Origin of the sequence: Isoptericola sp. NPDC057653 (genome assembly GCF_042799955.1) — a bacterium.
Lineage (GTDB): Bacteria > Actinomycetota > Actinomycetes > Actinomycetales > Cellulomonadaceae > Isoptericola.
This window is the reverse complement of record NZ_JBHVHP010000002.1, coordinates 727,336-840,053: the sequence shown is the minus strand read 5'-3', so window position 1 is coordinate 840,053 and position 112,718 is coordinate 727,336. Positions and strand designations below refer to the sequence as shown.

Annotated in this window: 99 protein-coding genes, 2 tRNA genes and 1 other RNA gene (2 of these 102 only partly in view); 54 read left to right on the top strand and 48 right to left on the bottom strand. The window is 75.4% G+C overall.

Annotated features, from left to right (window positions below; genetic code table 11):
* Positions 1-254, top strand: the 3' portion of a protein-coding gene (locus tag ACFU9A_RS15050; protein WP_430576086.1) for a hypothetical protein. The gene continues 223 nt to the left of window position 1, outside the view; the window shows 254 of its 477 coding nt (coding positions 224-477); its start codon lies beyond the left edge, outside the window; it ends in the stop codon at positions 252-254.
* 31 nt (positions 255-285) lie between these two features.
* Here ACFU9A_RS15050 and ACFU9A_RS15045 read toward each other — a convergent pair whose 3' ends face one another.
* Together ACFU9A_RS15045 and ACFU9A_RS15040 are read right to left on the bottom strand one after the other, a co-directional pair.
* On the bottom strand, positions 286-699 hold the full coding sequence (locus ACFU9A_RS15045) for a PLD nuclease N-terminal domain-containing protein (RefSeq protein ID WP_430576085.1): 414 nt from the start codon (positions 697-699) through the stop codon (positions 286-288).
* A gap of 64 nt (positions 700-763) precedes the next feature.
* A tRNA-Ile gene (locus ACFU9A_RS15040) sits at positions 764-837 on the bottom strand.
* Positions 838-902: 65 nt separating this feature from the next.
* Here ACFU9A_RS15040 and ACFU9A_RS15035 point away from each other — a divergent pair.
* Positions 903-1,280, top strand: coding sequence for a DUF488 domain-containing protein (locus tag ACFU9A_RS15035; protein WP_430576084.1), 378 nt, complete (start codon positions 903-905; stop codon positions 1,278-1,280).
* Here the strand turns inward: ACFU9A_RS15035 and ACFU9A_RS15030 are convergent.
* Entirely contained in the window at positions 1,244-2,425 is a 1,182-nt protein-coding gene (locus ACFU9A_RS15030) for an acyltransferase family protein (RefSeq protein WP_430576083.1), read from the bottom strand. The two genes, ACFU9A_RS15035 and ACFU9A_RS15030, sit on opposite strands and share 37 nt — an antisense overlap.
* A gap of 81 nt (positions 2,426-2,506) precedes the next feature.
* Here ACFU9A_RS15030 and def point away from each other — a divergent pair, with 81 nt between their 5' ends.
* Entirely contained in the window at positions 2,507-2,992 is a 486-nt protein-coding gene (gene def, locus ACFU9A_RS15025; RefSeq protein ID WP_430576082.1) for a peptide deformylase, read from the top strand.
* A gap of 158 nt (positions 2,993-3,150) precedes the next feature.
* Positions 3,151-3,651, top strand: a complete 501-nt coding sequence (locus ACFU9A_RS15020; RefSeq protein ID WP_430576081.1) for a DUF3145 domain-containing protein — start codon at positions 3,151-3,153, stop codon at positions 3,649-3,651.
* A 72-nt stretch (positions 3,652-3,723) separates the two neighbouring features.
* Here the strand turns inward: ACFU9A_RS15020 and ACFU9A_RS15015 are convergent, their stop codons facing one another.
* The 6 genes from ACFU9A_RS15015 to ACFU9A_RS14990 form a co-directional block, all read right to left on the bottom strand.
* Entirely contained in the window at positions 3,724-10,371 is a 6,648-nt protein-coding gene (locus ACFU9A_RS15015) for a choice-of-anchor G family protein (RefSeq protein WP_430576080.1), read from the bottom strand.
* A 287-nt stretch (positions 10,372-10,658) separates the two neighbouring features.
* Complete coding sequence (locus tag ACFU9A_RS15010) at positions 10,659-11,912, bottom strand: beta-ketoacyl-[acyl-carrier-protein] synthase family protein (RefSeq protein ID WP_430576079.1); 1,254 nt, start codon at positions 11,910-11,912, stop codon at positions 10,659-10,661.
* Between the two features lie 116 nt (positions 11,913-12,028).
* A complete protein-coding gene (locus ACFU9A_RS15005) occupies positions 12,029-12,280 on the bottom strand; it encodes an acyl carrier protein (protein ID WP_079574895.1) in 252 nt (83 codons plus the stop codon).
* Positions 12,281-12,418: 138 nt separating this feature from the next.
* Complete coding sequence (locus tag ACFU9A_RS15000; RefSeq protein WP_430576078.1) at positions 12,419-13,444, bottom strand: beta-ketoacyl-ACP synthase III; 1,026 nt, start codon at positions 13,442-13,444, stop codon at positions 12,419-12,421.
* Positions 13,441-14,421 carry an ACP S-malonyltransferase gene (locus ACFU9A_RS14995; RefSeq protein ID WP_430576077.1) on the bottom strand — a complete coding sequence of 327 codons (981 nt, stop codon included), beginning with the start codon at positions 14,419-14,421 and terminating at the stop codon, positions 13,441-13,443. Before ACFU9A_RS14995 ends, ACFU9A_RS15000 begins: the two co-directional genes overlap by 4 nt.
* Before the next feature lie 90 nt (positions 14,422-14,511).
* Positions 14,512-15,756 (bottom strand): PucR family transcriptional regulator, encoded by a 1,245-nt coding sequence (locus ACFU9A_RS14990; protein ID WP_430576076.1) that lies wholly within the window; start codon positions 15,754-15,756, stop codon positions 14,512-14,514.
* A gap of 96 nt (positions 15,757-15,852) precedes the next feature.
* On the opposite strand from ACFU9A_RS14990, the gene ACFU9A_RS14985 reads away from it, so the two are divergent.
* Positions 15,853-16,524, top strand: a complete 672-nt coding sequence (locus ACFU9A_RS14985; RefSeq protein WP_430576075.1) for a hypothetical protein — start codon at positions 15,853-15,855, stop codon at positions 16,522-16,524.
* An 84-nt stretch (positions 16,525-16,608) separates the two neighbouring features.
* Here the strand turns inward: ACFU9A_RS14985 and aceE are convergent, their stop codons facing one another.
* Positions 16,609-19,356 carry a pyruvate dehydrogenase (acetyl-transferring), homodimeric type gene (aceE, locus tag ACFU9A_RS14980; RefSeq protein WP_430576074.1) on the bottom strand — a complete coding sequence of 916 codons (2,748 nt, stop codon included), beginning with the start codon at positions 19,354-19,356 and terminating at the stop codon, positions 16,609-16,611.
* 374 nt (positions 19,357-19,730) lie between these two features.
* Between aceE and ACFU9A_RS14975 the strand changes: the two genes are divergently transcribed.
* From ACFU9A_RS14975 to ACFU9A_RS14960, 4 genes are all read left to right on the top strand, one after another.
* The gene (locus tag ACFU9A_RS14975; protein WP_430576073.1) at positions 19,731-20,141 is read left to right on the top strand and encodes a DUF3052 domain-containing protein; all 411 of its coding nucleotides are present in this window, start codon (positions 19,731-19,733) and stop codon (positions 20,139-20,141) included.
* A gap of 4 nt (positions 20,142-20,145) precedes the next feature.
* The gene (locus tag ACFU9A_RS14970) at positions 20,146-20,622 is read left to right on the top strand and encodes a peroxiredoxin (RefSeq protein WP_430576072.1); all 477 of its coding nucleotides are present in this window, start codon (positions 20,146-20,148) and stop codon (positions 20,620-20,622) included.
* Positions 20,623-20,699: 77 nt separating this feature from the next.
* Positions 20,700-20,773, top strand: a tRNA-Val gene (locus tag ACFU9A_RS14965).
* Positions 20,774-20,866: 93 nt separating this feature from the next.
* On the top strand, positions 20,867-21,523 hold the full coding sequence (locus ACFU9A_RS14960; protein WP_430576071.1) for a response regulator: 657 nt from the start codon (positions 20,867-20,869) through the stop codon (positions 21,521-21,523).
* A 10-nt stretch (positions 21,524-21,533) separates the two neighbouring features.
* On the opposite strand, the gene ACFU9A_RS14955 is transcribed toward ACFU9A_RS14960, so the two are convergent.
* The 3 genes from ACFU9A_RS14955 to ACFU9A_RS14945 form a co-directional block, all read right to left on the bottom strand.
* A complete protein-coding gene (locus ACFU9A_RS14955; protein WP_430576070.1) occupies positions 21,534-23,144 on the bottom strand; it encodes a GAF domain-containing sensor histidine kinase in 1,611 nt (536 codons plus the stop codon).
* 80 nt (positions 23,145-23,224) lie between these two features.
* Complete coding sequence (locus ACFU9A_RS14950; protein WP_430576069.1) at positions 23,225-23,812, bottom strand: DoxX family membrane protein; 588 nt, start codon at positions 23,810-23,812, stop codon at positions 23,225-23,227.
* Positions 23,809-24,849, bottom strand: a complete 1,041-nt coding sequence (locus ACFU9A_RS14945; RefSeq protein WP_430576068.1) for a universal stress protein — start codon at positions 24,847-24,849, stop codon at positions 23,809-23,811. Before ACFU9A_RS14945 ends, ACFU9A_RS14950 begins: the two co-directional genes overlap by 4 nt.
* Before the next feature lie 204 nt (positions 24,850-25,053).
* Here ACFU9A_RS14945 and ACFU9A_RS14940 point away from each other — a divergent pair, with 204 nt between their 5' ends.
* Both ACFU9A_RS14940 and ACFU9A_RS14935 read left to right on the top strand, forming a co-directional pair.
* The gene (locus tag ACFU9A_RS14940; protein ID WP_430576067.1) at positions 25,054-26,049 is read left to right on the top strand and encodes an Acg family FMN-binding oxidoreductase; all 996 of its coding nucleotides are present in this window, start codon (positions 25,054-25,056) and stop codon (positions 26,047-26,049) included.
* Positions 26,050-26,100: 51 nt separating this feature from the next.
* Entirely contained in the window at positions 26,101-26,706 is a 606-nt protein-coding gene (locus ACFU9A_RS14935) for an HPP family protein (protein WP_430576066.1), read from the top strand.
* A gap of 9 nt (positions 26,707-26,715) precedes the next feature.
* Here the strand turns inward: ACFU9A_RS14935 and ACFU9A_RS14930 are convergent, their stop codons facing one another.
* Together ACFU9A_RS14930 and ACFU9A_RS14925 are read right to left on the bottom strand one after the other, a co-directional pair.
* On the bottom strand, positions 26,716-27,645 hold the full coding sequence (locus ACFU9A_RS14930; protein WP_430576065.1) for a universal stress protein: 930 nt from the start codon (positions 27,643-27,645) through the stop codon (positions 26,716-26,718).
* A 189-nt stretch (positions 27,646-27,834) separates the two neighbouring features.
* The gene (locus ACFU9A_RS14925; protein ID WP_430576064.1) at positions 27,835-29,628 is read right to left on the bottom strand and encodes a protein kinase; all 1,794 of its coding nucleotides are present in this window, start codon (positions 29,626-29,628) and stop codon (positions 27,835-27,837) included.
* A 214-nt stretch (positions 29,629-29,842) separates the two neighbouring features.
* On the opposite strand from ACFU9A_RS14925, the gene ACFU9A_RS14920 reads away from it, so the two are divergent.
* From ACFU9A_RS14920 to ACFU9A_RS14890, 7 genes are all read left to right on the top strand, one after another.
* A complete protein-coding gene (locus ACFU9A_RS14920; RefSeq protein WP_430576063.1) occupies positions 29,843-31,009 on the top strand; it encodes an ROK family protein in 1,167 nt (388 codons plus the stop codon).
* 131 nt (positions 31,010-31,140) lie between these two features.
* The gene (locus ACFU9A_RS14915) at positions 31,141-32,538 is read left to right on the top strand and encodes an extracellular solute-binding protein (protein ID WP_430576062.1); all 1,398 of its coding nucleotides are present in this window, start codon (positions 31,141-31,143) and stop codon (positions 32,536-32,538) included.
* A 2-nt stretch (positions 32,539-32,540) separates the two neighbouring features.
* A complete protein-coding gene (locus ACFU9A_RS14910) occupies positions 32,541-33,527 on the top strand; it encodes a carbohydrate ABC transporter permease (RefSeq protein ID WP_430576061.1) in 987 nt (328 codons plus the stop codon).
* The gene (locus ACFU9A_RS14905) at positions 33,524-34,447 is read left to right on the top strand and encodes a carbohydrate ABC transporter permease (protein WP_430576060.1); all 924 of its coding nucleotides are present in this window, start codon (positions 33,524-33,526) and stop codon (positions 34,445-34,447) included. Before ACFU9A_RS14910 ends, ACFU9A_RS14905 begins: the two co-directional genes overlap by 4 nt.
* Positions 34,444-35,721: an alpha-L-fucosidase gene (locus tag ACFU9A_RS14900; protein WP_430576059.1), complete on the top strand. Its 1,278-nt coding sequence runs from the start codon at positions 34,444-34,446 to the stop codon at positions 35,719-35,721. Before ACFU9A_RS14905 ends, ACFU9A_RS14900 begins: the two co-directional genes overlap by 4 nt.
* A 2-nt stretch (positions 35,722-35,723) precedes the next feature.
* A complete protein-coding gene (locus ACFU9A_RS14895) occupies positions 35,724-38,243 on the top strand; it encodes a glycoside hydrolase family 2 protein (protein WP_430576058.1) in 2,520 nt (839 codons plus the stop codon).
* Positions 38,236-40,539: a glycoside hydrolase family 3 N-terminal domain-containing protein gene (locus tag ACFU9A_RS14890; protein WP_430576057.1), complete on the top strand. Its 2,304-nt coding sequence runs from the start codon at positions 38,236-38,238 to the stop codon at positions 40,537-40,539. Before ACFU9A_RS14895 ends, ACFU9A_RS14890 begins: the two co-directional genes overlap by 8 nt.
* Before the next feature lie 13 nt (positions 40,540-40,552).
* On the opposite strand, the gene ACFU9A_RS14885 is transcribed toward ACFU9A_RS14890, so the two are convergent.
* Both ACFU9A_RS14885 and ACFU9A_RS14880 read right to left on the bottom strand, forming a co-directional pair.
* A complete protein-coding gene (locus ACFU9A_RS14885; RefSeq protein ID WP_430576056.1) occupies positions 40,553-41,134 on the bottom strand; it encodes a GNAT family N-acetyltransferase in 582 nt (193 codons plus the stop codon).
* Positions 41,135-41,168: 34 nt separating this feature from the next.
* Positions 41,169-42,605, bottom strand: a complete 1,437-nt coding sequence (locus tag ACFU9A_RS14880) for a dihydrolipoyl dehydrogenase family protein (protein ID WP_430576055.1) — start codon at positions 42,603-42,605, stop codon at positions 41,169-41,171.
* Positions 42,606-42,723: 118 nt separating this feature from the next.
* Between ACFU9A_RS14880 and ACFU9A_RS14875 the strand changes: the two genes are divergently transcribed.
* The 4 genes from ACFU9A_RS14875 to ACFU9A_RS14860 are packed head-to-tail and all read left to right on the top strand — an operon-like array spanning position 42,724 to position 46,874.
* On the top strand, positions 42,724-44,466 hold the full coding sequence (locus ACFU9A_RS14875) for a bifunctional 3'-5' exonuclease/DNA polymerase (protein WP_430576054.1): 1,743 nt from the start codon (positions 42,724-42,726) through the stop codon (positions 44,464-44,466).
* A gap of 25 nt (positions 44,467-44,491) precedes the next feature.
* The gene (locus ACFU9A_RS14870; protein ID WP_430576053.1) at positions 44,492-45,379 is read left to right on the top strand and encodes a Nif3-like dinuclear metal center hexameric protein; all 888 of its coding nucleotides are present in this window, start codon (positions 44,492-44,494) and stop codon (positions 45,377-45,379) included.
* Between the two features lie 47 nt (positions 45,380-45,426).
* On the top strand, positions 45,427-46,176 hold the full coding sequence (locus ACFU9A_RS14865) for a zinc ribbon domain-containing protein (RefSeq protein WP_430576052.1): 750 nt from the start codon (positions 45,427-45,429) through the stop codon (positions 46,174-46,176).
* Positions 46,176-46,874 carry a histidine phosphatase family protein gene (locus tag ACFU9A_RS14860; protein WP_430576051.1) on the top strand — a complete coding sequence of 233 codons (699 nt, stop codon included), beginning with the start codon at positions 46,176-46,178 and terminating at the stop codon, positions 46,872-46,874. The genes ACFU9A_RS14865 and ACFU9A_RS14860 overlap by 1 nt, the downstream gene beginning before the upstream one ends.
* Before the next feature lie 22 nt (positions 46,875-46,896).
* Here the strand turns inward: ACFU9A_RS14860 and ACFU9A_RS14855 are convergent, their stop codons facing one another.
* From ACFU9A_RS14855 to ACFU9A_RS14845, 3 genes are read right to left on the bottom strand one after another with little or no spacing between them, the layout of a single operon-like run.
* Positions 46,897-47,235: a TfoX/Sxy family protein gene (locus tag ACFU9A_RS14855; RefSeq protein WP_430576050.1), complete on the bottom strand. Its 339-nt coding sequence runs from the start codon at positions 47,233-47,235 to the stop codon at positions 46,897-46,899.
* Positions 47,236-47,284: 49 nt separating this feature from the next.
* Complete coding sequence (locus ACFU9A_RS14850; protein WP_430576049.1) at positions 47,285-48,121, bottom strand: YaaA family protein; 837 nt, start codon at positions 48,119-48,121, stop codon at positions 47,285-47,287.
* Between the two features lie 45 nt (positions 48,122-48,166).
* Complete coding sequence (locus ACFU9A_RS14845; RefSeq protein WP_430576048.1) at positions 48,167-49,360, bottom strand: FAD-dependent monooxygenase; 1,194 nt, start codon at positions 49,358-49,360, stop codon at positions 48,167-48,169.
* A gap of 65 nt (positions 49,361-49,425) precedes the next feature.
* Between ACFU9A_RS14845 and ACFU9A_RS14840 the strand changes: the two genes are divergently transcribed.
* The 3 genes from ACFU9A_RS14840 (at position 49,426) to rnpB (ending at position 50,915) form a co-directional block, all read left to right on the top strand.
* Positions 49,426-50,034, top strand: a complete 609-nt coding sequence (locus ACFU9A_RS14840; RefSeq protein WP_430576047.1) for a PadR family transcriptional regulator — start codon at positions 49,426-49,428, stop codon at positions 50,032-50,034.
* 70 nt (positions 50,035-50,104) lie between these two features.
* The gene (locus tag ACFU9A_RS14835; protein ID WP_430576046.1) at positions 50,105-50,488 is read left to right on the top strand and encodes a tautomerase family protein; all 384 of its coding nucleotides are present in this window, start codon (positions 50,105-50,107) and stop codon (positions 50,486-50,488) included.
* Between the two features lie 37 nt (positions 50,489-50,525).
* An RNA gene (rnpB, locus tag ACFU9A_RS14830) (RNase P RNA component class A) lies at positions 50,526-50,915 on the top strand.
* A 3-nt stretch (positions 50,916-50,918) separates the two neighbouring features.
* Here rnpB and ACFU9A_RS14825 read toward each other — a convergent pair.
* The 7 genes from ACFU9A_RS14825 to ACFU9A_RS14795 form a co-directional block, all read right to left on the bottom strand.
* Positions 50,919-52,094 carry an epoxide hydrolase family protein gene (locus tag ACFU9A_RS14825; protein WP_430576045.1) on the bottom strand — a complete coding sequence of 392 codons (1,176 nt, stop codon included), beginning with the start codon at positions 52,092-52,094 and terminating at the stop codon, positions 50,919-50,921.
* Positions 52,095-52,238: 144 nt separating this feature from the next.
* Positions 52,239-53,081: an alpha/beta hydrolase gene (locus tag ACFU9A_RS14820; RefSeq protein ID WP_430576044.1), complete on the bottom strand. Its 843-nt coding sequence runs from the start codon at positions 53,079-53,081 to the stop codon at positions 52,239-52,241.
* A 16-nt stretch (positions 53,082-53,097) separates the two neighbouring features.
* Positions 53,098-53,922, bottom strand: coding sequence for an alpha/beta fold hydrolase (locus tag ACFU9A_RS14815; protein ID WP_430576043.1), 825 nt, complete (start codon positions 53,920-53,922; stop codon positions 53,098-53,100).
* Positions 53,923-54,021: 99 nt separating this feature from the next.
* Positions 54,022-56,751 (bottom strand): LuxR C-terminal-related transcriptional regulator, encoded by a 2,730-nt coding sequence (locus ACFU9A_RS14810; RefSeq protein WP_430576042.1) that lies wholly within the window; start codon positions 56,749-56,751, stop codon positions 54,022-54,024.
* A gap of 128 nt (positions 56,752-56,879) precedes the next feature.
* Complete coding sequence (locus ACFU9A_RS14805; RefSeq protein ID WP_430576041.1) at positions 56,880-57,734, bottom strand: alpha/beta fold hydrolase; 855 nt, start codon at positions 57,732-57,734, stop codon at positions 56,880-56,882.
* An 86-nt stretch (positions 57,735-57,820) separates the two neighbouring features.
* Complete coding sequence (locus tag ACFU9A_RS14800; RefSeq protein WP_430576040.1) at positions 57,821-58,795, bottom strand: DUF1990 family protein; 975 nt, start codon at positions 58,793-58,795, stop codon at positions 57,821-57,823.
* A 40-nt stretch (positions 58,796-58,835) separates the two neighbouring features.
* Positions 58,836-59,303, bottom strand: coding sequence for a hypothetical protein (locus ACFU9A_RS14795; protein WP_430576039.1), 468 nt, complete (start codon positions 59,301-59,303; stop codon positions 58,836-58,838).
* A 220-nt stretch (positions 59,304-59,523) separates the two neighbouring features.
* Here ACFU9A_RS14795 and ACFU9A_RS14790 point away from each other — a divergent pair, with 220 nt between their 5' ends.
* The 4 genes from ACFU9A_RS14790 (at position 59,524) to ACFU9A_RS14775 (ending at position 62,884) form a co-directional block, all read left to right on the top strand.
* Positions 59,524-59,943 (top strand): STAS domain-containing protein, encoded by a 420-nt coding sequence (locus tag ACFU9A_RS14790; protein WP_430576038.1) that lies wholly within the window; start codon positions 59,524-59,526, stop codon positions 59,941-59,943.
* A gap of 89 nt (positions 59,944-60,032) precedes the next feature.
* Complete coding sequence (locus tag ACFU9A_RS14785; RefSeq protein WP_430576037.1) at positions 60,033-60,974, top strand: universal stress protein; 942 nt, start codon at positions 60,033-60,035, stop codon at positions 60,972-60,974.
* A gap of 39 nt (positions 60,975-61,013) precedes the next feature.
* Positions 61,014-61,679, top strand: coding sequence for a response regulator (locus ACFU9A_RS14780; RefSeq protein ID WP_430576036.1), 666 nt, complete (start codon positions 61,014-61,016; stop codon positions 61,677-61,679).
* On the top strand, positions 61,667-62,884 hold the full coding sequence (locus tag ACFU9A_RS14775) for a hypothetical protein (protein WP_430576035.1): 1,218 nt from the start codon (positions 61,667-61,669) through the stop codon (positions 62,882-62,884). Before ACFU9A_RS14780 ends, ACFU9A_RS14775 begins: the two co-directional genes overlap by 13 nt.
* A 24-nt stretch (positions 62,885-62,908) precedes the next feature.
* Here the strand turns inward: ACFU9A_RS14775 and ACFU9A_RS14770 are convergent, their stop codons facing one another.
* On the bottom strand, positions 62,909-63,292 hold the full coding sequence (locus ACFU9A_RS14770) for an SHOCT domain-containing protein (protein ID WP_430576034.1): 384 nt from the start codon (positions 63,290-63,292) through the stop codon (positions 62,909-62,911).
* A gap of 203 nt (positions 63,293-63,495) precedes the next feature.
* Here ACFU9A_RS14770 and ACFU9A_RS14765 point away from each other — a divergent pair, with 203 nt between their 5' ends.
* A complete protein-coding gene (locus ACFU9A_RS14765) occupies positions 63,496-66,201 on the top strand; it encodes a cation-translocating P-type ATPase (protein ID WP_430576033.1) in 2,706 nt (901 codons plus the stop codon).
* A 40-nt stretch (positions 66,202-66,241) separates the two neighbouring features.
* On the opposite strand, the gene ACFU9A_RS14760 is transcribed toward ACFU9A_RS14765, so the two are convergent.
* On the bottom strand, positions 66,242-68,905 hold the full coding sequence (locus ACFU9A_RS14760) for a LuxR C-terminal-related transcriptional regulator (protein WP_430576032.1): 2,664 nt from the start codon (positions 68,903-68,905) through the stop codon (positions 66,242-66,244).
* 366 nt (positions 68,906-69,271) lie between these two features.
* On the opposite strand from ACFU9A_RS14760, the gene ACFU9A_RS14755 reads away from it, so the two are divergent.
* The 3 genes from ACFU9A_RS14755 to ACFU9A_RS14745 all read left to right on the top strand — a co-directional run bounded on the left by ACFU9A_RS14755 (position 69,272) and on the right by ACFU9A_RS14745 (position 71,191).
* Positions 69,272-70,183, top strand: a complete 912-nt coding sequence (locus ACFU9A_RS14755; protein WP_430576031.1) for a DUF6325 family protein — start codon at positions 69,272-69,274, stop codon at positions 70,181-70,183.
* Positions 70,184-70,283: 100 nt separating this feature from the next.
* Positions 70,284-70,610 (top strand): SHOCT domain-containing protein, encoded by a 327-nt coding sequence (locus ACFU9A_RS14750; RefSeq protein WP_430576030.1) that lies wholly within the window; start codon positions 70,284-70,286, stop codon positions 70,608-70,610.
* A 194-nt stretch (positions 70,611-70,804) separates the two neighbouring features.
* Positions 70,805-71,191, top strand: coding sequence for an STAS domain-containing protein (locus tag ACFU9A_RS14745; RefSeq protein ID WP_430576029.1), 387 nt, complete (start codon positions 70,805-70,807; stop codon positions 71,189-71,191).
* A gap of 32 nt (positions 71,192-71,223) precedes the next feature.
* Here ACFU9A_RS14745 and ppgK read toward each other — a convergent pair whose 3' ends face one another.
* Positions 71,224-71,991, bottom strand: a complete 768-nt coding sequence (ppgK, locus tag ACFU9A_RS14740) for a polyphosphate--glucose phosphotransferase (RefSeq protein WP_430576028.1) — start codon at positions 71,989-71,991, stop codon at positions 71,224-71,226.
* Between the two features lie 27 nt (positions 71,992-72,018).
* On the opposite strand from ppgK, the gene ACFU9A_RS14735 reads away from it, so the two are divergent.
* Together ACFU9A_RS14735 and ACFU9A_RS14730 are read left to right on the top strand one after the other, a co-directional pair.
* Positions 72,019-72,216, top strand: a complete 198-nt coding sequence (locus tag ACFU9A_RS14735; RefSeq protein WP_430576027.1) for an SPOR domain-containing protein — start codon at positions 72,019-72,021, stop codon at positions 72,214-72,216.
* Positions 72,217-72,292: 76 nt separating this feature from the next.
* The gene (locus ACFU9A_RS14730) at positions 72,293-73,165 is read left to right on the top strand and encodes an alpha/beta fold hydrolase (protein ID WP_430576026.1); all 873 of its coding nucleotides are present in this window, start codon (positions 72,293-72,295) and stop codon (positions 73,163-73,165) included.
* Here ACFU9A_RS14730 and panB read toward each other — a convergent pair.
* Positions 73,162-74,031, bottom strand: coding sequence for a 3-methyl-2-oxobutanoate hydroxymethyltransferase (panB, locus tag ACFU9A_RS14725; protein WP_430576025.1), 870 nt, complete (start codon positions 74,029-74,031; stop codon positions 73,162-73,164). The two genes, ACFU9A_RS14730 and panB, sit on opposite strands and share 4 nt — an antisense overlap.
* A gap of 118 nt (positions 74,032-74,149) precedes the next feature.
* Here panB and glnA (ACFU9A_RS14720) point away from each other — a divergent pair, with 118 nt between their 5' ends.
* From glnA (ACFU9A_RS14720) to ACFU9A_RS14705, 4 genes are all read left to right on the top strand, one after another.
* Positions 74,150-75,487: a type I glutamate--ammonia ligase gene (gene glnA / locus ACFU9A_RS14720; protein WP_430576024.1), complete on the top strand. Its 1,338-nt coding sequence runs from the start codon at positions 74,150-74,152 to the stop codon at positions 75,485-75,487.
* Complete coding sequence (locus tag ACFU9A_RS14715; RefSeq protein WP_430576023.1) at positions 75,484-78,696, top strand: bifunctional [glutamine synthetase] adenylyltransferase/[glutamine synthetase]-adenylyl-L-tyrosine phosphorylase; 3,213 nt, start codon at positions 75,484-75,486, stop codon at positions 78,694-78,696. The genes glnA (ACFU9A_RS14720) and ACFU9A_RS14715 overlap by 4 nt, the downstream gene beginning before the upstream one ends.
* Positions 78,697-78,959: 263 nt before the next feature.
* Positions 78,960-79,568: a chitinase gene (locus tag ACFU9A_RS14710; RefSeq protein ID WP_430576022.1), complete on the top strand. Its 609-nt coding sequence runs from the start codon at positions 78,960-78,962 to the stop codon at positions 79,566-79,568.
* Between the two features lie 111 nt (positions 79,569-79,679).
* Positions 79,680-80,729 (top strand): DUF808 domain-containing protein, encoded by a 1,050-nt coding sequence (locus ACFU9A_RS14705; RefSeq protein ID WP_430576021.1) that lies wholly within the window; start codon positions 79,680-79,682, stop codon positions 80,727-80,729.
* A gap of 3 nt (positions 80,730-80,732) precedes the next feature.
* Here the strand turns inward: ACFU9A_RS14705 and ACFU9A_RS14700 are convergent, their stop codons facing one another.
* The 4 genes from ACFU9A_RS14700 to ACFU9A_RS14685 are packed head-to-tail and all read right to left on the bottom strand — an operon-like array spanning position 80,733 to position 84,193.
* Entirely contained in the window at positions 80,733-81,446 is a 714-nt protein-coding gene (locus ACFU9A_RS14700) for an ABC transporter permease subunit (RefSeq protein ID WP_430576020.1), read from the bottom strand.
* Entirely contained in the window at positions 81,443-82,393 is a 951-nt protein-coding gene (locus tag ACFU9A_RS14695) for an ABC transporter ATP-binding protein (RefSeq protein ID WP_430576019.1), read from the bottom strand. Before ACFU9A_RS14695 ends, ACFU9A_RS14700 begins: the two co-directional genes overlap by 4 nt.
* Positions 82,393-83,292, bottom strand: coding sequence for an ABC transporter permease (locus ACFU9A_RS14690; protein WP_430576018.1), 900 nt, complete (start codon positions 83,290-83,292; stop codon positions 82,393-82,395). Before ACFU9A_RS14690 ends, ACFU9A_RS14695 begins: the two co-directional genes overlap by 1 nt.
* Positions 83,282-84,193 (bottom strand): ABC transporter ATP-binding protein, encoded by a 912-nt coding sequence (locus ACFU9A_RS14685; RefSeq protein WP_430576017.1) that lies wholly within the window; start codon positions 84,191-84,193, stop codon positions 83,282-83,284. Before ACFU9A_RS14685 ends, ACFU9A_RS14690 begins: the two co-directional genes overlap by 11 nt.
* Positions 84,194-84,346: 153 nt before the next feature.
* On the opposite strand from ACFU9A_RS14685, the gene ACFU9A_RS14680 reads away from it, so the two are divergent.
* Complete coding sequence (locus ACFU9A_RS14680; protein WP_430576016.1) at positions 84,347-84,640, top strand: hypothetical protein; 294 nt, start codon at positions 84,347-84,349, stop codon at positions 84,638-84,640.
* 374 nt (positions 84,641-85,014) lie between these two features.
* On the opposite strand, the gene glnA (ACFU9A_RS14675) is transcribed toward ACFU9A_RS14680, so the two are convergent.
* Complete coding sequence (gene glnA / locus ACFU9A_RS14675) at positions 85,015-86,439, bottom strand: type I glutamate--ammonia ligase (RefSeq protein WP_430576015.1); 1,425 nt, start codon at positions 86,437-86,439, stop codon at positions 85,015-85,017.
* A 190-nt stretch (positions 86,440-86,629) separates the two neighbouring features.
* Here glnA (ACFU9A_RS14675) and ACFU9A_RS14670 point away from each other — a divergent pair, with 190 nt between their 5' ends.
* Positions 86,630-87,106: an RDD family protein gene (locus ACFU9A_RS14670; RefSeq protein ID WP_430576014.1), complete on the top strand. Its 477-nt coding sequence runs from the start codon at positions 86,630-86,632 to the stop codon at positions 87,104-87,106.
* A gap of 121 nt (positions 87,107-87,227) precedes the next feature.
* On the opposite strand, the gene ACFU9A_RS14665 is transcribed toward ACFU9A_RS14670, so the two are convergent.
* The 4 genes from ACFU9A_RS14665 to ACFU9A_RS14650 all read right to left on the bottom strand — a co-directional run bounded on the left by ACFU9A_RS14665 (position 87,228) and on the right by ACFU9A_RS14650 (position 90,310).
* Entirely contained in the window at positions 87,228-87,977 is a 750-nt protein-coding gene (locus tag ACFU9A_RS14665; RefSeq protein WP_430576013.1) for a DUF4191 domain-containing protein, read from the bottom strand.
* 11 nt (positions 87,978-87,988) lie between these two features.
* Positions 87,989-88,999 (bottom strand): lipoyl synthase, encoded by a 1,011-nt coding sequence (gene lipA / locus ACFU9A_RS14660; protein ID WP_430576012.1) that lies wholly within the window; start codon positions 88,997-88,999, stop codon positions 87,989-87,991.
* A gap of 119 nt (positions 89,000-89,118) precedes the next feature.
* Positions 89,119-89,784, bottom strand: coding sequence for a lipoyl(octanoyl) transferase LipB (gene lipB / locus ACFU9A_RS14655; protein ID WP_430576475.1), 666 nt, complete (start codon positions 89,782-89,784; stop codon positions 89,119-89,121).
* Positions 89,785-89,803: 19 nt separating this feature from the next.
* On the bottom strand, positions 89,804-90,310 hold the full coding sequence (locus ACFU9A_RS14650; protein WP_430576011.1) for a MarR family winged helix-turn-helix transcriptional regulator: 507 nt from the start codon (positions 90,308-90,310) through the stop codon (positions 89,804-89,806).
* A 36-nt stretch (positions 90,311-90,346) separates the two neighbouring features.
* On the opposite strand from ACFU9A_RS14650, the gene ACFU9A_RS14645 reads away from it, so the two are divergent.
* The 3 genes from ACFU9A_RS14645 to ACFU9A_RS14635 all read left to right on the top strand — a co-directional run bounded on the left by ACFU9A_RS14645 (position 90,347) and on the right by ACFU9A_RS14635 (position 95,189).
* Entirely contained in the window at positions 90,347-92,632 is a 2,286-nt protein-coding gene (locus ACFU9A_RS14645) for an MMPL family transporter (protein ID WP_430576010.1), read from the top strand.
* A gap of 25 nt (positions 92,633-92,657) precedes the next feature.
* Entirely contained in the window at positions 92,658-93,743 is a 1,086-nt protein-coding gene (locus tag ACFU9A_RS14640) for a Gfo/Idh/MocA family oxidoreductase (protein WP_430576009.1), read from the top strand.
* Positions 93,744-93,839: 96 nt separating this feature from the next.
* Positions 93,840-95,189 carry a hypothetical protein gene (locus ACFU9A_RS14635; RefSeq protein ID WP_430576008.1) on the top strand — a complete coding sequence of 450 codons (1,350 nt, stop codon included), beginning with the start codon at positions 93,840-93,842 and terminating at the stop codon, positions 95,187-95,189.
* Positions 95,190-95,279: 90 nt separating this feature from the next.
* Here the strand turns inward: ACFU9A_RS14635 and sucB are convergent, their stop codons facing one another.
* Positions 95,280-97,064 carry a 2-oxoglutarate dehydrogenase, E2 component, dihydrolipoamide succinyltransferase gene (sucB, locus tag ACFU9A_RS14630; protein WP_430576007.1) on the bottom strand — a complete coding sequence of 595 codons (1,785 nt, stop codon included), beginning with the start codon at positions 97,062-97,064 and terminating at the stop codon, positions 95,280-95,282.
* A 252-nt stretch (positions 97,065-97,316) separates the two neighbouring features.
* On the opposite strand from sucB, the gene ACFU9A_RS14625 reads away from it, so the two are divergent.
* The gene (locus ACFU9A_RS14625; protein ID WP_430576006.1) at positions 97,317-97,661 is read left to right on the top strand and encodes an oxidoreductase; all 345 of its coding nucleotides are present in this window, start codon (positions 97,317-97,319) and stop codon (positions 97,659-97,661) included.
* 7 nt (positions 97,662-97,668) lie between these two features.
* The gene (locus ACFU9A_RS14620; protein ID WP_430576005.1) at positions 97,669-98,418 is read left to right on the top strand and encodes a class I SAM-dependent methyltransferase; all 750 of its coding nucleotides are present in this window, start codon (positions 97,669-97,671) and stop codon (positions 98,416-98,418) included.
* An 89-nt stretch (positions 98,419-98,507) separates the two neighbouring features.
* Here ACFU9A_RS14620 and ACFU9A_RS14615 read toward each other — a convergent pair whose 3' ends face one another.
* Entirely contained in the window at positions 98,508-99,998 is a 1,491-nt protein-coding gene (locus tag ACFU9A_RS14615; RefSeq protein ID WP_430576004.1) for a leucyl aminopeptidase, read from the bottom strand.
* Between the two features lie 74 nt (positions 99,999-100,072).
* Between ACFU9A_RS14615 and ACFU9A_RS14610 the strand changes: the two genes are divergently transcribed.
* From ACFU9A_RS14610 to ACFU9A_RS14595, 4 genes are read left to right on the top strand one after another with little or no spacing between them, the layout of a single operon-like run.
* A complete protein-coding gene (locus tag ACFU9A_RS14610) occupies positions 100,073-100,432 on the top strand; it encodes a hypothetical protein (RefSeq protein ID WP_430576003.1) in 360 nt (119 codons plus the stop codon).
* Positions 100,429-100,950 carry a hypothetical protein gene (locus tag ACFU9A_RS14605; protein WP_430576002.1) on the top strand — a complete coding sequence of 174 codons (522 nt, stop codon included), beginning with the start codon at positions 100,429-100,431 and terminating at the stop codon, positions 100,948-100,950. The genes ACFU9A_RS14610 and ACFU9A_RS14605 overlap by 4 nt, the downstream gene beginning before the upstream one ends.
* Positions 100,947-102,050: a quinone-dependent dihydroorotate dehydrogenase gene (locus tag ACFU9A_RS14600; protein WP_430576001.1), complete on the top strand. Its 1,104-nt coding sequence runs from the start codon at positions 100,947-100,949 to the stop codon at positions 102,048-102,050. Before ACFU9A_RS14605 ends, ACFU9A_RS14600 begins: the two co-directional genes overlap by 4 nt.
* Positions 102,047-102,253: a hypothetical protein gene (locus ACFU9A_RS14595; protein ID WP_430576000.1), complete on the top strand. Its 207-nt coding sequence runs from the start codon at positions 102,047-102,049 to the stop codon at positions 102,251-102,253. Before ACFU9A_RS14600 ends, ACFU9A_RS14595 begins: the two co-directional genes overlap by 4 nt.
* Positions 102,254-102,278: 25 nt before the next feature.
* Here the strand turns inward: ACFU9A_RS14595 and ACFU9A_RS14590 are convergent, their stop codons facing one another.
* Entirely contained in the window at positions 102,279-103,748 is a 1,470-nt protein-coding gene (locus ACFU9A_RS14590; protein ID WP_430575999.1) for a PLP-dependent aminotransferase family protein, read from the bottom strand.
* Positions 103,749-103,808: 60 nt separating this feature from the next.
* On the opposite strand from ACFU9A_RS14590, the gene ACFU9A_RS14585 reads away from it, so the two are divergent.
* A complete protein-coding gene (locus ACFU9A_RS14585; RefSeq protein WP_430575998.1) occupies positions 103,809-104,795 on the top strand; it encodes a YitT family protein in 987 nt (328 codons plus the stop codon).
* A gap of 11 nt (positions 104,796-104,806) precedes the next feature.
* Here ACFU9A_RS14585 and ACFU9A_RS14580 read toward each other — a convergent pair whose 3' ends face one another.
* From ACFU9A_RS14580 to ACFU9A_RS14570, 3 genes are all read right to left on the bottom strand, one after another.
* On the bottom strand, positions 104,807-105,253 hold the full coding sequence (locus ACFU9A_RS14580) for a GNAT family N-acetyltransferase (protein WP_430575997.1): 447 nt from the start codon (positions 105,251-105,253) through the stop codon (positions 104,807-104,809).
* 83 nt (positions 105,254-105,336) lie between these two features.
* On the bottom strand, positions 105,337-106,350 hold the full coding sequence (locus ACFU9A_RS14575) for an aldo/keto reductase family protein (RefSeq protein WP_430575996.1): 1,014 nt from the start codon (positions 106,348-106,350) through the stop codon (positions 105,337-105,339).
* 34 nt (positions 106,351-106,384) lie between these two features.
* A complete protein-coding gene (locus ACFU9A_RS14570) occupies positions 106,385-106,999 on the bottom strand; it encodes a DUF3043 domain-containing protein (RefSeq protein ID WP_430575995.1) in 615 nt (204 codons plus the stop codon).
* Between the two features lie 39 nt (positions 107,000-107,038).
* Between ACFU9A_RS14570 and ACFU9A_RS14565 the strand changes: the two genes are divergently transcribed.
* Complete coding sequence (locus tag ACFU9A_RS14565) at positions 107,039-108,463, top strand: dipeptidase (protein ID WP_430575994.1); 1,425 nt, start codon at positions 107,039-107,041, stop codon at positions 108,461-108,463.
* A 4-nt stretch (positions 108,464-108,467) separates the two neighbouring features.
* Positions 108,468-109,289: a hypothetical protein gene (locus tag ACFU9A_RS14560; protein WP_430575993.1), complete on the top strand. Its 822-nt coding sequence runs from the start codon at positions 108,468-108,470 to the stop codon at positions 109,287-109,289.
* 4 nt (positions 109,290-109,293) lie between these two features.
* Here ACFU9A_RS14560 and ACFU9A_RS14555 read toward each other — a convergent pair whose 3' ends face one another.
* Together ACFU9A_RS14555 and ACFU9A_RS14550 are read right to left on the bottom strand one after the other, a co-directional pair.
* The gene (locus ACFU9A_RS14555; RefSeq protein ID WP_430575992.1) at positions 109,294-109,641 is read right to left on the bottom strand and encodes an Hpt domain-containing protein; all 348 of its coding nucleotides are present in this window, start codon (positions 109,639-109,641) and stop codon (positions 109,294-109,296) included.
* Positions 109,638-110,024 carry a response regulator gene (locus ACFU9A_RS14550; RefSeq protein ID WP_430575991.1) on the bottom strand — a complete coding sequence of 129 codons (387 nt, stop codon included), beginning with the start codon at positions 110,022-110,024 and terminating at the stop codon, positions 109,638-109,640. The genes ACFU9A_RS14555 and ACFU9A_RS14550 overlap by 4 nt, the downstream gene beginning before the upstream one ends.
* 134 nt (positions 110,025-110,158) lie before the next feature.
* On the opposite strand from ACFU9A_RS14550, the gene ACFU9A_RS14545 reads away from it, so the two are divergent.
* Positions 110,159-112,718, top strand: partial view of a response regulator gene (locus ACFU9A_RS14545; RefSeq protein WP_430575990.1) — the 5' portion only. It continues 344 nt past the right edge of the window; 2,560 of the gene's 2,904 nt are visible here — the first part of the coding sequence; its start codon is at positions 110,159-110,161; its stop codon lies off the right edge, out of view.

Sequence of the window (112,718 nt, the reverse complement as noted above, 5' to 3'; positions counted from 1 at the left end):
TGTGGCGCCGCGGCGCCGGCGGGCGGGTGCTGGGTGCCGCCGGGCCCGTCGGGGCGCTCCTCGCCTGCTGCGTCTACTTCTCCACGAACATCGACGGACCGGCGCTGGAGCTGCCGGCGCTCGCGGTGGCGACGGGTCTGCTCGCGGCCGGGATCGCCGCGTTCGCGCTCCCCGGTCGAGCGGCGAGGAGCGGTGTCGCGCTCCTCGTCCTCACGGTCGTCGTGGTGGCGGTGGGCCTCCTGACGGCCTCGTGACGGCCCGAGCGGCGAGGTCGCCCGGCTCGGCCTAGCCGGCCACGCCGCCCGGCACCTCGTCGTCGGGGCGAGGGGTCGCCTCCCGCGCGCCCTGCTCGCGCTCGTGCTTGAGCCGCGCCTGCTCCAGCAGCCACCGCATCTCGGGGTCGTCGTCGGGATCGGCCTCCGACTCGGCGGTCTCCCAGGTGCGGCGGCGGCCCGGGTACTGCGCGGGCGGCACGGGACCGGCCGGGTAGCCGGTGCGCGGCGCCGGTCGCCGGTTCGCCCGGGCGCGCCGGCTCACCAGGAGCCAGGCGATCGACCCGGCGAACGGCAGCAGCAGGATGATGATGATCCAGAAGCCCTTCTGGATGCCGCCGCCGTCCTCCTCGTCCGACTGGACGACGTCCACCAACGTGTAGACGACGAGCGCGAGGAAGGCCAGCATCAGCAGCACGCGGGGCATGGCCCCGCAGCGTAGCGGTCGGCGGCCGGTGCGTGGCGGACCCAACCGGGTGAGAACCGTCCGGTGCCCCGTGCAGGACTTGAACCCGCGACCGAGAGATTATGAGTCTCCTGCTCTGACCAGCTGAGCTAACGGGGCGCGCCGCGAGCATACCGGCCGGCGCTGCGGGTGCGCTCGGCCGGGGGGCGCGGTGTCATGGGGGCGTGACCATCGCCGTCAAGCGCGTGTACGAGCCGCCGGAGCCTGACGACGGGACCCGCGTGCTCGTGGACCGGCTGTGGCCGCGCGGGGTGTCGAAGGGGCGCGCGCACCTGGACCGGTGGTGCAAGGAGGTGGCGCCGTCCACGGAGCTGCGGCACTGGTTCCACCACGAGCCGGACCGGTTCGCGGAGTTCGAGCGCCGATATCGGGCGGAGCTCGCCGGCAACCCGGAGGTCGCAGAGCTCGCGGCGCTCGGCGCCGGCGACGCCCGGCTGACGCTGCTCTACTCGGCCCGCGACACCGAGCACAACCAGGCGCTGGTGCTGCGCGACGTCCTGCGGGGCTACCTGGACGACACGGCCTCCGGCTCGGACGCCTGAGCGGGACGCGCCTCGCGTGGCGCACGGCCGAACGCGCGGCTCGTGCGCTCGAGGTCCCGCGCCACGGCGTGGCGCAGCCGCGGGCCGAACGGTCGCTCCACGAACCGGTGCACCAGGTACGCCGCGAGGAGCATCGTGCCGGTGACGAGGACGAACGTGGCGCCCGCCGGGAGGTGCGGGCTCGTCTCGCCGATGAGCCACTGCCCCCACGAGGAGTGCAGCAGGTACAGGGGGTAGGTCATCGCGCCCACGACCGTGAGCCACCGCCACGAGAGCCGGTCGATGCGCGTCAGCGCCACGACGGCGACGAGGGCGAAGCAGGCCACGATCGCCACCCAGTACGTCTCCGGTCCGATGGTGACGCCCGTGCTGTTCGCGATGCGGAGGGACTGGCTGCGGCCCGACACGACGCCCGCGAGGGCCACGTTGAGCCCCAGCACGAGCCAGAGCACGAGGGAGCGGCGTTCCTTGGTGAGCAGGTAGAGGACCATCCCGCCGGCGAACAGCGGCGCGTCGCTGCCGACGAGCAGCGTGGACCACAGCTCGTTGCCCGACCGGACGGCGACGGCCGCGAGGACGGGCCACACGGCGGCGAACGCGATGAGGCGACGGTGGGTCATGCCGACGGCCAGCAGGATCCCGATGAGCACGTAGAACCGCAGCTCGGTCCAGAGGGTCCAGTACACCGGCTCGATGTCCTGCACCCCGAACGCCCGTTGCACCATCGTGAGGTTGGCCGCCGCCTCCGGGATGCCGACCGCCTTGCGGCCGGGCGCCACGAGCACGAGCAGCGCGACGACGGCGGCGACCGAGAACCAGTAGGCGGGGAAGAGCCGGCCCACGCGGGAGGCGGTGAAGGACCGCACGTCGCGGCCCCAGGCCGACATGAGGATGACGAAGCCGCTGATCACGAAGAAGAGCTGCACGCCGAAGGAGCCGAACACGGCGATCGGCTGGAGGTGGGGGAACGAGTCCTCGGTACGGGCGCCCCACGCGGAGTGGTTCACCGCCACGTAGTGGTAGGCGACCACCGCCATCGCGGCCAGGAAGCGTAGGCCGTCCAGCGCGGCGAGCCGGGGGCGGCCCGACACGGGCGGGGCGACCCTCCTGGTGCTCGGCGCGGGCGGCGTGGTTGACTCAGTCATCCGTCGTAGCATCGCTGAGCACGTTATCAAACCGTGATAATCGGCGCTGCCACCCGCTCGCGACGTGGGAGAATGCCGCCCATGGCGATGCGAGAGATCCGGGTGCTGCCCGACCCCGTGCTGCGCACACCCTGCGACGAGATCACGACCGTCGACGACCGGGTCCGGTCGCTCGTCGAGGACCTCGTCGAGACCGTCGACGCCGACGGGCGGGCCGGCCTGGCGGCCAACCAGATCGGCGTGAACCTGCGGGCGTTCTCCTGGAACGTCGACGACGAGATCGGCTACGTCCTCAACCCGCGGATCGTCGAGCTGTCCGAGGAGACGCAGGACGGCGACGAGGGCTGCCTGTCGGTGCCGGGTCTCTGGTACCCGACGACGCGTGCCTGGTACGCCCGGGTGGTCGGCACGGACCTGGACGGGAACGAGGTCGAGGTCGAGGGCACCGGGCTGATGGCCCGCTGCCTCCAGCACGAGACCGACCATCTCGACGGCATGCTCTACCTGGACCGCCTCGAGCGCGGCGCGCGCAAGAAGGCCATGCGGGAGCTGCGCGAACGGCTCTGAGTTCCTCAAGGACTGCTCAAGTCTGCGTTTCCTCTCGCACGGCCGCCCGCCATCGGGCAGGATGTGTCAAGACGACACACCGTCGGAGCTCGCCGACCAGCAGGCCGACCGGTTCGAGGACGTAGGGGAAGACGGACCTCGGAACCAGGGAGGACAACATGGCTGGTGCGATTACCCGTGGTGTGCTGTTCGTGCACTCGGCACCCCGTGCGCTCTGCCCTCACCTCGAGTGGGCGGCAGCAAACGTGCTCGGGGGACGTGTCTCGCTGGACTGGACAGCCCAGCCGGCGGGGCGCGGACTGTTCCGTGCCGAGTATTCGTGGCAGGGCGCCCAGGGAACGGGTGCCCGGTTGGCCTCTGCCCTGCGGGGCTGGGACCACCTGCGCTACGAGGTGACGGAGGAGGCGAGCCACGGCGCCGACGGCGCCCGCTGGTCGCACACCCCTGACCTCGGCATCTTCCACGCCATGACGGACGTGCACGGCAACGTCGTCGTCCCCGAGGACCGGGTGCGCGCGGCGCTGGACTCGGCGCACGACGGCCGCGGCGTGCGCGAGGCGCTCGACCTGGCGCTGGGCCGGGCCTGGGACGACGAGCTCGAGCCGTTCCGCTACGCCGGCGCCGGGGCCCCCGTGCGCTGGCTGCACCGGGTGGGCTGAGCCCGGACGCACGCACGACGACGCCCCGCCACCTCTCGCGAGGTGGCGGGGCGTCGTCGTGAGCCCGGCCGGTCAGGCCCCCGGCGTGGTCCGGCGCCGGCGGGCGAGCAGCGTCCCCGCACCGGCCGCGAGGAACGTGAGGGCCAGGACGAGCATCGGGACGAGCCCGTCGCCGGCCCCGGTGCGGGGCAGGGTGCCCGTGCCCGGCGTGCCCGCGCCGGGCGTGCTGCCGGCCCCGGGATCGAGGGTCCCGTCGTCCCCGCCGCCGATGTCGGAGCCGACGAGCACCACCTGGAAGGTCGCGGAGGCACTGTCCTCCTCGGAGACGCGGGTCGCCGTCCCGGTGTGTGTGCCGAGCTCGAAGTCCGCCGGGACGACGAACGTCCAGGTGGCGACGCCCCGGGCGTCGGCGACGGTGACCGGCAGCTGCACGGGCTCGGAGCGGATCACGGCCCGCACCTTCTCGCCGGGCTCGAAGCCGGAGGCGTGGAAGGTCTGGAGCTCGCCCTGCGCGACCTGGTCCGTCGAGAACCAGGCGCGCAGCGTGCGCGTCCCCGGGCCGGTCGTGGGCTCGGTGACGGTGAGCGACCCCTCCGCGGTGGTGCCGTCGGGACCGGTGCCGACCACCGTGTGGTCGCCCGGTTCGGCGTCGTCGGGGACGGGGAGCGTGACCGTCCCGGATCCGTCGTCGCCCGGGACGCACTCGACCGGGTCGCCGACCGGCTCGCCGTCCGGGCCCACGAGCTGGACCTGGACGGGGCCGTCGCCGAAGCCGTCGCAGGTGACGGTCACCGTGTCGCCGGGGGCGGCGGTGCCGGGGTCGACGCCGATCGACGGCTCGCCCGGGGAGGTCAGCGAGGTGACCTCCAGCGGCGCCTGCACGGTGCCGCCCGAGGAGTCCGTCGCCACGACCGTGTGGTCGCCGGGGGTGGCGTCGGCCGGGACCGGCAGCACCACGCTGAAGGTGCCGTCCGGGTTCACGGTGACGTCGACCGGGTCGCCCACGGGGTCGCCCGCGGCGTCCTCGAGCTGGAGTGTCACCTGGTCGCCCGGGACGAAGCCGCCGCCCGCGACGGTCGTGCTGCCGCCCACCGGGACGACGCCCGGGCTGGCGGTGATCGCGGGCTCCGCCGGCGCGGTGACCTCGAGCGGCGCCTCGGCCTGCGCGCCGGACGGGTCGGTCGCCACGACGGTGTGGTCGCCGGGCTCCGCGTCGGCGGGAACGGGGATCTCGGCGGTGATGGTGCCGTCCTCGCCCGCGGTGACCGTGACGGGTTCGCCGACGGGGTTGCCGTCGTGGTCGGTGAGCTGGACGGTGACGTCCTCGCCCGGGGTGAAGCCGTCGCCCGTGACCGTGGTGCTGCCGCCCGCGGTCACGGTGCCCGGGTCCACGGCGACGGTCGGGGCCGCCGTGACGGCCAGCGGGCCCTCGGCGGTGGCGCCCGAGGAGTCCGTGGCGACGACGGTGTGGTCGCCGGGCTCCGCGTCCGCGGGGACGGGGACCTCGGCGGTGATCGTGCCGTCGTCGCCCGCGGTCACGGTCACCGGGTCTCCGACGGGGTTGCCGTCGGGGTCGGTGAGCTGGACGGTGACGTCCTCGCCGGGGGTGAAGCCGTCGCCGGTGACGGTCGTGGTGCCGCCGGCCGGGACGGTGCCCGGGTCGACGCCGATCGTCGGCGCCGCGGTGACGGTCAGCGGGCCCTCGGCGGTGGCGCCGGACGGGTCCGTGGCGACGACGGTGTGGTCGCCCGGCGTCGCGTCGGCCGGTACCGGGACGTCGACGGTGAATCCGCCGTCGTCGCCCGCGGTGACGGTGACGGGTTCGCCGACGGGGTTGCCGTCGGGGTCGGTGAGCTGGACGGAGACGTCGCCACCGGGCGTGAACCCGGTGCCGGTGACGGCGGTGGTGCCGCCGGCCGGGACGGTGCCCGGGTCGGCGGTGACCGTCGGGGCCGCGGTCACCTCGAGCGGCGCGGTGGCCGTGGCGCCGCTGACGTCCTGCGCCGTGACCGTGTGGTCGCCGGCGGGGGCGTCGGAGGGGACGGGGACGTCGACGACGAAGCCGCCGTCGTCGCCCGCCGTGGCCGTGACCGGGGCGCCGACGGGGTTGCCGTCCGGACCGGTGAGCTGCACCGCGACCTCGGAACCCGGTGTGAAGCCGGAGCCCGTGACGGCGGTGGTGCCGCCGGCCGGGAGCGACCCCGGGTCGGGGACGAGGGCCGGCGCGGCGGTGACCACGAGCCCGGCCTCCGCGGTCGCGCCGGAGGAGTCCGTGGCGACGACGGTGTGGTCGCCGGGCTCCGCGTCCGCGGGGACGGGGATCTCGGCGGTGATGGTGCCGTCGTCGCCCGCGGTGACGGTGACGGGGTTTCCGACGGGGTTGCCGTCGGGGTCGGTGAGCTGGACGGTGACGTCCTCGCCGGGGGTGAAGCCGTCGCCGGTGACGGTGGTGGTGCCGCCGGCCGGGACGGTGCCCGGGTCGACGCCGATCGTCGGCGCGGCGGTGACCACGAGCCCGGCCTCCGCGGTCGCGCCGGAGGAGTCCTCCGCCACGACGGTGTAGTCGCCGGGCTCCGCGTCCGCGGGGACGGGGATCTCGGCCGTGATGGTGCCGTCGTCGCCCGCGGTGACGGTGACGGGGTCTCCGACGGGGTTGCCGTCGGGGTCGGTGAGCTGGACGGTGACGTCCTCGCCCGGGGTGAAGCCGTCGCCGGTGACGGTGGTGGTGCCGCCGGCCGGGACGGTGCCCGGGTCGACGCCGACCGTCGGGGCGACGGTCACCCGGAGCGGGGCGGTGGCCTCGGCGCCGGTGACGTCGGTCGCGACGACCGCGAGGTCGCCCGGGGTCGCGTCCGCCGGGACGGGGACGTCGACGGTGATGGTGCCGTCGTCGCCCGCGGTGGTCGTGACGGGGTCGCCGACCGGGTCGCCGCTCCCGTCGGTCAGCTGCACCGTGACGTCGGAGCCCGGCGTGAACCCGGAGCCCGTGGCGGTGGTGGTGCCGCCGGCCGGCACGGTGCCCGGGTCGACGGCGACGGTCGGGGCCGCCGTGACGGCCAGCGGTGCCTCGGCGGTGGCGCCCGTGACGTCCGTGGCGACGACGGTGTGGTCGCCCGGGGTGGCGTCGGCGGGGACGGGCAGGTCGACGGCGATGGCACCGTCGTCGCCCGCGGTGGTCGTGACGGGGTCGCCGACCGGGTCGCCGTCGCCGTCCGTGAGCTGGACCGTGACGTCGGAGCCCGGGGTGAACCCGTCGCCCGTGACCGCGGTGGTGCCGCCCGCCGGGACGGTGCCCGGGTCGGCGACCAGCGTCGGCGCCGCGGTGACCGTCAGGGGAGCGTCGGCGGTGGCGCCGGTGGAGTCCGTGGCGACGACGGTGTGGTCGCCCGGGGTGGCGTCGGCGGGGACGGTGAGGTCGGCGGTGATGGTGCCGTCCTCACCCGCGGTGGTCGTGACCGGGTCGCCCACGGGGGCACCCGCGTCGTCGGTGAGCTGGACGGTGACGTCCTCGCCGGGGGTGAAGCCCCCGCCCGTGACAGCGGTGGTGCCGCCGGCCGGGACGGTGCCCGGGTCGACGGCGACCGACGGCGGACCGGTCACGGCGAGGTCCGCCTGCGCGGTGGCGCCGCTGACGTCGGTCGCCGCGACCGTGTACGGGCCGCTGGGCGTGTCGCCCGCGACGGTCAGGGGCGTGGTGATCGCTCCGCCCGGCCCGGCGGTGACGGTGACCGGGTCGCCGACCGCGCCGCCGCCGGCGTCGGTGAGCTGCACGGTGACGTCGGAGCCCGGCGTGAATCCCTCGCCGGTGACGGTGGTGGTGCCGCCGGCCGGGACGGTGCCCGGGTCGGCGGAGAGCGTCGGGGCGGCGGCGATGGCCAGGGCCGCGGAGGCGGTCGCCCCGGTGACGTCCGTCGCCACGACCGAGTGCGGGCCCGGGTCGGTCCCCGTGCCCGTGGGCAGGGACACCTCGATCGCGCCCGCGTCGTCGGCGGTCGTGGTGACCGGGCCGCCGACGGGCACGCCGTCGGAATCGGTGAGCTGCACGGAGACCTCGGAACCCGGGGTGAACCCCGTGCCCGTCACGGTCGTCGTGCCGCCGGCCGGGACGGTGCCCGGGTCGACGGCGACCGTCGGGGCGTCGGTGACGGCCAGAGGCGTCTCGGCGGTGAGGCCCGAGACGTCGGTCGCGACCACGGTGTACGCGCCGGGCGTCGTGCCCGCGCCGGTGGGCAGGTCGACCTCGATCGCGCCCGCGTCGTCGGCGGTCGTGGTGACGGGGTCGCCGACGGCGGCGCCGGTCCCGTCCGTGAGCTGCACGGTGACGTCCCCGCCGGGCGTGAACCCGGTCCCGGTGACGGTGGTGGTGCCGCCGGCCGGGACGGTGCCCGGGTCGGCGGCGACGGCCGGGTCGATGACGGAGAGGTCGGCCTGCGCGCCGGCGCCGGTGACGTCGGTCGCGACGACGGTGTACGCACCCGGGTCCGCGACGTCCGGCACGGTCAGCGGCGTCGTGACCGCGCCGTCGCCGGTCGCGGGGACGGTGACGGGGTCGCCGACGGGGGCACCCGCGTCGTCGGTGAGCTGGACGGTGACGTCGGAGCCCGGGGTGAAGCCCGCCCCGGTGACGGTCGTCGTGCTGCCCGGGACCACCGTCGCCGGGTCGAGCGCGACCGAGGGCGCGTCGGTCACCGTGAGGGTCGTGTCGGCCGTGGCGCCCGTCGAGGCGTCCGTGGCCACGACGGTGTACCCGCCGGCGGCGGTCCCCGCCGCGGTGGGCAGGTCGACGGAGAGGGTGCCGTCGTCGCCGGCCGTGCCGGTCACGGGGTCGCCGACGGGGGCGCCGGAGCCGTCGGTCAGCTGGACCGAGACGTCGCCGCCGGGGGTGAAGTTCTCGCCCGTGACCGTGGTGGTGCCGCCGGCCGGGACGCTGGCCGGGTCCGCCGCGATGGCGGGGGCGGCCGTGACGGCCAGCGGCGTGGTCGGCGTGACGCCGGACGGGTCGCCGGAGGCGGTCACCGTGTAGTCGCCCGCCGCGGTGGCCGCGGCCACGGGCAGCGGGACCGTGAAGGTGCCGGACCCGTCCGTGGTGACGGGGACCGGGTCGCCGACGGGAGCGCCGTCGGAGTCCGTGAGCTGCACGGTCAGGTCGGTGTCGGGGGAGAAGCCCGTGCCCGAGATCGCGGTCTGGGCGCCCGCCTGGACCGTCGTGGGGTCGGCGGCGATCGTCGGGGCCTCCACCGCGCGCACGCTCGCCGAGGCGAGGTTCACGGTGGCGAGGTCGTCACCCGTGCCCAGCGAGAGCAGGCGCAGCGACAGGGCGCGCTCGGTGAACGACTCCGTGCCCGTCGGGTCCTGGTCGGGCAGGTCGCCCGGCTGCTCCTGCACGTTGCCGGTGAGGGAGACGACGCCGGTGAGCACGTCCAGCACGGGGCCGACCACGTCCGCCGCGAGCGATCCCGTGATGCCGTCGAGCGTCGTCTCCAGCGTGTCGACCAGGGTGAACACCGCCCCGACCGGGGCGAGGAGGGCGTTCACGACGGCGGACGCGAGCGCCTGGGTGGAGCCGAGCCCGAGGGCCCCGAGCAGGGTGTTGACGAGCGCCGTGCTGCCGAGGACCTCGATGTCCGCGGTCGCCTGGCCGGCGTCGATCTCGCCGAGGCTGGCGTCCAGGTCGATGTTCAGGACGTCCTGCCACGTCAGGGCGAACGCCTGGAAGGCGATGTGCACGTCGACCGCGGTGGCTTCGACGGCGCCCCGGACGCCGTCGGCGACGTCCTGCACGACGGAGGTGATGGTGCTGGTCACCGCGTCGGAGATCGCGGCGACGACGTCGCCGTCGAGGATCTCGTAGTTCGCGGGCAGCGCGTTGAGGTCGGGCAGGTCGGGGTCGTCGTTGAGCAGCTGCTCGAGGTCGACCCTGACCTCGCCGGTCTGGAGGTTGACCTGGACCGCCCCGTCGCCCACGAAGCCCGTGGGCAGGGCCTGCGTGAGGTCGGGGACGGTCACGTCCACGGTGCCGGTGGAGCGCGCGACACCGAGGTTGACGTTGATCAGCCCGTTGAGGGCCGTGGTGAGCGTCGTCTCGAGCCCGTTCAGGGACGTCTGCACGGGGGTGATGGCGTCCTGCAGCTGCGTGTAGACGTCGCCGACCAGCGGGCTGGTCAGGTCCACGGTGGCGCCGGCGACCTGGTAGGCCCCGGTCGCGGCGGCGCCGGGCTCGGCCTGCGCGGTCGCGGACAGCGCGCCGAGCGACAGGTCGAGCTGCGAGACGGTGGAGTCGCGGAGGGCCTCGGGCACCAGGGGCGTCAGGGTCACGGTGGCGTCGGCCGGGAACTGCTCCGACCCGCCGACCGAGATCGCGCCCTGGTCGGTCACGGCCCCCGAGGCGGAGGTCGACCCGTCGGCGTCGGCACCCGCGTACTGGTTCACGGCCCCGAGCTCGATGATGCCGCCCGGGCCGAACAGCTGGAGCGTGTCGGTGAGGTCGACGTCGAGCGTGTTGAGCACGTCGGCGGCGAGCGGGTTCGTCTCGGGCGAGGCGCCCGACGGGTAGGCGGCGTCGGCGCCCTCGACCGTGGCGATCGAGTCGAGGTCCATGTTCCCGAGGACGACGTCGCCGCCGAGGAACTTGCCCAGCGACTCCGACACGTCGGTGGGCGCCGCGGACGCGCTCGGGGCGCCCGCGAAGGCGAGCGCCCCGAGCACGGCGGCGGAGGTCACGCCGGCGGTGAGGTTCCGCAGGGCGCCCCCGCGCCGTCGGGAGCGTGGCGGGGGAGCCGCACCGTTCCCGTGAGCTGTCGAACGACCCTGCTTCGCATGACGGCGCGCACGTGCCATCGGTCTCCCCCTTGGACCTTGACTGCGGCACACCGTCGTTGGTGGCCTCGGGCGCCAACATAGGTTGCTCGGGTCATGCAGGCATCGCGAAGGACAAATGCACCCGGGTGCAACATTCGGGCATCGGGGGCAGGTGTCGCGGAGGGGGCGACGGGGGCGGAACGGACCTCTCAGGCGTTGGTGACGGTGAGTGCCACGTTGTGCCCGCCGAACCCGAACGAGTTGTTGATCGCGACGATGTCGCCGTCGGGGAGCCGCTCGGGGGTGTCGCGCACGAGGGGCACCTGGAGCTCGGGATCCGGGTTCTCCACGTTGATCGTGGGCGGCGCGAGGCGCTCCGACACGGCCTTGACGGTGAAGAGGGTCTCGAGCGCGCCGGCGCCGCCCAGCAGGTGGCCGGTCATCGACTTGGTGGCCGAGAGGCGCACGTGGTCGGCCTCCCCGCCCATGAGGGTGCGGATCGACGCGGTCTCGGTGAGGTCGCCGACCTTGGTGGACGTGGCGTGCGCGTTCACGTGGACGACGTCGAGCGAGGTGGCACCGGCATCCTCGAGCGCGCGGCGCATCGCGGAGACCTGCCCGGTGCCCTCGGGGTCCGGGGAGGTGATGTGGTAGGCGTCGGCGGACAGGCCCAGGCCGGCGATCTTCGCGTAGACGCGCGCCCCGCGAGCCGCGGCGTGTTCGGCGCTCTCGAGCACCAGCACGGCGGCGCCCTCGCCGATGACGAAGCCGTCGCGGTCGATGTCGTAGGGGCGCGACGCGTGCTGCGGGTCGTCGTTGCGCAGCGAGAGGGTGCGCGAGGCCGCGAAGGCGGCGATCGGCATCGGGTGGATCGTGGCCTCGGTGCCGCCGCACACGACGACGTCGGCGCGGCCGTTGCGGATCATGTCCACGCCGTACCCGATGGCCTCGGCGCCCGAGGCGCAGGCGGAGACGAGGGCGTGCGCCCCGGCCTTGGCGCCGAACTCGAGCGAGACGTACGCGGCGGGGGAGTTGGGCATGAGCATCGGGACCGTCATGGGGAGCATGCGGCGGGCGCCGCGCTCCTTGAGGGTGTCCCAGCCGTCCAGCGTGGTCCAGATGCCGCCGATGCCGGACGACACGACCGCGCCGAGACGCTCGCCGTCGACCTCGGGGGCGCCGGCGTCCTGCCAGGCCTCGCGGGCCGCGACCATCGCGTACTGCGTGGACGGGTCCATGCGCTTGGTCTCGGGGCGGGAGAGCACCTGGTCGGGGGTGACCTTGATGGTGGCGGCGAAGGTGACCGGGAGCCCGTACTTCTCCGCCCAGTCGTTGTCGAGGGGGCGCGCACCCGACTCTCCCGCGAGGGCCGCGGCCCAGGTGCTGGGGGCGTCGCCACCGAGCGGGGTGGTGGCGCCGAGGCCGGTGACGACGACGTCGCGCGAGGCGGGGGCGGCAGTCATGGGTGGGTCACTCCTGAGGTGAGAGCGGGTGTGGGGTGAGGGCTGCTCGATCAGGTTGCCGGGCGGGCCGGGTGCTCCCGGCCCGCCCGCGCGGCGGGGCGTGCGCCCCGCGGGCGTCACGCGGCCTGCGCACCCTCGATGTACGAGACGGCGTCGCCGACGGTGGTGAGGTTCTTGACCTCGTCGTCCGGGATGCGGACGCCGAACTTGTCCTCGGCGTGGGTCACGATCGTCATCATCGACAGCGAGTCGATGTCGAGGTCGTCCGTGAACGACTTCTCCGACACGACCGCGTCCGTGGGCAGACCGGTCTCCTCGGCGACGATCTCGGCAAGACCCTCGAGGATCTCCTGGGAGGTGTAAGCCATGGGGTGCGTCTCTCCTTGAACGGGGTACCGGCCGTCCGGCACCGTGGGGTGTTGCGGTGCGATTGTCCCGCACCACGGGGGTCGGTCACGACCTCGGGCGCAGATCCGGGCGGATCCTGGCCGGGGCGGGACCGGAGGCTAGGGCAGCACCACGACCTGTGCCGCGTAGACGAGGCCCGCGCCGAAGCCGATCTGCAGGGCCAGGTCGCCGGAGCGGGCCTGCCCCTCGGCCAGCAGCCGCTCGGTGGCGAGCGGGATCGACGCGGCCGACGTGTTGCCGGTGTCGGCGATGTCACGCGCCACGACGACGCTCTCGGGCAGCCGCAGCTGCTTCACGAGCTGGTCGATGATGCGCATGTTCGCCTGGTGCGGCACGAAGACCTGGACGTCCTCGGGCTCGACGCCCGCCTCCGCCATCGCCTTGGCCGCGATCGGGGCCATCTGGAAGCTGGCCCACTTGAACACGGTCGGGCCGTCCTGGCGGAGCGTCGGCCAGCCGGCCGTGGGCTCCGCACGCAGGTCGGACCAGCCGCGGGTCTGCGAGATGGCCTGCGACTTGGCGCCGTCGGAGCCCCACACGGTCGGGCCGATGCCCGGGGTGTCCGACGGGCCCACGACGGCGGCGCCCGCGCCGTCGCCGAGCAGGAACGAGATCGACCGGTCGGTGGGGTCGACGAAGTCCGACATCTTCTCGGCGCCGATGACGAGCACGTTCCGCGCGGCGCCGGAACGCACGAGGGCGTCGGCCTGGCCGATCCCGTACGCGTAGCCGGCGCAGGCGGCGGACACGTCGTAGGCCGCGGCGGGCGTCGCGCCCAGGCGCTCGGCGAGGACGGCGGCCCCCGCGGGCGTCTGGTGGAAGTACGTCACCGTGGACAGGATCACGACGTCGACGTCCGCGCCGGTGAGCCCGGCGGCGTCGAGCGCCCTGCGGGCCGCGGCCTCCGCCAGGTCGAGCACGTCGACGTCCGCGGCGGCGTACCGACGCGTGACGATCCCGGTGCGCTGGCGGATCCACTCGTCGGACGAGTCGATCGGGCCGGCCACGTCGTCGTTGGTCACGACGCGCTCGCCGCGCTCGCCGGCCACGGCCAGGATCCGCGAGAAGCGGACGGGCTCGGCCTGGCGGAGCGTCGGGCGGGCCCCGGTGCGGGGGTGGGTCACGCGGAGGTCTCCGCGCCACCCGCGACGGAGTGGCGGGCGATGAGGTCGCGGGCCGCCTCGATGTCCTCGGGGGACTTCACCGCGACCGACTCGACGCCCTTGAGCGCGCGCTTGGCCAGGCCGGTGAGGACGCCGCCGGGGGCGAGCTCGAGGATGCCGGTGACGCCGCGCTCGGCGAGCGTCGCCTGGCAGAGGTCCCAGCGCACCGGCGCGGTGACCTGGGCCGCGAGGCGGGCCAGGACGTCCGTGGCGGTGCCGTGGCCGTGCGAGCCCGGCGCGAGCGCGTCGTAGGAGGCGCCGTCCGCGTCGGACAGCAGCGGCAGGCGCGGGTCGGTGGCGAGCCAGCCGGTCGCGACCTGCTCGAACGCCACGCGGGCCGTCTCCATGAAGGGCGTGTGGAACGCGCCGGCGACCTGCAGGGGGATGACGCGGGCGCGCGTCGGCGGGTCGGCGGCCAGCGCGGCGAGGCGCTCCAGGTCGCCGGCGGCCACGACCTGGCCGCCGCCGTTGACGTTGGCCGGGAACAGCCCGGCCGCCTCGATGGAGGCGAGCACCTCGTCGGGGTCGCCGCCCACGACGGCGCTCATGCCCGACGGCGCGGCCGCGGCGGCCTCCGCCATCGCCCGGGCGCGGTGGGAGACCAGGCCCACGGCCCCGGCGTCGTCGAGCGCGCCCGACACGGCGGCCGCGCTGAGCTCGCCGACGGAGTGCCCGGCGGTGACGTCCACGACCTCGGTCGTCGGGCGCCCGTCGAGGATCGCGCGGAGCGCGAGCAGCGAGGTCGACACGATGAGCGGCTGGGCCACGGCGGTGTCACGGATCGTGTCGGCGTCCGACGTCGTCCCGTGCTGGGCGAGGTCGGTCCCGGCCGCGGCCGAGAAGGAGTCGAGCAGGTCGGCGGTGCCGGGCAGCTCCAGCCAGGGGCTGAGCATCCCGGGGGTCTGAGAGCCCTGTCCAGGGCAGACAACGGCGAGCACGGACCCACGGTGCCACTCCGCGCCCCTGACGGGTCGTCGCGACCCGCACGAACCTCGCGGAAGGCGATTGTGGGAATCCTCCAACGGGCCTCAGCCCGCGGTGGCGCCGCCCTCGAGCTGGCCGAGGGCCAGCGCGATCTGCAGGACGAACGACTCGCGCGCGTCGAGCGGGTCCCAGCCGGTGATCTCCGAGACCTTGCGCAGCCGGTACCGCACCGTGTTGGGGTGCACGTAGAGGCGGCGGGCCGCGGCCTCGAGCGAGCGGCCGGTGCCCAGGTAGGCGGACAGCGTCTCCAGCACGGAGCCGGACGCCTCCTGCAGGGGGCGGAACGCCTGCGCCACCAGGGTGCGCCGCGCCGTGACGTCGCCGGTCAGGACGCGCTCGGGCAGGATCTCGTCGGCCAGCACGGGGCGCGGGGCCTGCGGCCAGGCGGGCGCGGCGGCGAGGCCGGCCAGGGCGGCGGCGGCGGACGCCGGCGCGTCGGAGACGTCGGGCACCACGCCGCCGATCACCACGGGGCCGGGGCCGAACCGGTCCAGCAGCGACGTGGCCGCCGCGACCAGGTCGCCCTCGCCGCCCAGCACCAGCACCAGCCGGTCGCCGTGGATCCCGACGAGGGCGTCGCCCGCGGCGCGGCGGGCCAGCCGGCGCAGCTCGGCCGTGCGGACGTCGTCGAGCCGCGTCGTCGCCTCGCCCACGACGACGAGCGCCTGGCCACGACCGCTCCAGCCGAGCGCCGAGACGCGCGAGCGCAGCGAGTCGTCGCCGTCGCCCCGCACGAGGGCGTCCACGACCAGGGCCTCGAGGCGTGCGTCCCAGGCGCCGCGGACCTCGGCCGCCCGGGCGTACACCTCGGCGGCGGAGAACGCGATCTCGCGGGAGTAGCGCAGCACCGCCTCGCGCAGCTCGCGCTCGTACCCGGGGGCGGCGATCTCGTCGGAGTGCTGCTCCACGACGTCGACCATGAGGCGGACGAGCTGCAGGGTGTGCTGCAGGGAGATCGAGCGCGTGAGCTCGGGCGGCGCCGCCGCGAACATCTCGCCCACGCCGTGGGGAGTGGGCGTGGGCTCGGCGAACCAGCTCACGAAGGCGTTGATGCCGGACTGCGCCACGAGGGCCACGTAGGAGCGGTCCTCGGCCGGGAGCTGCCGGTACCAGTGGACCTCCTCGTCGAGGCGGCGCATCGCCGCCGAGGTGAGCACCCCCAGGTGCTCGCGCACCCGCGCGACGTTCTCGCCGCGGCTGACGGGCGTCGGCCCCCCACCCGTCGAGGTGCTGCCGTCGCCGGCGTCCGTCCCGCTGACCGTGGACGTCGGTGTGCCGCTGCTCGTCATGGGTCGAGGATACGGGCGAGGTTGTGGGGAGTGCACAAACGGACGCGGTCGGCGCGGGCCCCGGCCGGTGCGGGGGACATTGGATAGTGTCGGTCCATGGCCCTCTTGCCCCGGCTCCGGCAGCTGCTGCGTCGGCCCTTCTCCGCGTCCACGGTCGCGGCACGCCGTCCGACGCCCTCGCAGCCGCACGGCGAGCACCTGCACGAGGACGCCCTGCGCACCATCCTCACCGACGACCCGAACGACGCCCGCGCGTTCCGGGCGCTCGCCGAGATCGTGCGCCGGCGGGCGGCGCAGACCCCGAACCCCGAGGACCCGCTCACCGCGCCGCCGGAGGAGGCCCGGCAGCGGGCCGCCGACCTCGCCGTCTGGTCGCTGGCGGAGGAGCTCGCCGGCCACCCGCGCGCCTGGCGCCCGCTGCTCGAGCTGGGGCGGCTGTCCGTGGCCGACGACCCGGAGGGTGCCTCCCGCCGGCTGGCCACGGCCGCCTCGCGGGAGCCGAGCGGCGAGGCGCTCGCCGAGGGGCTGGCGATCCTGCGCGAGGCGGGCATGCCGACCGAGGCGCTCGGGCTGGGCATCGGTCACTGGCGGGCGCGCGAGCACACGCCGGAGGTGGGCCGCCACCTCGTGCTGGCCGCCCTCGAGGCCGACCGCGTCGCCGAGGCCCGCCAGCACCTCGCGTCGCTCGAGCTGCATCCCGGCACGAAGGAGCTGCGCGCCGAGCTCGGCCGCGCCGTCGCCGCGCGCGAGCAGACCTCGCCGCGGTAGCCCTGGCGGGGCCGGCGGGTCCCCGGACGCGAGGAGGCCCCGAGCCGTACGGCTCGGGGCCTCCTCGCTACCTCGGCGGGCGGGTCAGCTGTCGCCGCCCGCGACGCCGGAGGTGCCGGCGTTCACGTCGAGCAGGCGGTACTTCTCGACCGCCTTGGCGACGACATCGGCCGGGACCTCGCCACGGCGGGCGAGCTGCTGCAGCGTCTTCACGACCATCGACGGACCGTCGATGAGGAAGAAGCGGCGCGCGGCGGCACGCGTGTCGGAGAAGCCGAAGCCGTCCGCCCCGAGCACCGCGTAGTCGCCGGGCACCCAGGCGCGGATCTGGTCGGGCACCAGGTGGTCGTAGTCGCTCGTCGCGACGAACGGGCCCTGGGCGCCCGACAGCTTCTGCGTCACGTACGGGGTACGCGGCTCGGCGGCCGGGTCGACGAGGGCGTCCTTCTCCGCGGCGAGCGCGTCACGACGCAGCTCGTTCCAGGAGGTCACCGACCACACGTCGGCCGACACGCCCCAGTCCTCGGCGAGGAGCTGCTGCGCCTCGAGCGCCCACGGCACGCCCACGCCGGAGGCGAGGAGCTGCGCCTTGGGGCCCTCGGCGCCGGACGTCGAGATCCGGTGGATGCCGCGGAGGATGCCGTCGACGTCCACGTCCTCCGGCTCGGCCGGCTGGATCATCGGCTCGTTGTACACCGTGAGGTAGTACATGACGTTCTGGTCGCGGCCGTCGGACCCGTCGCCGTACATGCGCTCGATGCCGTCGCGCACGATGTGGCGGATCTCGTAGCCGAACGCCGGGTCGTACTGGACCATCGCCGTGTTGGTGCCGGCGATGAGCGGCGAGTGGCCGTCGGCGTGCTGCAGGCCCTCACCCGTGAGGGTGGTGCGGCCGGCCGTGGCGCCGATGATGAAGCCGCGGGCGAGCTGGTCGCCGGCCGCCCAGAACTGGTCGCCGGTCCGCTGGAAGCCGAACATCGAGTAGAAGATGTAGACCGGCACCATGGCCTCGCCGTGCGTCGCGTACGACGTGCCCACGGACTGGAACGCGGCGGCCGAACCCGCCTCGTTGATGCCGGTGTGCATGATCTGCCCGGCCTCGGACTCCTTGTAGCTCAGCATGAGCTCACGGTCCACGGCGAGGTAGTTCTGCCCCTGCGTGTTGAAGATCTTGGCGCTCGGGAAGATCGCGTCCAGACCGAAGGTGCGGGCCTCGTCGGGGATGATCGGCACGATGCGCTTGCCGAACTCCTTGTCCTTGATGAGGTCCTTGAGCAGGCGCACGAAGGCCATGGTGCTGGCGACGTGCTGCGTGCCCGAGCCCTTCTTGAGGATCTCGTAGGCCTTCGGCTCCGGGAGCGTGAGCGGCTTCGGCGTCGCGCGACGCTCGGGCAGGAACCCGCCCAGGTGCCGGCGGCGCTCCAGCATGTACTGGATCGCCTCGTCGTCCATCCCCGGGTGGTAGTACGGGGGCAGGTACGGGTCGGCGTCGATCTGCTCGTCCGTCAGCGGGATGCGCAGGTTGTCGCGCAGCGCCTTGAGGTCCTCGTTCTTGACCTTCTTCATCTGGTGCGTGGCGTTGCGGCCCGCGAAGCTCGAGCCGAGGGCGTAGCCCTTGACCGTCTGCGCCAGGATGACCGTCGGCTGGCCCGTGTGGGCGCGCGCGGCCGAGTACGCCGCGTAGATCTTGCGGTAGTCGTGGCCGCCGCGCTTCATGTTCCAGATGTCGTCGTCGGTCATGTTCTCGACGAGCGCCTTGGTCCGCGGGTCGCGGCCGAAGAAGTGCTCGCGGATGAACGCGCCGGACTCCGCACGGTAGGTCTGGTAGTCGCCGTCGGGCGTGGCGTTCATGAGGTTGACCAGCGCGCGGTCCTTGTCCGCGTTGAGCAGGGCGTCCCACTCGCGGCCCCAGATCACCTTGATGACGTTCCAGCCGGCGCCCTTGAACTGGGCCTCCAGCTCCTGGATGATCTTGCCGTTTCCACGGACCGGGCCGTCGAGGCGCTGCAGGTTGCAGTTCACGACGAAGGTCAGGTTGTCCAGCGACTGGTGCGCCGCGAGCTGCAGCATGCCGCGCGACTCCGGCTCGTCCATCTCGCCGTCGCCGAGGAACGCCCAGACGTCCTGCTGGCTCGTGTCCTTGATCCCGCGGTTGTGCAGGTACCGGTTGGTCCACGCCTGGTAGATCGCGGAGGCCGGGCCGAGGCCCATGGAGACCGTCGGGAACTCCCAGAAGTCCGGCAGCATCCGCGGGTGCGGGTAGGAGGGCAGGCCGCCGCCGGCGTGCGACTTCTCCTGGCGGAAGCCGTCCAGCGTCTCGGCGGACATGCGGCCCTCAAGGAAGCTGCGGGCGTACTGGCCGGGCGAGGAGTGGCCCTGGAAGTACACCTGGTCGCCGCCGCCGGGGTGGTCCTTGCCGCGGAAGAAGTGGTTGAGGCCCACCTCGTACAGCGTCGCCACCGACGCGTACGACGAGATGTGGCCGCCCACCGCGACCTCCGGGCGCTGCGCGCGCGTCACCATGACGGCGGCGTTCCAGCGGATCCACGAGCGGTAGCGCCGCTCCATGGCCTCGTCGCCCGGGAAGTACGGCTCGTCGTGCACGGCGATCGAGTTGACGTACGGCGTCGCCACCGACGCGGGGATGTGCACGTTGCGCTCCCGCGCGCGGCGCAGCAGGTTCAGCATGACGTAGCGCGCCCGCGGGCCGCCCTTGTCGTCGATCAGGCCGTCGAACGACTCGACCCACTCGCCGGTCTCGGCGGGGTCGATGTCCGGGACGGCGCTGAGCAGGCCGTTGATCAACGGTCCGGTCTCGTCGTACGAAGCCACCAGCAACCTCTCTCATCTGCGGACGGTGTGCGGCACATGGTCGCCGCCCCGGTCCGTGTCAGGCATCCCGTCGTGAGGGCACCGCGACGCGTGGTCGCGACGGTGCGGCCCCCGAACGGGTGGTCATCACTCATTGTGTCCCCAGACGGCCCGGGGGAACACCATCAGGCGGTCAAGGATCCGTGATCTACGTCATGCCGGGCCTACCGGTTGTTGCGGAGGTCACTGTCCCGTCCCGGCATCCGGCAAACCTGGAGGCCACCCGGGGGTTGCCGGGCGGCGCCGCTTCCGGTGGACTACGTTGGCGCACACGACCGAAGAGCGCTTCGCGCGCGCGTCGGTATTCGTCAGACGGAGAGGAACGAAGGTCCAACGTGGGTAAGCAGGCGGAATCCCCGGTAGCTCGATTCGGGTTCGCCCCCGGCCAGGTGGTGCAGGAGTTCGGATGGGGCGACGACGTCGACGACGCGCTCCGTGCGGCGGTCGAGGAGGTCGTCGGCGGTGAGCTCGTCGACGAGGACTACGACGACGTCACCGACGGCGTCATCGTGTGGTGGCGTGACGACGACGGCGACCTCACGGACATGCTGGTCGACGTGCTGACCGTGCTGGACGACGGCGGGCTGGTCTGGCTGCTCACGCCGAAGCCCGGACGCGACGGCCACGTGGGGCACGACGAGATCCAGGAGGCCGCGACCACGGCCGGCCTGCACGCCACCAGCACCTTCGCCGTCGCGCCGGACTGGTCGGCCACGAAGCTCGCCAACCGCGGTCGCGGGCGCTGAGCCGGTGAGCGGTACCGCCCCCGAGGTGCGGTGGCGGCCCGGCGACCCCGCCCCCGACTTCACGCTGCCGGACACGCACGGGACCCCCGTGCACCTGGCCGACCTCCGGGGCGAGAACGTGCTGGTCGTGTTCTACCCGTTCGCCTTCTCGGGCATCTGTACGGGCGAGCTGTGCGAGCTGCGCGACAACATCGAGGACTTCGAGGCCGCGGGCGTGCGCCTGCTGGCCGTCTCGACCGACCCCGTCTTCGCGCTCAAGGCGTGGCAGGAGCAGGAGGGGTTCGGCTTCGACCTGCTCAGCGACTTCTGGCCGCACGGGGCCGTCGCGGAGTCCTACGGCGTCCTCGACGCCGGCAGCGGGCACGCCCTGCGCGGGTCGTTCCTCGTCGACGTCGACGGGATCGTGCGCTGGTCGGTCGTCAACCCGCGCGGGCAGCGTCGTGACCTGGAGTCCTACCGGGGGGCGCTCGCCGAGCTCTGACGCGGCCGGCGCCGGCGGCGGCGCGGCGCTGGTACCGGCGGGACCCCGGCGCCCGGTATTCTTTCCTGCGCTGCCCAGGGCCTGTAGCTCAGCTGGTCAGAGCGCCACGCTTACACCGTGGATGTCGGGGGTTCGAGTCCCTCCGGGCCCACCCTCGGCGCCGCCGCGCCGCTGACCTGCCGCTTCACCCGCCTGCGCCGCCTGAGCGATGGTGACCCGCCCGGCGCGGGGGTAGAACGAAGCCATGGAGCGGGTGCGGGTCTACCTCCTCGACGACCACGAGCTGGTGCGGCGCGGTCTGGAGAGCCTGTTCGAGACCGAGGACGGCCTCGAGGTCGTGGGCAGCTCCGGGACGGCGGCCGAGGCGATGCGGGAGATCCCGCGCGCCCGGCCCGACGTCGCGCTGCTCGACGTGCGGCTGCAGGACGGCTCCGGGATCGAGGTCTGCCGCGAGCTGCACTCGTCGGTGCCGGGGCTCCGGGCGCTGATGCTCACGTCGTACGACGACGACGAGGCGCTGTTCTCGGCGATCATGGCGGGCGCGGCCGGCTACCTGCTGAAGGTGATCAGCGGGTCCGACGTCGTCGACGCGGTGCGCCGGGTGGCCGCCGGTCAGTCCTTGATCGACCCGGCCCTGACGGCGCGCGTGCTGGAGCGGCTGCGCGCCGGGCCCGCGCAGGCTCCCGCGCTGGCGGTGCTGAGCGCGCAGGAGCACAAGGTGCTGACCCTGATCGCGGAGGGCCTGACGAACCGGCAGATCGGGGCGCAGATGTTCCTCTCCGAGAAGACGGTGAAGAACTACGTGTCGAACATCCTCACGAAGCTCGACCTGGAGTCGAGGACGCAGGCTGCCGTCCTGGCGACCCGGCTGCTGGGAGCGCCCGAGCACGGCCCTGCCTGACGGGCGCCCCTCAGGCGGGGGCGGCGGGGCCGCCGGCACCGCGCACCGGCACGCGCCAGGTGAGCACGCTGCCGCGCGGCGCGCGGGGCGCGAGCTCGAGGGTCCCGCCGAGCTCGCGGGCACGGTCGGCGAGGTTGAGCAGCCCGCCGCGCGCCGCCGCGGGGTCGAAGCCGCGGCCGTCGTCGCCGACCGTGCAGGTCAGCTCGCCGGTGGTCGCGACGACGTCGACCCAGACGGTGCCGGCGGCCGCGTGCCGCGCGCTGTTGGACAGCCCCTCGCGCAGGACCGCGACCACGTGGTGGTGCAGCGCGCCGTCGACGACCGTGTCGACGGGCCCCTCGATCCGCAGCACCGGGGGGCGGTCCAGCACCCGGGCGTACTCCGCCACGAGCGTCTGGACCTTGGAACGCAGGGAGTCCTGCCGGCCGTGGGCCGGCCGCAGCTCGGCGATCGAGTGCCGCACCTCGCGGATGGTGGCGTCGAGGTCGTCGGTCACGGTGCGCAGGCGCTCGCGCACGTCCGGCGGGGAGCGCCGCTCGATGGCCGTGATCTGCAGCCCGAGCGCGAACAGCCGCTGGGTGACGACGTCGTGCAGGTCGCGCGCGATGCGGTTGCGCTCCGCGAGGACGGCGATCTCCTGCTGCATGGCCCGGGTGTGCCGCCGCTCCAGGACGAGGGACGCCTGGCCCGCGAAGGCGGTGACGAAGTCGGACTCCTCGGTGAGGTTCTCCGCGTAGCCGCGGCCGGGCAGCACGACGACGAGCGCGCCCCGGGTGAGCGTGTCGATGGAGAGCCGGGTCATGACGGCCTCGCCGTCGTCCGGCACCTCGGCCCAGCGGGTCTCGCTGCTCGCCATCGCGAGCATGAGGGCGGGGTGCAGGTCGGCCAGCGTGCGCGCGGGGTCGCGGGACAGGTCGCCGACGGCGGCGCGGACCGTGAACGTCCGCAGCGCGTCGGCCGGGTCGGGGGCGATCGCCAGCGCGGTCCGGCCGCCCGACGCCCGCAGGGCCGCGCGCAGCACGGCGTCGACGGCCTCGTCCGTCCCCGCGGCGCGCAGGACCGCCGCGGGCACGGCGGCGGTCGCCTCCAGCCAGCGCGCGCGCCGCTCGGCCGTGAGGAGGAGGTGGGCGTGGTCGACGGCGAGGCCGGCCAGGCTCGCGAGCGCGGCGACCGCGCGCTCGTCGTCGGCCGTGAAGGTCGGGCCGGTGGTCTTGTCCGTGAGGTACAGGTTGCCGAAGACGTGGCCCCGCACCTTCACGGGCAGCCCGAGGAAGGTGGTCATCGGGGGGTGCCCCGGCGGGAAGCCCGAGGACGACGGGTGCCGGGACAGGTCGTCGAGGCGCAGGGCCTCCTGGTGGACGATGAGGTGGCCGAGGAGCCCGCGCCCCGTCGGCAGGGGCCCGATCCGCGCGCGCTCCTCGTCGGTGACACCCTCGGCGACGAACTCGACGAGGTGCCGCCGGGAGCGGCCGATCACGCCGAGCGCCCCGTAGCGCGCGCCGGACAGCGCGCACGCGGCCCGCACCACGCCGACCAGCAGGTCGCGCAGGTCGAAGTCGGCCGCGGGGCCGCTGACCGCCTGCAGGACGGCGTCCTGCACCTCTTCCGAGGTCCTGTCCACGTGTGGAGCGTATTCCGGCCGTTCCCGCCGGGCACGGCCGACCCCCGGGGAGCGCCCGGGGGCGGTCGGGTGCGGCCCCGTCACACCAGGACGGGCCATCGACGGACCAGCGACGTGCGCTGCCACCAGCCGCCGAGCCCGAGGGTGCGTCCGGCGTCACCGAGCGCGAGGGCGACCAGGACCAGCGCGTAGACCAGGTGGTCGTCCATGAACGGGTTGTTCGCGGGCGGCAGGACCGCGGACCACATGAGCACCAGCAGGAGGGCGCCGGTCACGGCCGCGACACGCATGCCGATGCCGAGGATCAGCGCCAGACCGAGGCCCAGCAGCCCGACCATGAACAGCCAGTCCACCCACGCCTGACCGGCGAGGCCCTGGTAGAAGTCGGCGAACGGGCCGGCCGTGGCGTTCCCGAGGAACCCGGCGGTGGGCTGGCCGCCCTGGAGCCAGGCGCCGTCGGCCGGGGTCTCGTGGCCGAGGCCGAAGAGCTTGTCGAGGAAGGCCCACAGGAAGATCCAGCCGAGGCAGATCCTGATGACGCCGCCGACGTACCGCAGGGCCCGCCGCGCCCCCGGCGAGATCCCGGTCGACGCCTCGTCGGGGCCGCCCGGTCGCGCGACGACCGGAGGAGCCGCGTCGTGACGACTCTCGTGCGTGCTGCTGCTCATGATGGCGATCCTCCTGAGGACGGGCCGCCGACCGACGCGGCGGCGGGGGCTCCGGCGACCGGGGCGGTGGCCGGGACGAGGAGCTGTCCGTCGTCGGCGGGCTCTGTCGCCCGCCCTTCCTCGGCGTGCGCGCGGGACGCCTCCATCGGCGGCCGCGGCGGGACGACCTCGACCGGGCACCGGGCGTGCTGGAGCACGGCCCGGGTCACGCTGCCGAGGACGGCGGCCATCATCCGCGCGCCGAGGGCGCCGTGCCCGTGGCGGCCCATGACCAGGAGGTCGGCGTCCGCGGAGCGGCGCACCAGGGTGTCGGCCACGCCCGCGTACTCGAGGTGGTTCTCGAACGGCACGTCGGGGTGCGCGCGGGCGGCGTCCGCCACGAGGGCGTCGACGATGCCGTGCGCCTGCGCGCCCCACTCCTCCTGGACCGCCCACTCGTCGACCAGGTAGCTGTAGAACGGGTCCAGGCGCCAGCAGTGCAGGACCTCCACGCGGGCGGAGCGCTGCGCGGCCACCGCGAAGGCGTGCGCGAGGACCTCCGGCGAGCACCGCGACCCGTCGACGGCGGCGACGACCCGGCCGCGGTCGTCGTCCTGCGCCCAGCCCTCGGGCACGCTCACGACGGGGCAGACGGCCCTCGCCACGACGCCGAACGTCGTGCTGCCCGTGAACATCCGCTCGACGAAGGGTGCGGAGCGGTGGCCGAGGACGACGAGGCGCGCCTGACCGCCCGCCGCGGCGAGGAGCTCGACCGCGGGCCCGAGGGCCACCTGGAGCCGCGTCGCGACCCTCCCGTCCGACAGGTCCTCCACGAGGTCGCGCGCCTCGGCGAGCAGCTGGTGCCCGACGTCGACCAGCGGGTCGCCGCGGAGCACGGGCAGCATGGGGCCGACCGGCACGACCTCGTGGATCGCGTTGATCAGCCACAGCGAGCACCCGTCCCGCTCGGCCTGGCGGACGGCGAACGCCAGGGCCCGCGCGGACTCCGGCGACCCGTCGACGCCGACGACGATCGGGCGGTCCTCCCTGGTGTCCATCGGAAGCTCCGGTCCCTCGTGGGTCGTGGACGTCTCGCTGACCCCACTCTTCGCCGGGGCGGGCCCGCTGGGCAGGGCCGTCGGCCGGGTCCCCGCCAGGGCCGTTGGTCACGGCGCGGACCCTGCCCGCGCTCCGTGGCGGCCCGGCCGGCCGGGACCTTCGCCTCTGGCAGCCCGCCGGTCGCGCGTCGCACCGTGGGACCCATGGCGGGCGACGACGGGCGCATCGGACAGATCATCGACGCGGGGACGCGGGCGCCGAGCGTGCACAACACCCAGCCCTGGGCCGTGCGGGTGCACGACGAGCGGCACCTGAGCCTGCGGGCCGACCCGGCGCGCCGGCTGCCGCGCACGGACCCGCAGGGCCGGGAGATGTTCGTCAGCTGCGGGGCGTTCCTCCTGAACCTGCGCGTGGCCGCCGCGCACGAGGGCCTGGACGCGCACGCCCGGCTCGTGCCGGACCCCGACGACCCGATGCTCGTCGCCCGCGTCGCGCTGGGCCCGCTCACCGCTCCGGGCTTCTTCGACCCGCACCTGTACGCCGCGATCGGCGCGCGCCGTACGGCGCGCGGGTCGAGGGTCTCGACGCCGCTCGACCCGGCCACGGTCGCGCTGCTGCGGCGCGCCGTGGCGCTCGAGCAGGCCGGCCTCGTCCTGGTCGGCCCGCGTGCCCCCGCCCACGGGGCGCTGGTGACCGCGATGCGCCGGGCCGAGGCCTTCGTCGTGCTGGACCGGGAGCGGCAGGAGGAGGACCGGGACTGGCTCGGCGTCCCCCGCGGCGCGCCGGACGGGGTGCCGGCCGACGCCATGGGGACGTGGTTCCGCGAGCCGGTGCGCGACGTGCCCCCGGCGGGTCGCGACGAGGCCTCCGGGGCGCGGACCTTCGAGAGCGGCGCCACGGCCGTCATCGTCACGACCCGTGCGGACGGCCCGCGCGACTGGGTCGTCGCCGGCCAGGCCCTGGAGCGGATGCTCCTGGTCGCCACCACCCGGGGCGTCCAGGCGTCGTTCGCCACCCGGGTGCTGGAGGACCCCGCCACGCGCGCCGAGCTGGAGCGCGCGTGCTGCCCGGAGTCCCGGGCGCAGATGCTCCTGCGCCTCGGGTACGGCACGGGCGCGCCCGCGACGCCGCGCCGCGACCTGGACGACGTCGTCCTCGGCCCCGCGCCAGGCCCCGCGCTCGAACGTGACCGACACTGAGGTGGACCGACCACCGACCCGACCACCGACCCGACCGCCGGGAGGACCGCCGTGCTCGCCGCCGACATCATGACCACCGCCGTGGCCACCGTCGGGCCGGACGCCCGGGTGGAGGACGCGCTGCGGCAGCTGGGCGACCGCGCGGTGACCGCGCTCCCGGTCGTCGACGGCGACCGGCGCCTCGTGGGCATCGTGAGCGAGGCCGACCTCCTGGCGAGCGGGGTCGCGCGGGACCCCCGGGCGACCCTGCGGCGGGACGACGCGCCCGGCGCCGACCCCGCCCTGGTCGAGACGCGGGTGGGCGACGTCATGACGCGCGCCGTGATCACCGCCGCGCCGAACCAGGACGTCGCGGCCCTGGTCGGGACGATGCTCGCCCACGGCATCCGCTCCGTCCCCGTCGTCCTGGGGTCGCGCGTGGTCGGGATGCTCAGCCGCAGCGACGTGGTCCGCGCGCTGGCGCGCCGGGACGAGCAGGTGCGCCGGGACGTCGTGGCGCAGCTGCGGGGCGCCGGGCTCGACGACGGCGGCTGCGTGGTGGAGGACGGCGTCGTGCGGCTCAGCGGCGGGACGCCCGCCGACCTCCGCCTGGCGTCGTCGCTCGCGCGCACGGTGGCCGGCGTGCGCGCGGTCGTCGTGGACCCGCCGCTGAGCTGACCCGCCCCGTCAGCTCTTGAGGATCTCGCCGAACCGCTCGAGCACCAGCGGCGCATGCCTCGGCACGCCCGTCATGGGCACGACCTCGACCGGGACGCCGGGTCGCCCCAGCACCGCCCGGGTGGTGGGGCCGAGCCGGCCCGGGTGCTCGAGGTCCCGTCTCCGGCGGGCCAGGAGCAGGACGTCGGCGGAGGCCGCGGCGTCGACCAGCTGCGCCGCCGGCCGGCCGGGCACGACCGTGACCTCGACCTCGACGTCCGGGAAGCTCGCCCGCCAGTCGGCGACCGTCGACTCCAGCAGCCGGGTGGCCGCCACCACCCACTCGCCGGTGACGGCCCGGTGGTGGTCGAGGGCCGCGTAGGCGTCGGGCACGTGCCAGACGTGCACGACCTGCAGCAGCGCGCCCCGCGAGGAGGCCAGCGGGAAGGCGTACGACAGGAGCTCGGCCCCGGCCGGCTCGATGCCCGCGACCACCCGGCCGTGCTCGGTCGGCCGCCAGTCCCCGTCCACCACCGCCACGGGCACCGTGGCGCGTGCCGCGACGCCGGCCGTCGTGGTGCCGGTGTAGACCCGGTCGGGTCCCTGCCGCGTCTCGCGGCCGAGCACGACGAGGCTGCCGGAGGCCCCGGCGACGGCGATCTCGACCACCCGCCGCCCCTGGCGCAGCACGCCCTCGACGTCGAGCTCCGGGGCCGCGGCGCGCGCCTCGGCGACCGCGCGGCCGAGGATCTCGCGCGCAGTGCCCAGCAGGTCCTCGCGGGGGTAGTTCATGTAGGGCATCGACCCGCCGACGGGCAGCGTCGCGGGGGCGACGTGGACGACGCGCACGCCGGCCCGCCGTCGCCGTGCCTCGTGGAGCGCGTACCGGACGGCTCCGGCGCTGCGGTCGGTGCCGTCGACGGCGACGACGACGGGCGACGGGCGTTCGCGGGTGTTCATGGTGGCGTCCTTCCGGGTCGGGCCGGAGGGCGTGCCGGGGCGGACCCGTCGCACCTCGGCGGGACCCGCGGCGCGTCCCTCGGTGCCCAGCCTGGCAGGGGCTCGGGCGGCGGGACAGGGCCGTTGGTCACCGGTCGTCGGGACGCGGCCCCAGGGGGAGTCCGGGCCGATCGACCTGGGACGGTGCGGTCAGGAGGTGGTGCCGGCGTCGCCGCCCGTGCCGCCCGTGCCGCCGGCGTCGCCGGTGGGCGTGGGGTCGGGCTCCGCGGGGGCGGTGGTGGTCGGGTCGGGGTCCGGCTCGACGTCGGTGGGCGTGGGGTCCGGCTCGGTCGGCTCGTCGGTGGGCGTCGGCTTCGACGTCGGCGTCGGCGTGCTCGTCGGCGTGGGCTTGGCGGTGGGCGTGGGGGTCGCGGTGGGCGTCGGCGTGTCGGTGGGTGTCGGCGTGGGGGTCGGCGTGCTGGTCGCCGTCGGCCGCGGCCGTGACGTCTGACCCGTCTCCGGCTGCGTGGGCGGCGCGGTGGTGGGCTCGGTCGCCGTCGTGCTGGGCGACGGCGACGGGCTGTGGGTCGCGGGGACGACCGGGCGGCCGTCGTCCGGGTCGCGGAGCGACCAGAACGCGAACGCGCCCGCGGACGCCAGGAGGAGCGCGAGCACGACGACGATCGCGATGCGGCGGCCCCGACGCGCGGGCTCCTCGGCAGCGTCCTCGCCGGCGCCCGGGGCGGGGGGTCCGCCGGCGGGCGTCTCCTCGCCGGGAGCGTCGGGCGGGAGCTCCGACGGCGGCACGGCGCCGAGCTGGCGCGTGCGCTGGACCTCGGCGTCCGCGGCCGCCGCCGCGCCCGCGGCGGCCGCCATCCCGATCACCGCCGTGCGGTGCGGGTCGTCCTCGGCGATCTGGCCGAGCGTCTGGGTCTGGTCGCCGTCGGGTGTTCCGGGTGCCGCGGGCGCCGCCGGTGCGGTGGGTGCCACCGCGGCGGCCCCCAGGACGGCGGTGCCGCCCGTGCCGAGGAGCGTCGCGACGGCGCCCTCCATCGCGGCGGTCGACGCGTACCTGCGGGCCGGGTTCTTGGCCATCGCCCGGGCCACGAACCGGTCCACGGCGGCGGGGACGGCGGGGCGTCGGGCGGACGGAGCGGGAACGGGCGCCTCGACGTGGGCGCGCAGGACGTCGGCGGGCCGCGCCCGCTCGTACGGCGGGTGCCCGGTGAGGGCGAAGTACGCCAGCGCGCCGGCCGAGTACAGGTCGCTGCGGGCGTCGAGCGGCTTGCCCCGCGCCTGCTCGGGCGACATGTAGGCCGCGGAGCCGGTGACGAGGTCGCCGTCGCCGTCGCCGCCCCCGGGACCCGCGAGGCCCAGGTCGAGCAGCCCGACGGACATCGTGCCGTCCTCGTGCCGGTCGACCACGACGTTGCGCGGCCCGACGTCGCGGTGCACCAGCCCCGCGGCGTGCACGGCGCCGAGCCCGTCGAGCAGCCCGGACACCACGGCGAGCGCCTCCTGCCAGGGCAGGCCCGTGCCGGCCGCCAGCTCCGAGAGGGGGACGCCGGGGAGGTGGCGCATCAGGAGCCAGGGGACGTTCGCGCCCGCGACCTCGTCCTCGCCGGTGTCGAGGACCTTCGCGACACCCGGATGGTCCACCTCGGCGGACGCCGCGATCTCGCTGGCGAGCGCCGTGCGGGCCACCTCGTCGTCGACCAGATGGGGGTGGAGGACCTTGACGAGCAGCTCCGGCTCGTCGGCCTCGTCGGCCTCGTCGGCCTCGTCGGCCTCGTCGGCCTCGTCGGCCTCGTCGGCCTCGTCGGCCTCGGCCGGCTCGTCGCCGTCGGCGGGGGCGTCGCTCTCGCCGGGCGCCTCGCGCGGCAGGCGCGAGGCCTCGTAGACGGTGTAGGTGCCGCCCGTGCCGAGGATGTCGCCGAGCACGTACTTCCCGCCGAGCACCACGTGCCCGCCTGCCGACTCCTCGGTCGGTTCCTCCGGTGTCATGCGGTCACCGCTGCCGGGGCTGGACGTCGTGGTGGGCGGCCGCGCGCGGGGGAGCCGGGGGCGCGGCGAACTCGGTCATTTCAGTCATGGGCCTTCACAGGATAGGTGGTGGAGGCACGAGGTGCACGACCGGGTCTTCCGGTGGACTCAACTATCAGGTAACCTGCCTGCTAGTTATCCGACGATGGTTGACGAGTTCGAGGAGGAACGCGGTATGGGCGCTGGACCGGACCGAGGCCTGTCGGTCAACGAGCGCCTGGTGGTGGACCTGCTCCTCGACCACGGACCTCTCGCCCGGCCGGCGATCGCCCGCGCGGCGGCCCTCTCGCGCCCCGCCACCGGCGACCTCGTGCAGCGGCTCCTCGACCGCGGGTTCCTCGTGACCGCCGGCGAGGCCGAGACCGTCCAGCGCGGGCCCAACGCCATGACCTACGAGGTGCGGCGGGACCTCGCGCACGTCGCCGGCGTGGAGATGCAGCCGACCCGCGTGCAGGTGGCCGTCGCCGACGTGACGGGCGCCGTGGTCGCCGAGGTCGAGGCGGAGCACGGCTCCGGGGACCGCGCGGAGGACCTGGTGGCGCGCGTCCTGGGGGAGGCCTCGGCCCAGGTCGGGATCTCCACGACGGCGCTGCGGAGCGTCGTCGTCGGGACGCCCGGCGTGGTCACCCCGGCCGGAGACATCGACTTCGTCTCCGGCCACGCGGACTGGGGCGCGGGCCAGCTGGCCCGCCTGGAGAGCGCGGTCGGCGCGCCCGTGCGCCTCGAGAACGACGTGAACCTCGCCGCCCTGGCCGAGCAGCGCCTCGGCGCGGGCCGGGAGTCCCGGAGCTTCGCGCTGATGCGGTGTGACGAAGGCCTCGGCGTGGGCATCGTCCTGGACGGCGAGCTGCTGCGCGGCGCCCACGGGTACGCGGGCGAGGTCGGCTACGTCCCGTGGGGCCGGCCCTACGGCCGGCCCGAGGCCGGCTTCCAGTCGCTGGTCGCCCGGGCCCGCCTCGCCGACCTGCTCGCGACGCACGACGTCCTGGACGCGACGCCCGAGGAGATGCTGGCCGACCCGTCGCGCCACCCCGACGTGAACGCCACCTACCTCGCCGAGGTCGCGGAGCGCTTCGCGCTCCTGTGCCTCACGGTCTGCGCGGTGCTGGACCCCGAGCGGCTGGTCCTGTCCGGCACCGTCGCCGCCGCCGGCGGGGAACGGCTCACGGACGCGATCGCCGGCAACCTCCACGACATGTCCCCGATGCGGCCGGCGGTGAGCGTCACGGCGCTCGGCGCCGGTGCGGTCGTCGCGGGCGCGGTCACCACCGCGCTCGCCCTCGCGCGGGAGGAGCTCTTCGGAGTCCCGGACCGTGTGCCCGTGCTCGGCGTCGTGCCCTGACGACGCCGAGCCGGCAGGTGCCGCGCGTCGGGACATGACCCGACGCGGACAACCGACGTCGCGAGTTGCCGCTCGCGACTGCCGGTCGGGCCGAGGCCCGGACCGGCGCGAACCCCGAAGAGAGGATCGACATGGAACTTAACACCCGTGCCCGGGGAGGGGCCCGACGCAGCGCGGCGTTGCGTGCCACGGCACTCGTCGCCCCGGCGCTGCTGCTGGCGGCCTGCGGTATCGGCGGTGGGTCGGGCGGCGGCGACGCCGCCACCATGGCCGGACCCTGCGAGCTGTCCGACGAGGTGACGAGCGGCGAGCCCGTCACCGGCGAGCCGCAGGGCGAGATCGTGCTCCAGACGACGGCCTTGAAGTCGTCGTTCAGCGAGTACTTCGACGGGGTCATCGACGCCTTCGAGACGAAGTACCCGGGGGTGACGGTGACCTGGCAGGACGACCCCGGTGACGCGACGTTCACCCAGCGCCTCGTCACCGACGCGCAGTCGTGCGCGCTGCCCGACGTCCTGAACCTCAACCAGACGACGGCCTACGCCCTGTACAAGGAGAACTTCCTCCTCGACCTGTCCACGGCCGCGCCCGACGCGGGCGCCGACTTCATCCCGTCCCTGTGGGACTCGATGACGTTCCCCGGCTCGGACCACCACTACGTCATGCCCTGGTACTGGGGCCTGCTCGGCATCCAGACCTTCAACACCGACCTCATGACGAAGGTGGGGCTCGACCCGTCGACGCCGCCGACGACGATCATGGAGCAGTTCGACCAGTCGGCGGCGGTCGCCGAGGGCTCCGACGGCCAGGCCTACGCCTTCGCCGCCAACCCGTTCACCCGCGTGCCGTCCGACTGGCAGTTCATGGACGCGGCGATCACCACCGAGGACGAGTCGGAGTTCACCTTCGCCGACGACCCGAAGGTGCTCGCGTGGGTGCAGAAGTACGCGGAGCTGTACCGGGACGGCGCGCTGCCCAAGGACACGCTGTCCAGCGACGTCGACGTCACGCAGCTCTACTCCGCCGGCGACGTCGTGTGGGGCTCGAGCATCCCCTCCTACCTGCGGTACGTGCAGGAGACCAACGAGACGACCTACGGCAAGACGGGCGTCGCCCCGCTGCTGGACGCCCGCGGCGCCGCCATCGCCGAGAGCCAGCTCGTCGCCGTGCCCTCCACGAGCAAGAACCCCGCCACCGCGCTGGCGTTCGCGCGGTTCCTGCTCGACCCGGAGAACCAGAAGGCGTTCGTCTCCGACGAGCGGGTCTCGAACTTCCCGTCCACGACCGACTCGATGGACATCCCGAAGTTCACCGACATCTCCGGCGACACGCCGCTCGACCAGGCCAACCGCCTCTCGGTGGAGCTCTCGCAGGAGGCGACCAACGCCTTCATCTACAACTGGTCCGACGCGGTGCAGTCGGCCGTCGTGTCCGAGCTGCAGCTCGCCATCTCCGGGAAGAAGGGCGCCCAGGAGGCCCTGGACGCCGCCCAGGAGAAGGCGAACCGGATCCTGGCCGACCAGGACTGACGGTGGCGACGACGAGCCCGGCGGAGGCCGGGACCCTGGCGGCCGACCGGCCGCGGACCGAGGAGCGGGGGCGCGCCCGGCGCTCCCGCCCGACCTCGGGGGCTGCGCTCTACCGTGCGTGGTGGGTGCCCCTGCTCTGGATCCTGCCCACGGTCGTCGTGATCGGGGTGTTCGGGATCTTCCCGTTCGTCAACACCGTGCTGCTGTCGTTCACGGACGCGCGCCCGCTGGGCGGCGGCGGCGACTTCGTCGGGTGGGAGAACTACGCCCGGCTGCTGGGGGACCCCGACTTCTGGCTGGCCACCCGCAACAGCGTGGTCTACGCGGTGATCGCCGTCCCCCTGCTCGTGGTGCTGCCGCTGGTCGCGGCCCAGCTCGTCTACCGGAAGCTGCCCGGCATCGGGTTCTTCCGCGCGGCCTACTACACGCCCGTCGTCGCCTCGATGGTGGCCGTCGCGCTCGTGTGGCAGAACCTCCTGAACGAGCGCGGCCCGATCAACACGGCGCTCGAGAAGTTCGGCCTGATCCACTCGCCGATCCCGTTCCTGTCGGACACCACGCTCCTGCTGCTGTCCGCCATCGCGCTCACCGTCTGGAAGGGGATCGGCTGGTACATGATCTTCTACCTCGCGGCGCTCGCGAACGTGCCCGGCGCCCTGTACGAGGCCGCCGAGCTGGACGGCGCGGGACCGGTGCGGCGCTTCGTGCACATCACCGTGCCCGGGGTGCGGCTGACGATGCTGCTGGTCGGGATCATGTCCGGCATCGGGTCGCTGCGGGTGTTCACCGAGATCTACGTGCTCGGCGGGGCCACGGGCGGGCCCGGCGGCGCGGACCGCACGCTGCCCTTCTACATCCGCGACACGGCGCTCGACCCGGTCTCCGGCAACGCGGGCTACGGCGCGGCCGTCTCCGTGGCGCTCTTCGTCCTGACGATCGGGCTCGCGATCGCCTCCCACAAGCTCGGCGGATCGGAGGACGACCAGTGACCGCCACCACCACACCCCCCGGCGTCGCGCCGGCCGCCGCGACCCGCCCCGACGGGCCGACCCGACGGCGCTCGCCGGTGCAGACCTGGCGGGACAAGGGCCGGCAGCGCGCGGTGCTCGTGCGCTACCTGGTGCTGCTGCTCGTCCTCGGGATCAGCGTGGGCCCGATCGTGTGGCAGCTCGCGTCGTCCCTCAAGGGACCGGCCGACGCCATCTTCGGCGCGTCCGCCACGTTCCTGCCGCGGGACCCCAGCCTGGACGCGTACCGCACGGTGTTCGACCAGGTGCCGATGCTGCAGTACATGCGCAACAGCCTGATCATGTGCGTGCTGACGGTGACGTCCCAGGTCGTCTTCCCGACGCTCGCCGGCTACATGCTGTCGCGGGTCGCCTGGGCAGGCCGCCGGGTCTTCTACTGGCTGCTCATCCTGTCGATGATGTTCCCGTTCGAGTCGATCATGGTGTCGCTCTACATGATGGTCCGGGACATGGGGCTCAGCGACAGCTTCGTCGGCGTCTGGCTCCCCGGGGCCATCGCCGCGGTCAACGTCCTCATCATGCGGGCCACGTTCGCCGCCGTGCCGAACGAGGTCGAGGAGGCCGCGCTGCTCGACGGCGCGAACGAGTGGACCAGGTTCCGCCGCATCTTCCTGCCCGCGGCCAAGGGGTCGATGGTCGTGGTGGTCATCAACTCGTTCATCTCGGCCTGGGACGACTTCCTGTGGCCGTTCATCGTGCTGCGCAGCGAGGAGCACTTCACCCTCGCGCTCGGCCTGGCGCGGCTCTCCGCGTCCGCCCTCTCGTTCGACCCCCGCGTCATCATGGCGGGGTCGATCATCGCCATCGCGCCCATCATGGTGCTCTTCGTCGTGCTCCAGCGGTACTTCTTCCGCGGAGTGGAATCAGGTGCAATCAAGTGATCTCTCCCTCACCGCAGCAGCTCGCCTGGCAGGACCTGGGCGTGGGCGTCTTCTTCCACGTGGGGGTCAACACCTTCCACGGCAAGGAGTGGAGCGACGGCACGCTCGACGCCGCCTCCTTCGACCCGACCGAGCTGGACGCCGCGCAGTGGGTCGAGGTGGCCCGGTCCGCGGGCGCCCGCTACGTCGTCGTGACCGCCAAGCACCACGACGGGTTCTGCCTCTGGCCGACCCGCACGACCGACTACTCGGTGGCCTCGTCCCCGTGGAGGGGCGGCCGGGGCGACGTCGTCGGCGAGCTGGCCGAGGCGTGCCGCGCGGCGGGCCTGGGCCTCGGGGTGTACCTGTCGCCCTGGGACCGGCACGCGCCGGAGTACGCCGACCCGGAGGTCTACACCCGCCTCTACGCCGAGCAGCTCCGCGAGCTGTGCACCTGGTACGGGCCGCTCGTCGAGCTCTGGTTCGACGGCGCGGGGTCCGAGGGCTACGCCTACGACTGGCCGGCCATCATGGCCGTGGCCCGGGAGCACCAGCCGGACGCCATGGTGTTCAACATGGGCGACCCGACGATCCGGTGGGTGGGCAACGAGGACGGTCTCGCGTCCGACCCGGTCGAGTACGTCGTCGACCACACGCAGATGAGCAACTACACCGTGGTGACCTCCGAGTTCACCGAGGCCCTCTACCTGCCGCCGGAGTGCGACGTCTCGATCCGGCGCGGCTGGTTCTGGGCCCCGGACGACGAGCCGAAGTCGCTCGAGCACCTGCTCGCCATCTACTACCGGTCGGTGGGGCTCGGCGCGAACCTGCTGCTGAACCTGCCGCCGGACGTCCGGGGCCTGATCCCCGACGAGGACGCCGCGCGGGTCCGAGAGCTCGGCGCCGAGGTGGAGCGCCGGTTCGGCACGCCGGTGGCGGCCGGGACGCCGTCGGACCCGGCGCCTGCGGGCCACGACGGCGACGTCGTGGCCTGGACCGTGCGCTTCGACGGGCCCGTCGAGCTGGACCACCTGCGGCTGCGGGAGGACCTGCGCGAGGGCCAGCGAGCGACGGTGCACACGGTGCGGGCCGGGGGCCGGGTGCTGGCCTCCGGCGGGACGGTCGGAGCGGGCCGGATCCACCTCGTCGAGCCGGTGACGGTCGACGGGCTCACGGTGGAGCTCGCCGGGGACGGCGCCCGCCTGACGGGCGTCGAGGCGTTCCGCACCGGCGTCACGTCGGTGCCGGAGGTCCCCGCGGGGTACCTCGCCCCGACCGACTACCCGGAGGTGTGAGCGTGCTGCGCACCGTGGACCTCGGCGGTCCCGCATGGGTGGTGCGCCCGGTGGGCGCGCCCGCGGAGGGAGCGCCCGACCGGACCGCCGCCGGGTGGGAGGTACCCGCCGTCGTGCCCGGGTGCGTGCACACCGACCTGCTGCGGGCGGGCGTGATCCCCGACCCGCTGCAGGGCGGCAACGAGGCGGCGGTCCAGTGGGTCGGGCTCACCGACTGGGAGTACACGACCCGCGTCGAGCTGGACGAGGCGCCGGCCCAGGGCGAGCGCCGGCACCTCGTGCTCGACGGGCTGCAGACCGTCGCGACCGTGACCGTCAACGGCGCGGAGGTCGCCGCCACGCGGAACATGCACCGCCGGTACCGGGTGGACGTCACGGACGTCGTCGCGCCGGGGGACAACGAGCTGCGCGTGCGGTTCGCGTCGTCCGCGCGCGCGATGCTCGACGCGGCCGGCGACGACCCGCTGCCCTACGACTGGGCCTACCCGTACAACGAGCTGCGGACGATGGCCTGCGAGGTCGGGTGGGACTGGGGCCCGACCCTGGTGTCGGCGGGGATCTGGCGCCCCGTCCGGCTCGAGCGGTGGCACACCGCCCGCGCGGAGGTCGACGTGACCACGACGACGTCGGCCGACCTCGCCCGGGGTGTCCTCGTCGTCGGGCTCGACGTCGAGACCGCCCCGCGGGGCGCGCACGCCGGCGGCCTGGAGGTGGAGGTCGTGCTCGCCCGGCCCGGCGACGCGGCGCCCGCGACGACGTGGCGCCGCCCGGTCGGGCCCGGGCGGAACCGCCTCGAGCTCGACGTGGAGCGCCCCGAGCCGTGGTGGCCCCGCGGGTACGGCGAGGCGGCGCTGCACGACGTCGCGGTGCGCCTCGTGGACGCCGCCGGTCGCGTGCTGCAGCAGGACCACCGCCGCGTCGGCTTCCGGCACGTCGCCGTCGACACGACGCCGGACGAGCACGGGCGGGCGTTCACGGTGCGGGTCAACGACCGGCCCGTGTTCTGCAAGGGCGCGAACTGGATCCCGGACGACGTCCTCGTCTCCCGGATGACGCCCGCCCGCTACGCCGAGCGCGTCGGGCAGGCCGTCGACGCGCACATGAACACCCTGCGCGTGTGGGGCGGCGGCATCTACGAGGACGAGGCCTTCTACGCCGCCTGCGACGAGCTCGGCGTCCTCGTCTGGCAGGACTTCGCCTTCGCGTGCGCCGCCTACCCCGAGCACGACGAGATGCGGGCGGAGGTCGCCGCCGAGGCCGACGACGTGGTGCGGCGGCTCGCCGCGCACCCGAGCGTCGTCGTGTGGAACGGCGCGAACGAGTGCGTCCTCGGCTGGGAGGACTGGGGTTGGCGCGCGCAGGTGCGCGACCGGGCCTGGGGCGAGGGGTACTACCGCGAGGTGCTGCCCGCGGCCGTCGCCGCGCACGCGCCCGGCGCGGTGTACGTGGCGAACAGCCCCGTCGCGTCCGAGCCCGGGGTCCACCCCCAGGTGCCCGGTGACGGCCCGGTGCACCTGTGGGACCCGTGGAACCTCTTCGACTACGCCCACTACCGGGACGAGATCCCCCGGTTCGTCGCGGAGTTCGGCTACCAGGCACCGGCGACCTGGCCGACGCTCGCCGAGGCGCTCGGCACCGTCCCGGACCGGCCCGACGACGCCGCCCTCGCGGCGCGGCAGAAGCAGCCGGCGGGGCAGCGGAACCTCGTCGACCGGCTCGCCGGGCGGTTCCCCGACCCGGCGGCGATCGCCGCCGGCACCGAGCGCTGGCACCTCGCGACCGGGCTCAACCAGGCGCACGCGCTGCGGACCGGCATCGAGCACTTCCGGTCCTGGTGGCCCCGGACCGCCGGCGCCCTGGTCTGGCAGCTGAACGACGTCTGGCCGGCCCTGTCGTGGTCGCTCGTCGACCACGGCGGCCGCCCCAAGCCGGCCTGGTACGCCGTCCGCCGGGCCTTCGCCGACCGGCTGGTGACGATCCAGCCGCGAGAGGCCGGGCTCGCCGTCGTGCTCGTCAACGACACCGACGAGGTCTGGGCCGACCTGCTCACGGTGCGCCGCGCGCACGTCCTCGACGGCGAGGTCGCCCGCGAGGCGCGGGAGGTGGTCGTGCCGGCGCGGTCCGTCCTCACGGTCCGGGTCGGCCCGGGCATCACCCAGGCGGGCCACCGGCGGGAGGAGCTCGTGGTCGCGGAGACGTCGCCGGCAGGGGACGGGGCCGACGGCGCGCACCGCGCCGTGCACGCCTTCGTCCGCGACGACGGCGTGCGGTGGCCGGCGCCCGCGGTGACGCACACCGTCGAGCGGCGCGGGGAGGACCTGCTGGTGCGCCTGGAGGCCGGCGTCGCCGTCGCCGACGTGCAGGTCGAGTCGCCGGGCCTGCGCGCGGACGCCGCGCTGGGCACCCTGCTGCCCGGCGAGCGGGCCACCGTCGTCCTGCGCCCCGAACGCCCGGGGACGGGCGGCCTCGACGCCGACCCCCCGATCCGGGTCCGCACCAGGAACGAGCTCTTCCATGCCTGACACGACCCGCGCCCCCGCCCACGACGCCACCGAGGCGAGGCTGGACGCCCTGGTCGCCGGCCTCACCCTGCGGGAGAAGGTGGGCCAGCTCAACCAGCGGCTGCTCGGGTGGCAGGCCGTCGAGCGCGTCGGTGGCGGGTACCGCCTCACGGACACGTTCCACGCCGAGGTCGAGAGGTGGGGAGGGCTGGGCGCCCTCTACGGGCTCTTCCGGGCCGACGCCTGGTCCGGCCGGGACTGGGAGACCGGGGTGCTGCCGCAGGACCGGGCGGAGGTCGCGGTCCTGGTGGCGGACGCCGTGCGTGCCGCGTCGTCGCACGGCATCGGCGCCCTCGTGGTCGAGGAGGCGCCGCACGGCCACCAGGCGCTCGGGGGTCCGCTCCTGCCGACCAACCTCGCGGTCGGCTCGGCCTGGGACCCGGACCTCTTCGCGGAGGCGGCCGAGGCGGTCTCGGCCCTGCTCCGGGCCGACGGCGTGCACCTGGCGCTCGTCTCCGCGCTCGACCTGCTGCGCGACCCGCGGTGGGGGCGCAGCGAGGAGTGCTTCTCCGAGGACCCGGACCTGTCCGCGGCGCTCGCGGCCGCCCTCGTGGAGGGGATGCAGGGCACGGACCGCGCCCGGGTCCGTGCGGGCGAGGGCGTCGGCGTCGTGCTCAAGCACCTCGCCGGGCAGGGCGAGGGCGTCGGCGGGCGCAACGGCCACTCCGCGTCCCTCGGTCCGCGCGACCTGGCCGCGCTGCACCTGCGCGCGGCCCGCGCCGGCGTCGACGCGGGCGCCCTCGGGCTCATGGCGGCCTACAACGACATCGACGGGATCCCGTGCCTGGCGAATGCCGGCCTGCTGACCGGCACGCTGCGCGACGACTGGGGCTTCGACGGCCTCGTGATGGCGGACGGCAAGGCCGTGGACCGGCTCGTGGAGATCCTCGGCGAGCCGCGCGCCGCGGCCGCGGCGGCGCTGTCGGCCGGCGTCGACCTGAGCCTGTGGGACGAGTCGTACACGCGGCTCGAGGAGGCGGCCGACGACGACCCCGCGCTCCACGGTGCGATCGACGCGGCCTGTCGGCGCGTGCTCCGGGTCAAGGCCGAGCTGGGCCTGCTCGGAGACGCCGTGGACGGTGGCCGCCCCGCCGCCGCCCGCGACCGCGTCGACCTGGCGGATCGCGCGCTGGGACTGTCCGAGGCGCTCGCCGAGCGCTCGGCCGTCCTCCTGCGCCGGGGCCCGCTGCCGTGGGCGCCGCGCGAGGGCGCACGGTGGGTCGTCGCCGGTCCGCACGCCGACCTCGCGACCTCGCTCCTGGGCGACTACGTGCCTCCCCTGCGGCCCGACGAGGCGGTGTCCGTCGCACAGGCCCTGGAGGACCGGCTCGTGCCGGACGGGGCCGACGTCGCGCTCGTGCCGGGCGTGCCCGCGGCGGACGACCTCCGGGGGGCGGACGTCGTCGTCGCCGTCGTCGGGGGGACCAGCCACCGCGAGCCGGACGAGCAGTTCGCCGACAACGGCGCCTCCGCCGGAGCGACCGCCGCCGACTGCGGCGAGGGCGTCGACCGCGCCGACCTGCGCCTGCCCGCCGGCCAGGACGGGTTCCTGCGGCGGCTGCGCGGCGAGGTCGACGCCGCCGGGCACGCCGGGGACGGCGGGCGGAGGCCGTGGCTCGTGGCGGTCGTCGTCGCGGGGCGCCCCTACGACCTGTCCGGTGTGCTCGCCACGGCCGACGCCGTTCTGCTGGCCTGGTACCCGGGCCCGCGGGGCGGCCGGGCGCTGGCGCGCCTGCTCGTCGGCGACGCGCAGCCGGTCGGCCGGCTGCCGGTGACGCTCCCGGCGGGACCGGGCGTGGTGCCGGCGCGGTGGAACGAACGGATGACGCCCGACGGGGTCTACCGCGACGCGCCCACCGCGGCGCTCGCCACCGTGGGCGCCGGCTCGGGCTACGCCGACGTCGGCCTGCTGGGCTGGCGCGTCGCCGCGCGCCACGGGGGCCTCGTCGTCGAGGTGGACGTCCTCGGCCGCGCGGCGGGCGGCGCGGTGGCGTGGACGGGACCGGCGGAAGAGGTGGTGCGCGTGGTCGTGCGGCGCCGGGGCTCGCTCGAGTGGACGCGGCTCGAGCTGGCGGCGTTCGCGCGGGTCCGCGTGCGGCCGGGGGAGCGGGCGACGGTGGTGCTCACCGTTCCCCGCGACCGGGCGTTCGTCGCCGAGCCCGCGCCCCTGGCCCTGGTCGAGACCGACCTGACCGTCGTGGTGGGCACGCGGTCCGAGCGGCGCACGGTGGCCCCGGCGGCCGCGCCGGCACGCTGAGCGCCGTGGTGCCTCAGGCGCGCACCACGGCGGCCAGGACCGCGTCGTCCAGGTCCCGGTCGGCGAGGACGAGCCGCACGGCGCCGGGGTCGGGGTTGCCGGCGTCGGGCCCGCGCCACACGAGCCGCAGGCCGGCCCTCTCCGCCGTCGCGCGCGACGCGGCGTTGTGCTCCAGCAGGAACGCGACGACGGGGACGTCGGGCCGGCGCTCCGCGGCGAGGTCGAGGGCCGCCCGGGCGAGCTCGACGGCGAACCCGTGGCCCTGCTGCTCGGGGGACAGGCGGTAGTAGAGGTTGAGCGCACCGGTGGGGCGCAGCCGCACGCCCCCGATCCCGACGAACGTGCCGTCGTCGCGCCGCCGGACCGTCCAGTAGCCGATGCCGTCGCGCTCCCAGTCGGCCGCGAAGCCCTCCACCTGACCGGCGGTCTGCTCGCGGCTGGTGTGCCGCCCGACGGGGTAGTGCACCCACACGCGCGGGTCGGCGTGCAGGTCGTGCAGCGCGTCGAGGTCGGCGAGCGTGACCGGCGCGAGGTCGAGGCGGTCGGTGGCGTGGTGCCCGGAGGCCGGGGTCCCGGTGGCGTGGTGCGAGGTCACGGCGTGACGCTACGGGCCGGTACCGACAGGCGGGTCACCCCTCGTCGAGGTCGGCCAGCGCGCTCTCGATCGCGCGGTGGAACGTGGGGTAGGCGTAGATCATGTGGCGCAGCTCGGCGACGGGCACCCGTGCCTGCACCGCGAGCGTGAGGACGGCGAGGATCTCGCCGCCCGCCGGGCCGGCGACGGTCGCCCCGACCAGCACCCCGGCGTCGGCGTCCTCCACCAGCTTCACCAGGCCCGCGTTGCCCGGCCCGTGCACGAAGCCGCGCGAGGAGGCGGCCAGGTCGGTGCTGCCGGTGCGGACGGTGAGCCCCGCGCCGCGGGCGGCGGACTCGGTGAGGCCGACGCCGCCGATCTCCGGGTCCGTGAACGTCACGTGCGGGACGGCGCGGTAGTCCGCCCGCTCGCCGTCCTCGCTCCCGTCCGCGCTCCCGACGCCCTCGACCGTGCCGAGGATGTCCGCGACGGCGATGCGGGCCTGGTACATCGAGACGTGCGTGAACGCCCCCTTGCCCGTGACGTCGCCGATCACCCAGACGCCGTCGGCGGCGCGGAGGCGGTCGTCGACGGCGATCGTGCGGCCGGTGTCGTCGATGCCCGCCGCGGCGACCCCGAGCCCGCGCAGGTCGGTGCGGCGCCCCGCCGCGACCAGCAGCCGCTCGGAGACCAGCTGCGTGCCGTCACCGAGGGTGAGCGTGAACCCGGAGCCGTCGTGGCTCACCCCGGTGACCTTCGCGTCGGTGCGCACGCCGATGCCCTCGGCGGCGAACCGGCCGGCCAGCAGCTGGCTCGCCTCCGGCTCGTCGAGCGCGAGCAGGCGCGGCCCGGCCTCGACGACCTCGACCGCGGTGCCGAACCGCGCGAAGACCTGCGCGAGCTCGCAGCCGATGGCCCCGCCGCCGAGCACCGTGAGGGACGCCGGCGCCTCGGTGGCGCGCACCGCGTCCCGGTTGGTCCAGTACGGCGTGCCGGCCAGGCCCTCGACGGGCGGCACCGCGGGCTCCGTGCCCGGGTTGAGGAGCACGCCCCGCGCGGCGCGGAACCGGCGCTCGCCGTCGGCGGTGTCGACCACCACCTCGCGGGGCCCGACGAGGCGGCCGCGGCCCCGCACCACGCGGGCGCCGGCCTTCTCCAGCCGCTCGACCGCCGCGGTGTCGTCCCAGTCCGCGGTGGCGTCGTCGCGCACCCGTCGCGCGACCGGCGCCCAGTCCGGCGTGACGTCGACGCGCCCGGCGAGCGTGCCGGCGCGCCGGGCCTCGGCGAGGGCGTCCGACGCGCGCACCATCATCTTGGTCGGGATGCAGCCGTAGTAGGGGCACTCGCCGCCCACGAGGCGGGCCTCCACGGCCACCACGTCCAGCCCGGCGCGCGCCAGGCGGCCGGTCGCGTCCTCGCCCCCGGGGCCGGTGCCGATCACCACCACGTCGACGGTCTCGACGGACGGTGCGGCGGGTGACGTGGCGGTCATCGGTCCTCCTCGCTCGGGGTGGCCCCCGGGATGCCGGGGCGGCCTCGCACAGCGCACCACATCGGCGTCCTGGTCGCGCGGCGACACACGCGTCGGTGGCGCGGGGCAGGATGGCGGCGTGCACGTCGTCCTGACCCGAGAGCCCGGCGGCACGGTCCGCGTGCACGACGGTGCGCCTCGCGCCGTGCCGGCCGCCGACCTGCCGGCCCTCGTCGCCGACGGCGAGTCCGCCGGCCGCGACGCGCCCCGTCCGCGCTGGACGTGGGACGACACGAACCGCTGGTACCCCGCCCTGCTGCGCGCCGGGGTCCGGGTGGAGCGCGCGCACGACCTGCGGCTGGTGCACAGGATCCTGCGGCACTCCGCCCCCGCGGCCGGCTCGGCGCTCGCCGCCGCGCCGCCCGGTGTCTGGGACGCCATGGCGCCCACCCCGGCGGGCACCGTGCCGTCGGTGGGCGCGCGCCGGCCGCCGCAGGACGACGCGCTCTTCGACCTCGCCGGCCCGGCACCGTCCGCCCCGACGGCGGAGGCGGAGGGGTGGGACCCGGCCGCGGAGCTGGGGCTCCAGGAGGACGCGGTGCGCGGGTCCGCCGCGCCCGGGCGCCTGCGCCTGCTCGCGGCGGGGGAGTCGGCGGGCGCCCTGGTGGCCGCCGAGATGCACCACGCCGGGCTGCCGTGGCGCGGCGACGTGCACGACGCGATCCTCACCGAGGCCCTGGGCCCGCGTCCCCCGGAAGGGCAGCGGCCCGTGCGGCTCGAGGAGCTCGCGCGGCAGATCCGCGCGGCGCTCGACGCCCCGCCGTCCCTGAACCCGGACTCGCACCCTGACCTGCTCAAGGCGATGCAGTACGCCGGCGTGGGGGCCCGCAGCCTGCGCAAGTGGGAGCTGTCGACGATCGACCACCCGGTGGTCGCGCCGCTGCTGGAGTACAAGAACCTGTACCGCCTGCTCACGGCCAACGGCTGGCACTGGCTCGACGAGTGGGTGACCGACGGCCGCTTCCGCACCGAGTACGTGGTGGGCGGCGTGGTCACGGGCCGCTGGGCGTCGACGGGCGGTGGCGCGCTGCAGCTGCCCAAGGGGGTGCGGCGCGCCGTCGTCGCCGACCCGGGCTGGTGCCTCGTCGTGGCGGACGTCGCGCAGCTCGAGCCGCGCGTGCTGGCGGGCATGGCGGGCGACGAGGCGATGGCGGGCGCGGGCCGGGCGGGCGACCTGTACGCGGGCATCGTCGCGTCGGGGGCGGTGCCCACCCGCGAGCTCGCCAAGGTGGGCATGCTCGGCGCGATGTACGGCGGCACGACCGGGGCCAGCGCCCAGGTGCTGCCGAGGCTCGGCCGGGAGTACCCGCGCGCGATCGCGCTGGTGGAGGAGGCGGCCCGCACCGGTGAGCGCGGCGGGGTCGTCTCGACGTGGCTCGGGCGGTCGTCGCCGGCGCCCGGCTCGGCCTGGGACGAGGCGCAGGCGGGCGCCTTCGCGGACGACGCCGGCGCCGACGCCGCGGCGCGCGCCCGGTCGGTCACGCGGTCGTGGGGCAGGTTCACCCGCAACTTCGTGGTGCAGGGCACCGCCGCGGAGTGGGCGCTGTGCTGGATGGCGTCGATCCGGCGGCGGCTCTGGGCGCTCGGCACGGCGCCGGAGGCCCGCCCGGGCCTGGCGCCCGCGCCGTTCGCCGACCGGCCCCACCTCGCGTTCTTCCTGCACGACGAGGTCGTGGTGCACGCGCCCCTCGAGCTCGCCGACGCCGTCGCCGCCGAGGTGCGGGCCGCGGCCGAGGAGGCCGGCCGGCTGCTCTTCGGCGACTTCCCGGTCGACTTCCCGCTGACGGTCGCGACCGTCGACTCGTACGCCGACGCCAAATGACCGTCCCCGGCTTTAGGGTCGGGCCATGACCACCGGCACCACAGACAGTTCCCCCGCCCTGCGCGACGTCGTCGCCGTCCTCGAGGACCTGTACCCGCCGGCGACGGCGGAGGGCTGGGACGCCGTCGGGCTGGCCCTGGGCGACCCGGCCGCGCCGGTGCGCAAGGTGCTGCTCGCCGTCGACCCGGTGGCCGAGGTCGTCGACGAGGCGATCGCGTGGGGCGCGGACCTGCTGGTCACCCACCACCCGCTGTTCCTGCGGCCGGTGCACTCGGTGGCGGCCACCACGTTCAAGGGCGACGTCGTGCACCGCCTGCTGACGGCCGGCTGCGGCCTGTACGTGGCGCACACCAACGCCGACGCCGCGCCGCGCGGGGTCGCGGACGCGCTGGCCGACCTGGTCGGCATCGGCGAGCGCCGGCCCCTGGTCGCGCGGGACGACGCGGACGGCGTCGAGCGGGGGATCGGGCGCGTGGGCCGGCTGGCCGAGCCGACGACGCTCGGGGCGTTCGCCGAGCGCGTCGCCGCCGTGCTGCCCGCCACGGCGCAGGGCGTGCGGGTGGCGGGCGACCTGGACGCCCCGGTCACGACGGCCGCCGTGGTGGGCGGGTCGGGCGACTCGCTGTTCGACGCCGTCCGCGCGGCCGCCGTCGACGTGTACGTGACCGCGGACCTGCGCCACCACCCGGCCTCCGAGCTGCGCGAGCGCGCCGTCTTCGAGGCCCGCGGCACGGACGCCCCGTCGGCGACGCCGTACCTCGTCGACGTGGCGCACTTCGCGAGCGAGTGGCCGTGGCTGCGGTACGCCTCGGAGGATCTTCTGGGGCGGCTGCCAGAGGGTACGGTGACCACCAGGGTGAGCACGATCGGCACCGACCCGTGGACCGCGCGGGTGGCGAGCACGGCTCGCTGACGCCGCCGAGCCCCCGACCAGCTGAACACACGCGAGAGGACCCACCCGTGGCCACTGCACCGTCCGAGGACCAGCGCCGACTGCTCGAGGTCCAGGCCTTCGACACGCGGCTGCAGCAGCTCGTCCACCAGCGCCGGAACCATCCGTCGCTGGCCACGATCGCGGAGCTCGACGGGCGCATGGGCGACCTGCACACCTCGCTCGTCGACTCCCGCACCGCGGTGGGCGACCTCGAGCGCGAGGTCGCGAAGGCGGAGGCGGACGTCGCGCAGGTGCGCACGCGCGCGGCGAAGGACCAGCAGAAGCTCGACTCCGGCGCCCTGTCCGCGAAGGACTCCCAGGCCCTCGTCAGCGAGCTCGAGTCCCTCGCGCGCCGGCAGTCGGTGCTGGAGGACGCGGAGCTCGAGGTGATGGAGCGGCTCGAGGCGCACCAGGGCGCGCTCGCCGAGGTGGAGTCCGCGCACGCGGAGCTCCAGGCCGCCAAGGACGCCGCGGTCGCCGAGCGCGACGTGGCGTGGGCGGAGATCAACGCGACGGGGTCGAAGGTCAAGGCGGAGCGCGAGGCGGCCGCGGCGGGACTCGACGCGGGCCTGCTCGCCCTGTACGACAAGCTGCGCGCGCAGCTCGGCGGCGTGGGCGCCGCGGCCCTGCGCGGCGGCCGGTGCGAGGGCTGCCGGCTCGAGCTCAACCCGGGCGACCTCGCGGCCGCCAAGGGCGCGCCGAAGGACCAGATCGTGCGTTGCGAGGAGTGCGGCCGCATCCTCGTGCGCCTGCCCGACGAGGGCGCGGCGGCCTGATGGCCCGCCCGTCGGGGGCGAGCCCGCTGGACCCTGCCGCCACCCGGACGGTCGTCCTGGTGCGGCACGGCGTCACGGCCCTGACGGAGGCGCGCGCCTATTCCGGCGGCAGCGTCCCCGGACCGTCGCTCAGCCCGCGCGGGCGCACCCAGGCGGCGCGCGCCGCGGACGCCGTCTTCCGGATCGGCAAGGACCTGTGGCCCGACCTGCCCCGCGCCGGTGCCCTGGTCGCGTCGCCGATCGTGCGCGCGGTCGAGACGGCGGCCTCGATCGGACGCCGGACCGGGCAGCACGTGCGCACCGACGCGCGGTTCGCCGAGGGCGACTTCGGGGCCTGGGAGGGCCTGACGCCCGAGGCCATCGCCGACGGCTGGCCGGACGAGCTGGCGGCGTGGACCGCGACCGGCACCGCCCGCGCCCCGGGTGGCGAGTCGTACCAGGACGTGGGGGAGCGGGCCTGGCCGGGCCTGCGTGACGTCGTGGCCGCGGCCGACCCGGCCGCCTCGAGCGTCGTCGTCGCGCACACGGTGACGATCCGCGCCCTGGTGGGCCGCGCGCTCGGCGCCCCGCCGGCGTCGTGGCCCCGGCTGCGGGTGCCGCCGTGCTCGCTCACGGTGCTGCGGTTCGCCACGGCGGCCGGCGGCGACGAGCCCGCCCTCGCCGAGGTCACCGTGACCGGGTTCCCGACCGACGTCTGAGGACGGCCGCCGGGGCCGCCCGTCAGCGCTTCGGGGGCTTGGGCGGGGTCGCGAGCGCCAGGTCGACGCCGCGGGCCACCCAGCCGTGCAGCGCGGCCTCGTCGGCCGTGACCGACGGGGGCACCCCGACCATGCCGTGCATGACGCGCTCGCCCATCCGCAGCTCGTGCGCGCCGTCGGCGAGGGCGTCGTCGTAGCCGTCCGTGCCGACGCGCACCATCAGCTCGTCGCGCGTGATCCCGACGGCCATGTGCGTGTGCACCATGAACGCCAGGCCGCCGAACATCTTCTGCTCGGTGAAGTCGGCGCGCTCGCCGACGGCGTCACGCACGCGGGCGGCGAGGTCCTCGTCGTAGGCCATGCGGCCAGTGTGCGCCGGGTGGGCTCGATCCCGCCCGCCGGCCGGGCGGTCAGGCGATGACGACCTCGAGCGTGCGCGGCCCGCGTCGCGTGGCGGCGGCGTGCAGCGTCGCCTCGACCATCCGGTACGACAGGCCGGTGCCCACCTCGGTGCCGATGACCTGGCCGTCGAGCTCGCGGGCGGCGTCGAGGAGGGTGGCGGCGGTGGTCGGCGCGGGGCCGGAGCGGCGCAGCAGGTGGCCGGTGAGCACGCCGCGCGTGTGCTTGGCGTTGTGCGAGACGACCGTGCGCCTGCCGTCGGCCTCCCGCACCACCCGCACGGTCACCCAGTCGGCGGCTCCCTCGCCCGTCGTGACGGGCTTCCATGCGGCCAGGTAGGTCGCGGAGCGGCAGTCGACGACGACGTCGCCCGCGGCCCGCGCGTCGAGCGCCGCGGCCAGGTGCGGGCGCCACGCGGCGGCGAGCTTGCCCACCCCCGGCAGGTCGACACCCATCGAGAGCCGGTAGGCGGGGATGAGGTCGGCGGGGGAGACGGCGCCCCACAGCCCGGAGAACACGCGCACGTCGCGGGCGGCGACGCCCGTGAGGTCGGCGGGGAGGTCGGCCAGGCCCGCGGCGGCGTACAGGACCCCCGTGTACACGCGGGAGGCGGCCGCGGTGGGCGCGGCCTTGAGCTCGGTGTTGCGCGCGACCTCGTCGCCGAGCGACGCGCCCACGCCGAGGAGGTCGGTGGCGTCCGGCCGGGCGCTCGCGGCGGCGAGCGCGTCGAGCACCGTGCGGCGCTGGTCGGTGAGGTGCTCCGCCGCCGTGAGTCGGGCCAGGTCGACCGGGGCGGCACCCTCGGGCGCGGGGGTCTTGCCCTCGGAGGGCGGCAGGCAGATCAGCACCCCGACACCCTAAGCGGGCGCGCCCCGCGGGCGGTCACCGGGACGTCACCGGGGGAGCGCGACCGGCTCGTCCCACTCGACGCGGTAGTCGGTGACCCAGTCGTGGGTGGCGCGCGCGGCGGCGCGGCCCACCAGCGGCAGGACGACCCGGTCGCGCAGCGTGCGCGTGGCGAGGCTCGGTATCTTGAGGTTCGCGGTGCGCCGGGCCTGGGCGACGAGCCGCTCCACCCGCCGGCGCCGCAGCCCCTCGAAGGCCGCGAACGCGGCGGCGGGTTCGCCGACGTCGCGCAGGCAGCGGGCCAGGACGAGGCCGTCCTCGACCGCGAGCGACGCGCCCTGGCCGGACGTCGGGGAGATGGCGTGCGCGGCGTCGCCGACGAGCCCGAGCGGGCCGCGGTGCCACACCGGGACCTGCGGCAGGTCGCGGGTGCTCCACGGGCCGAGGACCTCGGGGGTCGCGTCGAGCAGCGCGAGGGCCGGCGACGCGTCGTCGGAGAGGAGGCGCCGCAGCTCGGCGCGCCAGACCTCGGGGGACCGGGCGGCCAGGTCGGCGTCGGAGGGCTCGGCCGCGTGCGGGACGTTCGCGAACCACCACACGTCGCCGGGCCCGCGCCGGACGTAGGCGAAGAACGCGCGCCTCCCGAAGACCATGGTGAAGACGCCGTCGGGGCCGTCCACGTCCACGCCGCGCGCGTAGCCGCCCGTGTTGAGCAGGCCGGTGTAGCGCGGGGCGGGAGTCGCCGGGTCGAGGATCCGCCGCGTGCGGGAGCCGATGCCGTCGGCCCCGACGAGCAGGTCGGCCGTGGTCTCGCTGCCGTCGGCGAAGGCGGCCGTGACCCGGCCGTCGGCGCGGACCTCGGCGTCGACGAGGCGGCGGCCGTGCTCGACCACGATGCCGCGCCGCTCCGCCTCGTCGCGCAGGGCGGCGTAGAGGTCGGACCTCCGCACCGTCTGGCTGCGCAGCCCGCCGGCGGGAGAGCCCAGGGGGATGGTGGCCAGCAGCTGGCCCGCGGCGTTGCGCATCTGCATGGTGGGGGTGGCGAAGCCGCCCAGCGCCGCGGGGTCGACGCCGAGCACCCCGAGCGCGTGCAGGCCGTTCGGCGCGACGGTGAGGAACGCCCCCGCGTCGTCCGCCGAGCGGTCGTGGGCCTCGGCGACGCGCACGCCGATGCCGGCCTTCTGCAGTGCCATGGCGGTCGCCGGCCCGGCGACCCCGCCTCCGATCACCAGTGCATCCATGACGACACCATAAAATGGATATCCATAAAATGGCAAGGGGAGGGTCGACGACCTAGGCTGTGCCCGTGACCGACCGACCCCGCTCGCCGCTGGCGATGGTGCTGCTCGCGCTCCTCGCCGAGCAGCCGATGCACGCCTACCGGATGCAGCGACTGCTCAAGACGCGCCAGAAGGACGCTGTCGTCAACGTGGCGCGCAGCAACAGCGTCTACCAGGCGCTCGACCGGCTGGAGCGCGACGGGTACGTGGCCGTGCACGAGAAGGTCGCCGCCGACTCCGCGCCCGCGCGCGTCGTGTACGCCCTCACCGACGCCGGGCGCGACGTCCTGTGGCAGTGGATGGACGCCGCGCTCGCCGCGCCCGCCCGCGAGTTCCCGGAGTTCCGCGCCGTGCTCGCCGTCATCGCCCTGCACGACCCCGCCGCCGTCGCCGACCGGCTCGAGGAGCGGGCCGCGCACCTGGAGACGGCGCTCGCGGCGGCCGAGGCCGAGGACGACGTCGTCGCGGGGATGGGCCTGCCGCGGGTGCTCATGCTCGAGCACGAGCACTTCGTCGTCGTGACCAGGGCCGAGCTCGCCTGGGTGCGGGGCGTCGTCGCCGACCTGCGCTCCGGTGCGCTGACCTGGGACGCCGACCAGATGCGCGCCACCAGCGCCGCCCACGACCGCGCCTGAGCCGCCGCGGCGTCCGTCTGCTGGGATGCCCCTGGGCCGTGCCGCGGGGCCTCCGCTAGCGTCGCCGGGCATGGTCCACGTGAAGGTCTACGGCAACCGTTCGGTGTGGGGTCAGCGGCGCGCGGAGGTCTCCGACGCCCTGCACGCGGCGCTGGTCGGGGCCTGGCAGATCCCGGAGGAGAAGCGGTTCCACCGCTTCCTGCTGCTGGACGACGGCGACCTGGTCGCGCCGCGCTCGGACGGCTACCTGATGATCGAGATCGTCGCGTTCGCCGGGCGCTCGCGGGAGGCGAAGCGGGAGCTGATCCGCCGCGTCTACGACGACGTCGCCCCCGCGCTCGGCGTGGACGCCGACGACGTCGAGCTCGTCGTCATCGAGTCGCCCGCCGAGAGCTGGGGCATCCGCGGCCGGTCGGGGGACGAGCTGTCGCTCGGCTACAAGGTCGACGTCTGAAGCCGCAGGCGGGACCGCATAGACTGTGCGGCGCGGACGAGTCGGTCGGACGGTCGCGTCGGCGGTGCCCTCGGGCGTCGTCGCCGAGGAACGTCCGGGCTCCGAAGGGCGAGGTGGTGGCTAACGGCCACCCGGGGTGACCCGCGGGACAGTGCCACAGAAAACAGACCGCCGTCGCCGGGCGACCGGAGGCGGTAAGGGTGAAACGGTGGTGTAAGAGACCACCAGCGCGGCCGGTGACGGTCGTGGCTCGGTAAACCCCACCTGGAGCAAGGTCAGACAGGGAGCGTTCGAGGGTTGCCCGCCCGATGCTCCCGGGTAGACCGCTCGAGCCCTGTGGCAACGCAGGGCCTAGATGGATGACCGTCGCCCGTGCCGGGGCAACCCGGCGCGGGAACAGAACCCGGCGTACAGACCGGCTCGTCCGCACTCATCTGCTCGCGGCCAGCACGGCCGCGAGGCCCGCGCGCAGGTCCTCCACGAAGAAGTCGGGGACCTCCAGCGACGGGAAGTGGCCGCCGCGCTCGGGCTCGGTCCAGCGGACGATCCGCCGGTAGCGCCGGTCCGCCCACGCGCGCGGGGTGCGCGACTCGATGTCGCCGGGATACATGGTGAGGGCGGAGGGGACGTCCACCCGTAGGTCGGGGTCCAGCGAGCCGGGGCTCTCGGCGTAGATGCGGGCCGCCGAGGCGCCGGTCCGGGTGAGCCAGTACAGGGTGACGTCGTCGAGGATCCTGTCGCGCGAGATCGTCTCGAACGGGCTGTCCACGGTGTCCGACCATTCGGCGAACTTGTCGAGGAGCCAGGCGAGCAGGCCGACCGGCGAGTCGACGAGCGAGTAGCCGATGGTCTGCGGCCTCGTCGCCTGCTGCGTCGCGTACGCCCGGTGGTGGAGCCAGAAGTCGCTGGTCTCCTCGGTCCGCCGGCGCTCCTCCGTCGTCAGCCCGTCCGTCGTCATCCCGGGCGGTGCCAGGGCGAGCGTGGTGTGGATGCCGAGCACGTGCGCCGGGAACCTCCCGCCGAGGACCGCGGTGACGTTGCCACCCCAGTCGCCGCCGTGGGCGACGAACTCGTCGTAGCCGAGCCGGCCCATCAGCTCCACCCACGCGGCCGCGGTCTTCTCGACGCCCCATCCGGTGGTGGCCGGCCTGTCGCTGTAGCCGAAGCCTGGCAGCGACGGGACGACGACGTGGAACGCCGGCGCGTCGGGGTCTGGGGGATCTGCCAGCTCGTCCACCACGTCGACGAACTCGGCGATGCTGCCCGGCCACCCGTGCGTGACGACCAGCGGCGTGGCGTCCGCGCGCGGCGAGCGGCGGTGCAGGAAGTGGATGCCCAGGCCGTCGATCGTCGTGCGGAACTGGCCGATCCGGTCCAGGCGGGCCTCGAACGCCCGCCAGTCGTACGCGGTGCGCCAGTGGTCCACGACGTCCACGAGGTCGGCGAGCGGCACGCCCTGGTCCCAACGGCGCGGGTCGGGCGCGGGGCGGCGGACCGTCTCGGGCTCCGGCAGCCGCGCCGCGGCCAGGCGTGCGCGGAGGTCGTCGAGCTCGGCGTCGGTGGCGCGGGACTCGAACGCCTGGACGTCGCCGGACAGGTGGGGCATGGGGGCTCCTGGTCGTCGCGAGGCCGGCCCCGCCGTCGTGGGCCGACCTCACGGTTCTACCAAGCGGCCCTGACACGCCCCCGCGGCGGCACAGTGCGGCGCCGGGGGCGGGTGCCGCCCCCGGCGCGTCCGCCTCGGCCGGTGTCAGGCCGTGGCGCGCTCGGCCCCCTGCGCGTGCTCGAGCGCCCAGGTGAGGGCGTGGTCGGCGACCCGCTCCCACCCCGGCGCGCCGCAGGTCCAGTGGTCGCGGCCCTCGAACTCGTAGTACTCGGTGAGCGCCGGGGACTTCTCCCAGTGCTTGGCGTTCGACCGGTTCACGGAGGCCGGCATGATGTGGTCCTGCTCGCCGGCGATGAACAGCAGCGGCGCCCGGTCGGTCGAGAAGTCCACCCAGGTCTCCTGGTGCCCGGGCTTGAAGTTGGCGATGAGGCCGTAGTCCCAGACCCAGCGTCCGGGAGCCGGGATCGCGTACCGGTCCCACACCGCGCGCGACTCCTCCTCCGAGAGGGTGTTCGTGAACGCGTAGTGGAACTCCTCGGGCGTGAACCCGACCGCACGGTGGCGGTTCGCGGGGTTCTTCAGGGCCGGGAAGATCGACCTCGCCTGGGACGGCGGGGTGACCCGGACGCCCTCGGTCGGGGCCGAGTCGATGACCACGCCCGCGGCGCCGAGGCCCCGGGCCAGCAGCATCTGGGTGAGGAGGCCGCCGAAGGAGTGGCCCATGATGATCGGCGGGCGGTCCAGGGCGGTGATGACGCCGGCGAGGTGATCGACGGTCTCGGGGACGGTGAGGTCCGCGATGACCTGCGGGTCCTCGCGCAGCGCCTCGACCTCGACCTCCAACCCCGGGTAGGCCGGGGTCACGACGGTGAGGCCCTTCTCCTGGTAGTGCTGGACCCAGCCCTCCCAGCTGCGGGGGGTCATCCAGAGGCCGTGGATGAGGACGACGGTGTCGGGTGCGGTGCTGCCTGAAGTGTCGGAGCTCATGGTCGTGGGGTCCCTCTCAGGAGTCGATGAACGCCAGCAGGTCCGCGTGCAACCGGTCGCGGTCGGTGTCGGGCAGGGCGTGGCCGCTGCCCGGATACGTCAGGAGGCGGGCGTCGGCGATCAGCTCGACCGACCGCTTCCCCCCGACGTCGTAGGGCACGATCTGGTCGTCGTCGCCGTGGATCACGAGCGCGGGGACGTCGATCTTGGCCAGGTCGGGCCGGAAGTCCGTCGCGGAGAACGCCGCGATGCACTCGTAGGCGGCGCGGTGCCCGCACGCCATGCTCTGGAGCCAGAAGGCGTCGCGGAAGCCCTGGTCGACGTCGCCGCGGCGGTTGTGACCGAAGAACGGCCCGTCGGCCAGGTCCCGGTAGAGCTGCGACCGGTCCGCGCGCTCGCCCGCGCGGATCTGGTCGAACACCTCCATCGGCAGCCCGTCGGGGTTGTCGTCGGTCCGCACCATGAGGGGCGGGACGGCCGACACCAGGACGACGCGCGCGACGCGGTCGGTGCCGTGCCGTGCGACGTACCGCACCACCTCGCCGCCGCCGGTGGAGTGACCGACCAGGGTGAGGTCGTGCAGGTCGAGCGCGTCGACCAGGCACGCCAGGTCGTCGGCGTAGGTGTCCATCTCGTTGCCGTCCCAGGTGCGGCTCGACCGTCCGTGGCCCCGCCGGTCGTGCGCGATGGCGCGGTGGCCGTGCTCGGCGAGGAACAGGGCGGCGGCCGACCAGGCGTCGGAGTTGAGGGGCCAGCCGTGGCTGAGCAGGACGGGTGTCCCCTCGGTGCCCCAGTCGGTGTAGTAGATCTCGGCACCGTCGTCTGCGGTGATGTAGGGCACGGTGTGCCTCCCTTGCGCTGATCGGGACGAGGACGCTCCGAGCGTCCCCGTGCGCGGCCCCGCGCGGACCACGTGGTTCACGTAGTCCGAGGTTCCGGCCTACGGGGCGACGGGGTCGAAGTGCTCGGAGAGCTGTCGCCGGGACGTGACCCCGAGCTTCTGGAAGACCTTCCTCAGGTGGTAGTCGACGGTGTGGGGGCTGAGGAACAGGCGGGCCGCGATCTCGGCGTTGGTCCGTCCGGCCGCGGCCATCGTGGCGACGGCGCGTTCCTGCGTGGTCAGGTCCTGGCCGGACCTGGGCGCCGGCGCGCCCGCCGTGCCGCCGGCCGCCTCGAGCTCGGCGCGGATCCGGCCCTGGAAGACGGCGGCGCCGCTGCGGGTGGCGTGGTCCAGGGCGAGGTGGAGGTGCGCGGCGGCGTCCCGCCGTCGCCGGGCGCGCCGGAGCCACTCGCCGTAGACGAGGTGCGAGCGTGCGAGCTCGACGGTCGCGCCGGTGCGTGAGAGCGCGTCGACCGACGCCGCGTAGTGGGACTCGTCGTCGTCGGAGCCGGCGAGGGCGAGGGCGCGTTCGGCGAGGCCGCGGCACCATGCGGACCCGTTCGCCCCCGCGCGCGCGTCGAGGGCGGCTGCGGCGCGTGCCGCGTCCTCGGGCCGACCGCTCCGCACGGCCGCCTCGGCGTAGTCGGCGTAGTGGAGCGGGGTGACCTGCAGGAACGGGTCCTCGACGAGGGGATGGAGCCGTGCGAAGGCCCGTTCGTAGCGCCCCTCGGCGAGGTTGCGGACCGCGAGGGCGGCGGTGGCGGACGCCTCGACGCCGCCCCACCCGGACGCGGCGGCGCCCTGGCCGACGGCCTCCACGGTCTCTTCCGGGCTGCCGCTCCAGGCCATGACCGCGGCGTTGACGACGTTCTCGCCGTCGTAGCCCATCGCCCGGCGGACCTCGCGGACCGTCGCGTCGAAGGAGAGGGCGCGGCCCACCGTGCCGCCCATGAGCTCCGACAGCGCCCCGACCCAGAGCAGGGTGTCGAGCGCCTGCAGGGCGCCCGCGTCCCGGGCGGCGCGCATCGCCCGATCCAGCCCGGTCCGGCGCCCGGCCTCGTCCCAGAGGAAGGCGCCGATCGCCGCGATCAGGGTCCCCAGGTGGAGCAGGTCCCGGTCCGGCAGCGCGAGGATCGCGTCGAACGCCTCGCGCACCGGGCGGACGGCGCGGTCGTACGGCTCGAGGATCAGTGCGGACACGCCGCGCAGGATCACGGAGGCGGCGCCGGGCGTCTCGGCCCCGGCCGCGAGCCGGCGTCCCAGCGTCGGGACGTCGACCCCGACGAGGAGCCGGTCCGCGCTGCTGCACCGTTCGAAGGCCTGCAGGAGGGCGCGCTGCTCCCGTTCGACGTCGTGGCCGTGGAACTCGTCGGCCGCCCGGAGCTGGTCGGAGGTGGCCGCCCGGACGCCGTCGGGATCTGCGACGAACAGGGCGGCGGCGCTGCGGACGAGGATCGCCCGGCCGCGCGTCACCCGGTCGAGGCCCTCGTCCCGGACGCCGGCGAGCAGGCGCACGGCGACGTCGGCGGCGCCCGCCTCCAGGGCGGCCTCGGCGGCCCCGACCAGCCGCTCGCCGCGCACCCGCCCGGCCGGCGTGAGCTCGGCCGCACGGGCGAGGATGCTGGCGCGCGACGACGAACCGCCACGCTGTGCCGCGAGGTGGGCGGCGCGCACGAGGCGTTCAGCGACGGCCTCGTCGGTCCCGCTCGCCGCGTGCGAGGCGTGCCACGCCTCGGTCTCGACGAGGCCGAGCTTCGCGGCGGCCTCCGCCAGCGCGCCGTGGACCCTCCGTCGCTCGGCCCGGGACGCCGACCCGTACACGGCGGAGCGGACGAGGGGGTGCCGGAACCCGACGGCCGGTTCGAGGTGCACGAGGCCCGCCGACTCCGCGTCGTCCTCGCGGGCCGGATCGATGGCGAGGGCCGCACCGGCGACCTCGAGCAGCTCCAGGTCGCCGGTGGAGTCGGTCGCCGCGAGCAGGAGCCAGCGCTGCGACTCCGGTGGCAGGTGCATGACGCGGCGCAGGTAGTGGGCCTCCAGGTGCTGCCCGACGGGCACCGGCTCGGGGCCGAGGCCGAGGTCGGTCATCTCCCGCAGCAGCGGATCGGCCGCCAGGTCGACCAGGGCCAGCGGGTTGCCGTCCGTCGCGCGGACGATCGCGGCGGTGGCGGTCGGGGTGAACGGCCCGGCCGCGGACCGGTTCAGCAGCGCCGCTGCCGGCTCGGGCGACAGCCCGGCGAGGGCGAGGACCGGCACCCCGCGCAGCACCGCGTCGAGCCCGCGCTCCTCGCGGCCGGCCAGGACCAGCGCCACGCGCTCCGCGCCGAGGCGGCGCGCGACGAACGCGAACGCCTCGAGGCTCTCGCGGTCGAGCAGGTGCGCGTCGTCGACGGCGCAGAGCAGGCCGGCCCTGGTGCTCGCGGCGGCGAGCAGGCTGAGCACCCCGAGGCCGACCAGGTAGCGGTCCGGCGGGGGCCCGTCGGCGGCGCCGGTGGCCACCCGGAGGCTGAGGCGCTGCCGCTCCGGGATCTCGGCCAGGTGCTCCCGCAGCAGTCCGGTGAGGCGCTCGACCGCCGCGTACGGCATGGACGACTCCGACTCGTAGCCGTCGAGGCGCAGCACCCGCGCCCCGGGCCCCGGCGACGCGTCGCGCAGCAGGGTCGTCTTGCCCATGCCGGGCTCGGCGAGGACCAGGAGTGCGCTGCCGTGCCCGTTGCGGGCCGCGCCGATCACCTCGGCGACCCTTCGCTGTTCGCTCTCGCGGCCGAGCAGGCCGCCGGTGCCGTGCACGAGCGACAGGATAAGGAAGCGCTCCCACGGCTGCGCGGCCGAGCACGAAGATCACCCGCGCCGGGCCCCGCCCACGCCGCAGTGCGGCGCGGGCAGGGCCCGGTCAGGGGCTGCGACGCCCGAGGTGGCTACCTCGCGGCCGCCTTGATGACCTGCAGGACCTGGAGGGGATGGCTGATCATCACCGCGTGCGAGGAGCGGATCTCCACCGTCGTCGCGCCGGCGCGCTTCGCCATGGCCCGCTCGGCCTCCGGGGGGATGGTGCGGTCGTCCTTCGCCACGACGTACCAGCTCGGGACGGACCTCCACGCCGGCTCGCCGGACGGCTCGAGCAGCGACGCGAGGGCGACCGGTCGCTGGGCACCGGCCAGCGTCTCGGCGAGACGTCGCGGGAGGTCCTGGGCGAACAGCCGCGGGTACCACTCGGGGTCGATGTACGCGTCGGCGTTCCCCTCCCCGGCGCCCGGGAAGGGCCGCAGCACCAGGTGGTCGGTCACCGTCGTGTGGCCCCCGCCGAGCGCGTTCGCCGCGGCGACGGTCTCGCCCTCGTCGAGCGCGTAGCCGGCCACGTACACGAGCGACTTCACCTGGTCGTTCCCGGTCGCCGCGTTCGTGATGACCGCACCGCCGTACGAGTGGCCCACGAGGACGATCGGGCCGTCCACCGTCGCGAGGAACTGCCGCAGGTACTCCGCGTCGTGCTCGATGCCCCGCAACGGGTTCGAGAAGGCCAGGACCGGGTAGCCCTCGTCCAGCAGCCGTTCGGCGACGACGGTCCACCCGCTCGAGTCGGCGAACGCCCCGTGGACGAGGACGACCGTGGGCCGGGGTGCGTGCGGGCGGCCTTCCGCGAGGGCGGCGGGCGCGCCCGAGGGGCCCGCCGACGCCGTGAGCGGAGCCAGACCGAGGACGGCGACGAGCACCGTGATGAGGGCCGCGACGACGCGGCGCGACCGGATCGCCTGCGAGGACTGCTCAGACATGGCATCTCCTTCGACGAGTTCAGGGGATCCCAGCCTCCGTGGCGTCGAGGCGACGCGGACCACGCGTCGCGCGTAGTCCGACGGCGTCACACGAGCGAGCGGAGGTACCGGCGGCGGTAGACCTTCTGGGCGACCAGGACCGCGGGGAACAGCGCCCGCCACGGGCCCCGGCCCGCGCGCGTGAGGGAGCGCAGCGTGAGGTGCACCGTCCCGTCGTCGTCCCGGTGCACGACGAACGCCTCCTCGCCGGCCACGGGATGACCGTCGAGGGTGCCGTAGGCGAGGGCGACGCGGCGGTCCGTCACGACGGTCTCGACCACCTGGACCGGCTCGCGCACCCGGAGGGGCCCGATCCGCGCGACGAGCCAGGAGCGCTCGCCCGCCCGCGCCGCCCGGCCCGGGGCGAGCGGCGGGTCGACGGCGAACCCGCTGCGGGTCTTCACGCCCCACGACAGGACCGCTGCCGACGCCTCGGCCCACAGCCCGGGCCCCGAGCCCACCGGCACCGTGCGCTCGTACGCACGCCAGCCGGCGGGCGGGGTCCAGCGCGCGGCGGCGGGCGCCGTCCCGCCCACGACCTCGTAGGCGAAGCCCTTGCGGCCCAGGTGGTGCGCGGACAGGAGCACCAGGTCGCCCGGGTCGCCGCCGGCACCCACGACGGCGGAGCGCACGACCTCCTCCTCGGCGGAGGTGAGCCGGAAGGCCGCGCCGGCGCCCGTGTCGTTCGCCTCCCACACGAGACGCCCGCCGTGGTCGACGGCCGAGCACCCGATGCTGAACGGCGCGAGCGTCAGGGCGAGGTCGAGCTCCTCGTCGGCGCGGGGGTCCAGCGACAGGGAGGTGCCCCGACGACCGCCCGCGGCGAGGCGCTGCTGGGCGGTGCGGACGGCGGGCCGCGCCTCCTCGGGCCACTCCTCGTCGGAGAGGACGTCGACGTCGACCCGGCCGAGCCGACCGCGCTGCGTGCGCAGCGCCGCGCGGGCTGCTGCCGCGGTGACGGCGCGTCCGGCACCGTCGCGCACGGTGAACCAGCGTCCGTCGTCGCTCACCGCGTCGGTCACGGCGCCTATCGTGCCGCACCCCGCAGAGCCGGGGGGCGCCTCACGCGGGCTGGGCGGTCGTGCTCGGCGCAGCCGGCGCGGCGCGCATGCCCGGCAGCGCGGCGGCCACGACGGCGGCGACGGCGGCCGGGGCGAAGAGGATCCCGACGCTGAGGGCGCCGAGCAGGGTCATGAGGACGAGCAGCACCGCGGTCGTGACGCGCAGGGCGAGGAAGCCGCGGGCGCGCCGGGCGAGCAGCGGCAGGGCTGCGACGACCACCGGCAGGGCGAGGACGACGAGGATGCCGGGGCCGTTCACCTGCGCCAGCGTGGCGGTGGTCTCCGTCGTCCTGACCGCCGCGCCGGTGACAGGGTCGCCGGACATCTCCGCCGTGGACCCGGAGTACACCGGGAGCAGCGCAGCGACGGCGAAGCCCGCGAGGGCGAGCACCAGCGTCACGACGGCGGCGACGCGGGCCGGGCCGCCCGCGGCGGGCCCCGGCGGGGCGGAGGGAGCGGGCTGGGTCATCGGTGACCTCCTCCGGGTCCGTGCGGCCCGGGTCGGGGTGCCGCCCGGGCGCGGCCTCCGGGCCAGTATGCGGGCGCGGTGGACCGCCCCGCACGCGCCCGGACCGCGCTCGCTGCGGATTCCTGGACCGAGCATGCGTGGTACCACGTACGCGGCGCCGTCGGACCGGTGGAGCGGGCGTGGGATGTGCAGGTCCTGATCGCTCGTCCGGAGGCACTCCGTGGACCGACGTCCCTCGCTCACCCCGCCCACCGTCGTACCCGGCGCCCCGCCCCACGGCACGCTCGACGCCCTGCCGGCACCTCCGCCTGCCGCGGTCGAGGTGGACGCGCGCGGTCCGGTGGTGCTGGTCCGGATGTCCGGTGAGGTCGACGCGGCCTGTCTCGCCGAGGCGAGGCGGGCGCTCGGGGCGCTCGACGCGGTGGCCGGGCACCGTCCCGTCCTCGTGGACACCCACGACGTGACCTTCATGGACTCCTCGGGGATCGCGCTGCTGGAGCGCGTCGTGCGCCTGTGCCGGTCGGCCGCCGTCCCCGTGGCCCTGCTCGATCCGGCGACCACCGTCACCGAGGTGCTCGCCGTCCTCGGGCTGGACCGCTGGTTCCCCGTGGTGCGCTCCGACGCCCGCGCCCGCGCCTGACCCGGCCGCCCGGGCACGATGGTCGGGCAGGCCACCACGACAGACCCGCGGGTGACACACGCCCGCGGCCACGACACCGAGGGGTGGAGATGAACGCACCGCAGAACGTCCTGGTCGGCGTCGACGGTTCGGAGGAGAGCCTGCACGCGCTCGACTGGGCCGCCGCCTACGCCCGCCGCGCCGCCGTGGAGCTGCACGTCCTCAGCGCATACACGCTGCCGGGGTTCACGGGCAGCTACAGCTTCGCCCAGGACATCCCGATGGTCGACGACCCGTACGCGAAGCGCTACGTCGAGGAGCTGCTGGCCCGGGCGCACGAGCGCGTCACCGCGACCGGGGTCCCCGCCACCACCGAGGTGACCGTCGCCGATGCGACGACGGCGCTCGCGGAGCGGTCCGGGCGGTTCGGCCTCGTCGTCATCGGCGCCCGCGGCGCCGGCGGCTTCGTCGAGCGGCTGCTCGGCACGGTGTCGGCGAACCTGCCGGTACGGTCGGCGTGCCCGACGGTCGTCGTGCCGGGCCGCGCGAAGACGGACGACGACGGCGCGCTCTCCGTCGACGCCCTGGACCGCTTCGGCAAGGTCGTCGTGGGCGTCGACGGCTCGCGGTCCTCGGACGCGGCGCTCGACACGGCGCTCGCGCAGGCGCGCGCCTGGGGCGCCTCCGTCGAGCTCGTCCGCGCCGTCTCCCTCGTGGGCTGGAGCGGCTCCCCGTGGCTGGACCCGGGCTTCCGGGACTCCGTCCTCGGCGGTGTCCGCGAGGAGCTCGACCAGGACGTCGCCCGCCTGCGCGCGGCGCAGCCCGACGTGACCGTGACCGCCGACGTCGTCGAGGGGCACGCGTCCGACGTCCTGGTCCACGCCTCCGGCCCGGCCGACCTGCTCGTCGTCGGCTCGCGCGGGCGCGGCGGCATCCGCGGCCTCCTGCTCGGCTCGACGAGCCAGGCGGTGCTGCGCCGCGCGGAGTGCCCCGTGCTGGTGCCCGCGCGCGTGTCGGAGCGCGCGGGCGGGGAGCGCACGGACGGCGACTGATCGGGCGGGGAACAACCTGGGCTGCCTACCATCGGCGGCATGGTGACCCCCCGCACCCGTGTGGGCATCGTCGAGGACGAGGCCCTGATGCGAGGGATGCTCGAGCAGGCGCTGGCCGCGGAGGAGTCGCTGCACGTCGTCCACGCGGTGCCCGGGGTGACCGAGGCCCGACTGGTCTTCACCCCCGGGTCGTGCGACGTCGCGGTGCTGGACGTGAACCTCCCCGACGGCAACGGGGTCTCCCTGGGGGTGGCGCTGCAGCGGGCCGACCCGCGCCTCGCGGTCATGCTGCTGTCCAGCGAGGACGTCATGGGCCTGTTCACGGCCGTCCAGAGTGAGACGACCCGGCCGTGGAGCTACCTGTCCAAGCGATCGAGCTTCGCGCGCGACGTCCTGGTGCGCGCGGTCGTCGCGACGGCGCAGGGCCAGGTGGTGCTCGACCCGTACCTGGTGCAGCGCTCCACGCCGCGGCCCGGGTCGGCGGTCTCGGCGCTGACGCCCGCACAGTTCGGCGTGCTGCGGCTCGTGGCGGAGGGCCTGTCGAACCGCTCCACCGCCGACCGGCTCGGCATCAACGAGCGCTCTGTCGAGAGCCACCTCAAGTCGATCTACCAGCGTCTGGGCGTCGACGGCAGCGAGCACAACCGTCGTGTCGCGGCCGTGCTCGCGTTCCTCGAGCAGACGGGGCGCTCGTGGCGGGCCTGACGGCGCGGGCCGCGCCCGCCTCGGCGCAGGCCGCCCAGGCCGTCCCGTCGCGCGACCGCACGCGGATCGCCGTGGTGGTCGCCGGTGCCAACTTCGTCCTGTACTCGTTGATGACCGTGGCCGGGTGGGCCGGCTGGGGCGGGCTGCAGACCGCGATCACGCACGAGCACAGCGCCCTCGGAGTGGCCGTCGACGGCGTGGTCGTGCTTCTGGTGAACCTGGCGTTCGGCGCGGTCGTCATCGCCGGGACGCTCGCCTTCCGCGCCCTGGCGCGCCGGTGGCCCGCCCGGATCCTCGTCGTGACGTGCGTGTCGGCGGTCGCCTCGGTGCCGCGGATCCTCGCGCTCGCCGCGATCAGCAGCACGCCTTCCGGGGGCGCTTACGTCGCGGCGGTCGGCACGCTCGGGCTCGCCGCGGGCGTCGTCGGGATGTCCGCAGGCCTGCTCGCCGCGTCGCTGGTGGACCGGGCCTGGACCGAGCAGCAGCGCCGCGAGGAGGAGGCGCTGCGCGCCGCCCGCGCCGTCGAGGAACTCCAGGACGAGGAGATCCGCGTGCGCCGCCTGGTCTTCGACCAGCTGCACGGCACGCTGCAGTTCCACCTCGTGACGGTGACTGCGGGACTGGACCAGGTGGCCGAGCAGCTGGAGGCGGCCGGCGACGCCCCGCGCGCCGCCGCGGTGCGGCGCTGGGCGGAGACCCTCGAGGAGATCCGCGAGGACGACGTGCGCTCGCTCAGCCACAGCGTCTTCCCGTCCGGCGCCGACCTGGGGCCGCAGGAGGCGATCGGGCTGCTGCTGCGGCGCCTGCCGCCGCAGGTCGACGCGTCGATCGAGCTCGGCGACCGGTACCGCGACCTGGTGGCCGAGGCGGGGCTGCGGATGCCGATGGCCGAGCGCCTCGTGGTGATCTACACGGTCGAGGAGGCGGTGACCAACGCGCTGCGGCATGGCCGGGCGCGCACGGTCACGGTCCGCGCGGACGCGGAGCCCACCGCCGACCCCGACCGCTGGGTGTTCGTCACCGAGGTCGACGACGACGGCACCGGGCCCACGGAGACGGCGCCGACGCTGCACGGCCTGCGCCGCCACCTCGAGCGCATCGAGTACCGCGGCGGCACGCTCGAGCTCGGGACGAACACCGGAGGCGGCGGCCGGCTCGCGTTCCGCCTCCCGTTCACGGCCGACCCGACGGCGCCGGGCCGATGAGCCCCGCGCCGCGGGCCGCCGACGTCAGGTGAGGGCCTTCGCCTTGAGCTGCGCGAACTCGGTCGCGTCGATCGCGCCCGAGTCCAGCAGGGCCTTGGCCTGGGCGATGTCGTCGGCGGCGGACCGTGACGTGCCGGCCGTGGACCGGATGTAGTCGTCGGTCATCTGCTTGTGCGCCATCCGCTCCTCGTAGTGCCGCTCGGCCATCCCGCGGCCGCGCGCGATGAGGTAGACCAGCGCGGACAGCAGGGGCAGCAGGATGAGGAGGACGACCCACAGCGCCTTCCACCAGCCGTTGAGCGACCGGTCGCGGAACAGGTCGCTGACGATCTGGAACAGCATGATCAGGTAGGCGAAGAGGAAGAACCACCAGAGCATCAGCCAGAACCAGTCCCAGAAGGTGTCCATCGCGGGCTCCTCAGGTCGCAGGGGCGGCCGTCCGGCGTGGCCGGCCACCCCCACTGTCGGCGCGGGCGACGGAGGGGGCCTCACCCGCCGGGGGTAGTCGCGTCCCCGCAGGCCGGAGGGCACGCCGGCACGCTCACCCGGGGCGGGTGAGGCAGCCGCGCCGGGTCGCTGTGAGGGTGGACGCGCACCGTGAGGAGGGCGCGATGACCGCTGCGCAGATCCCCCGGCACGCCGCCGGCTGGCACACCGCGACCGGGCCGGAGGTGTGCGCGCAGCTCGGCGTCGACCCGGCGCGCGGGCTCACCTCGGCGGAGGCCGTCGAGCGCCGCGCCCGCTACGGACCCAACGCGCTCGCGGAGGAGCGCCGGGAGCGGCCGTGGCAGGCGTTCCTGCGCCAGTACCGCGACCTCATGCAGCTGGTGCTGGTGGCCGCCGCGGTGGTGAGCATCGTCGCGCTGGGCGACGTCACGACCGGCGTCGTCGTCTTCTCCCTCACGGTGCTCAACGCCCTCATGGGGCTGCACCAGGAGGGCAAGGCCGCGCAGAGCGTGGCCGCGCTGCGCCAGATGCTGGTCATGACGGCGACCGTGCGCCGCGACGGCCGCCAGGTGCAGCTGCCGGCCGAGGAGCTGGTGCCCGGCGACGTCGTCGGCTTCGAGGCGGGCGGCAAGGTCCCCGCCGACGGCCGCCTGCTCGTGGCCGCGTCCCTGGAGATCGAGGAGGCGGGCCTGACGGGCGAGAGCACGCCGGTGTCGAAGACGGTCGACCCGGTCGACGCCGTCGAGGCGCCGCTCGGCGACCGCACCGACATGGCCTACATGAACTCGCAGGTCACGCGCGGGCGCGGCGAGATGGTGGTCACCGCGACGGGCATGGACACCGAGGTGGGCCGGATCTCCGGGATGCTCAGCGGCGTCGAGCAGGACCGGACCCCGCTGACCCGCCAGCTCGACCGGATCACCGTGATCATCACGGTGATGGCGGCGGTCGCCCTGGTGGTGGTGGTCGTCCTCGGGCTGGCGCGCGGCGAGGACTTCGACAGCCTGTTCGTCGTCGGCATCAGCCTCGCCATCGCCGCCATCCCGACGGGGTTGCCGGCCGTCGTGACGATGCTGCTGTCCATGGGCACGCGGAACCTCGCGGCCGAGGGCGCGATCGTCAAGCGGCTGAAGTCGGTGGAGACGCTCGGCTCGACGTCGGCCATCTGCTCCGACAAGACCGGCACGCTCACGCTCAACCAGATGACGGCCCGGCGCCTCGTCCTCGCGGGCCGGCGCTTCACCGTCGAGGGGGAGGGCTACTCGACGACGGGCCGGATCCTCGCGGCGGCGGGCGACGAGGGCGCGCCGCTGGACCAGGTCGCCCTCCCGATGGCGCTCGCGAGCGACGCCGTGGTGGCCGACGGCGCGTGCGTGGGCGACCCGACGGAGGGCGCCCTGGTCGTGCTGGCCGCGAAGGCCGGGCTCGACGTCGAGGAGACGCGCCGGGAGCACCCGCGCATCGCGGAGGTGCCGTTTGACGCCGAGTACAAGTTCATGGCCACGTTCCACGAGATCGACGGCGCGACCCGGTGCTTCGTCAAGGGTGCGCCCGACGTCCTGCTCGCCCGGTCCGACCGGTACCTCACGGCGGACGGCGGCAGCGCCCTGCTCGACGACGCGGGCCGGGCGCGGGTCCTCGAGGCGAACGACGCCCTGGCGGGCGAGGGCATGCGGGTGCTGGCCGTGGCCCGCTCCACGGTGCCCTCCGGCGGCCTGCGCGGCGACCTGCTCGACGTCGTGCGCGGGCTCGAGCTCGTCGCCCTCGTGGGGATCGTGGACCCGCCGCGCCGCGAGGCGCGCGACGCGATCGCCGCGTGCGCGAGCGCGGGGATCCGCGTGCGGATGATCACCGGCGACCACGTGACCACCGCGGGCGCGATCGCCGCCCAGCTCGGCATCACGGGCCGGGCGCTCACGGGCGCCGAGTTCGCCGCCCTGTCCGACGGCGAGCTCGACGCGCACGTGGACGAGATCGGCGTGGTGGCGCGCGTCGCGCCCGAGGACAAGGTGCGCCTGGTCGACGTCCTCAAGCGGCGCGGGGAGATCGTCGCGATGACGGGCGACGGCGTGAACGACGCGCCGGCGCTCGCGCGGGCCGACATCGGCGTCGCGATGGGGATCACCGGCACGGAGGTCACCAAGGACGCGGCGGAGATGATCCTCACCGACGACAACTTCGCGACGATCGTCACCGCTGTCGAGGGCGGGCGCGGCCTCTACGACAACCTCATGAAGTACATCCGCTTCCAGATGGTGGTGCTGATCGGCTTCATCCTGACGTTCGTCGGGGCGGGCGTGTTCGTCGTGGCGGCCGGCACGCCGCTGACGCCGCTGCAGATCCTGTGGATCAACTTCGCGATCGACGTGCTGCTGGCGATCGGGCTCGGGTTCGACGCGCCCACGCCGGGCCTCATGGCACGACGCCCGCGGTCGCCGTCCGAGCCGGTGATCGGTCGCGGGCTCGCGGTGCGGCTCGCGGTCGGGGGAGTGCTCATCGCCACGGGCACGCTCATCGCGGTGGGCTACGGCGAGGCGCGGTTCGACCTGACCGTGGCCACGACGATGGGCCTGACCGCGATGTCGCTGCTGCACGTCGTGGCCGCGCTGGAGTGGCGCGACCAGCGCGCCAGCATCCTGTCGCACGACACGCTCGCCAACGGCCGGTTCGTGGTGCTGATGCTAGTCGCGCTGGGGCTGACCTTCCTGGTGACGACCCTCGACGGCCTGGAGCGCATCTTCGGCACGACGCCGCTCGACGGCGGGCAGTGGGGCGTCTGCGCGCTGGTGGCCCTCGGGTACCTGCTGGTCGTGGAGGCGGGCAAGGCGGTGCTGCGCGCGCTGGAGCGCCGCGGCGGGGTCCGGGGCTGATCCCGGGGCTGATCCCGGGGTCCCGCCACCGGGCCGGCGCCTAGGGCAGGAGGCCCAGGCGGCGGCCCTGCCGCACGGCGTCGCGCCGCGAGCCGACCCCGAGCTTGCGGTACAGCGCCTTGAGGTGCGCCTTGACGGTGTTGACGGAGACGAACAGCTCCTCCGCGATCTCGGCGTTGCTCGCCATCGTCGGCAGCGCGGCCAGGACGGCGAGCTCCCGGGCCGTCAGGGGTTCGAGCGGCGCGAGGGGAGCGGCGGGGTCGAGCTCGGGGAGGGCCGCGCGCAGCCGTTCGGCGAGCGGGCCGGCGCGGCCGGCGACGGCGGCGGCCACGACGGGTCGCAGCTCGGTCGTGGCGGCCGTGAGGAACGGGGAGACGAGCAGCTCGGGGGCCGCGGCGCGCAGGGCGCGCTCCACCGCGGGCTCGGCGTGGCGGGCGCCCGCACGCACCAGCACCGCACCCTCGACGAGGGCGGCCTCGACGCGGGCGAGGTCGTCGACGTCCGCGGCGGCCGCGAGGCCGTGCACGGCACGCAGGGCCTCGCCCGTGCGACCGGCGGCGAGCAGCAGGCGGCCGCGGCACACCCGCGCCACGGGGGTAGGACGGACGACGGCGTCCCCGGCCACGGCTCCGGCGAGGGTGCCCGGCACGGTCGCCGCGGCCAGCGCGGCCTCCGTCGCGGCGCGGGCGCGCAGGTCGTCGAGCAGCGGGGGCACGGGGTGCGGCGCGGTCGGCTCGGTGGCGGCGGCCAGCTCCCGCCGGGCACGGCGGGCGTCGCCCTGGCGCGCGGCGAGGAGCGACTCGAGCAGGTGTGCCGCGACCTGCGGCGCGGGGTCGGGCAGGCCGGACGACGCCGCGCGTGCCTGCGCGAGGAGCGCTCCCGCGCGGGACTCCTCCGCGCGGTGGAGGGCGACCCACGCGAGCGCGACGAGCGCCGGCGCCGTCTGCACGTGACCGACCCAGCCCCGCGCGGATGCCCGGTCCACCACGGCCCGCGCCCGCTCCGTGCCCGCCGTGAGGCGCCCGTCGGCGACGTCCTGGAGCGCGGTCGCCGCGTGGGCGCCGAGGGTGACGAGGCCCGCGGCGTGCAGGTCGTCCTCCGGGCCGTCCGGCGGGCCGACCTCGTCGGCGGCATCGTCCCGGCGGGGGACGGCGCACCACGCCCGGCCGGCGTCGTGGTGGGCGCGCGCCAGCGTCCGGTAGGTGGCCAGCGCGGGGAACGGGAACGGGACGCGCTCGGCGGCCGTGAGCGCCGCGCCCGCGGTGCGGTAGAGCCGGCGGACGTCGCCGACCGCCCGCGCGGCGGTGGCCTCCAGGTCCTCCAGCAGCACCGCGGCGGCCGGGTCCTGCGCCGGGTCGCCGAGCAGCTTGCGGGCCCGCCCGAGGTGGTGGAGAGCGCCCTCGGGGCGGCCGTCGACGAGGGCGAGCGTCGCGGCGCACAGGTGCAGGGGGACGGTCGGCGCCAGCGACGCGTAGGGCACTCGGCCCAGCGCGTCGACGACGGCCTGTCGCCGCGGCCCCACCAGCTGCGCCGCGGCCACGTCCACGAAGACGTCGCCCACCAGGCCCCAGTCCGCCGACGCGACCGCGTGGTCGAGCGCGCGCACGGCCTCGCCGCGCCGGGCGAACCACCGCGCGGCCGCGCCGTGCGCCTCCGCGCTGCCCGCCGGGTCCTCGAGCCGCAGCTGCTGCTGCAGCATCTCGCGCAGCAGCGGGTGGTAGCGGAGCCACGACCCCTCGGCGTCGACGCGTGCCACGAACCCGTTCGACGCCGCGAGCTCGCGCAGCAGCCGGGGCGCGGGGGCACCCGGCGCGAGCGCGGCGGCCAGGTCCGCGCACACGGTCGGGGTCACGCTCGTGCGCAGCAGGAAGGCCCGCGCCGTCGGGTCGAGGCGCTGCAGCACCTCCGTGAGGAGGAACTCGGCGGCCGAGCGCTGCGCCCGGTCGCGGCGGACCGGGTCGTCGGCGGCGTCGAGGTGCAGCCGGACGCCGACGGGCCACCCGTCGGTCTCCGCGAGCAGCCGGTCGACGTCCTCGGCGGTGAGGGGCTGCCCGGTGCCGGCGGCGAGCGTCCCGGTCTCGGCGGCGTCGAGGGCGAGGTCGGCCGCGCCGAGCTCGGCGACCTCGCCCTGGGCACGCAGGCGCTGCAGGCTCAGCGCGGGGTCGAAGCGGGTGAGCGTCACCAGGTGCAGGGGCAACTGGTAGCGCAGCACGTCGTCGACCGTCTCGAGGACCTCGGGGCCGGCGAGGTGGAAGTCGTCCAGGACGAGGACGACCGGCTCCGGCAGCAGGTCGACGGCGAGCAGGATCCGGCGCACCAGGTCGGGGGAGAGGCGCGACGGGACGGAGACGGCGCCCAGCGGATGACCGGGCGGGACGGCGCCCGAGCGGCGCAGCGCGGTGAGGACGTCGGCCCAGAACGCGGTCGGCGCGCCGTCGGCCGCCTCGAGGGTGAGCCAGGCGACCCGCGGGCCGCCGGCGGCGCGGGCCCAGGCGGCCACGGCGGTGGTCTTGCCCCAGCCGGGCCCGGCCGAGACGAGCGTGAGGCGGCGCCGTCCGGCCTCGGCCAGGTGCCGCTCGACCCGCGGCCGGGCGACCGCGCCGGGGGCCTGCGGCGGCACCTCCGTGCGGGCGCGCAGCGGCCCGGAGGCGCCGAGCCTGCGGGCCCGGTCCTCCGGCGCGCTGCGGGTGCCCACAGTGGCCATGGCCGCAGGCTAGGACCGCCGTCGAGGCTTCGCGCGTCCTGCCGGGACGAGGGCGCCGGGCGGTCGGCGCCCCGAAGACGCTGCGCCCTCCGGCCGTCCGGGGCAGCCGGCGGCGGCGCCCCGCCCGCGTCACCCGGGCGGGGTGACGCGCCGGGCGCGGTCGCTCGGTAGCGTCGGGACGACGCCGCTGCTCAGGGGGGCGTGGCGCCCGCCCGGGGCGCCGCGCGGGGCCCGGGCGGCGGCGGTCGGGGACCGTGCCCGGCACCGGCGGCCGGCGGGCCGCGCGGCCCTCGGCACGGTGCACGACCCGCGGCGAAAGTTCACCCGCGGGGACGGACGGAGCGGTCGGGCGGACAGGTGGTCGGGATGCCGTGGGTCGAGCTGACGGTCGTGGGCCGGGCGGGCGGTGACGCCGCGAGCCTGGTGGAGCTGGGCGCGGTCCGCTCCCACACCCGCACCGTGCTCGAGGTGTCCGTGCGCGACCAGTCCGCGCTGTACGGCCTGCTGCACCGGATGGCCGGCCTGGGGCTGGAGCTGGTCGAGCTCCGCACGGTCCCGGCCCGGCGCGCGGACGTCGAGATCGTCGTGCGCGGCGCGATCGGACCGGTGGTGCGGGGGATGCTGAGCGGCGTCGACCGGGCGGCGCCCGCCGAGGTCACCTCGCACCGGGTGCGGGAGGCGGACCTGGGCGCGCTGCTCGCCGTCCTCGACGGCGCCTCCTCACCCGTCGCGGGTGAGGACGCGCCCGCCGGCGCGCGGCACCGTGGGGCACGGAGCAAGGCGGCCGCCGCGCCGCGCGACCCACGGACGGGAGGACGACCCATGGACCCGACGGGTGAGGACACGGGACCCGACGAGATGGGCCCCATCGACTACATCGTCGTGGAGTTCCCGCAGAACCGGCTCGACGGGCACGCGCTGCCGCTGCTCGTCGACCTCGTGGACCGCGGGATCATCCGCGTCCTCGACCTCGTCTTCGTCCGCAAGAGCGCGGACGGCGAGGTGACGGCGGTCGACCTGGAGGACCTGGAGATCGAGGGCGACTTCGACGTGTCGGTGTTCCAGGGCGCGTCGTCCGGCCTCCTCGACGAGGACGACCTCACCGAGGCGGGCGGCGTCCTGACCCCGGGCAGCGCGGCCGGTGTCCTCGTGTACGAGAACGCGTGGGCCGGCCCGTTCGCCGCCGCGCTGCGTCGTGGCGGGGGGATGCTCGTCGCCAGCGGCCGGATCCCGGTCCAGTCGCTCCTCGGGGCGCTGGAGGCCGCCGAGGCCCGCTGACCCGCCGCCGGCGCCGCGTCGCGGCGCCCCTCACCGATCCGCACACACCACCCGTCGCCGGCCGGGCCCCGGCCGGCGACACCGACCCGAGGAGGTCGACATGCCCGGTCTGCTTCGGGGCGTCGCCCGGACCGCCGTCGTCGCCGGCACGGCCAGCGCCGTCTCCGGGCGCGTGCAGCGCCGCCAGCAGGGGCGTTGGGCCGCCCAGGACGCCCAGCGCGCCCAGGACGCGGGGTACGCGCCCGCGCCGACGTACGCCCAGCCCGTCTACGAGCCGCCGCCGCCCGCGCCGGCACCCGCGCCCGCGCCGTCCGGCGGGGCGGACGCGACCATCGCCCAGCTCCGCGACCTGGCCGAGCTGCGGGCGCAGGGTGTGCTCACCGACGCCGAGTTCGCGGCGCAGAAGGCGCGCATCCTCGGGTCGTAGCCCGCCCGAGGGCAGAGGCGCACCGGGATGGTGCGCTCTGTGAACGGTCGGTAAAGAATGTCCATGGCGAGGTTCCGCTGCGGGTTCGCGAAGGTGTAGCGTTGCGGTCGTCGCGACGACGAGGTCGCGAGTCCGGAACGCAGCGCCCGAGACCGTGGCGCGCTGGACGCAGGACGTGGGACGAAGGTGTGGCAGTGACTTTCACCGACGAGGCTCAGGCCGGGGGCATCGCCCTCGTGGAGCGCACCGACGTGAGCGTGGTGGACATGTGGGGCGAGATCGACATCGCCCTGCGCAACGAGGCGAGCGCGGCCCTCGCGCGGGCCTTCGAGCGGGACCTGCCCGTGGTGGTCGACACCTCACGGGTGACCTTCATCGACTCCGCCGGGGTCGCCTTCCTCGTCCAGCTCTGCCGCATCGGCAGGGACGAGGGGCTGCGGGTCTCGTTGCACCGGCCGCCGGCCGCGGTGCTCGACGTGCTGCGCATGCTCGAGCTCGACGTGCCGCCGGAGACCGGCGTCGACTGGGGTCGCGTCCCGACCGCGCCCACGCCCACGGCGCCGCACAGCCTGGCGGGCTGACCGCTCCGGACCTCCGTCGGACGCCCCGCGGCTCAGTGGTCGCGGCCGCTCGCCGCCAACGCCGCCGCCCCGACGATGCCGGCGCGGTTGCGCAGCGTGGCGGGGATGATGGGCGCGCGCAGGTCGAGCAGCGGCAGGAACTTCTCGTGGTGCTTGCTCACCCCGCCGCCGACGACGATCAGCTCGGGCGAGATCAGCATCTCGACGGTCTCGAAGTACCGCTGCAGCCGGTGGGCCCAGTGGTGCCACGACAGGTCCTCGCGCTCGCGGGCGGACTCGGCGGCCCGCGACTCGGCGTCGTGGCCGTCGATCTCCAGGTGGCCGAGCTCGGTGTTCGGCACGAGGACGCCGTCCACGAGCAGCGCCGACCCGATGCCGGTGCCCAGCGTGACGACCAGCACCACGCCGTCGCGGCCCTCGGCGGCGCCGTACCGCTGCTCGCCGACGCCCGCGGCGTCGGCGTCGTTGACGGCGGTGACCTCGCGACCCGTGGCCTCGCGGGCGAGTGCCGGCAGGTCCACGCCCTTCCACGACTGGTCGAGGTTGGCGATGAAGCGGACGACGCCGTGGTCCATCGGGGCGGGGAAGGCGACGCCGACGGGCACGTGCTGGGGCAGCTCGAACGAGTCGACGAGCTCGGCGAGCACCTGGGCGACGGCCTCCGGGGTGGAGTTCTCCGGCGTGGGGATGCGGCGCCGTTCGGCGGCGAACTCGCCGGTCGCGAGGTCGACCGGGGCCCCCTTGATCCCGGACCCGCCGATGTCGATGCCGAACGCGACCGGCTGCGCTGCCTCCACCATGGGCCCATCTTGATGCAGGATCGTCCTATGAGCGACACAAGCCCGGTGCAGTACTGGTACAACACCAAGACCGGCGAGGTCGAGGAGAGTCGCGACCGCTCGAGCTGGAGCCACCGCATGGGTCCGTACCCGTCGCGGGAGGCCGCTCGCAACGCCCTGGACTCCGCGCAGCGCCGCAACGAGACGTGGGAGGGCGAGGACGCCGACTGGCGCGGCAAGGACTGACCCTCCCCGCCCTGCGCGGCGCGCCGATGAGTTCCCGCCGCCCGCGGCGTCGACCCGGGGAGAGGGAGGTGCCGGCATGACGGTGACGGTGGAGGCGAACGGCGTCCGGCTGGGCGTGGAGCACTTCGGCGACGCGGCGGCGCCGCTGGTCCTGTGCGCCGGCGGGACGACGATGCTCTCGTGGCCCGACACGGTGTGCGAGGCCGTGGCCCGCGGCGGGCGGCACGTGGTCCGGTACGACCTGCGCGACTCGGGCGCGTCGACCACGGTCGACCCCGACGCGCCGGCCTACTCCCTGCGGGACCTCGCGGCCGACGCGGCGGCGCTCGCGCGGGAGCTCGACGACCGGCCGGCGCACCTGGCGGGCCTCGGCGTCGGCGGCATGGTCGCCCAGGTCGCCGCGCTCGACCATCCGGACGCGTTCGCGGCGCTCACCCTCGTCGGGACGCGGCCGGTGGCACCGGGGCCGGTCGACGACGACCTGCCCGACCACGACGCGGAGACGATGGCACGGCTCTTCTCGCGGCCGATGCCCGACTGGGCCGACCGGGGCGCCGTGGCCGAGCACGCCGCCGCGAGCGCCGAGATCCTCGGCGACGACCCGGCGTCGGCCCGCGAGGTCGCCGGGCGCACCTGGGACCGCACCCCGGGCAGGGCGCCGTCGGTGCACCTGGCCAACCAGCTGGGCACGGTGTTCGCCGCGCTCGACTGCACGCCGCGGTGGCGTGAGCGCCTGCCCGAGGTCGCCGTGCCGACGCTGGTGGTGCACGGCCGCCGCGACCCGTTCTTCCCGGTCGGCAACGCGGAGGCGCTGGCCCGCGAGATCCCGGACGCGCGGCTGCTGATCCTCGACCGGGCGTCCACGACGGTCCCCGACGAGGACGCCGGGCGGGTCGCGGCGGCGATGCTCGGCCTCGCGGCCGGCGTCACCGGGTGGCCGCGGGCCTAGCGCTCGAAGGAGTGCGCGGCGTCGGGGAACGTGCCCCGGCGGACCTCGTCGGCGTAGTCCTGGGCGGCCTGGCGCAGCAGGTTGCCCACCTCGGCGAACCGGCGGGCGAAGCGCGGCGACCAGTCGGTCATGCCGGCCATGTCGGTCCAGACCAGCACCTGCCCGTCGACGCGGGGGCCGGCGCCGATGCCGATGGTGGGGATGCGCAGGATCTCGGTGGCGCGCGCGGCGACCTCGACCGGGACCATCTCGAGCACGACGGCGACGGCGCCGGCCTCCTGCACGGCGAGGGCGTCCTCGCACAGGGCCTCGGCGGCCTCGTCGCCGCGGCCCTGGACGCGCGGGCCGCCCAGGAGGTTCTCCGACTGCGGTGTGAAGCCGAGGTGGCCCACCACGGGGATCCCGGCGTCGGTGAGCGCGCGGATCTGCGCGGCCGAGCGTCGCCCGCCCTCGAGCTTGACCGCGGCGGCGCCGGTCTCCTTCATGATCCGCACGGCCGAGCCGAGCGCCTGCTCCGCGCCGGCCTCGTACGACCCGAACGGCAGGTCGACGACGACGAGCGCGTGCTCGGCGGCGCGGGCGACGGCGCGGGCCGGCGGGATCATGTCGTCGAGCGTGACGGGCAGCGTCGTGTGGTGCCCGTGCATGGTGTTGCCGATCGAGTCGCCGACCAGCAGCAGGTCCAGGCCGGCGGCGTCGAAGAGGCGTGCGGTGACGGCGTCGTAGGCCGTGAGCATCGTGAGCTTCTCGCCGCGTTCCTTGGCCTCGGCCAGGTGGTGGACCCGCACGCGACGGCGGCGGGTCAGGTCGGCGGCGGGGGAGGGCGCGGCGGCGTCGACGGTGGCGTCGTGACCGGGGTTCGACATGCCGGTCAGCCTATGCCTCCGACCCGCGGTACCGGATATCCGTCCAGGTCGGGACGGGGGCGGTCCGGGCCGGGTCCCACGACATACCCCGTTAACACTTCTCGGGCAGGATGGGTTCATGGACAGGCAGCAGGAGTTCGTGCTCCGCACGGTCGAGGAGCGCGACATCCGCTTCATCCGGCTCTGGTTCACCGACGTGCTCGGCGTGCTGAAGTCGGTGGCGGTCGCCCCGGCCGAGCTCGAGCAGGCGTTCACGGAGGGCATCGGCTTCGACGGCAGCTCCATCGAGGGGCTGACGCGGGTCTACGAGGCGGACATGATCGCCAAGCCCGACCCGACCACGTTCCAGGTGCTGCCGTGGCGCGGCGACCGGCACGGCACCGGCCGCATGTTCTGCGACATCCTCACGCCGGACGGGGAGCCGTCCCTGGCGGACTCGCGCAACGTGCTCAAGCGCGCGCTCGCGCGCGCGAGCGACCGCGGGTTCACCTTCTACACGCACCCCGAGGTGGAGTTCTACCTGTTCAACCAGGTGGCCTCCCCGGAGGAGTCGCTGGTCCCCGTCGACAACGGCGGCTACTTCGACCACCTGGCGCGCGGCAGCACGCACGACTTCCGCCGGGCCGCGATCACGATGCTCGAGTCCATGGGCATCTCGGTGGAGTTCTCCCACCACGAGGCCGGCCCTGGCCAGAACGAGATCGACCTGCGCTACGCGGACGCGCTCACCACCGCCGACAACCTCATGACCTTCCGCACGGTGGTCAAGGAGGTGGCGCTGGAGCAGGGCGTCTTCGCGTCGTTCATGCCCAAGCCGATGGTCGACCAGCCCGGCTCCGGCATGCACACGCACCTGTCGCTGTTCGAGGACGACCGCAACGCGTTCCACGAGCCGGGCGCGCAGTTCGAGCTGTCCAAGACGGCGCGGCAGTTCATCGCCGGCCTCCTGGTGCACGCGGCCGAGATCACGGCCGTGACCAACCAGTACGTCAACTCCTACAAGCGGCTGTGGGGCGGCGCCGAGGCGCCGAGCTACATCTGCTGGGGCCACAACAACCGGTCCGCCCTCGTGCGCGTGCCCATGTACAAGCCGGGCAAGGGCAACTCGGCCCGCGTGGAGTACCGGGCGCTCGACTCGGCCACCAACCCCTACCTCGCGTTCGCGGTGCTGCTGGCCGCGGGGCTCAAGGGCATCGAGGACGGCTACGAGCTGCCGGAGGCCACCGGCGACGACGTGTGGGAGCTCACCGACCGGGAGCGCCGCGCGCTCGGCATCGCGCCGCTGCCGCAGTCGCTGAACGAGGCGATCGAGCTCATGGAGCGCTCCGAGCTCGTGGCGGAGACGCTGGGGGAGCACGTCTTCGACTTCGTGCTGCGCAACAAGCGGCAGGAGTGGGACGCCTACCGCGCCCAGGTCACGCCCTACGAGCTGCGCCGGTTCCTGCAGTTCCTGTGACCGCCCGGCGCTCCACCCTCACTGGCCGGCTGCTGCACGCCGGGTTCGTCGACCTCACGCGGTCGGCGACGCTCTGGTCGGACGCCGCGCTGCAGGAGGTGCTCGACGCGCCGGGCCGCGAGGACGCGCTGCTGGCGGCGCTGGGGGCGTGCGCCGACGCCGACCTCGCGCTGCTCCAGCTCGTGCGGCTCGCGGAGTCGCCGGGGGCGGGGGCACGGCTGGGGGAGCTGCTGGACGCCGCGTCGCCGCGGGCGCGCACCCGCCTGGTCGCGGTGCTGGGGGCGTCGTCCGCGCTCGGCGACGAGGTGGTGCGGCGCCCGGAGCTCCTCGACGTCGTCGCCGTCCCGGACGGCGCGTCCGAGGAGGCCGACGGCGCGAGCGGCGAGAGCAGCGGGAGCAGTGAGAGCGGCGAGAGCGACGCCGGCGACGACGCGGACACGTCCGGCGCCCCGGGCCCGCGGACGTTCGCCGGGCCCGCCGCCGTCCGCGCCGGCCTCCTGCGTGCCGTCGGGGCCGACCCCGAGGCGGACGTGCCCGTGGCGGCCGACCCGGACGGCGAGCCGGGCGTGGCCTGGCCCGACGCCGGCGCGGCCACCACCACCGACGCGCTGCGGCGCGCCTACCGCGAGCGGCTCCTGGCCCTCGCCGCGGACGACCTCACCGCGGGCGAGCCGCTGACGCGCCTGCCCGTCGTCGCCGCCGCGCTCGCCGACCTGGCCTCCGCCGCCGTGGAGGCGGCGCTCGCCGTCGCGCGCGCCGACCTCGACGACCACGGCGCCGGCGTGCGGCTCTGCGTCATCGGCATGGGCAAGACCGGCGGGCGCGAGCTCAACTACGTCTCCGACGTCGACGTCGTGTACGTCTGCGAGCCGGGCGAGGCGCCCGACGGCGGGCTGCTCGACGAGGCGACGGCGCTGGCCGTCGGCACGCGCCTCGCGACCGGGCTGCAGCGGGTCTGCTCGGCCACGTCCGCCGAGCCGGCCCTGTGGCCCGTGGACGCCGCGCTGCGGCCCGAGGGTGCGCAGGGGCCGCTGGTGCGCACGCTCGCGAGCCACGTCGCCTACTACGAGCGGTGGGCCGAGACCTGGGAGTTCCAGGCGCTGCTCAAGGCGCGCCCGATCGCCGGGGACGCGGCGCTGGGGCACGACTACCGCGCCGCCGTGGACCCGTTCATCTGGTCGGCCGTGCACCGCGAGCACTTCGTCGAGGACGCCCGCGCGATGCGGCGCCGGGTCGAGGCCCACGTGCCCGCCGCCGAGGCCGACCGGCAGATCAAGCTCGGCAAGGGCGGCCTGCGCGACGTCGAGTTCACCGTGCAGCTGCTGCAGCTCGTGCACGGGCGCGCCGACCCGAAGATCCGCTCCCCGCACACCCTGGCGGCGCTGGCGGCGCTCGCGGCGGGGGGCTACGTCGGCCGCGAGCACGCCGCGCGGATGGCGGTCTGCTACCGCTTCCTGCGGGCGCTGGAGCACCGGGTGCAGCTGTTCCGGCTGCGCCGCACGCACCTGCTGCCCACGGCCGAGGAGGACCTGCGCCGCCTGGCGCGGTCGCTCGGCATGCGCGCCGAGGGCGCCAAGGGCCTGCTGGAGCGCTGGCGCGCGACGCGCCGCGAGGTGCGGGCCCTGCACGAGGAGGTCTTCTACCGGCCGCTGCTGCCGGCGTCGGCGCAGCTGTCGGACGCGGAGCTCTCGCTGTCGCCCGGGGTGGCGCGCGAGCGCTTCGCCGCGGTCGGCTACCGCGACCCGGACGGCGCGCTGCGGCACGTGGCGGCGCTGACCTCGGGCACGTCGCGGCGCGCGGCGCTGCAGCGCCAGCTGCTGCCGGTGCTGCTCGGCTGGTTCGCCGAGGGTGCCGACCCGGACGCGGGGCTGCTGGCATTCCGCAAGCTCTCCGAGGAGCTGGGCGCCACGCCCTGGTACCTCCGGCTGCTGCGCGACTCGGAGAACGCCGCGTACCACCTGACCCAGCTCCTGGCGTCGTCCACCTACCTCGCCGACGCGCTGGCGCGGTCGCCGGAGTCCGTGCGCTGGCTCGCGGACACGTCGGGCCTGGAGCCGCGGGGCGCCGAGCGGCTGGCCGCCGAGGCGGACGCCATCCTCACCCGGGCCGACGAGCCGCAGCCCGCCGCACAGCGCCTCCGCGCGCTGCGCCGTCGCGAGCTCGCCCGCACTGGGGCGGCGGAGGTGCTCGGGCTGCTGCCGCCCGTGGACGCCGCGGCCGCCGTCTCCGACGCCGCCGACGTGGTGCTGGTCGGCGGGCTGCGGGTCGCCGAGCACGCCGCCCGCGCCGAGCTCGGCCTCGGCCTCTCGCCCGACGCCAACCCGACCCGCATGCTCGTGGTCGCGATGGGCCGGCTCGGCGGGCGCGAGATGGGCTACGGCTCCGACGCGGACGTGATGTTCGTGCACGACCCGCTGCCCGGGGCCGAGCCGAAGCTCGCCCAGGACTTCGCCGCCCGCGTCGCGACGCGGCTGCGGGCCCTGCTGTCCGAGGTCGGGCCCGAGCCCGCGCTGCCCGTCGACGCGGACCTGCGGCCGGAGGGTCGGCAGGGTCCGCTGGTGCGCACCCTCGCCTCGTACGCCGAGTACTACGAGCGCTGGTCGAGCGTCTGGGAGGCGCAGGCCCTGCTGCGCGCCCGGCCGGTGGCGGGCGACGTCGCGGGCGACGACGCCCTGGGCGCCCGGTTCGAGGCGGTCGTCGACCCGCTGCGCTACCCGGCCGACGGGCTCGACGACGCGCGCGTCCGCGAGGTGCGGCGCATCAAGGCGCGCGTCGAGGCCGAGCGCCTGCCCCGCGGTGCCGACCCCGCGCGGCACCTCAAGCTCGGCCGGGGCGGCGTCGCCGACGTCGAGTGGACCGCGCAGCTGCTGCAGCTCCAGCACGCCGCGGCGGTCCCGGGGCTCCGGACGACCGGCACGGTCGCGGCGCTCGACGCCGCGGCGGGTGCCGGACTGCTCGACGCCGACGACGCGGCGCAGCTGCGCGACGCGTGGGTGCTCGCCTCGCGGCTGCGGTCCGCCGTCGTGCTGTGGTCCGGGCGCACCACGGGCGCGCAGGTCGACCAGCTGCCGCACGACTCCCGCGACCTCACCGGCGTGGCCGGGCTGCTCGGCGACGTCGGCACCGGGGGAGAGCTCGAGGAGCTCTACCTGCGCACCGCCCGCCGCGCCCGCGCCGTCGTGGAGCGCGTCTTCTACGGCGAGGAGTGACGCCCCGAGATCCTCCGGGGCGCTGCGCGGTGGTCCCGCTCGGCCGAGGTGGCTCCCGCACGTCGTCGGCTGCTGGTGAGGGTGCGGGCGAGCCCGCGTGCCCGGCGACCTGGTCGTCCACGACGGCCTACGGCGGCGGCCGGACGGCGGCGCACCACGGACGCGCGTGGGAGGCCCGCTGGTGGACGCAGGGCAACGCCCCCGGATCCACGGGCGTCTGGGTCGACCGGGGGCCGTGCGCGGACGGGGGTGACGACTTCGTCGTGAGCCGGGCGGAGTTCGACGCGCTCTTCCCCGACCGCGACCCGTTCTACACCTACGACGGCCTCGTGGACGCCCTCGGCGCCTACCCGGCGTTCGCCAGCACCGGCACGGAGACGACGCGCACCCGCGAGGTGGCGGCGTTCCTCACCCACGCCGACTTCGAGTCGGTCGGGCTGCGGTACGTCAAGGAGATCAACGAGGCCAACTATGGGATCAAGTGCGACCGGTCCCAGCCGTTCGGGTGCCCGGCGGGTCAGGAGGCGTACTACGGGCGCGGGCCGATCATGTTCAGCTGGAACTTCAACTGCAAGGCCGCCGGTGACGCCCTGGGCCTCGACCTCCTGGACGACCCGTGGCTCGTCGAGCGGGACCCGTCCGTCGCCTGGCAGACCGCCCTCTGGTACTGGAACACCCAGAACGGCCCGGGCGTCATGACGTCGCACCAGGCGATGGTCGGCGGGGCCGGGTTCGGGCAGACGATCAACTCCCTCAACGGGGCGCTCGAGTGCGGCGGAGGCAACCCCGCGTCGGTCGACGCGCGGGTCGACCGCTACGTGCGCATCACGGGCGTGCTCGGCGTCTCGCCGGGGTCGGGTCTGCGCTGCTGAGCAGGGCTCCCGCGGGCGCCCGCAGGTACGGCACGATAGGTCCATGCACCAGCCTTCGATGCCGCCTGCGGGCGCTTCGCCCGCCCGCTCGCACCCGGTGGGAGCGGTCGCGTGAGCGCCGGCCTGCTCGGCCTCCTCGACGACGTCGCCGCGATCGCGAAGCTCGCCGCCGCGTCCCTGGACGACGTCGGGGCCGCCGCCGCGAAGGCGACGGCGAAGGCCGCGGGCGTCGTCGTCGACGACACCGCCGTGACGCCGCAGTACGTGCACGGCGTCGCCGCGAACCGCGAGATCCCGATCGTCAAGAAGATCGCCAAGGGCTCGATCCGGAACAAGGTGTTCTACATCCTCCCGGTGGCCCTGATCCTCAGCCAGTGGGCGCCGTGGCTGCTCACGCCGATCCTCATGGTGGGCGGCACCTACCTGGCCTTCGAGGGCGCCGAGAAGATCTGGGGCCGCCTGCGCGGGCACGAGGGGCACGACAAGCCCGCCGCGACCGTCGGCCCCGACGCCGAGAAGAGCCTCGTCGCCGGCGCCGTGCGCACCGACCTCATCCTGTCGGCCGAGATCATGGTGATCGCCCTCAACGAGGTGGCGCACGAGCCGTTCTTCTCCCGGCTCGTGATCCTGCTGATCGTCGCGTTCGCGATCACCGCCGTGGTCTACGGCGTCGTCGGCCTCATCGTGCGGATGGACGACATGGGTCTCGCGCTCGCGGGTCGCGACTCCCGGGCCGGTCAGCGCGTGGGCCGCGCCCTGGTGACGGGGATGCCCAAGGTGCTCGCGGTCATCTCCGTGGTCGGCACCGTCGCGATGCTGTGGGTGGGCGGGCACATCCTGCTCACCGGCGCCGACGAGCTGGGCTGGCACGCCCCGTACGAGGTCGTGCATCACCTGGAGGAGGCCGTCGCGCACGCCGTGCCCGGCATCGGCGGGTTCCTCGGCTGGCTGGTGAACACGCTCTGCTCGGCCGTCGCGGGCCTGATCGTCGGTGCGGTCGTCGTCGCGGTGATGCACGTGCTGCCGTTCGGCAAGGCCCACGATGACGGGCACGACGACGGGCACGACGCCGCGACCGCGGCGTCGGACACCGAGCCGACGACGGACGACCGGCCGGCCGCGGGCCACGACGCGCCGGAGGGCGACGACCGGACCCGCTGACCGCTACTCGGCGGACGCGAGGGTGAGCAGCCGGAGCCGGTGACCGGCGTACCAGGTCGCGGCGGCGAACCCGCCCACCACGAGGGCGAGCGCGAGGCCCGTGCCGACGTCGGACGCGACCAGGCCGGGCGGCGCGATCGACCCGGTGACCGACAGGGCCCACTGCTGCACGCTGAGGTTCCGCGCGCCGGGCACGAAGCTGCCCACGAGGCTCTCCCAGAGCAGGGCGTAGACCAGGCCGATGATCACCGCGTGGCGGGTGAGGATCGACAGCAGCAGGAAGAGCACCCCGTACACGGCGCCGGCCGCGAGCGCGCCGACGCCGAAGGCGAGCACGGCGCGCGGGCCGAGGCCGAGCACGGCGGCCGCGACGACGGTCGGCACGACCGCGAACACGAGCAACGCCCCGACCGCCACGGCGAGCTTGCTCTGGACGATCGCGTGCCGGGAGACCGGCTTCGCCAGCAGGTGCACGATCGACCCGTCGTCGATCTCGGGGGCGATCGCGCCGGTGCCGACGACGAGGCCGAGCAACGGCAGGAACGTCGCGAAGGTCACGCCCTGGAGCAGGGTCGCAGCCTCGGCCTCGGTGACGGGGACCAGGACGCGTGCGAGGACGGCGATGGCGACCAGGAGCAGGGCGAGGGCCGCGAGCAGCCACACGCGCCGGCCGCCCAGCATCCCGAGGGCGGTCAGGCGGACGACGGTGCCGTTCACGACGGGTCCCTCCGTGCGGTCGATGTGGTGCGGGACGAGCCGTCGACGAGGTAGGAGAACACGCTCTCCAGGGACTCGTCGGCCGGGGTGACCTCGTACAGACGGACGTCGACGTCGCGCGCGACGCGGGGCAGGAGCGTGGCGAACCGCAGGAACTCGCCGGCCTGCACGCGCAGCCCGCCGCCGTCGAGGCTGACCCCCGCCGTCGAGCCGTCGGCCACCAGGGCGGAGGCGAGCGCGCGGTCGTCGCTCGAGGAGATGGTGTAGCGGTGGGGCCGGTCGGTCATGAGCCGGCGGATCTCGCGGTAGTCGCCGGACGCTGCGTGGCGGCCCGAGACGACGACCTCGATCTGGTGGGCCAGCTGCTCGACCTCCTCGAGGATGTGCGAGCTGAACAGCACGGTGCGGCCCTCGTCGCCCATGGCGCGCAGCAGTCCGATGAGGTGCAGGCGCTGGCGGGGGTCCATGCCGTTGAACGGCTCGTCCAGGAGCAGCACGGCCGGGTCGTGCACCAGCGCGGACGCCATCTTCACGCGCTGCTTCATGCCCTTGGAGTACTCGCCCACCTTGCGGTCCTGGGCGTCCGTCATGTCGACCGTGACCAGGGCGCGGTCGGCCGCGGCGCCCGGGTCGGGCAGGCCCTGCAGCTCGGCGCTCGCGCGCACGAGCTGGCGCCCCGTGAGGAAGTCGTACGTCGCCTCCCGCTCGGTGACGATCCCGAGGGTGCGGTAGATCTCCTGGTTCTTCCAGGTGGGCGTGCCGTCGAGGGTCACCGACCCGGCGGACGGCGGCAGGAAGCCGCCGAGCATGTGGATCAGCGTGGACTTGCCCGCGCCGTTGGGCCCGAGCAACCCGGTGATGCCGGGGCCTACCGTCATCGTGACGTCGTTGACGGCGACGACGTTGCCGAACCAGCGGGAGCAGGTGTCGATCTGCAGCGTGGCCATCAGAGCCGGACCCTCCGGTATCGGGCGGCGACGGCCGCGTAGCACAGGGCGATCACTCCGAGGGTCACCGCGAGGAAGACCACGCCGGCGACGTCGCCGGACGGGCCTGCAGGGGTCGACGGCTCGGCGCCGAACGCCCAGACCTGGACGCCGTCCACGAGCGTCATCGGGGAGAACAGGCCGATCCACCCGGCGGTGGCAGGGTCGTCGGCGTCGAAGGCCACGAGCGCCTGGAGGCTGGAGACGACGGCGTAGGTGAGCGCGAGGACGGTGACGATGGCGGCCACGCCGAACCCGCGGCGAGCCGTCCACGACGCGATGAGGACGGCGACACCCGAGAGGATCGCGGCGAACAGGAGGGCGCCGACCAGCGCCTCGAGCAGGTCCACCGTCTGACGGCCGGCGTCGAGCCCCGCGGCGAGGCTGCCGAGGTACATGACCAGCAGCGGGGCCGCGAGGAGGAGGAACACCGCCGACGTGACCGCCGCGAGCTTGGCGCGTGCGTAGTCCACACGTTCCAGTGGCCGCGAGAGGTAGAGCGGCAGGGTGTGGAACCGCAGGTCGAGCGACACGGCCTGCGGCGCGGCCACGGCGAGGAAGATCGCGACGGCCGCCTGGGTCACCATCGCGTAGCGGGTGTACGGCAGCGCCGGGCCGGTGAGCGCACCCTGCCCGACCAGGACCACCGTGACGACGGCGAGGATCACGGCCGGGAGCAGCATGAGGACGGCCAGGCCCATGGGTACGACCTTCGACCGCGGCGCGCGGCCCAGCCCGAAGGCGCCCCGCAGCGTGTGGGTGTAGAGCCCGAGGGCGACCCCGCGCCGGGCAAGCCTCGGGCCCTCGTACTCGCGGTAGCCGATGTCGTGGATGACGCCGGCGGGCGGGTCAGACGGCATCGTCAACCTCCCGGTCGAACACCTCGGAGATGTGGTGGCGGCGCGGCGTCAGCCGGACCAGGCCGTACCCGTGGTCCGCGACGACGTCACGGACCACGTCGTAGGTGGCGTCGCCGTCGAGCCCGACGAGCAGCAGCGCGCCCTCCCTCGCGACCCGCAGCCCGGCGGCCGTCAGTGCCGCCGCCGCATCGTCGGCGTCCGCGGTCACCTCGACGGCGATCTGCGCGCTGGCGCGGGTGAAGTCGGCGACGGCGGACGAGCGCAGCAGCACCCCCGCGTCGACGACGACCACGTGGTCGCAGATGCGTTCGAGCTCGCCGAGCAGGTGCGACGTCACCAGGACGGAGATGCCGAACTCGTCGTAGATGCGGCGGACCAGGTCGAGCATCTCGTCGCGGCCGGCCGGGTCGAGGCCGTTGGTCGGCTCGTCGAGGAAGACGACGTCGGGGTCGTGCACCAGGGCCTGCGCGAGCTTCACGCGTTGCTTCATGCCCGTGGAGTACCCGCCCACCGGCCGGTAGCGCTCCTCGTACAGCCCGACGTGCCGCAGCGTGTCCGCGGCGCGCTCGCGGGCCGCGTCCGCCGGGAGCCCCGACATGCGGGCGAGGTGGACCACGAGCTCGGTGGCCGACATGTCGCCCGGCAGGCAGTCGTGCTCGGGCATGTACCCGACCCGTGCACGCAGCGCGGCCCCGTCCGCGCGGATGTCGTGCCCGAGGACGGTCGCCGTGCCGGACGTCGGTGTCGCGAGTCCCAGGAGGATCTTGATCAGGGTCGACTTGCCCGCTCCGTTGGCGCCGACGAGCCCCGTGACGCCGTCGCCGACCTCGACGGACAGGCGGTCGAGCGCCGTGACCCGCGGGTACCGCTTGGTGAGCTCATCGGTGGTGATGACTGGCACGAGCCCGACCGTAGCCCCGCACGTCACCCGCCGGAACCCCTCGTCGCGGCCGTTCAGGGGGAATTCAGGGTGAACCCTCACGGGCGCGGGCGGCCAGGGCATGGCACGAGGCCGCGGTGGAACGTATGTTCGAATGCCGGGTAGCCTGGCGGCGTGGGACAGAGGGAGGGCCGCCCGGACGGGCGGCCGACGGGCGCGGTCGACCGCGTGCCGCTGCGCGACGCGGCCGAAGGGGCGCCCGGCAGGTCGCGGCAGGGCGCGCACATCACGCGGCCCGACCGCGGCATCCCCGTGCGCGCGTGGATCACGTCGCGCCAGTCCGGCGAGCAGCAGGTCGACGGCGAGGCCACCGCCTGGACGGACATGCAGGTGCACGTGCGGTACGTGGACGCCCACGGCCGCGAGGGCTTCGTCTGGCTCTGGGCGGGCGCGGTCACGCGGCGCTGACCGGGCGCGGCCAGTCTCCGTGAGTGGCAAGGTCTGTGGCTAGCCTGGGAACGGGCGTCCGCCGCGACGCGTCGCCGGGCGCCGTGTCGAGAGGAGCACGTGATGAAGGACGTGCGCTGCATGCTGGGCATGCACAAGTGGCAACGGCGGCAGATCGAGGACTCCCAGTACCTGCTCTGCGCGCGGTGCGGACAGGATCGCCCGACGGACAGGCCTGCGCCCCCTCTTGGCTCCGCGGGCTGACGGGTGCCGCGGCTGGGTCGGTCGAGACCGCCCTGTGGCGCAGAACGGCGGCTGTCGCTCCCGACGCCTGGTGGCGTGGAGAGCGGCAGCCGCCGTTCCGGCAACATCAGCAGGCCCTGGCGGGCCGCCGATCAGATGTCGTAGTAGAGCTCGAACTCGTGCGGGTGCGGGCGCAGGCGGATCGGGTCGATCTCGTTGGAGCGCTTGTAGTCGATCCAGGTGGCGATGAGGTCCTCGGAGAAGACGTCGCCCTGCGTGAGGAACTCGTGGTCGCGCTCGAGGTTGTCGAGGGCCTCCTCGAGGGACGCGGGCACCTGGGCGATCTGCGCGTGCTCCTCGGGGGGCAGCTCGTACAGGTCCTTGTCGATCGGCGCCGGCGGCTCGATGCGGTTCTTGATGCCGTCGATGCCGGCGAGGAGCTGCGCGGCGAACGCGAGGTACGGGTTGGCCGTCGGGTCCGGCACGCGGAACTCGACGCGCTTGGCCTTCGGGGACGAACCGGTCACCGGGATGCGGATGCACGCGGAGCGGTTGCGGGCCGAGTAGACCAGGTTGACGGGGGCCTCGTAGCCGGGCACCAGGCGACGGTAGGAGTTCACCGACGGGTTGGTGAAGGCGAGCAGCGACGGCGCGTGCTTGAGCAGGCCGCCGATGTACCAGCGGGCCGTGTCGGACAGGCCGCCGTAGCCCTTCTCGTCGTAGAACAGCGGGTCGCCGTTCAGCCACAGCGACTGGTGGGAGTGCATGCCCGAGCCGTTGTCGCCGAAGATCGGCTTCGGCATGAAGGTGACGGTCTTGCCGTGCTGCCAGGCGACGTTCTTGATGACGTACTTGAACTTCATCAGGTCGTCGGCCGAGTGCAGCAGGGTGTTGAACCGGTAGTTGATCTCCTGCTGGCCGGCGGTGCCCACCTCGTGGTGCGCGCGCTCGACGTCGAGGCCCACCTCGGCGAGGACGGCGCACATCTCGTCGCGCAGGTCGGCGAACTGGTCGTTGGGGGAGACGGGGAAGTAGCCGCCCTTGTACCGGGTCTTGTACCCGAGGTTGCCGCCCTCCTCCTCGCGACCGGTGTTCCACGCCGCCTCGACCGAGTCGAGGTGGTAGTAGGACTCGTGCTGGTTCGTCGAGAACCGGACGTCGTCGAAGATGTAGAACTCGGCCTCGGGGGCGAAGAACGCCGTGTCCGCGATGCCGGTCGACTTGAGGTACGCCTCCGCCTTGGCGGCGATCGTGCGCGGGTCACGGGCGTAGGGCTCGTCGGTGAACGGGTCGACGATCGAGAAGTTCACGATGAGCGTCTTGCGCTTGCGGAACGGGTCGAGGTACGCCGTCGTGACGTCCGGGACCAGCTTCATGTCCGACTCGTGGATCGCCTGGAAGCCGCGGATCGACGACCCGTCGAACATGAGGCCCTCGGTGAAGGAGTCCTCGGAGAACTGCTCCACGGGGATGTTGAAGTGCTGCATCACGCCCGGCAGGTCGATGAAGCGGACGTCGATGAACTCCACCCCCTCGCGACGGGTGAAGGCGATGGCCTCCTCGGCGTTCGTGAACATGCATGCACTCCTTGCGTGGATGGTGCCGTTCGGTCGGTGCCGCCGGACGGTTCCGAAGGACTGGTGCGGCGGGCCCGGGGCTCGCCGCTCGACGACCATGACGGTATGGCGGCGGCGTTTCTCCGGCATGGCGCCTTTGTTTCGAACAGGTTACGGGGGTCGGGCCTTCGGCGCCGCGTAGCCTGGGACCATGGCATCGCCGGAGGACATCTCACGAGAAGACGTCGGGTCGTGGCTCGAGGGCGGGCGACGGGACGACGCGGCCGGGTCCGCCGGCCGGCTGGGGCTCCCCGAGACCGGCCCGGGGTCGCTGGCCCGGCTCGGGCGCCGGGTCGTGGCCCTCCTCGTCGACTGGGCGGTGGCGACGCTCATCGCCTACCTGGTGACGACGCCGGCGTCGTTCGCCGAGCTGAACTCGTGGGTCACGCTGGGCGTCTTCGCGCTCGAGAACGTGCTGCTGGTCAGCACCGCCGGCTTCACCATCGGCCACCGGCTGCTGGGCATGCAGGTCCGCACGCTCGGCGCGCCCGAGGGGATGGCGAACGGGTTCGCGCGCGGCGCCGTCCGCACGCTGCTGCTGTGCCTCGTCATCCCCGCCGTCGTGTGGGACCGCGACGGCCGCGGCCTGCACGACCGCGCTGCGGGCACCGTCCTCGTCCGCCGCTGAGGTCGTCCGCGGCTCGACCGCACAGAGATCGACCCACCCGCCGCGACGCCGCCTCTCAAGAGAGGGCGGTCGCGCAGCGGGTGGGTCGATCTCGTGGTCGAGCTGGTCGGGCCGGCGCGGGTCAGCGGCCGCGGAGGCCCTTGCGGTCCGGGCGGGCGCGCATCGGGTCGACGCCCTTGGGGATCGGCAGGCGGGCGCCGCCGAGCGCCTTGAGGCGCTTGTTGACCTGGTCGGCCTCGGGCTTGGTCAGGGAGCGCTTGAGCTTCTGCACCTTGCGGGCGACCTTGGGCAGCGGGACCTGCCCCTCCTCGTTGCCGCACTGGATCAGCGTGATCGGCACGTTCGGCACGACGCGCGCCACCTTGCGGCGCTCGTCGTCCAGCAGGCGCTGCACGCGGTGCGCGGGGCCCTCGCTGACGAGGACGATGCCCGGGCGGCCGACGCCGCGGAAGACGAAGTCCTGGGTGCGCGGGTTGATCGCGACGGGCTCGTCCTCGAACGTCCAGCCGCCGCGGACCGTGCCGAGTGCCGCGCGGGCGGCGCCGGGCTGGCCCTCGATCTGCGTGTACGCGGCCCGCTCCGCCTTGCGGGTCAGGACGAACATCGAGCCCAGCATCGCGAACGGGATGCCGAGGACGACGATGTACAGGATCTTGAAGCCGGTCGGCACGTCGAGGAGCAGCACCACGGCGGCGACGACCGCGAGGATCCCGACGAACACGCCCAGGAGCAGCCACGTCACCGTGGGGTCCTGCTTGCGCGTCATCTGGTACGCGGCCCACACCTGGTGGTACCAGCGCTGCTTCTTGGGCTTCTTCTGCTTACCGGTGGCGTCGGCGGGCGCGCCGGCGTCGGACTTGGTGCGGGCCATGGTCGTCAAGTCTAGTGCGCTCGGGGGGCCAGCAGGCTCGCGGCCTCCTGGCGCGACGTCGTCGGCTCCCCGAGGTGCGCGAGCGCCTCCGGGATCGGCAGGCCGCGGCGGGTCATCGCCTGGCCCCAGAGGCGCCCGGCGCGGTACGACGAGCGCACGAGCGGGCCGGCCATGACACCCAGGAAGCCCATCTCCTCGGCCGCGTCGGACAGCTCGACGAACTCCTCCGGGCGTACCCAGCGGTCCACGGGGTGGTGGCGCAGGGACGGGCGCAGGTACTGCGTGATCGTCACGAGGTCGCAGCCGGCGTCGTGGAGGTCCTGCAGCGCGTCGCGGGCCTCGTCGATGGTCTCGCCCATGCCGAGGATGAGGTTCGACTTGGTGACCAGCCCCGCCTCGCGGGCACGGGTGAGCACCGACAGCGACCGCTCGTAGCGGAACGCGGGGCGGATCTGCTTGAAGATGCGGGGCACCGTCTCGACGTTGTGCGCCATGACCTCGGGCCGCGACTCGTTGACGACGTCGAGCAGCTCGGGGATGGCGTTGAAGTCGGGGATGAGCAGCTCGACGCCGGTACCCGGGTTGAGGGCGTGGATCTGGCGCACGGTCTCGGCGTACAGCCAGGCGCCGCCGTCGGCCAGGTCGTCGCGCGCGACGCCGGTGATGGTCGAGTACTTCAGGCCCATGGTCCGCACGGACTCGGCGACGCGGCGCGGCTCGTCGGCGTCGAAGTCGGCCGGCTTGCCCGTGTCGATCTGGCAGAAGTCGCAGCGCCGCGTGCACTGGTCACCGCCGATGAGGAACGTGGCCTCGCGGTCCTCCCAGCACTCGAAGATGTTGGGACAGCCGGCCTCCTCGCACACCGTGTGCAGGCCCTCGCCCTTGACCAGGCCCTTCAGCTCCCGGTACTCGGGACCCATCGTGGCCTTGGTCTTGATCCACTCGGGCTTCTTCTCGATGGGGGTGGCGGCGTTGCGGGCCTCGATGCGCAGCATGCGGCGGCCCTCGGGTGCGATCGTCACGGGTGTCTCCCGGTCGTCGTCGAGCAGGTGGACGTCCGGCGGAGCTGGCCTGTACGGACCCTGACCGTGCCGGACCCGGTCAGACTACGTGAGCCCGGCGCGGCGGCGCCGGGACCTGCTCACGGTGCGGACGTGACGTCAGCAACACCCGCGGGCGAGGGGTCGGCCCGGAGGGGGTCGAGGTGGCGGACGAGGGCGCCGACCAGCGGGTCCCGCGCGTCGTCGAGGGTGACGTCGCGCCCGGTCTCGATCGACAGGGACGTCACGTCGGCGTCCGTGATGCCGCACGGCACGATGTGGTCGAACCGGCTCAGGTCGGGGTCGCAGTTGAGGGCGATGCCGTGCATCGTCACGCCCTTGGCGGTGCGCACGCCGATGGCGCACACCTTGCGCTCGCGGCGCCCGGCGCCGGCGGCGAACCAGACGCCGGTGCGGTCCTCGACCCGGATCGTCCCCAGGCCGAACCCGGCGCAGACCTCCATCACCGCCTCCTCGAGCGCACGCACGTAGGCGACGACGTCGATCGGCTCGGCGAGACGCAGGATCGGGTAGACGACCTGCTGGCCCGGGCCGTGCCAGGTGATCTTGCCGCCACGGTCGACGTCGACCACGGGCGTGCCGTCGGTGGGGCGCTCGTCACGGTGGGTGCGCCGCCCGGCGGTGTAGACGTCGGGGTGCTCGACGACGATCAGGGTGTCCGTCCGGTCGCCGGCGACGACCTCGGCGTGCACGCGGCGCTGCAGCTCCCACGCCTCGTGGTAGTCGGTCAGTCCGGGCAGCGTCATCACGTCCACCCGGCCGAGGCTAGCCCTCGTCGCCGCCGCGGTGGGCGCGGACGAGGGTGACGAGCATCTCACGCAGGCTCGCCACCTGGTCGTCGTCCAGGCCCTGGGAGGTGAGGTCCTCGGCCGGCTGGAGGCGCCCCGCCTCGGCGGCGGCGCGGCGTCCGGCGTCGGTGACGGCGACCGTGCGCCGTCGGCGGTCGCGCGGGTCCTCGCCGCGGACGACGTAGCCGGCGCGCTCCAGGCGTGCGACGACCTTGCTCATCGTCTGCTCGGTGACGCCGTTGAGGTCGGCCAGCTCGCGCTGCGTGCGTGGGCCGGCGAACAGGTGCAGCAGCACGGGGAAGCCCGCGTGGTTGAGGTTCCAGCCCGCGAGGTGCGCGTTCCAGTCGTGCTCGATCCGCCGCACCACGGTGAACAGGAGCCGGCCCGTGGGCCACTCGGCGGGGTCGTCGCTCGTCGGGTCGACGGGATCGGGCCAGCCGGGGGCGCCGGACGAGGTCGTGCCGTCGGTCGCGTCGTGGGTCACTTGCTGCGCACCTCCTCGTGAGGCAGGATACTCAGCATGCTGAGCAATCGCGGATCGGGACTTTTCCGGGGCCTCGCCATTCTGGCAGCGATCGGCGTGTGGCTCGCCATCGGCGCCGTCGGCGGGCAGGCCCAGGGCAAGCTGAGCAGCGTCCAGACCAACGACGCCGCGGCGTTCCTGCCGGCGAGCGCGGAGTCCACGCAGGCCGCCGAGCTCGCCCGCGAGTTCACCGACTCCGAGACCCTCCCGGCCCTGGTCGTCGCCGAGACCTCCGACGGGTCGGCGCTGACCCCGGACCAGCTCGCCGACGTCCAGGCGTTCGCCGACGCGATCCCCGCCGCCCCGCTCGCGGGCACCTCCGGCGACGAGCCGCGCACCGTCGGCGACGTGAGCGTGGCGACCCCGGTCGTGGTCCCGTCCGAGGACGGGCAGGCCGCCCTCGTGGTGGTCTCCCTCGACGCCGCCAAGGCGTCCGAGGACGTCGGCGCGGACGAGTCGAGCGTGTCGCAGCTCGCCGTCGACGCGCTGCGCACGCTCGCGGCCGCGGACGCCGCCGACGGCGGCCTCGCCGGCACCGGGCTGGACGCGTGGGTCACCGGTCCCGCGGGCTTCGTGGCGGACCTCGTGAGCGCCTTCGGCGCCATCGACACGGTGCTGCTGCTCGTCGCGCTCGGCGCCGTCCTGGTCATCCTGGCGCTCGTGTACCGCTCGCCGGTGCTGCCGTTCGTCGTGATCCTCACCGCGGTCCTCGCGCTCTGCCTCGCGGGCCTCGTGGTGTACGAGCTGGCGGCGAACGACGTGCTGACCCTCAACGGGCAGTCGCAGGGCATCCTGTCGATCCTCGTCGTGGGCGCGTCGGTCGACTACGCCCTGCTCCTCGTCGCCCGCTACCGCGAGGAGCTGCGCACCGCCGTGTCCCCGTACACCGCGATGCGCCGCGCCGTCCGCGCGTCGGTCGAGCCGATCGCCGCCAGCGCGGGCACCGTGATCGTCGGCCTCCTGTGCCTCCTGCTGTCCGACCTGTCCTCCAACCGCAGCCTCGGGCCCGTCGCGGCGATCGGCATCGCCGCCGCCTTCCTCTCGGCGATGACGCTGCTGCCCGCCATGCTGCTCGTGGGCGGGCGCCGCGCCCGCTGGGTGTTCTGGCCGAAGGTCCCGCACGCCGTCGACGGGCGCTCCGGCTCGCCGGACGCCGTCGAGGCCGCCCCGGTCCCGGACGACGACACGCACGTGGACGTCGCGGGGCACGGCGTCTGGTCGCGCGTCGCGGGCTTCGTCGGGCGCCACGACCGGGCGGTGTGGGTCGTCACGGCCGTCGTGCTGGCCGCGGGCGCGGCCTTCGTCCCGACGCTGAACGCCCACGGCACCGGGGACTCGGAGGTGTTCCTCACGCAGGTCGGCTCGGTCGACGGCGAGGAGGCCCTCACCCGGCACTTCGAGGGCGTCTCCGCACAGCCGGTGACGGTCGTGGCACCCGAGGAGGACGCCGGGGCCGTCGTCGACGCCGCCGAGGCGACCGACGGGGTCGCCGCCGCGACCGTCGTCACGGACCAGCCCGCCACGGCGCCGGGCGCACCGGCGCAGGGCGACCCCCTGGTCGTCGACGGCCGGGTGCGCGTGGACGTCACGACCGACGCGCCGTCGGACAGCCAGGCGGCCGTCGACACCGTGTCCGCGCTGCGCACCGCGGTGCACGACGTGAGCCCCGACGCCCTCGTGGGCGGAGCGGCCGCGGAGCGGCTGGACACCCAGGTGGCGGGGGAGCGCGACCTGCGCACCATCGTGCCGGTGGTGCTCGCCGTGATCCTCGTGATCCTGGTGCTGCTGCTGCGCTCGGTGCTGGCGGCCGTGCTGCTGATGGCCGCGAACGTGCTCTCGTTCGGGTTCGCCCTCGGGGTCGCGGCGCTGATGTTCAACCACGTCTTCGACTTCCCGGGCGCGGACCCGGCGGTGCCGCTCTACGCCTTCTGCTTCCTCGTGGCGCTCGGCGTGGACTACTCGATCTTCCTCATGACCCGGGTGCGCGAGGAGAGCCTGCGCGTCGGGACGCGGCCGGGTGTGCTGCGCGGGCTGGCGGTGACCGGGTCGGTCATCACCTCCGCGGGCGTGGTCCTCGCGGCCACGTTCGCCGCGCTCGGCGTCATCCCGCTCCTGTTCCTCGCGCAGCTCGCGTTCATCGTCGCGTTCGGCGTGCTCGTCGACACGCTCGTCGTGCGCAGCCTCCTCGTGCCCGCCCTCGTCCACGACGTCGGCGACCGGGTCTGGTGGCCCGCGCGCCTCGGTCGTGGGCCGGCGGCCCCGCGTGGCAGCGGGTCCCACTAAGGTGCCGTCGGGCACGATGGGGACCATGGTCACGGACGAGGCGGCAGGGACGGGCGAGACCGGCAGGGCGGCTGCCCCGCCGCGGCTGGCGATCGTCGGGTACGGCGGGTCGGGGCGCGAGATCCACGCGCGCCTCGCGGCGGAGGCGGGCCTCCAGGTCACCGCCGTCGTGGCGCGCGACCCGGGCCGGCGCAACCAGGCGGCGGGGGACTGGCCGGGCGCGCGGCTCGTGTCGGACCTCGACGCGCTGATCGCCGCGCGCCGCAGCTACGACCTCGTGGTGGTGGCCAGCCCGTCCACCCTGCACGCCGAGCACGCGGCGGCGCTCGCCCGCGCCCAGATCCCCTTCGTGCTCGACAAGCCGATCGGCCTCGACGCGCACCAGGCGCGCGCCGTCGTCGAGGAGGCCGCCGCCACCGGCACGCCGTTCACCGTGTTCCAGAACCGGCGGTGGGACCCCGAGCAGCTGGCGCTCGCGGGCCTGATCGACGCGGGGGAGCTCGGCGACGTGCACACGTTCGAGCGCCGCTGGGAGCGCTGGCGGCCCGTGCCGCGGCAGCGCTGGAAGGAGAACGACCCCGTCGGCGGCGGCCTGCTCCTGGACCTCGGCCCCCACCTGGTCGACTCCGCGACCCAGCTCTTCGGCCGCGTGGAGTCGGTCTGGGCGCAGACCCGCAAGCTCACGACGCCCACCGAGGACGACGTCTTCCTGGTGCTGCAGCACGAGCCCGGCGGCGGGAGCGCGGCCAGCCCGCGCGGCGTCGTGTCGCGGCTCTGGGCCGGCTCGGTGGTGGGCGCTCCCGGGCCGCGGACGCGCGTGCTGGGCTCGGCGGGCGCGTTCGTCGTGACGACGTACGAGCAGGACGCGTCCCCGTTCGAGGTGCTGGACGACGGCGCCCCCGAGGGCACGGTCGGCTGGCTCACCCGCGGGCGCGAGCGGCGTGCCGTGCCGGCCGCGCCCGGCGGGCACGCGGACTTCTACCGGGCCCTCGGACCGTGGCTGGGCGGAGAGGGGCCCGCGCCCGTGGACCCGGCCGACGCCGTGCGCACCGCGGAGGTGCTCGACGCCGCCCGTGTGTCCGCGCGCGAGGGTCGTCGCATCGATCTGTGAGCGTCGAGCACCGAGGCCCCGGCCTCGGCACGGCGCCGGCCCGAGGCCTGTGGACGACGGGGCGGGCGGGGCGGGCCCAGGGTGTTCGATGGCACGGTGCCGACCCAGACGCTGCCGATACCGACCGACGCCGGCACCCGTGAGGTCCTGCTCGCACGGGTGAGCGCGCTCGCCGCGCTGCGCCACCCCTGCGTGGAGCCCGTGGCCGCCGTGGACGTCCGCGACGACGGCGCGCTGGCCGTGCGGCGCGGCGGCTCGGCGACCGACCTCCCCACGGTCCTCGCCGTCCGCGGCCGGCTCACGTCGCGCGAGGCCGCGGGCCTGCTGGTCGCCGTCGCCCGCGGTCTCGCCGCGCTGCACAGCGCGGGGCTGCGCCAGGGCCTCGTCGGCGCGGAGGACGTCGTGCTCGCGCCGGACGGCGCGGCGATGCTGCGCCCGCGGGCCGAGGCCCCCGGGCCGCCGGCGGCGGGCGGCGACGGGGAGGCGGCCGACGTGCACTCCCTCGCCGCCCTGGTCGCCGACCTCCTCGGCGACCGCAGCGACGACGACGCGACCGCCCTGCGCGCCGTGCTCGCGCCGGCCTCCGCCCCCGACCCCCGGGTCCGGCCCGAGGCCGGGACCCTCGCCGCGCAGGCCGACGCGGCGGTGCCCGCCGAGCCCGTGCGCCTGCCCGAGCCCGCCGCCCTCGCGGCGGCGGCGCTCGGCCGGCGGCACCCCCGGCAGGCCCCCGCGGCGGCGCCGGAGCCCCCCCGGCGCACCGTCCGCCGCGCGGGGGACACGGTGCCGCGCCCGCCGTCGCGCGCGACCCGCCGCGAGGTCCGGCACGCGACGGCCCCGCGGGCGGGCACCCGCCGGGTGCGGCGGATGCTCGGCGCGCTGGGCGCCGTCGGGCTGGCCGCGGTGCTGACGGCCGTCGTGGTCCAGGTGCGCCTGCCGGCCGACGCCGTCGACCGGGCCGCGACGGCGAGCTCGACACGGGTCCCGGCGGCCGCCGAGCCGCCGGCAGCCCCGGCCGACCGCCCCACGGCCGCGCCCACGTCGCCCGACCCGACCCAGGACCGCGCCGACCCCGCCCCGGCCGCGGCCGAGCTCACCAGGCGCCGGGCGGTGCTGCTGTCCGGCGTGGCGGACGGCGCCGCGAGCCCGGTCGGGCTCGCGGACGTGGACGTGCCCGGGTCGCCCGCGCACGACGCGGACGCGGCGCTGCTCGACGACGTGCGGCAGGCGGGCACGCGCGTGCGCGGCGCCGCGGTGCACGTGGACGGCGCGCGGACGCAGGAGCACGACGACGCGGAGGCGGACGTCGTGGTCCGCTACGCGATCGGTGCGCACGAGCAGGTGGCGGCCGACGGCGCCGTCACCGCGGTGCCCGCGACCGACGCCCGCACCGCCACGCTCAGGCTCGCCTGGACGCCCGACGGCTGGCGCGTCGCCGAGGTCGCCTGACCGGCGCGCCGCTCGATCGCGCCGGGAGAACGGCGCAGGGCGCCCCGGCCGTAGCCGGGACGCCCTGCGCCGTCAGTCAGGAGGTGCCTGTCAGAGCCCGACCTCGGACTCGAACGCGGCCTCCTCGATGCGGGCCTTGACCGCGGTGAGGAAGCGCGCGGCGTCCGCCCCGTCGACCAGCCGGTGGTCGTAGGACAGGAACAGGTACGCGAACTGGCGGATGGCGATGGTCTCCTCGCCGTCCGGGCCCGTCACGACGGCCGGCTTCTTGGTGATCGTGCCGGTGCCGAGGATCGCGACCTGGCCGCCGGGGACGATCGGCGTGTCGATGAGCGCGCCGCCCGAACCGGTGTTCGTGATCGTGAAGGTCGCACCGGACAGCTCGTCCGGGCCCACCTTGTTGGCCCGGGTGCGCGCACCCAGGTCGCCGATCTGGCGGGCGATGCCCGCGAGGTTCAGGTCGCCGGCGTTCTTGATGACCGGGACCACCAGGCCACGCTCGGTGTCGACGGCGATGCCGACGTTCTCCGCGGGGTGGTAGGTGATCTCGCCCTTCTCCTGGTCGATCGAGGCGTTGATCTTCGGGAACGCCTTGAGCGCCTCGACCGCGGCGAGCGTGTAGAAGGGGAGGAAGGTGAGGTTCGCGCCCTCGCGGGCCTTGAACGACTCCTTCGCCTTCGCACGCAGCTTGGCGACCTTGGTGACGTCCACCTCGACCACGGTCGTGAGCTGGGCCTGCGTGTGCAGGGCCTCGACCATGCGCTCGGCGACGATCTTGCGCAGGCGCGACATCTTCTCCGTGGTGCCCCGCAGCGGGGAGACCGGCGGCACGGTGGCCTTGGCGGCCGGGGCCGCGGCAGGCGCGCTCGTGGCAGCGGCCGGAGCCGGCGCGGCGGCCTTCTCGGCCGCGGCGAGCACGTCCTCCTTGCGGATGCGGCCGCCGACGCCCGTGCCCTGCACGGTCGTGACGTCCACGCCCTTCTCCGCCGCGAGCTTGCGCACGAGCGGCGTGAGGTAGGAGCCCTTGCCCGCCGCGGGCGCGGCGGCCGGGGCGGCGGGAGCCGGAGCAGCGGGCTTCTCCGCGGCGGGGGCGGCCGGAGCCGGAGCCGGGGCGGCGGGCTTCTCCGCGGCGGGCGCCGGCGCGGGGGCCGGAGCGGGCGCAGCGGGAGCCGCCGGGGCAGCCTCGGCGGGGGCCGGGGCGGCGGGCGCGGCGGGCGCGGCCGGAACCGCGGCACCGGAGCCGACGACGGCCAGCACGGCGCCGACCTCGACGGTCGCGTCCTCCTCGACGAGGAGCTGCTGGACGGTGCCGGCCACGGGGGACGGGATCTCGGTGTCGACCTTGTCGGTCGAGACCTCGAGCAGGGGCTCGTCGACCTCGACCGAGTCGCCGACCGCCTTGAGCCAGCGGGTGACGGTGCCCTCGGTGACGGACTCGCCCAGGGCGGGGAGCGTCACCTCGGTGCCCTCGCCGCCACCGGCGGCGGGGGCCTCGGCGGCAGGGGCCTCGGGGGCTGCGGGTGCCGGCGCCTCGGGAGCCGGAGCCGGCTCGGCGGGTGCGGCGGGCTGGGCGGGGGCCTCGGGCTCGGCGGCGGGGGCCTCGGCGGCCGGGGCCGCGTCGTCGGCGCCTGCGCCGGAACCGTCACCGATGACGGCGAGGGTGGCGCCGACCTCGACGGTCTCGTCCTCCTCGGCGAGGATCTGCTCGAGGACACCCGCGACGGGCGACGGGATCTCCGTGTCGACCTTGTCGGTCGAGACCTCCAGCAGGGGCTCGTCGACGGCGACGGTGTCGCCGACGGCCTTGAGCCATCGGGTGACGGTGCCCTCGGTGACGGACTCGCCGAGTGCAGGGAGCTGCACGTTCTCAGACATGACCTGTGGAGTCTCCTTCGATCAGTGGGTCAGGCGACGTGCCGAGGCGAGCCGGTCCTGCCGGCCCGCGACATCTCTGGTTGCCGCGTTCTGGTCACTGCCTGCCATCTTGTCACCTCGACCGGGTGCGCCCCAATCGTTCCGGGGTGCCGGTGGGTGTGACGCTGGGTACACCTGACCGCTCCATGACCTTCAGGACACCTCCGGTCGGTCTCCAGAACATGGCGCCGACGGCGGCGGTATTCTCGCGCCATGTCGCTTCGGACCTCCCTGGGACGCCTGCTGGGCAGGTCGTCGTCCCCGGCCCCCGGCACCGCGCCGACCTCCGGCTCGCGGGGCGAGACCGTGGCGTACCTGCAGGACTTCGTGCGGACGCGCGTCGGCGTCGAGGCGTACGTCGAGCCGCCCAACGCGCAGACCCCCAGCACGGTGCTGCTCGTCGCGACCACCGGGGAGTGGACGCGCCGCCGCGTGCCGGACGAGCGCACGGGCTTCGAGGTCGCGCGCTCGCTGGGCGTCCCGGTCTACAACGTGCGGTTCACGGGCTACCCGCAGCGCATGCGGGACTGGACCTCGGCGCAGCGACGCAAGGACTGAGCGGGGCATGACCGTCCCCGACGACGCGTGGTCGGCGGTGGCCGGCGCGTGGGCCGACCTGTGGGGCGGGCTCGCCACGCCCGTGTGGTCCCCGCTGCTGGCGGCAGCCGGCGTCGTGCCCGGGGCCCGCGTGCTCGACGTGGGCTGCGGCACCGGCGAGCTCCTCGCCCGGCTGACGGGCCGCGGCGCGCAGGCCACGGGCGTCGACCCGGCCCCGGCGATGGTGGGGCTGGCCCGAGAGCGTGCCCCGGGCGCGGCGGTCCTCGTCGGCGAGGCGGAGCGCCTCCCCCTCGGGGACGGCACGTTCGACGTCGTCCTGGCGGTGAACGCCCTGCAGCTCGCCGACGACGCGGGCGAGGCCGTGGCCGAGCTGGTCCGCGTGCTCGCGCAGGGCGGCCGGCTGGGTCTGGCCGGCTGGGCGGAGGGTTCGCGCAACGACCTCGACGTCGTCGAGCGCGCGGTCGCGGCGGCGTTCGAGGACGACCCGCCCCAGGACGGGCCGCTGCGCGGGCCGGGCGGCTTCGAGGCCGTGCTCGCCGCGGCCGACCTCGACGTCGTGGGGGCGGGCCTCGTCGACGTCGCGTGGGAGGTCGCCGACGACGACACGCTGGTGCGCGGCGTCCTGCTCGGGGAGGACGCGGCCACCCTGGCCGAGCTCGCCCCGGTGGTGGTCGCCGCGGCGGCGCCGTTCCGCGCGCCGGGCGGCGGCTACCGCCTCGAGGGCGCGTTCCGCTGGGCCGTGGGCCGCGCCGCCTGACCACGCCGGCCGGCGCAGGTCCCATCGAGGACGAGGACGGCGCCCGACCACCGGGGTGGCCGGGCGCCGTCCTCGTGCGGCGGGGCGGGTCAGAGACCGGCGCGCCCCTCGAGGAACGCGAGCATCGTGCGCACGCCGACGCCGGTGCCTCCGGCGGGGGTGTACCCGAACGACGAGCCCTCGTTGTACGACGGGCCGGCGATGTCGAGGTGGGCCCACGGGGTGTCGCCCACGAACTCCGCCAGGAAGTGCGCGGCGAACAGCATGCCGCCCCAGCGGCTGGGAGCGGAGTTGACCATGTCCGCGACGTTCGACTTCAGGCCGGACTTGAGCTCGGCGGGCATCGGCATCGGCCAGAACGCCTCGCCGGCGACGTCCGCCGCGGTCTTGACCTCGTCGCGCACCGCGTCGGTGCCCATGACGCCGGAGGTGCGGTTGCCGAGCGCCACCATCTGCGCGCCGGTGAGGGTGGCGATGTCGAGGACGACGTCGTGCCCGTCCTCGACGGCGGCGACCAGGCCGTCCGCCATGACGAGGCGGCCCTCGGCGTCGGTGTTGGTGACCTCGACGGTCTTGCCGCCGCGGATCGTGATGACGTCCGCGGGACGCTGCGCGTTGCCGCCCGGCATGTTCTCCGCGAGGCAGAGGTAGCCGGTCACGGCCACGGGCAGGCCGAGCTTCGCGGCGGCGACCACGGTGTGCAGCACCGCGGCGGCGCCCGCCATGTCGGACTTCATGGTCGGCATGCTGGCCGGCGGCTTGAGCGAGATGCCGCCCGTGTCGAACGTGATGCCCTTGCCGACGATGGCGACCTTCGCCGCGGCCTTGGCCGGCGTGTACGAGAGCTTGACCAGGCGCGGGCCGCGCGAGGAGCCCTGGCCCACGCCCACGAGGCCGCCGTAGCCGCCGGCGGCGAGCTGCTTGTCGTCCAGCACGGTCACCTTGATGCCCTTGACGCCCTTGAGCGCGGCCTTGGCCGCGTCGGCGAACGCCGCGGGGAAGAGCTCGTTCGGCGCGTCGTTGACGAGGTCGCGCGTGCCGTGCACGGCCGCGGCCAGCACCTCGCCGCGCGCGACGGCGGCCTTGGCGCGGCCCGAGCGGGCGAACGACGTGACGACCTGGATGCTGCCGACGGCGGACTTCTGGTCCTTGCCGGAGCGGTAGCGCGTGTACGTGTAGGCGCCGAGGAGGGCGCCCTCGACGACGGCGGCGAGCTCGTCCTCGTCGATGGCGGGCAGCGCGACGGCCACGGAGTCCGTGCCCGCGAGGTCGCGGGTCGCGGCGCCGGCGGCGGAGCGCAGCACCTCGTGCGCGAACGTGCCGTCGGCAGCGCGCTCGCCGAGGCCCGCGAGCACGAGGACGTCGGCGGCGACGCCGTCGCCCGCGGGCAGGCGGCGCACCTCGTCCGGGGCGCCGGTCACGCCGAGGCGGGGCGCGAGGGTCTCGATCTGCCGCACGAGCGCCTCGGGGAGCTGGTCCGCGACGACGGCGACGCCGTCCGACGTGGAGCAGGTCCCGACGACGAGCGCGTCGACCTTGAGAGAGGTGGGATTCTTGCCGGTGAGGGTGAGGTCAGCCACGCGCCGATGCTATCCCCGTCCCCGGGGGCCCACCGCCCGCGTCGTCCGGCCCGGCCGGCCGGTAGTCTGCGGGCGTGGTTCTTCCCCTCCTGCTCCTCGTCCTGGTGGCGTGCGCCGCGCTGGCCGGGTGGGCGCTCTGGTTCGTCGTCCAGGACCGGGCGGTGATCCTGCGCCAGCTGTTCGGTGCGGCCGTCGTCGAGGCGCTCGTCGTCGTCCAGGCGGTCGTGGCCGGCGTGCTCATGGTCACGCGCGACCATCCCGTCGACGGGCCCCTGTTCTGGGGCTACGTCGCGACGGCGCTGATCGTGCTGCCGATCGCCGCGGTCTGGGCGTTCGCGGAGCGCACCAAGTGGTCGTCGGTGGTGCTGGCCGTCGCGGCCGTCACCGTCGGCTTCCTCGACTGGCGGCTGTGGCAGATCTGGGGTGCGGCATGAGCGGGTCGAACGGCACGAGCCGGTCGGGCGGCGCGAGCCGTCAGATGGGCGAGGCGCGGCGCACGGGCGCGGGCTTCGGCCGCCTGCTCGTCACCGTCTACGGGATCCTCGCGTTCGCGGCGATCGGCCGCTCGTCCTACGAGCTGGCCACCAAGTTCTCCGAGGCGCCCGTCGCCTACTCCCTGTCCACGCTGTCGGCGGTCGTCTACGTGCTGGCCACGATCGCCCTCGCCAAGGGCGGCCCGCGGTGGCGCGTCGTCGCCTGGGTGACGGTGGGCTTCGAGGCCGTGGGCGTGCTCGCGGTCGGAGCCGCCTCCGCGGTCTCGCCCGACGTCTTCGGCGAGACGACCGTGTGGTCCGGGTTCGGGCAGGGCTACGGTTACGTGCCACTCGTGCTCCCGTTCGTCGGCCTGTGGTGGCTGTGGCGCACGCGCCCCCGCGCCGACGACGGGCACGCGTCGAGCGCACCCGACCCGACCGCACCCGAGCCGACCCCACCCGACCCGGAGGTCCGATGAGCCCCTACACGCTGCTGTTCAACGGCGTCTTCCGCAAGATGGACCCCGAGCGGGCGCACGAGCTCGCGTTCGGGGCCATCTCGCTCGCCGGCCGCGTCCCGGTGCTGCGGGACGTCGTCCAGGGCGCCGTCGCCCCCTTCCTGGGCCGCGGCAGCGGCGGGCCGGGCAGCATCGAGGTGCTCGGCCGGACGTTCCCGGCGCCCTTCGGCCTGGCGGGCGGCTTCGACAAGAACGCGCGCGCGATCCGCGGCCTGACCATGCTGGGCTTCGGCTTCGTGGAGATCGGCACGGTCACCCCCCGCCCGCAGCCGGGCAACGAGAAGCCGCGCATGTGGCGCGAGCTCGACGTCCGCGGCGTCCGCAACCGCATGGGCTTCAACAACGAGGGCGCGCCCGCCGCGGCCGCGCGGCTGCGCGAGCTGCGCGCCACGCCCGCGGGCCGCGCCGTCGTCGTCGGCGCGAACATCGGCAAGAACAAGACGACCCCCGCCGAGGGCGCCGCGGACGACTACGCCGCCTGCGCGCGCGAGCTCGCACCCTGGGCCGACTACCTCGTCGTCAACGTCTCGTCCCCGAACACGCCGGGCCTGCGCGACCTGCAGACCACCGCCGAGCTGCGCCCCATCCTCACCGCGGCCCGCGACGCCGCGGACGAGGCCACCGCCGCGGCCGGCACCCGGCGCGTGCCGCTGCTCGTGAAGATCGCGCCCGACCTGGCGGACGCCGACGTCGACGCGGTGGCCGACCTCGTCACCGAGCTCGGCCTGGACGGCGTCGTCGCGGTGAACACGACCATCGGCCACGACCGTGGCCCCGGCGGGCTGTCCGGCCCGCCCCTGCTCGAGCGCGGGCTGCAGGTCGTGGGCCGGCTCCGCGAGCGGCTGGGGCCCGAGCCCGCGATCATCGGCGTCGGCGGCATCGCGAGCGCCGACGACGTGCGCGCCTACCTGCGCGCGGGCGCCGACCTCACGCAGGGCTACACGACGTTCATCTACTCCGGGCCGCTGTGGCCGTCGCGGGTCAACCGCGCGCTGACGCGCACCCGCGGCTCCGTCGCGGCCGGCGCGCTCGCCGGGTCCGAGCCGGGGAGCGCGTCGTGATCCGCCCGCGCTGGGAGTGGGCGCTCGACGACGCCGCCGGCGGCGCGCTGTCGGTGCCCAGCCCCGTCTTCACCACCCAGTACGACGCCGAGCAGTGGCTCGGGGAGCACTGGCGCGACCTGTCCGCGGAGGGCGGGGCCGTCGCGCGGCTGCTGCACGACGGGAACCAGGCCGCGCCGAGCGTGCCGCTGCCCGCGGTCTGACCGGATCCTGCGGGGCGCTCGCGCCTCACCGGCCCGCGGTCACCTGGGCCCAGGCCTGCGCCAGCCGCGGCACGGCGGCCGCGAGCTGGTCCGGCTCGCGGGTGAACGTCAGGCGCACGCGGTCGCGGGAGGACCGGTCGGGGGTGAAGGCCGGCCCCGGCGTGACCAGGACGCCGTGGTTCACGGCCGCCGCGGCGAGCGCCTGCGCCAGCGGCCGTCCCAGGTCGGCCCACAGGCACAGGCCGCCGGCGGGCACGGGCACCCGCCAGTCCGGCAGGGCGTCGCGGACGAGGTCGACCAGCAGGTCGCGACGGCGCCGCAGCTCGGCGACGCGCCCGGGCAGGATCTCGTCGGCGCGGCGCAGCAGCTCGACGACGGCGAGCTGCTCCAGCACGGGCGTCGCGATGTCGGCGGACTCGCGCACCCGCGCGAGCCGGCGCACCACCTGGGGGTCCGCGCGCACCCACCCCACGCGCACCCCGCCCCAGAACGACTTCGATGCCGACCCGATGGTCACGACGTGCGGCGACGTGCCCTCGCCCGCGAACGGCCCGGGGACGCCGGCGCCGGCGTCGAGCGCCAGGTCGGTGAGGGTCTCGTCGCCCACGACCGTGACGCCGGCCCGGTCGGCGAGCTCGCGGACCGCGGCGCGGCCCTCGGCGGACAGCGTGTGGCCGGTGGGGTTGTGGAAGTCCGGCACGAGGTAGACGAGCCGCGGACGGGTGCGCCGCACGGCGGACGCGAGGGTCTCGACGTCCCCGACGGGCACGCCGACCAGCCGGCCCCCGAGGCGCCGCGCGGGCTCCAGCGCGTGGAAGTACGTGGGGGACTCGACGACGGCCGTCTCGCCCCGGCCCACGAACGCGTGGGTCAGCACGGAGATCGCCTGCTGCGCGCCCGTCGTGACGAGGATCTGCTCCGGCGTGGTCGGTACGCCGCGCGCCGTGTAGCGGCCGGCGATCGCCGCCCGCAGCGGCTCGATGCCGAGGTGGGCGTAGCCGCCGGTGCCCAGGTAGCCGGGCAGCATCTCCAGCGCGGCGGCGTACGCGTCGTGCAGGGCCGGCGTGGCCGACGGGGTCGCCTGCGCGAGGTCGACGGGCGGCTCTCCGTGGTCGCCCGCGGGGGAGTCGGTCGGGGCGTCGCCGGCCTCTGCCGGGACCCGGCCGCGCGCCGTGCCGGCGCCGTGGGGGAGGGTCGTGACGGTGCCCGACCCCACCCGGCTGACGAGGAAGCCGAGCTCGCGCAGCCGCGCGTACGCGCCGGACGTCGTGGTGCGCGAGACGTGGAGGGCCGCGGCCAGCTCGCGCTCGCTCGGCACGCGCGTCAGCGGCGGCAGGCTGCCCGACAGGACGGCGGCGCGCAGGGCGTCCGCCAGCGCGAGGTAGGCCGGACCTCCGGCCCGCCAGTCGCCGAGCAGCCGGGCCGTCGCGGCGGGGGAGAGCTGCCGGACGGCGGGGGCGGCGGTGGCCGCGGGAGGCGGCGGGGCGACGGTCACGGGGCCACTGTCACCCCATTGGCCATGGATTGCAAGGCCAATGTGTCCCATGGTGGGACCATGAGCACGACGCCCGCCCCCAGCCGCCGCCCCGCACGCCGGGGCTCCCGCCGCCTCCCCGGCCGTCCCTCGCGTCGGGCCGTCGCTCGGCGCACGGGGGCCGCGCCGTCCGACCCGGGCCCGGCGTCGGCGGCGGCGGTGTCCGCCGCGGAGGCGCCGCGGGCACCGCAGGGATCGGGCACGCAGGGATCGGGCGCGCAGGCGGCACCGGGAGCGTCGCCCGCGTCCGGGGCGTCCGGGGCGTCCGGGGCGTCCGCGCCGGCGGCGTCGATGGGGCCGGTCCGCCGCGGCGTGCAGCTCGTCCTGGGACTGCTCGGGTTCGCGTGGTCGATGGCGATGCTGCTGCACGCCGGCGAGGGCGGCATGCCCTGGGACGTTCTGCACCAGGGGCTGGTGCGGAGCACCGGGCTCGGGTTCGGCGCCGTGGTCGCGGTGACGTCCGTGCTCGTGCTCCTCGCGTGGATCCCGCTCCGGCAGCGGCCCGGCATCGGCACCGTCGCGAACGTCGTCGTGATCAGCCTGGCGATCGGCCCCAGCCTCACCGCGATGGCGTGGCTCGTGCCGGATCCCGGCCTGGCGGCGCGCGTCGCCCTCGCCGTCGGCGGCATCGTCCTGAACGGCGTCGCCACCGCGGCCTACATCGGCGTGCGGCTCGGCCCGGGCCCGCGAGACGGGCTGATGACCGGCCTCCTGCAGCGCACGGGGTGGTCGGTGCGCCTCGTGCGGACCGGTATCGAGGTCGCCGTCGTGCTGGTGGGTGTCCTGCTCGGCGGCACGTTCGGCTGGGCGACGATCGCCTACGCGCTCGGCGTCGGCCCCGTCGTGCAGGCCACGGTGCGCTGGCGGTGGCTGGTGCCCACGGGTCTGACGGGTGCGGCACCCGTCCCGGCCGCGCGGCCGGGGCCGACCGACGCCGACACGGCCCGCCGCGCCCGCGAGATCTCCCGCGCGCTCGACCTCGTCTCCCGCGAGCACGGCGACCGCTGACCGACCTGCCCTCAGGTGCCGGAGGCCAGGTCGCGGCGGTAGAACGTCGCCGACGCGTCGTAGCCGAGGGCCTCGTAGAAGGCGCCCGCGCGCCGGGTGGCCAGCGAGACGTAGGCGGCCCCGCGCGCCGCCGCCCAGCGCTCGGCGTGGTCGAGGAGGGCGCGGCCGAGGCCGCGCCCTCGGTGCGCCGGGTCGACCATGACCTCCTCGACCCAGCAGACCGGGCCGTCGGCGAAGAACGTCAGGTGCGCGCCGGCGAGCAGGTAGCCCAGCGGCCCGGGGCCGACGGCGGCGTAGGTGACGACGGCGACCAGCGAGTCCTCGCGTGCCGTGAGCGTGGCGAAGGACGACTCGAAGACCTCGCGCCGGGGCCGGAAGCTGGTGGCGAGGTCGCGGGCGAGCGGCCACACCGCGGCGGCGTCGTCGGGCCGGGCGGGCCGGACGGTCGGCAGCGGCATGGTGGCACCGTAGCGCGAGGCGACGTCGCGGTTCCTCCGCGTCCCGCGACGAGACCCGGAGGAACCGCGACGTCGACCGCGGGTCAGGCCACGCGGGTCCGGGGCGCGTTCTCGGCGGTCTTCGCCGGGTCGCGCTCGACGACGCCACCGAGCACCTCGTCGATGCGCGCCATGAGCTCGGCGGGGATGGTCACGCCGGACGCCTTGACGTTCTCCGCGACCTGCTCGGGCCGGGACGCGCCGACCAGCGCGGCGGCGACGTTGTCGTTCTGGAGCACCCAGGCGACGGCGAGCTGCGCCATCGACAGGCCGAGCTCGTCCGCGACGGGCCTCAGGCCCTGCACCCGCGTGAGGACGTCGTCGTCGAGGAAGCGCCGGATGCTCTGCGCGCCGCCCTTGGTGTCCGTCGCGCGCGAGCCGGCGGGCAGCGGCTGGCCGGGCAGGTACTTGCCGGACAGCACGCCCTGCGCCATCGGCGACCAGACGATCTGCGAGAGGCCGCACTCCTTCGAGGCGGGCACGACCTCCTCCTCGATGACCCGCCACAGCATGGAGTACTGCGGCTGGGAGGAGATGAGCTGGAACCCGAGGTCCTTGGCCAGCGCGGCGCCGGCGCGGATCTGGTCGGCGGTCCACTCGGAGACGCCGATGTACAGCGCCTTGCCCTGGCGGACGATGTCGGCGAACGCCTGCATCGTCTCCTCGAGGGGCGTCTCGGTGTCGTACCGGTGCGCCTGGTACAGGTCGACGTAGTCCGTGCCGAGCCGCGTCAGGGAGCCGTCGATCGACTCCATGACGTGCTTGCGCGACAGGCCGGTGTCGTTGGGGCCGCCGGGGCCGGTGGGCCAGTAGACCTTGGTGAAGATCTCGAGCGACTCGCGCCGCTCGCCCGCCAGCGCGTCGCCGAGCACCTGCTCGGCCTTGGTGTTCGCGTAGACGTCGGCGGTGTCGAACGTCGTGATGCCGGCGTCGAGCGCGGCCCGCACGCACTGCGTCGCGACGTCGTTCTCGACCTGCGAGCCGTGGGTGAGCCAGTTGCCGTAGGTGATCTCGGAGATCTTCAGACCGCTGTTGCCGAGGTACCGGTAGTTGACCATGCGCCCACCCTAGGGCGGGCGCACGGCCGGTCGATCACTCCGGGTAGACGCCGTGCTTCTTCGACGTCGGCTTGGGCAGGCGCGAGCGGCGGATCTGGAAGGCCCGCATGACGGCGTACATCATCGTGCCCTTGGGGACGTCGTGGAACTTGGCCAGCAGGCGCTTCTTGAGCCCCCGCCACAGCAGGAACGCGTCGGCGATGGTCAGCAGCACGACGGCGTACAGCAGCATCAGCACGAGGGCCGAGATGGTGATGTTCCGGCTGAAGATGAGGTTCAGGATGATGAAGAGGAACGCGACGGGCAGGAAGAACTCGCCGAGGTTCCAGCGGGCGTCCACGTAGTCGCGCACGTAGCGCTTGACCGGGCCCTTGTCGCGCGGCGGCAGGTGGCGCTCGTCGCCGGTCTGCATCGCCTTGTACTCGAGGTTGCGCTGCTCGCGAGACTTCTCCCGCGCCGCCTTGGTCGCCGCCTTGCGGTCGTTCGGCACCAGGGGCCGCTTGTTCGCGGCCTCGGACACGCTGCGCTTGGGGGTGGGGCGCCCCTTGCCGGCGGGCGCACCGGACTGCTCGATCTCGGCGGCCGCGTCGACGGGGTCGGTGGAGTCGGGGGACGACGACGTCGCGTCGGACTTGTGGCGAGAGAACACGCACCCAGGGTAGTCGAGCGCGCGGGTAGCGTGAGCCGCGTGACCGACACCCCCGCCCCCTCCCCGGCCGCCCCGCCGCACGACGACGCCGCCGCCACCCTGCGCGCGCACGTCGAGCGACAGTTCCCCGAGCTCCAGGCCGACCTGGAGCGCCTGGTGCGCATCCCGAGCGTCTCGGCGGCCGCCTTCGACCAGACCCACGTGGCCACCAGCGCCGACGCCGTGGCCGCGCTGCTGAGCGACGCGGGCCTGCCGGACGTGCGCATCCTGAGCTCGGCCCGCCCGGACGGGACGCCCGGTGCGCCCGCCGTGGTCGCGCGCCGCCCTGCTCCCGAGGGCCGACCCACCGTGCTGCTGTACGCCCACCACGACGTCCAGCCGCCCGGCGACGCCGCGGCGTGGGCCACCGACCCGTTCGTGCCCGTCCAGGTGGGCGAGCGCCTCTACGGGCGCGGCGCCGCGGACGACAAGGCCGGGCTGGTCGCGCACGTCGGCGCGCTGCGGGCGCTCACCGCGCTCGCCGCCGAGACCGGAGCGGACCTGCCGGTCGGCATCACCGTCTTCGTCGAGGGCGAGGAGGAGTCCGGCTCCCCGAGCTTCCGGCAGTTCCTCGCCGACCACCGCGAGCTGCTCGCCGCCGACGTCATCGTCGTCGCCGACTCCACCAACTGGAAGGTCGGCGTGCCGGCCCTGACCACCTCGCTGCGCGGCCTGGTGGACGGCGTCGTCGAGGTCGAGGTGCTCGGGCACGCGGTGCACTCCGGCATGTTCGGCGGCCCGGTGCTCGACGCGAACACGCTGCTGGCCCGCCTCATCGCCACCCTGCACGACGACGCGGGCAACGTCGCGGTGCCCGGCCTGGTGAGCGGCCCGGAGCCGGAGGTCGACTACGACGAGGCGGCGTTCCGCGCCGACTCGTCGGTGCTCGACGGCGTGGAGCTCGCGGGCGAGGGCACGATCGCGGGCCGGCTGTGGACCAAGCCGGCGCTGTCCGTCATCGGCATCGACGCCACGAGCGTCGCGCACGCGTCGAACACGATCGCGGCCCGCGCGGCGGCGAAGCTGTCGCTGCGCATCCCGCCGGGCCAGGAGCCGCAGGCGGCGGAGGACGCCCTGCGCGCCCACCTGGAGGCGGCGGCGCCGTTCGGCGCGCGCGTCACCTGGCGGCCGGGGGAGCAGGGGCGGGCGTTCCACGCCGCCGGCGACTCCGCCGCGATGCGCGCCGCCCGGGCCGCGTTCGCCGCCGCGTGGGGCACCGACCCGGTGGACATCGGCGTCGGCGGCTCCATCCCGTTCATCGCCGACCTGCTCGAGTTCTTCCCCGACGCCTCCGTGCTGGTCACGGGGGTCGAGGACCCGGACTCCCGCGCGCACGGCGCCGACGAGTCGGTGCACCTGGGCGAGCTGCGCAAGGTCGTGCTGGCCGAGGCGCTGCTGCTGCGCCAGGTCGCGGCGCAGGGCTGACCCGGTGCCGGGCGCCGGTCCCGCGGACCTGCACGGCGGCGCGTTCGACCGCGCCGCCGCGCGGGCGAGCATGGTGCCGCTGCTCCCGTGCGGCGGCGACGAGTCCGACCTCGACGCCCTGGTGGAGTTCTGGACCGCGCTCGGCCTGGAGACGACGTACCGGCAGCGCCGCCCGAACCCGTTCGTCGCGTTCGGCCGCGGCGGCATCCAGGTGCAGTACTACGGGATGCCGGGGTGGGACCCCGAGCAGAGCCACTCGTCGTGCGTGCTCGTCGTCCCGGACACGCAGCCCGTGCACGACGCCTTCGCGGCGGGGCTGCGCACGCTGCTGGGCCGGCTGCCCCTCGCCGGCGTGCCACGGATCACCCGGCCGCGCCGGCGGGCGAACAACGGGGGCCTCAGCGGGTTCAGCCTCGTGGACCCCGCGGGGAACTGGGTGCGCGTGACCCGCGCGCCCGACGCGCCCGTGGTCGCCGGGGAGGGCGGCACCACGACGTGGACCTCGGGTGGCGGCGGCCCCCTCGCCAGGGCCCTCGAGAACGCCGTCGTCGTCGCCGACTCGCACGGGGACGTCGCCCAGGCCCGCAAGGTGCTCGGCGGCGCCCTGCGACGGGCGCGGACGGGCGCGGACGCCCCGTCGACGGCGGAGGTCGCGCCGGTGCTCGCCTATCTGGCGGAGCTGGCGGTGCGTGCCGGCGAGGGGAGCGAGGCGCGGGAGCTCCGCGCGGAGCTCGAGGCGCTGCCGGCGGTCTCCGACGACGACGCCGTCGCGCTCGCGGGCGCGCTCACGGACGTGCGGGCGCTGCCGGACGTGCCGGAGGGGTGAGCACCTAGGCGCCGGCGGTGTCCGGGGAGCCGGGGGCCTCGTCGGCGGGAGCGATCGCCGTGCGGACGGCGTCGAGGGCGGCGGCGGCGTCCTGGGCTCGTCCGTCGTGCAGCGCGGCCTCCAGCCGCTGCGTCGCCCCGGCGAGCTCCAGGTCCCCGAACGTGCTCGCGGACCCGGTCACGGTGTGGCAGAGGTGCTCCGCCTCCTCCCGCGCGGCCCGGTCGAGCGGGGCGCCCGGTGCGTCCAGGAGCTCCAGGATGCGCCGCGCACGGCCGACGTTGCGCGCGCGGGCCCGGCGGGCGAGGACCACGACGGCGTCGCTGAGCCCGCCCTCCGGGTCGGCGGAGGTCACGCGTCCCACCCCAGCGCGGCCGCGAGCTCGTCCGACAGCCGCAGCGGGTCGAACGGCTTGGTGAGCACGGCGACGGCGCCCAGGCCGTCGAGGCGCGAGATCTCCGGGGTGCCGACCTTCGCCGTGAGGAAGACGACCGGCACGTCGACCAGCTCCGGGACGGCACGGATGCGGCCCAGCACCGTGGGCCCGTCGTGCACCGGCATCATGACGTCGAGGAGGATCGCGTCCGGCCGCACGCGCCGCGCGACCTCCAGCCCCGCCGTCCCGTCGCCCGCCGTGTGCACCTCGTGCCCGCCGACGGCCGACAGCGCCAGTGCGGCCACCTCCCGGATCGACGGGTCGTCGTCGATGACGACCACGCGTCGGCCCCCCGTCGCCACGTGTTGTTCCCCCTCGTCCGCCTGCCCGGTCCGCTCGACCGTACCTCCCGGCGGCCTCCGGCGCTCTCCGTCGCCCGAACCCCCGTGCCCCGTGCGGAGAGCGGAGCACGCCAACCTCTCCTAACCTCGGCCCCATGGGGGATGCGCGACAGACGACGGCGCGGGGGCACCGCACCTTCGTGCGCTGGTGCTGGGCCGCGGGTGTCGGGGTGCTGGCGCTGGTGGTGGTCCTGGCCGGACCGATGGACCAGGCGGCGCGGGCCGAGCTCTCGAGGACGGCGATCGCCGCCGCGGGCGTCGTCGCGGCGTTCAGCTGCGGGTGGCGGGCCGTGCGGTCGGCCGGACGCCGGCGGCGGGCCTGGGGGCTGCTGGCCGTCGGCGGCGTCGTGGGCGTGCTCGGCAACGTCTACGCGGTGGCCGTAGGAGACCCTGACACCGGGGACGTCGCGTACATCGCGGCGCTGGCGCTCGGCGTCGTCGGCCTGGCCCTGTTCCCGACGGTGCGCCCCCGCGGCCAGGAGGTCGTGCGGATGCTGCTCGACAGCATCGTCGTCGGCGGCTCGGTGCTGTACATCGCGGTGTTCGCCGTCGCGCTGGAGGGGCGCACCTTCTCCTCGACGCCGGCGCTCACCGCCTACGCGCTGCCCGTGGTCGACGCCCTCCTCGCGACCTTCGCGGTGCTGGTGCTCAACCGGTCCAGCGCCGCGGAGCGCGTGCCGCTCGGCCTCGTCGGCAGCGGGTTCGTCCTGTACGCCGTGGCGGACGTGTCGTTCGCGCTCCTCACGGCCCAGGGCGGCTTCACGTTCGGCAGCCCGATCGATGCCGCGTGGGTGGGCGGCTACCTCGCGATCGCGGTCGCCGCGCGCCACCCCGCCGCCTCCGGCAGCCCGTTGGCGGACGAGCGCGCCAAGGGGTCGGCGGTGCTCGGCACGGTCGTGACGTTCGGCATCTTCCTCGCCGCCGCCCTCGTGCGGGTCGGCCAGGCCGGGCAGGCGTTCCCGTGGGTGGCGAACGCGCTCTGGACGGCGGTCCTCGTGGCGGTCGTCGTCCGGCAGATCCTCGTGGTCGTCGACAACGAGTCGCTGCGGCACGACCTCGAGCGCCGCGTGGAGCTGCGCACCGCGCAGCTGCGCGCGCTGGCCAGCGAGCGGGAACGCACCCTCGAGTCGGTGGCCGACGGCATCTACGGCGTCGACACCGCCGGCCGGGTCACGTTCGTCAACGCCGCGGGCGCCCGGACCCTGGGGGTCACCGCCGCCGACCTCGTCGGCCACGACGCCCACGAGACGTTCCACGCGCCCGCCGCCGACGGCACCCCCTACCCGTCCGACCGGTGCTACATCACCGAGGCGGTGCGCGACGGCGTGACGGCCACGGCCGAGCAGGACGTCTACCGGCGGCTGGACGGCAAGGACGTCCCCGTCGAGGTCACGGCGAGCCCCCTGCGCGCCGACGGCGAGGTGACCGGGGCCGTGGTGGTCTTCCGCGACGTCACGGAGCGGCGCGAGGTGGAGCGCATCAAGGACGAGTTCGTCTCCGTCGTGAGCCACGAGCTGCGCACGCCGCTCACCTCGATCCGCGGTGCGCTCGGACTCCTCGACAGCGGCGTGCTCGACCGGTCGTCCGAGCAGGCCGCGCGCATGGTGCGCATCGCCCTGACCAGCAGCGAGCGGCTCGGCCGGCTCGTCGACGACATCCTCGACGTCGAGCGCATGGACGCCGGGACCACGCCCCTCGAGCTGGCCGACCACCAGGTCGACGCCCTGGTCGCGGCCGCCGTGGAGCAGGTGTCCATCCAGGCCGACGAGGCCGGGGTGGTGCTGGCGCCCGCGAGCAGCGACGACGTCATGCGGGTCGACGGCGAGCGCGTCGTGCAGACGCTCGTGAACCTGCTCAGCAACGCCGTGAAGTTCTCCCCGCGGGGCGGCACGGTCCGGGTGGCCGCCGTCCCGGTGGGCGAGCTGACGGAGGTGCGCGTCGACGACGAGGGCCGGGGGATCCCGCCCGACAAGCTCGAGGCGGTGTTCCGCCGCTTCGAGCAGGTGGACGCCTCCGACGCGCGCGAGCGCGGCGGCACCGGCCTCGGCCTCGCGATCGCCCGCAGCATCGTCGAGCGGCACGGCGGCCGCATGTGGGCCGTGAGCGAGGGGGAGGGACGCGGCTCCAGCTTCCGGCTCACGCTGCCGCGCGTCGTCTCGGCCATGGCGGCGCCCGCCGCGCCGGACGCGCCGGACGATGACGGCCCGGCGACGCGCGTGGTGGTGGTCGACGACGACCCGTACGTCGTGGAGGTGCTGCGCGAGGTGCTCGAGCTGCGCGGCTACGACGTGGTGGGGGTGACCGACGGCCGCGCGGCGGTCGACGTCGTCGAGGACGAGCACCCCGCGGCCATCGTGCTCGACCTGGCGATGCCCGGCACCGGTGGCACGGAGATCCTCCGACACCTCCGGCGGTCGGCGGCGACGGCGCAGCTGCCGGTCGTCGTGGTGTCGGGGACGGCCCCGGCCGACGCCCGGGAGACCGCGGCGCTCGCGGACGGCTGGCTGGTCAAGCCCGTCGACCCCGACCGGCTCGTCGAGACGGTCCGCGAGGTGATCCGGCTGCGTCCCCACCACGACCGGGTGCTGGTGGTGGAGGACGACGACGGCCTCCGGGACGTCCTGGTGACCGTCTTGGAGAACGGCGGCCTGGACG

What these genes read in the sequence shown, in the direction of transcription:
- ACFU9A_RS15045 (WP_430576085.1), bottom strand. Translation starts at nt 699, where the DNA reads ATGCCCCGCGTGCTGCTGATGCTGGCCTTCCTCGCGCTCGTCGTCTAC.
- ACFU9A_RS15030 (WP_430576083.1), bottom strand. Translation starts at nt 2,425, where the DNA reads ATGACTGAGTCAACCACGCCGCCCGCGCCGAGCACCAGGAGGGTCGCC.
- def (WP_430576082.1), top strand. Translation starts at nt 2,507, where the DNA reads ATGGCGATGCGAGAGATCCGGGTGCTGCCCGACCCCGTGCTGCGCACA.
- ACFU9A_RS15020 (WP_430576081.1), top strand. Translation starts at nt 3,151, where the DNA reads ATGGCTGGTGCGATTACCCGTGGTGTGCTGTTCGTGCACTCGGCACCC.
- ACFU9A_RS15010 (WP_430576079.1), bottom strand. Translation starts at nt 11,912, where the DNA reads ATGACTGCCGCCCCCGCCTCGCGCGACGTCGTCGTCACCGGCCTCGGC.
- ACFU9A_RS15005 (WP_079574895.1), bottom strand. Translation starts at nt 12,280, where the DNA reads ATGGCTTACACCTCCCAGGAGATCCTCGAGGGTCTTGCCGAGATCGTC.
- ACFU9A_RS14990 (WP_430576076.1), bottom strand. Translation starts at nt 15,756, where the DNA reads ATGACGAGCAGCGGCACACCGACGTCCACGGTCAGCGGGACGGACGCC.
- ACFU9A_RS14985 (WP_430576075.1), top strand. Translation starts at nt 15,853, where the DNA reads ATGGCCCTCTTGCCCCGGCTCCGGCAGCTGCTGCGTCGGCCCTTCTCC.
- ACFU9A_RS14960 (WP_430576071.1), top strand. Translation starts at nt 20,867, where the DNA reads ATGGAGCGGGTGCGGGTCTACCTCCTCGACGACCACGAGCTGGTGCGG.
- ACFU9A_RS14950 (WP_430576069.1), bottom strand. Translation starts at nt 23,812, where the DNA reads ATGAGCAGCAGCACGCACGAGAGTCGTCACGACGCGGCTCCTCCGGTC.
- ACFU9A_RS14945 (WP_430576068.1), bottom strand. Translation starts at nt 24,849, where the DNA reads ATGGACACCAGGGAGGACCGCCCGATCGTCGTCGGCGTCGACGGGTCG.
- ACFU9A_RS14940 (WP_430576067.1), top strand. Translation starts at nt 25,054, where the DNA reads ATGGCGGGCGACGACGGGCGCATCGGACAGATCATCGACGCGGGGACG.
- ACFU9A_RS14930 (WP_430576065.1), bottom strand. Translation starts at nt 27,645, where the DNA reads ATGAACACCCGCGAACGCCCGTCGCCCGTCGTCGTCGCCGTCGACGGC.
- ACFU9A_RS14925 (WP_430576064.1), bottom strand. Translation starts at nt 29,628, where the DNA reads ATGACACCGGAGGAACCGACCGAGGAGTCGGCAGGCGGGCACGTGGTG.
- ACFU9A_RS14920 (WP_430576063.1), top strand. Translation starts at nt 29,843, where the DNA reads ATGGGCGCTGGACCGGACCGAGGCCTGTCGGTCAACGAGCGCCTGGTG.
- ACFU9A_RS14915 (WP_430576062.1), top strand. Translation starts at nt 31,141, where the DNA reads ATGGAACTTAACACCCGTGCCCGGGGAGGGGCCCGACGCAGCGCGGCG.
- ACFU9A_RS14890 (WP_430576057.1), top strand. Translation starts at nt 38,236, where the DNA reads ATGCCTGACACGACCCGCGCCCCCGCCCACGACGCCACCGAGGCGAGG.
- ACFU9A_RS14880 (WP_430576055.1), bottom strand. Translation starts at nt 42,605, where the DNA reads ATGACCGCCACGTCACCCGCCGCACCGTCCGTCGAGACCGTCGACGTG.
- ACFU9A_RS14870 (WP_430576053.1), top strand. Translation starts at nt 44,492, where the DNA reads ATGACCACCGGCACCACAGACAGTTCCCCCGCCCTGCGCGACGTCGTC.
- ACFU9A_RS14860 (WP_430576051.1), top strand. Translation starts at nt 46,176, where the DNA reads ATGGCCCGCCCGTCGGGGGCGAGCCCGCTGGACCCTGCCGCCACCCGG.
- ACFU9A_RS14855 (WP_430576050.1), bottom strand. Translation starts at nt 47,235, where the DNA reads ATGGCCTACGACGAGGACCTCGCCGCCCGCGTGCGTGACGCCGTCGGC.
- ACFU9A_RS14845 (WP_430576048.1), bottom strand. Translation starts at nt 49,360, where the DNA reads ATGGATGCACTGGTGATCGGAGGCGGGGTCGCCGGGCCGGCGACCGCC.
- ACFU9A_RS14835 (WP_430576046.1), top strand. Translation starts at nt 50,105, where the DNA reads ATGGTCCACGTGAAGGTCTACGGCAACCGTTCGGTGTGGGGTCAGCGG.
- ACFU9A_RS14825 (WP_430576045.1), bottom strand. Translation starts at nt 52,094, where the DNA reads ATGCCCCACCTGTCCGGCGACGTCCAGGCGTTCGAGTCCCGCGCCACC.
- ACFU9A_RS14820 (WP_430576044.1), bottom strand. Translation starts at nt 53,081, where the DNA reads ATGAGCTCCGACACTTCAGGCAGCACCGCACCCGACACCGTCGTCCTC.
- ACFU9A_RS14805 (WP_430576041.1), bottom strand. Translation starts at nt 57,734, where the DNA reads ATGTCTGAGCAGTCCTCGCAGGCGATCCGGTCGCGCCGCGTCGTCGCG.
- ACFU9A_RS14795 (WP_430576039.1), bottom strand. Translation starts at nt 59,303, where the DNA reads ATGACCCAGCCCGCTCCCTCCGCCCCGCCGGGGCCCGCCGCGGGCGGC.
- ACFU9A_RS14785 (WP_430576037.1), top strand. Translation starts at nt 60,033, where the DNA reads ATGAACGCACCGCAGAACGTCCTGGTCGGCGTCGACGGTTCGGAGGAG.
- ACFU9A_RS14780 (WP_430576036.1), top strand. Translation starts at nt 61,014, where the DNA reads ATGGTGACCCCCCGCACCCGTGTGGGCATCGTCGAGGACGAGGCCCTG.
- ACFU9A_RS14770 (WP_430576034.1), bottom strand. Translation starts at nt 63,292, where the DNA reads ATGGACACCTTCTGGGACTGGTTCTGGCTGATGCTCTGGTGGTTCTTC.
- ACFU9A_RS14765 (WP_430576033.1), top strand. Translation starts at nt 63,496, where the DNA reads ATGACCGCTGCGCAGATCCCCCGGCACGCCGCCGGCTGGCACACCGCG.
- ACFU9A_RS14760 (WP_430576032.1), bottom strand. Translation starts at nt 68,905, where the DNA reads ATGGCCACTGTGGGCACCCGCAGCGCGCCGGAGGACCGGGCCCGCAGG.
- ACFU9A_RS14755 (WP_430576031.1), top strand. Translation starts at nt 69,272, where the DNA reads ATGCCGTGGGTCGAGCTGACGGTCGTGGGCCGGGCGGGCGGTGACGCC.
- ACFU9A_RS14750 (WP_430576030.1), top strand. Translation starts at nt 70,284, where the DNA reads ATGCCCGGTCTGCTTCGGGGCGTCGCCCGGACCGCCGTCGTCGCCGGC.
- ppgK (WP_430576028.1), bottom strand. Translation starts at nt 71,991, where the DNA reads ATGGTGGAGGCAGCGCAGCCGGTCGCGTTCGGCATCGACATCGGCGGG.
- ACFU9A_RS14735 (WP_430576027.1), top strand. Translation starts at nt 72,019, where the DNA reads ATGAGCGACACAAGCCCGGTGCAGTACTGGTACAACACCAAGACCGGC.
- ACFU9A_RS14730 (WP_430576026.1), top strand. Translation starts at nt 72,293, where the DNA reads ATGACGGTGACGGTGGAGGCGAACGGCGTCCGGCTGGGCGTGGAGCAC.
- panB (WP_430576025.1), bottom strand. Translation starts at nt 74,031, where the DNA reads ATGTCGAACCCCGGTCACGACGCCACCGTCGACGCCGCCGCGCCCTCC.
- glnA (WP_430576024.1), top strand. Translation starts at nt 74,150, where the DNA reads ATGGACAGGCAGCAGGAGTTCGTGCTCCGCACGGTCGAGGAGCGCGAC.
- ACFU9A_RS14695 (WP_430576019.1), bottom strand. Translation starts at nt 82,393, where the DNA reads ATGGCCACGCTGCAGATCGACACCTGCTCCCGCTGGTTCGGCAACGTC.
- ACFU9A_RS14690 (WP_430576018.1), bottom strand. Translation starts at nt 83,292, where the DNA reads ATGCCGTCTGACCCGCCCGCCGGCGTCATCCACGACATCGGCTACCGC.
- glnA (WP_430576015.1), bottom strand. Translation starts at nt 86,439, where the DNA reads ATGTTCACGAACGCCGAGGAGGCCATCGCCTTCACCCGTCGCGAGGGG.
- ACFU9A_RS14670 (WP_430576014.1), top strand. Translation starts at nt 86,630, where the DNA reads ATGGCATCGCCGGAGGACATCTCACGAGAAGACGTCGGGTCGTGGCTC.
- ACFU9A_RS14665 (WP_430576013.1), bottom strand. Translation starts at nt 87,977, where the DNA reads ATGGCCCGCACCAAGTCCGACGCCGGCGCGCCCGCCGACGCCACCGGT.
- lipB (WP_430576475.1), bottom strand. Translation starts at nt 89,784, where the DNA reads ATGACGCTGCCCGGACTGACCGACTACCACGAGGCGTGGGAGCTGCAG.
- ACFU9A_RS14645 (WP_430576010.1), top strand. Translation starts at nt 90,347, where the DNA reads ATGCTGAGCAATCGCGGATCGGGACTTTTCCGGGGCCTCGCCATTCTG.
- ACFU9A_RS14640 (WP_430576009.1), top strand. Translation starts at nt 92,658, where the DNA reads ATGGTCACGGACGAGGCGGCAGGGACGGGCGAGACCGGCAGGGCGGCT.
- sucB (WP_430576007.1), bottom strand. Translation starts at nt 97,064, where the DNA reads ATGTCTGAGAACGTGCAGCTCCCTGCACTCGGCGAGTCCGTCACCGAG.
- ACFU9A_RS14625 (WP_430576006.1), top strand. Translation starts at nt 97,317, where the DNA reads ATGTCGCTTCGGACCTCCCTGGGACGCCTGCTGGGCAGGTCGTCGTCC.
- ACFU9A_RS14620 (WP_430576005.1), top strand. Translation starts at nt 97,669, where the DNA reads ATGACCGTCCCCGACGACGCGTGGTCGGCGGTGGCCGGCGCGTGGGCC.
- ACFU9A_RS14605 (WP_430576002.1), top strand. Translation starts at nt 100,429, where the DNA reads ATGAGCGGGTCGAACGGCACGAGCCGGTCGGGCGGCGCGAGCCGTCAG.
- ACFU9A_RS14600 (WP_430576001.1), top strand. Translation starts at nt 100,947, where the DNA reads ATGAGCCCCTACACGCTGCTGTTCAACGGCGTCTTCCGCAAGATGGAC.
- ACFU9A_RS14585 (WP_430575998.1), top strand. Translation starts at nt 103,809, where the DNA reads ATGAGCACGACGCCCGCCCCCAGCCGCCGCCCCGCACGCCGGGGCTCC.
- ACFU9A_RS14580 (WP_430575997.1), bottom strand. Translation starts at nt 105,253, where the DNA reads ATGCCGCTGCCGACCGTCCGGCCCGCCCGGCCCGACGACGCCGCCGCG.
- ACFU9A_RS14575 (WP_430575996.1), bottom strand. Translation starts at nt 106,350, where the DNA reads ATGGTCAACTACCGGTACCTCGGCAACAGCGGTCTGAAGATCTCCGAG.